We start from the raw sequence: 111,824 nt of genomic DNA on the forward strand, positions 1-111,824 counted from the left end.
CTATACGGTTCCCGGAATACGGTCCGGACACCCCACACACACCCACCCACACCCCACCACACAAGGCGGGGGTGCACGGCCAGGGGCGTGTGTGGCGGGTACACACGGATTGACAATTCCCATAACGTTCCGGCGGTCACAGCGAAGCGGGAAACGCCCGGTCCCATTCCGAACCCGGAAGCTAAGCCCTTCAGCGCCGATGGTACTGCCCCGGAGACGGGGTGGGAGAGTAGGACACCGCCGGACACACACCACACAACCGAGGGCCACCCCCACAACCAGGGGGCGGCCCTCGGTTCATTTGTGCGCCCTTGTGTCTCCTGCGTTCAGCGCCGGTCGATGATCTGGATCAGATGGCCAAGACGCGGGTTCGGACGCTGTTTGTGCATCTGATCACCGTGCGTCCGCGACCTGAGATGAGATCAGGGTGCACAACTGCACGTCTACCCGCGGTGTTGGACATCTGATCGCCTCCACGGGCGCGATCGGACGCCATATCGACGATCAGGTGGCAAACCGCAGGGCGGCATGAGGGGCGAGCGCCGTTCCCAGGCGAGCAGCAGCCCGGGGCGAGCGACGTTCCCAGGCGAGCGACGTTCCCGGGCGAGCAGCAGCCCGGGGGAGCGCCGTGCTCGGGCGAGCAGCGTCCGGACGAGGGCTCACCCGTCGGTGCCGTCCTTGGCGCGGTTCTCAGATGCCAAGCCCTCGGATGCGCCGACGTCGATGCCGTAACGGCGGTCGATGTCCTCGACGGTCACCAGGGCCTGGTCGGCCGCGGCCGCCAGCTCTGGAGCCTGGATGTGTCGCGCGGCGCGGTCGACCTGATCGGGGGACTCGAGCTGGTTGTCCACGACCTTGAGGTCGGCCAGCTTGCGTGCGGTGACCAGGACGCGGCTCTCGAGCGAGCTCACGGTGCTGTTGTAGGCGCTGACCGCTCCGTCGAGCTGGCGGCCGAGCTTGCCCATATGCCCGCCCATGGTCGCGAGCCGGCTGTGCAGCTCTCGTCCGAGTGTGAGCACCTGCTGTGCGTTGGCGGCCAAGGCTTCCTGGCGCCATGTGTAGGCGACAGTCCGCAGCAGTGCGACGAGCGTTCCTGGCGTAGTGAGCACGACGTTGCGTTCGAACGCGAACTCATAGAGGGACGGATCCTGCTCCATCGCCGCGTTGAGGAACACGTCGGACGGCACGAACATGACGACGAACTCGGGAGAAGGCGAGAACTGCTCCCAGTACTCCTTGCGGGCTAGCCCTTCGATGTGGTCGCGCAGATGGCGTGCATGAGCCGCCAGCCGCTTGGCTCGGGCGGCCTCGTCGCGAGCCTCCTGCGCCTCCAGGAAGCCGCTGAAGGCGACCTTCGCGTCGACGACGATGTTCTTGCCCCCGGCCAGCTTCACCAGCATGTCCGGCCTGAGACGCCCGTCCACGGTCATCACGGAGGTCTGTTCGGTGAAGTCCACGTGTTCCAGCATGCCCGCGGCCTCGACGACCCGTCGGAGCTGGAGTTCTCCCCAGCGGCCGCGTACCTGGGGGGCGCGCAGGGCGGACACGAGTTGCTGCGTCTCCAGCCGCAGCTGCTCGGAGGACCGGCCCATGGTCTCCATCTGGGCCCGAAGCTCCGTGTAGGCCTGGGTGCGGGCCTTCTCCAGCGCGTGTACGTGATCGGTCACCTTGTCGAGCTGCTCGTTCAGCGGCTTCACCAATGCTTCTACAGCCGTATGACGCTGGTCGAGCTCGCCGGTGACGTTCTTGAACCGCTCTGCGGCAAGCTGCAGGAACTCGTCGCGATTCTGCCGGAGGGCGGCTGCGGAGAGCCGCTCGAACTCGTGGCCGAAACGGTCCTGTTCGCGGCGGAGTAGGTCGAGCTTGTCCTCCGTGTCCGCGCGGGCATGGCCGAGCTCGACCTCGAGCCGCGCTTGTTCGCCGCGCGCCTGCTGGAGCTGACGAAGGACGTCGTCGTACCGGTCGGTGAGGGCGGCATAGTCCGCGCGCAACGTGTCTCGCTCGGCCAGGACGGCGTCTCGTCGGGCGTTGGCGGTCGCGAGCTCGGCCGCGGCCCGGGCGCGCACCACGAGGGCGCCGAGGACGAGGCCGATCACGGCTGCGGCCAAAGCGGTGAACACGTGTGCGGTCATGAAGACCACTGTGCCGCACACCTCCGACAGAGTCAGGGCGACGACGCGTTTCGTCATCTGCGCCCGGCCCCCGTACGCTTGTCCCTCGTGAGTCTCACCATCGGAATCGTCGGGCTGCCCAACGTCGGCAAGTCCACGCTGTTCAATGCGCTGACCAAGAACGACATCCTGGCGGCGAACTACCCGTTCGCCACCATCGAGCCGAATGTCGGCGTCGTCGGTGTGCCGGATCCGCGCCTCGACACCCTGGCGAAGATCTTCGGCTCTGCCCGTGAGCTCCCAGCCACGGTCGATTTCGTCGACATCGCTGGCATCGTCAAGGGCGCCTCCGAAGGGCAGGGGCTGGGCAATCAGTTCCTCGCCAACATCCGTGAGGCGGACGCGATCTGCCAGGTCATCAGGGTCTTCAACGATCCCGACGTCATCCATGTGGATGGCAGGGTCTCGCCGAAGGACGATATCGAGATCATCGAGACCGAGCTCATCCTCGCCGATCTGCAGACCGTCGAGAAGGCGCTGCCCCGGCTCGTGCGCGAAGTCCGTGGAGCCAAGGAGAAGCAGGCTGCCCTCGACGCCGCCGAGGAGGCGAAAGCGGTCCTGGAAAGCGGGCGCACCGTCTTCGCAGCCGGCTTGGACCGCGAACCGCTGCGCGAGCTTCAGCTGCTGACCGCCAAACCGTTCCTGTACGTGTTCAACATGGACGACGACGAACTGATCGACCAGCAGCTGCGCGCCGAGATGCAGGCGCTCGTCGCCCCTGCGGAGGCCATCTTCCTCGACGCCAAGATCGAGTCCGAGCTCGTGGAGCTGGACGATGCCGAGGCACTCGAGCTGCTGCAGTCCATCGGACAGGAGGAGTCCGGCCTGGACATGCTGGCGCGGGTAGGCTTCCGCACGCTCGGCCTGCAGACCTACCTCACGGCAGGGCCGAAAGAGGCACGGGCCTGGACGATCCGCCAAGGCGCGACGGCACCGGAAGCCGCCGGCGTAATCCACACCGACTTTCAGAAGGGCTTCATCAAGGCCGAAGTGGTCTCATTCGACGACCTCGTGGCGGCGGGTGGCATGGCCGAGGCCAAGGCGAAGGGCCTGGTCCGGATCGAGGGCAAGGACTACGTGATGCAGGACGGCGACGTCGTCGAATTCCGCTTCAACGTATAACGCACGGCTGCGAGTCGCGTGCTCGGAGGCCACCATGCGGGCCCGCTGCTCCATTGCCTTTAACGGACTAGGACTTCTGCGCGCGGAAGACGAGAATCCGGCAGGTGTCCTCGACCGGCGCGCCCTGCCAGTCCCCGAAGCACGTGATGTCGGTGAAACCCGCGTCGCCGAGCGCTTGTGTGAACTCCTCGACAGCGCGAAAGAACAGGACGCTGGTGTAGACCCGGTCTTCGCCGTCCGGGAAGACGTTGTGTGCGTCGAACACCACTCGACCGTCCTCGGCCGAGGTGACTTCGAGCCATTCCCGCAGGCGCCCAGCCTGGATTGCCCGCTCGCCATAGGTGGCCTCGCGCGTCCATTGCTCCCATTCGCGGTAAGCGGGGTTGCGACTCTCGAAGCTCACCGTCCCGCCGGGCCGTAGCGCCCGGGCAAGGGAGTCGAAGACTGCCGGCAATGCGTCCGGGCTGACATGCATGATCGCGTTGCCGGTGCAGATGGCGAGATCGGCTGTTCCGCTCGGTCGGATCGCGGAGGCATCGCCGCGTATCCACGTCACCGCTTCGGCACCTGGCTGCCGACGGGCGAAATCAAGCATGGTCGTGCTCGGGTCGACGCCTGTCACCGTCCGTCCCGGCTTGACCAACGACCTGGTCAGCAAACCGGTGCCGCAACCCAGGTCGATGACTGAATCGGCTCCGATCGCATCCGCCAACGCCCGGTAATAGGAGTGACCGGCGCCGCCGGGATTGTCGATCTCGTACAGCTCGACGAGCTCGGCGTCACGGTACGGGTCATCAACCATGGCCGAACCATAGCCGGTGGATCCGTCCCCGGGCCAAGGGATTTCGCGTCCACATGCACGAGTTGTGTGCGTCGACGGTGGCGTCGGTTAGCGTACGTGTCATGCTCAGTCCCAAGGACGCCCTGAAGCGATACCTTCAGGCGCACCGTGACGCACTGCTGTGGAAGCTGGACGGCCTCGGCGAGCGGGAAGTGCGCTGGCCTCTGACCGACACCGGCACCAACCTGCTCGGCCTGGTGAAGCATGTGGGAAGCATGGAGTTCGGCTACTTCGGCGAGGTATTCGGCCGGCCGGCGGACGAGCCCCTTCCGTGGCTCGAGCCCGAGGCCGAGGACAACGCCGATATGTGGGCCACGGCCGATCAGAGCCGTGAGTGGGTCGTCGGCTTCTACCGGCGCGCGTGGGCGCACTCGGACAGCACCATCGAGGCGCTCGATCTGGATGCCGCCGGCCGAGTGCCATGGTGGGGACCAGAGAATGGCGATGTCACCCTGCACCAGATCATGGTGCACGTGATCGCAGAGACCGCCCGGCATGCCGGGCATGCCGACATTCTCCGCGAGCTCACCGACGGTGGCGCAGGGATGCGAGCGGGCAGTACCAACCTGCCAAACCATGAATCGGACTGGTGGACCCACTACGTCGCTCGACTCCGCCGAACCGCCGACGAGGCCGCCGAGCGTTTCGACGCGGCTGGACCCAGCATGAGCGAGGGCGGAGCCGGCTGAGAACGCCGGCGGATGGCGGCAGAAACGGCCGTGCGCTCCGTCAGAGGTGGCCGCGACGGAGGCATAGGCTAGCCGCATGGCACAACCGACGCGGTGGGTCACCGAAACTAAGGACGGGCATTCTCAGTGGTACATCGACCGCTTCCGCACCATGGCGGCGGCGGGTGAGGACCTGGCCGGCGAGGCGCGGCTGGTCGATGCGATGCTGCCGCGGCAGGCCACGGTGCTCGATGCGGGTTGCGGCACCGGGCGGATCGGCGCGGAGCTGCACACTCGCGGGCACACGGTCATCGGCGTCGACGCCGACCCGGCCCTGATCGAGGCGGCCAGGGCGGACTATCCGGGCCCGCGGTGGGAGACTGTCGACCTCGCCGAGCTCGACCTGGCAGCGCTGGACCTCGACGAGCCGTTCGACGCCGCAGTTGTCGCGGGAAACGTGATGGTGTTCCTGGCGCCCGGCACAGAGACCGAGGTTCTGGCCCGGCTTCGCGCCAGCGTGCGCTCGGAGGGCTTCGTCGTCACCGGCTTCCACACCAACCGGCATCTGTCGCTGGCCCAGTTCGACCGTTGTGTGGCCGAGGCCGGCCTGGTGGTAGAGCAACGATTCGCCACATGGGACCTCAAACCCTGGCATCCGGAATCCGACTGGGCTGTGTCGGTTCTGCGGCGCGGCCCGGAAGGTACCTGACCGGCCACGGGCGGTGTCACCCGGGCTGATCGCTCGGGCTGGAACGCGATCTGCCATCATCTGGGGTCATGCGTGCTCGTGTTCCCGTAGTCATCGTGTCGTTCCTGCTTGCGGCCACCGCTTGTTCCGGCGGCGACACTCCAGGCGACGGTCCCGTCGTCGATCCGTCTGAGACGGCCGCCGCTGAGGACGTCGCCACCGAGGACGGCGTCCCGGCCATGCCCGCGGCCGTCATCGACCGGGTCCTTGCCGACGACGCCAGCGCGCTGGTCGCCGGACCGGGCGACGAGCAATACACGCTCGCCGGCGTCGCATCTGGACACAGCGGTGTCGTCGTCGTTGGTACGCACCAGGACGAGGACGATTCACAACGCCGTGCCCTTCTCCTCCACTCGGTCGACGGGCGCGAGTGGGAAGACCTGAGCGGCTCGCCGGCCCTGACCGGCGCAACGCTCAGCTCAGCCGTGGCCGTGGACGACGGCCTGTTCGTCGTCGGCGACGACGACGCGAGCGGCCCGGCGATGTGGCCGTTGACCGACGGTGATCCGGGCGAGCCGCTACCGGTCGCGTACCCGGACGGTCCTGGTCGCCGGATCGTCGACAGCGCGCTCGCTTTCGGTGGGCACGTCGTCGTCGCAGGAATCCTGCTCGATGTGCCGGACCAGCCGGCGGACGCCGACCCGCCTACCATGTCCGTCGTGCTCAGTGTCTCGGCCGACGCCGGTCTGACCTGGACGCCGCTGTCTGTCCCGGATGAGCTGAGCCTGATCGAGACGGACATCGCCGTGATCGAGTCCATGGCCGCCGGCCACTCGCCGATGGAACTGACGATGACCGAACACGCCGGTGAGGTGGTGCTGGCCACCGGTGTCCCCGGCCCGGGGGGAACGGTCACGACGTTGTGGCGGGTGAACGTGGACGACGAGAGCTGGACGGAGCTGGGGACCACTGAGGAGGTTCTAGACGGGGGTCAGCTGGACCTCCTGCATACCCATGGTGACGCGCTCATGGCTTTCACGCGCGCCGACGGGGATGTGGCTGTATGGTCCAGCACCGACGGCGGTGCCGCCTTCGAGCGCGTCAACACCGGTTCGTCGGTATTCGGCGGCGGCGGGCGGCAGACCGTGTCCGGCGCCGCCAGCACGCAGGACGGCGTCCTGCTGGTCGCCGGGCAGAACACCGGCGGAACCACAGGCCCCCAGACCACGGCCGAGCTGGAACTCTGGATGACCCGCGACCTCGAAACCTGGGAACGGGCGCTGGACGATCCGGCCCTGGCGAGCGGGGGCGCGGTGCTGCCGGTCGGCGTCGTCGCTCGTGATCAGCAGTTCGTCGTCGTCGGTACTCACGAGCGAGCACCCACGGGTGAGGAGAGCGAGGCCTTCAACGAGGCTGTGAACGAGGGACCGGTCAGCAGGCCGAGCCTGGCCCGCGACGCCGCGGTATGGATCGTCGGCGTGGAAGACCGGCCGGTGGCAGACCCCGCAGCCACGGTGAGGGCCCTGGACGTCTCCGGATTCAGCGGCGAGGTGACGATCAGCGGCCTGGCTCCCGGCGGCGACGGCCTCGTCGCCGCTGGTTGGATACGGAACGGCGACGACACTGCGGCGGCAGTGTGGACGTCCGGCGACGGTGAATCGTGGGAACGGATCACTACTCCGGCCATTGACGATTCAGCAGGCCAGTTCATCTACGGACTCGAGCGGATCGGTGACGGGCTGGTGGCTGTGGGGCAGGCGATGATCGGTGACACCCGAACGCTCGGAGTGTGGACGTCGCCGGACGGCTACGACTGGACCCGCAGCGAACTCGATGGTGCGGAGTTCGAATCCGCGGTCGGCTACGGTCTCGCCCAGACAGATGCCGGCCTCCTCGCCGTGGGAATCAGCGATTCCGGTGACGAGGAGCGCTACCTGAGCGTGGGAGTGTGGTTGTCCGCGGATGGCGGCGAGAGCTGGTCGGCGATAGAGACGGCGGACGCTCCGTTCGGCGAGCACAACGCGGAGTTCCTCGCGGACGTCGCCGTCGCGGGAGACGGGCGGATCGTCGCGGCCGGTCACATCGGGGATGCCGAGGCAAGGGATGGCGGCGGCTTCTCGTACACGCCGCAGGCCTACGTGGTGGAGTCGGCCGACGGCCAGACCTGGACGCGGATGGCCGACCCGTTCGACAGCCCGTGGTCCGACCTCTCGGGCGTGACCGCGGTGGGGGACGACGTCATCGTGCTCGGCTCGGCCGGGGCGTCGTCGGGTGGCCTTCCGGGAGAGCCGCCCCTCGCCGGCACCGGTGTGGCTGTGCTGGCCGGAGACGGGTGGGCTTCCGAGGAGCGGACCTTCCGGCACACGCCTCGGATCGAGGACGCCGTGGAGTCGCCCTTCGGTACCGTGGCAGTCGGCAGCTGGTCTCGCCGGGGCGGCGGGGAGGACGTCTTGATCGCCGTGCTGGGTGATGACGGTCCGGAATTCATCACCGAGGGTCTTCTCGCGGATGGCGACCAGGAGGCGGCGGCAGCCGTACTCTTCGAGGACCAGGTGCTGGTGCTGGGTACCGAGACGATCGACGACGAGACGGTCGTGACCGGTTGGAGCGTCACGCGCTGATACCGTCCTCGGCGCTATCAGAACCCCTGGCATGGGTTGTGGTCGCTCTGAACCGGTTCAAAACTCGTTCTCAACGACCCTAACCCATGCCAGGGGTTGAGAATGGTCACGCTGCGTTAGGCGGCGGGCTATGCGGGGGTGCTGGAGCGGCCGTTGACGATGGCGTCGATGGTCCGGGCCAAATCCACGTCAGCGCTCGTGACGCCACCCGCGGAATGCGTCGACAGGGTGAACGTGAGCGTGTTGTAGCGGATATCGATGTCGGGGTGGTGGTTGGCTTCTTCGGCGGCGTCGGCCACCTCGTTCACGATGGCGATAGCCGTCATGAAGTCCGGTGCCTCGACGGTGCGAGTGATCGCGCTCGGATCGCCCGACCATGCTGGAATGCCGGTCAGCATCGCGTCCAGAGCGTCGCCGTCGAACACTGTCATGTGCAAGCTCCCTCATGTGGGCCATCGGCGCGCGCCGGAGCGTCACCGCGGCGCGCAGTGCTTGATTCGAGCCTAGGACTCCCCGCATCCGCCGGCCACCTTTTCGGCGACGACGGCAGCGCGAACCCCGGAACCGCGCTACTGGTCGGACGAGGACCGGCGGAAGATCTTCGAACCCAGCCAGACAAGTGGGTCGTAGGAACGATCCACTACGCGTTCCTTGACGGGGATGATGGCGTTGTCGGTGATCTTGATGCTCTCCGGGCAGACCTCCGTGCAGCATTTGGTGATGTTGCACAGTCCTACACCGGCCTCCTCCTTCGCGGCCTGCCGGTGGTCGCCCGTCTCTAGCGGGTGCATCTCCAGCTCGGCGTAGCGCAGGAAGAGCCGCGGCCCGGAGAACGCCTCCTTGTTGTCCTCGTGGTCGCGGACCACGTGGCACACGGACTGGCAGAGGAAGCACTCGATGCACTTGCGGAACTCCTGTCCGCGCTGCACGTCCTCCTGCTGCATGCGATACGTGCCGTCGGGTTGGCGCGGCTCCGGTGAGAACGCCGGCACCTTCTTCGCCTTCTCGTAGTTGTACGAGACATCGGTGACCAGGTCGCGGATGACGGGAAAGGTCCGCAGCGGGGTCACGGTGACGGTTTCGTCCGGCTGGAAGACGGAAAGCCTGGTCATGCAGGTCAGGCGGGGTTTGCCATTGATCTCCGCGCTGCACGAGCCACACTTTCCGGCTTTGCAGTTCCACCGCACGGCTAGGTCCCCCGCCTGGGTGGCCTGCAGCCGGTGCAACGCGTCGAGGACGACCTCGCCCTCCTCGACCGGAACCACGAAGTCGACCAGCTCACCTCCCGACTGGTCGCCTCGCCAGACCTTCATTTTCAGGTCGTAACCCATACGTTCACTTCTCCTCGAACAGCTGACGGAGGTCGTCGGGCATGGTCGGCAGCGGCTCGCGTCGTACGGCGATCGACTCACCGTCGAGCGTGCAGTGCAAGTTGACAGCTCCCCAGCTGTCGTCGGTGGCGGGGAAGTCGTCGCGGGTGTGCCCGCCCCGGCTCTCGGTCCTCTCGAGCGCGGCACGCGCGATGCACTCCGAGACGCGAAGCATGTTCGCCAGGTCGAGGGAAAGGTGCCAGCCCGGGTTGTACTGGCGATGCCCCTCGACGCTGATCTGCTGCGCACGTTCGCGCAGCTTGCCCAGGTCCTGAAGCGCCTTCTCCATCTCGTCCGCCGTGCGGATGATGCCCACCAGGTTGTGCATGACATCCTGCAGGTCCTGCTGCACGGTGTAGGCGTTCTCGCCACCTTGGCGCTCGAACGGTGCGAGCGCGGCCTCGGCCGCGGCGCGGACGTCGTCGTCGGACACACCAGCCGCCGGCTCCGCCCGGGTCGCGGCCTCAGCGGCGGCCGCTCCTGCTCGCTTGCCGAAGACCAGCAGATCGGACAGCGAGTTACCGCCGAGCCGGTTCGCACCGTGCATGCCGCCGGCCACTTCACCTGCGGCATACAGGCCGGGGATCGCCGACTCACCGGTGTCGGGATCGACGGCTACGCCACCCATTACGTAATGGCAGGTGGGGCCGACCTCCATCGGCTCGGCGGTGATGTCGACATCGGCGAGTTCCTTGAACTGGTGGTACATGGACGGCAGCCGCCGCTGGATGTACTCCACCGACCGCCGGGAGGCGATGTCGAGGAAAACGCCGCCGTGCGGTGAACCACGCCCGGCCTTGACCTCGGAATTGATCGCGCGGGCGACCTCGTCCCGGGGAAGCAGTTCCGGAGGTCTGCGGTGCTTGGCCTTGTCCTCGTACCAGCCGTCCGCCTCTTCCTCGGTGTCGGCGGTCTCGGCCTTGAAGAACTCCGGGATGTAGTCGAACATGAACCGGCGGCCCTCGCTGTTGCGGAGCACGCCACCGTCGCCCCGGACCGACTCGGTCACCAGGATGCCCTTCACCGACGGCGGCCAGACCATTCCTGTGGGATGGAACTGCACGAACTCCATGTTCACCAGTGACGCGCCCGCTTGCAGTGCAAGCGCGTGGCCGTCACCGGTGTACTCCCAGGAGTTGGAGGTGACCTTGTAGGACTTGCCGATGCCGCCGGTGGCGAGAACCACCGTGGGCGCGTCGAAGACGACGAAGCGGCCGCTCTCGCGCCAGTAGGCGAACGCGCCGGTGATCCGGCCATCGGCAGAGGCGCGCTTCTCAGCCGAAGACGTGGCTTGACCCGACTGGAACAGCTTGGTGACGGTGCACTCCATGTACACGTCGATGCCGAGGGCGACAGTGCGTTGCTGCAGCGTGCGGATGAGTTCCAGTCCGGTGCGGTCGCCGACGTGGGCGAGCCTGGCGTATCGGTGGCCCCCGAAGTCACGTTGCGAGATCAGTCCGTCGGCCGTGCGATCGAACAGGGCGCCCCATTCCTCGAGCTCCTGTACCCGGTCCGGGGCCTCCTGGGCGTGCAGCTGAGCCATCCGCCAATGGTTGAGCATCTTGCCGCCGCGCATGGTGTCCCGGAAGTGCACCTGCCACCCGTCCTCGGGCCAGACGTTGGCCATGGCCGCGGCGATGCCGCCCTCGGCCATGACGGTGTGTGCCTTGCCGAGCAGCGACTTGCAGATGACCGCGACACGGGCGCCGGCTTCGTGGGCGGCGATCGCAGCACGCAGTCCCGCTCCGCCCGCGCCCACGATCAGGACGTCGTAGCTGTGGCGCTCGATGCTGCTGGGGTCCGTCATCGGTGAGAAGCTCCTTCTAGAAGAATCGCAGATCGTCGAACCAGCCCGCGGAGACCGCCATGATGTAGAAGTCGGTCAGTGCGAGTGTGCCGAGAGTGATCCACGCGTATTGCATGTGCCGGGTGTTCAGCTTCGAGACGAACGTCCACCACCGATAGCGAATAGGGCTGCGGGAGAAATGCTTGAGACGCCCGCCGGTGACATGCCGGCAGGAGTGACAGGACAGCGTGTAAGCCCACAGCATGATCACGTTCCCGACCAGGATCACATTGCCCAGTCCGACCCCGAATCCGTCCTCACCCCCGAAGGCCAGCACGGCGTCGTAGGTGTTGATCAGGGTGATGACGAACGCCAGGTAGAACGTGTACCTGTGGGCATTCTGGAAGATCAGCGGGAACCGGGTTTCACCGGTGTACGACTTGTGCCCGTCCGGCACCGCGCAGGCCGGCGGCGACAACCAGAAGCTGCGGTAGTAGGCCTTGCGGTAGTAGTAGCAGGTCAGCCGGAACAGCAAGAGGAAAGGAAGGCTGAGCGCAGCGTACGGGATCAGCGGGTGGTCGACGAGGAAGCGGCCGAAGTGGGCGGCCTCCGGAAGGCAGCCGTTCGAGATGCATGGTGAGTAGAACGGCGTCAGGTAGTGGTGCTCCGCGACGTAGTAATTGCTCTGGAGGAACACTCGCACTGTGGCGTAGGCGACCCATGCGGTCAGCCCGATCACCGTGAGCGCGGGCGTCACCCAGTAGCGGTCCTGGCGCAGAGTCTTCGGCCTGATCGCGGCGCGCGAAGGCGCGTGAACTCCCCCGGGCAGGTCCCCGGACGGCTGGGAGCTTCGGGGGGTCGGCGGGTCAGGCTGTGGGGTTTCCGTACCGGTGGTTGTCATCAGGGTGCGTGCCGATCCGGTGCGCCGAGACCTTCGTCTTCCGCGCCGGCCCACATGCTGGGGTCGTACGGCGTGTCCGGAATGGTCTCCAGGGGTCCCGCCGGGGACGGCAGGAGTCCCGGTTGGGGCTCACCTAGTTCATCGAGGTCATCGGACAGGCGCGCGACGTCGCTGGCGAGACGCCGTACGCCGAGGGTGTCGCCGTAGGCAACCCGCAACCGGCCGACGGCGGACTCCAGCGTGGTGATGGCCGCTGCCACCGCGTCTCTGCTTTCGGACGCACGTGTGGTGCCCATTCAGCCTCCTTCGCGAACGTCGACGGTCGCTCGACCCGCAGCTTCGCATGCTGAGAGCACCTAAATCCAGAGGTTGCCGGTGATTGATCCAAAAACTAGTCGCCGGCCGGGCTCTGAGGCACGGCCGGCGGGGGCGGTCGGATGGCGCGGGCGACCGGATAGGCAGGAACCGGCGTGGGGAAGCAAGAGCCTACACGGCCCCGATATCCAGCCGTCTCATAGTTCAGACCAATGGTGCCCGAATGGCGAAACAGGAGATTTTTCCAAGTGCGGGCATGTCCGTTGGTCATCGCTCGAGTCGCGCCCGACGTGCCGCGCGTCCCGTGGTAAGAGCGCTCCACAAGAGGATTTTCTGGGCTGCTCGAGCTCAAACTGTTATATTTCGTGCGATCTGGAGACACTTGGGTTGCAGGTCAGTAACGTATGCCTTCGTGACTTGTGTCATGGCCACCACGGATGATGGGCTGAGTCAACTCTTTTATTGGGACCCGTGTGGGTCCATAACTTCTCGGAGGAGTCCCATCTTGACCACCAAGCGCAGAGGTGCAGCGTTCCTGGCTGTCGCTGCGGCGAGTGCGCTCGTACTCGCCGCATGTGGCGGCGACGATGCCGACGAGACGCCCGCCGACGACGACGGCGGGGCTGCCGAAGAGCAGCCCGACCCCGATACCGGCGAAGGCCCGAGCGACGTCGAGGTCGTTTATGCTGCCGAGCAGGAGTTCACGAACTACGCCAATAACACGTCCGAAGGTAACCTGCTGGCCAACACCCACGTGTTGAACCAGGTCAAGGGCGGCTTCTGGAACTATGGGCCGGATGGCCTGGTGGTACCGGACGAGGAGTTCGGCACCTACGATCTGGTGTCCGATGACCCGCAGACCATCGAGTTCAACATCAACCCCGATGCGGTGTGGTCCGACGGCGAGCCCATCGACTGTGACGATTTCCTCCTCGGTTGGGCGGCGCAGAGCGGCTACTACGAACACCCCACCGAGACCACGGCGGACGGAGAGCCGGCAACGCTGTTCTCCACCGCGGGCACCACGGGCTATGCGGACTGGGTGAAGCCGGACTGCGAGCCCGGCGACAAGACCATCACCGTCGAGTACGAGACCGTCAACGCCAGCTGGGTGCTGTACACCGCGGTTGACATGCCGGCTCACGTGGTCGCTCGCGAGGGTGGCATGGCCAGCGGTGACGAGCTCATCGAAGCGATCCGCAACGATGATATCGACGCGCTGCTGCCCGCTGCTGAGTTTTACAACACCGGCTTCGTCATGAGCCCCGGTGAGCTCCTCCCGGAGGAGATCATTCCGTCGTCCGGCCGCTACAAGCTGACCGACTGGCAAGCCGGTCAGTCGATCACCATGGAGTACAACGAGAACTACTGGGGCACGCCGCCGGCGGCGAGGACCATCATCTTCCGCTTCCTGGATGCCAACCAGCAGGCGCAGGCGCTGCAGAACCAAGAGATCGACATCATGGACCCGCAGCCCAGCACCGACCTGGTGAACCAGCTGGAGGGAATGGCGGGCGTCGAGGTCCACGTCGACGAGTCGTTCACGTACGAGCACGTCGACTTCAACCTACGCGGTGACCACTACTTCAATGACCCGAACCTGCGCCGCTCATTCGGGCTGTGCCTGCCGCGTCAGCTGATGGTGGAAAACCTGATCCACCCGCAGAACCCGGACGCCGAGGTGCTCAACGCCCGGCTGACGTACTCGTTCCAGCCGGACTACGACTTCCAGATCGACGGCAACGGTTGGGAAGACTTCGCGGAGCAGGACATCGACGAGTCCCGTCGCCTGCTGGAGGAGGCCGACATGGTCGGCACCGAGGTCCGCATCGTCTACACCGAGGCGAACCCGCGCCGTGTCGATCAGGTGGCCCTGATCCGGGACGCCTGCAACCAGGCCGGCTGGGACGTCGTGGACGCGGGATCGGCCGACCCGTTCGGCGTCGAGATCCCAGACGGCAACTTCGACGTCGCGATGTACGCCTGGATCGGCTCCGGTTACGTGGCCGGCACCGCCTCCACCTTCATGACGCCTTCGTCCTGCACCCCTGAGGGCACAGGGAACAACAGCCAGTGCTACTCCAGTGAGGTCGTCGACGACCTCTACCGGGAGCTGTTGCAGGAGGTCGACGTCGATGCACAGCGTGAGCTCGTGAAGCAGATCGAGACCCAGCTGTGGGCCGACCTGCCAACCATCCCGCTGTTCACCCACCCGTACCTGCTGGCATGGGCGGAGGACGTGGAGGGCATCACGCCGAACCCGACGCAGCAGGGCGTCACCTCCACCAAGCACGAATGGAACCGGGCTCTGTAGCTTGGATCCAACGGTTTCGCCGCCTGTGAGCTGACCAGCTCGGCAGGCGGTGAGCACCGGACTGGCGCGGGGCCAGGAGCCCATGGTTCCTGGCCCCGACGCCTGACATACTCCTCATACTTTGACCGTTCCCGACGATACGGAGGTGGCGCGTGGCCGTCTTCATGGCACGGAGACTGGTCATCTCCATCTTCACGTTGCTGGCAGCATCGTTCATCGTTTTCTGGGGCACCTCGATCGCGGGTGACCCGATGGCCGATCTGCGGGGTCTGCAAGATGAAGGCCAGGCCCAGCAGCAGATGATGGCCCGGCGTGAGCGGATGAACCTCGACGTGCCGGTGATCCTGCGGTACTTCCTCTGGCTTGGTGATCTGTTCACCGGTGACCTCGGAGTGAACAAGTTCGGCCAGTCGGTCAGCGGCATCCTCGCCCCTGCGGTGTCCGCGACGTTGCAGCTGGTCATCGCGGCCACCGTCCTCGCCATCGTGCTCGGCGTCACCATCGGCATCGTGTCAGCCCTTCGCCAGTACAGTGGCTTCGACTACACGCTGACCTTCGCCGCATTCTTGTTCTTCTCGCTGCCGGTCTTCTGGGTCGCCGTGATGCTCAAGCAGTTCGGCGCAATCAAGTTCAACGACTGGCTACGCGATCCCACCATCCCGCTGCCTGTCATATTGGTGTTCGCGGTGCTGAGCGGTCTGGCCTGGATGGCTATCGCCGGTGGCAGCCGGCAGCGCAGGCTCACCGCACTCGGGGTCGCGTTCGTCGCGACCGCGGGCCTGCTGTGGACGCTGTCCGAGACGGGCTGGTTCTCCGACCCGGGCCTCGGCGTTATCGCCGTTCTCGTTCTCGCATTCGGCAGCGCGGCCGGGGTCACGTTCCTGATCGCCGGCTTCCGGCATCGTCCTCCACTCTTCGCGGCACTGGCCACGGCGGCCGTCGGCTTCGTGTTCTACCTGGCTTCCGAACCCATCCTGGAAGAGCCGAACTGGGGTCTGATCTTCCTGCTTGCCCTCGTCGCGATAGCCGTCGGTCTGGGGATCGGATACCTGCTCGGCGGGCTCCAGCGTCGCCAGGCGATGGCCGTCGGCGCGGTGACCGCCATCCTGGTCGGCGGGATCATCTTCGTCGATTACATGCTGCAGTCCTACGGTGACTACTACGGGCGGGTCCGCGGCCGCCCGATCTCGACCATCGGCGCGAGCACACCGAACTTCCGAGGTGGCTTCTGGGAGTCCGGGCTCGATTCGGCCGGTCACCTCATCTTGCCGACTATGGCACTGCTGCTCATCTCGTTCGCCACTTACACCCGCTATACGCGGGCGAGCATGCTCGAGGTGATGAACCAGGACTACGTCCGGACGGCACGGTCGAAGGGGCTGACCGAACGGACCACAGTCACCAAACACGCGTTCCGCAATGCCTTGATCCCCGTCACCACACTGATGGCCTTCGACTTCGGTGCGGTGATCGGGGGCGCCGTGATCACCGAGCGGGTATTCGGCTGGCAGGGCATGGGCTTCATGTTCATCAAGGGCCTGCAAGACGTCGACCCGCCGCCTGTGATGGCGTTCTTCCTGATAGCCGGCGGTTCGATCGTGGTGTTCAACATGCTGGCCGACATCGCCTACGCCTATCTCGACCCGCGGATCCGGGTGTCGTGATGGCAGAGCTGAGGACCATGGCGCGTGGAGCACGAGCAGAAGAGCGGAGGTGTCCCCTGTGAGTACCGAGACCAGTCAGCCCAACCCGGCTCGCGGCACGCCCAGCGACGCGGCGGAGGGGATGAGCGTCGTCGCACGGACGCAGGGGCAGATCATCCGGCGGCGGTTCTTCCGGCACCGGGCCGCCATCGGCGGAATGATCACTCTCGGAGCGGTCATCATCCTCGCCTACTCCTCGATCGGGTTCGGCCCGTTCCCGGGCTGGTGGGACAAGACGTACTACTCCACGGCTTCGGTCGTCGACGGCGGCCGGCCGACGTTGAGCCTGTTGCCGTCCTTCCTCGGCGGTAAAGGCTTGCGCTGGGGCGAGCACCCGTTCGGCCAGGACAATGTAGGTATCGACTACTTCGCGCTGGTGATGCGCGGCACCCAGCAATCGCTCGTGGTGGCGTTCCTGATCGGGATCGTCTCCACCGCCATCGGCGCCTCGGTCGGGGCGACGGCCGGTTTCTTCCGGGGTCGCACAGAGGCTGTGCTGATGCGGGCCACCGATGTCATCATCGCCATCCCGACGCTGATCTTCGCGGCCATTCTCGCGGCGGCGGCCGGCCGGGCCGGCATCGTCGCGCTGGGCTTGGCCATCGGCGCGGTGACGTGGACGGGCTTGGCGCGTCTGGTCCGCGGGGAGTTTTTGTCTCTGCGGGAAAAGGAATTCGTCGAGGCGGCGAGGGCGGCCGGCACCAAGTCGCGGCGGATCATCTTCAAGCACATCATGCCGAACACCGTGGGCGTGATCATCGTCAGCGCCACCCTGGCCATCGCCGGGGGCATCCTTCTGGAAACCGCGCTGTCCTACCTCGGCCTCGGTGTGCGTGCCCCCGACGTATCGCTCGGCTCCCTGATAAGCCTCTACGAGACCGCTATGCCGACCCGGCCGTGGCTATTCTGGTGGCCGGGCATCTTCATCGTCGCCATCGCCCTCTCGGTGAACTTCATCGGTGACGGTTTGCGCGACGCGTTCGATCCTCGACAGACCCGGGTGCGTGACTGATGACCATCCCCAGTGACCCGTCGATGCCGTCCGAGCCGTCCAAAGAGGCCAAGATGAGCGACCGGCCGGAGGCGCGTGAGCGAGCCCGCCACGTCGAGCACCCGGTCAACGACGCGCCCGGCAGGCCGCAGCTCGCCCACCATCTCGACGAGGTCAAGCCACCGTCGACGGAGGAGATCCTGCGGGTTGAGGGTCTCACGGTGAACTTCCCCACCGACGACGGCGTGGTGCAGGCCGTGCGCGGCGTCTCCTATGCGGTGCGCGAGCGGGAGGTGCTCGGCATTGTCGGCGAGTCCGGATCCGGCAAGTCCGTGTCCTCGATGGCCGTCATGGGACTGCTGCCGAAGAGCGCGCGGATCTCGGGGAAGATCATCTACCGCGGCAACGACGTGCTCAAGATGTCGCCGAAGGAACAGCGCAGCCTCCGTGGCCGCAAGATCGGGATGATCTTCCAGGACCCGATGACCGCATTGAACCCCGTCTACACGATCGGCGACCAGCTCGCAGAAGCGGTCTTATCCCATGAGACCGTACCGCGAAAACATGCGATGAGCCGCGCTGAGGAGATGCTCGCACTGGTGGGCATTCCGCAACCCAAGCAGCGCCTGCGCAGTTACCCGCACGAGTTCTCCGGCGGCATGCGCCAGCGCGCGATGATCGCGATGGCGGTGATCAACAACCCCGACGTCATCATCGCCGACGAGCCGACCACCGCGCTCGACGTCACCGTCCAGGCGCAGATCCTGGAGAAGCTCCTCGAGGTCAAAGACGAGGTGAACTCGGCGATCATCCTGATCACACACGACCTCGGTGTGGTCGCGGGGACAGCTCACCGGGTCTTGGTGATGTATGCCGGCAAGCCGGTCGAGGTGGGGGAGACGGACGAGGTCTTCTACCGGACCCGGATGCCGTATACGGCGGGCCTGCTGGGCTCGATACCGGCATTGGAGACCGCCAGCGGTGAACGGCTCCGCCCGATCAAGGGCACCCCTCCGTCGCTGATCAACCTACCGCCCGGATGCCCGTTCTCGCCTCGTTGCCCGTTGGCCACCGACGTGTGCATCGAGTCGGAGCCACCGCTGGCAGCCACCGACGCGCTGGATCATCTGGCGGCCTGCCACCATTGGGATCAGCTGGCGGAATCCGACGACCCGACGGTGTTCTTCAGGGCAGAGAGCGAGGTGGGCCGATGAACGCGACCGCTGCCACTGAGGCGCAGGGCACAACAGGGCAGGGTGAATCCCAGCATCTGCTCGAGGTTCAGGATCTGGTGATGAACTTCCCGGTCCGCGGCGGCGGATTCCTCCGCCGGGTCGCCGGCTGGGTCCAGGCGGTGAGCGGTGTCTCACTTCATGTCGATTCAGGTGAGACGCTCGGCCTCGTGGGTGAGTCCGGCTGTGGGAAGTCCACCACCGGCCGGGCCATCCTGCAGCTGCACAAGCCGACGTCGGGCTCCGTGCGCTACGACGGTACCGAGCTGACCACCCTGGACGCCAAGGGCATGCGCGAGGTCCGCCGCGACCTGCAGATCGTGTTCCAGGATCCCTACGCCTCACTCAACCCCAAGATGCCGGTCAACGAAATCATCGCTGAACCGCTCAAGGTCCACGGCCGGTACAAGGACGGTGGCCGCGCCCGGGTGGCGGAGATGCTCGAGCTGGTCGGACTCAACCCCGAGCACGGCAACCGTTACCCGCACGAGTTCTCCGGCGGGCAGCGACAGCGGATCGGCATCGCGAGGGCGCTCGTCCTGGCGCCCAAGGTTCTGATCCTCGACGAGCCGGTATCCGCGTTGGACGTGTCCGTCCAGGCGGGAGTGGTGAATCTCCTGGAGGACCTTCAGGAAGAACTCGATCTGGGCTATGTCTTCATCGCTCACGACCTCTCGGTCGTCCGGCACATCTCGGATCGGGTCGCCGTGATGTATCTCGGCAAGGTCGTGGAGATCGGCACCCGGGACGAGGTCTACAGCAAGCCCTCACACCCGTACACGCAGGCTCTGCTGTCGGCCGCGCCGGCGGCGGATCCCAAGCAGGAGCGCCAGCGGGAGCGGGTTCTGCTCACCGGTGACGTGCCCAGTCCGCTCGATCCGCCCAGTGGCTGCCGCTTCCGGACCCGGTGCTGGAAGGCGCAGGACATTTGCGCTGTCGAAGAACCGGCGCTGGTGGACCGGGGCAGCGGCCACCCATCCGCTTGCCATTTCGCCGAGGTGAACACCAAGGTCATCTAAGCCCGGTCTCGTCGCGCCGGCTCGGTGGAACCGGGCCTTGCGCGACGGCCATGGTGATCGATGCTCCTGTGGGTAGTTAAACCTGGTTGACGCACGGTCGAGCGGTGGGTCGTTTGTTTCTGCGCCCCCCTCGTTGAATACGACGCAGTGGGTATCCCGACGAGAGTTGCCGTCGTTGGGAGGCGAAATCATGAGCGAGTCGCAGGAGGCTGGCCGACCGGGTGACGCAGTGAACCTGTCGACCTATCGACCGCGGCTGAATCGTTGGGGCGTCACTCCGTGGGTGTTCTTCCCCGCCCTGGTGATAGTCGGGGGAGCGTCGTTGCTCACGATGCTCTTTCCGGACCAGGCCGGTGCCGCGCTGGACGTGATCCAGGAGAACGTGGTCGGCGGATTCGGATGGTATTACGTTCTGATCGTCGCCGGGTTCGTAGTGTTCGCCATCTGGATGGGCGCCAGCCGCTTCGGTGACATCAAGCTCGGCAAGGACGACGATCAGCCCGAGTTCAGCCTGATGGCCTGGTTCGCGATGCTGTTCGCTGCCGGCATGGGCATCGGACTGGTCTTCTGGGGAGCGGCCGAGCCGCTCATGCACTACGACACACCGCGGCCGGGAGTCACCGATCCGAACGCCATTGGCGACGACGGCCACGGCATGGAGGGCATCGGCGCGGCCGGCGGGCGCCTGGCGCAGACGGCGATGGCGCAGACGTACTTGCACTGGGGGTTCCACGCCTGGGGCATCTACGTCGTGGTGGGCCTGGCACTGGCGTACGCGATCCACCGCAAAGGACGTCCGGTGTCGATCCGGTGGGCCCTGGAGCCGTTGCTGGGTGCCGAGCGGGTCAGGGGCTGGCTGGGCGACCTCATCGACACCGTCGCCGTCATCGGTACGTTGTTCGGGGTGGCGACGTCGCTGGGCCTCGGCGTGGACCAGGTGGCGGCCGGGCTCGAGTCTCTCGGGGTGATCGACGACGCTGACACCGGCACCGCGGTCATGTTGATCGTCGTCATCACCGCGGTTGCCACTGTCTCGGTCGTCACCGGCCTGGGACGGGGGATCAAATGGCTGTCCAACACGAACCTTGTGCTGGCCGCGCTCTTCCTGGTGGCCATGCTCGCGATCGGTCCGTCGTTGTTCCTTCTGCGCGATCTGGTCCAGTCCACGGGTGGATATGTGCAGAATCTCGTTCCGATGACGTTCGAGACCGGCACCTACACCGGCGAGGCCGGCCAGGCGTGGCAAGGCTGGTGGACGACGTTCTACTGGGGCTGGTGGATGTCCTGGGCGCCGTTCGTCGGGATCTTCATCGCCCGGATCTCCCGTGGCCGCACCATCCGCGAGTTCGTCGCCGGCGTGCTGATCGTTCCCACAGCGGTGACCTTCCTGTGGTTCGCCGTTCTGGGCGGTAGCGCGCTTCACCGGCAGCTGTACGGGGAAGGCGGTCTCGTCGACCGTGCCGCCGACGATCCCTTCGAACGCGTGGTGCCGGAGAACGCGCTCTTCGGTCTCCTCGACGGCTTGCCCTGGGGCGGGCTTCTCACCGTGGTGGCCGTCGTCATGGTGATCGTTTTCTTCGTCACCTCGTCGGATTCCGGCTCTCTCGTGGTCGACATGCTGGCCTCGGGCGGGAACCCGGATCCGCCGACCTGGAGCCGCGTGATGTTCGCGGTCCTGGAAGGCGCTATCGCCGCCGGATTGCTGCTCGCCGGTGGCCTGGGGGCGTTGCGAACCGGGGCCATCCTTACCGCCCTGCCGTTCAGCGTCGTGATGATCCTGATCTGCGTGGCGACCTACCGCTCCCTCAAGGCGGAGCGGCGGGTCACTGACGCCGTGGAACGCAGGCGCAGGCGGGATGACCTCCGCCGGAGCGTGAGCCGGGACATCACTGGGGAGTTCGCAGGCAATTTCGAGGAGCGGCTCGGCACTCAGGTGGATGAACGCATCGAACAGGCGCTCGGTGGAAGGGACGGCCGCGGACGAAACGAATAGGCAGGTAACACAGCGGTGACAAGGAGTCAAGTGATCTTCCGCCACGGCGATCGTGGGATGTCACGCTTGACGGTTCGCCGTTCACCCGTAACGGTAGTACGGCACCTGACGCCAAGTACGGAAGGCCGAATCCATGAGTTCACCGCCGGACGTCGAGAATCCGAGTTCACCTGCGAACGGTCCGGCCGGGCGGCCGGAGATGTCCAAATATCAACCGCGGATGGCTGCGGGCGGCGTCACACCGTGGGTCTTCTACCCGTCACTGGTCATCATCGGGCTGGCCGTGGTGATCGCGATCATTTGGCCGGACGATGTCGGTGAAGCCCTGGGAACCATCCAAGAGAACATCGTCGGCGGGTTTGGGTGGTATTACGTCCTGATCGTCGCGGTCTTCGTGGCGTTCTCCATCTGGATGGGGATCAGCCGGTTCGGTGACATCAAGCTCGGCAAGGACGAGGAAGATCCCGAGTTCAGCTTGATGGCCTGGTTCGCGATGCTCTTCGCGGCCGGAATGGGCATCGGTCTGGTCTTCTGGGGAGCCGCCGAGCCGCTGGTGCACTACGACTCGCCGAAGCCCGGCACTGATGGTGGCGGGGCGATCGGCCCTGACGGCCACGGTCTGGAAGGCATCGGATCCGATGGTGCGGACCTGGCCCAGCAGGCCATGGCGCAGACGTTCCTGCACTGGGGCTTTCACGCGTGGGCCATCTATGTGGTGGTCGGCCTGGCGCTGGCGTATGCGATCCACCGCAAGGGCCGTCCGGTGTCGATCCGATGGGCTCTGGAGCCGCTGCTGGGAGTGGAACGTGTCAAAGGCTGGCTCGGCGACCTGATCGACACCGTGGCCGTCATCGGCACGGTGTTCGGTGTGGCCACGTCGCTCGGTTTCGGCGTCAACCAGATCGCTGCAGGTCTGGTCGCCATGGGCGCGATCGACGACGTGAGCAACGGTGTGCTGGTGACGCTGATCGTCGTCATTACCGCGATCGCCACCGTGTCCGTGGTCTCCGGCGTGGGCAAGGGCATCAAGTGGCTCTCAAACGGCAACCTCGCACTCGCCGCGGTCTTCCTGGTCGTGATGCTGATAGTGGGGCCGTCGCTGTTCTTCTTGCGCGATTTCGTGCAGTCGCTCGGTGTCTACCTGCAAGAGGTGCTTCCGGCGACGTTCAACACGAGTGCGTACACGGGCGAGGCCGGCCAGGCCTGGCAGGGCACCTGGACCACCTTCTACTGGGGCTGGTGGATCGCCTGGGCGCCGTTCGTCGGCGTGTTCATCGCCCGCATCTCCAAGGGCCGAACGATCAGGGAGTTCGTGGCGGGCGTGCTGATCGTTCCCACGACGGTGACCTTCCTCTGGTTCGCGGTGATGGGCGGCAGCTCGCTATATCAGCAGCTCTTCGGTGCGGGCGGGCTGGTCAACCGGGACGAGGAGGGCATGTTCGAGCGGGTCGTCTCCGAGAACGTGCTCTTCCAGATGATCGATGGCTTGCCTCTCGGTGGGATCCTGACGGTCGTCGTGGTGGTGCTGGTGGCGGTCTTCTTCATCACGTCGTCGGACTCGGGCTCACTGGTGGTCGACATGCTCGCATCAGGGGGCAACCCGGAACCGCCGATGTGGAGCCGCGTCCTGTTCTGCGCCCTGGAGGGTGCCGTGGCCGCGGCGTTGCTGCTGGCCGGAGGACTGGGTGCGCTGCAGACCGGCGCCATCATCATCGCCCTGCCGTTCAGCGTCATCATGCTGGCGATGTGCCTGGCCACCTATCGCTCGCTGAAGGCCGAGTACCGGGTCCTGCAGGCAGCGGAGCGCCGGGCCCGCCGTGAGGAGTTGCAGCGGCACATCAGCAGGCACGTCACTGGCGATCTCACCGAGAACTTCGACGACCACTTCGGCGAACAGGTCGACGAGCGCATCGATCACGCGTTAGGGGAGATCGGAGTCTCGGGGAACGGCGACGCGCAGGACGGTGGAGCGCGGGGCGGTGGAGCGCAGGACGGTGGAGCGCGGGGCGGTGGAGCGCGGGGCGGTGGAGCGCCGAGGAATCCGGAGTCGAGCTAGCGGCCAAGGGTCGCTGGGCTCAGCGTTCAGTGGTGGTCTGCGCAGGTCATGACGGTCCGCGCAGACCACCATTGCTGCCTGCTCACGGTGGTGGTCGTCGTCGAAGGCCGAGCCGTTGCGGGCTTCGTCTGTGGTGTGCGTCGTGTGAGAAACGGCCGGCAGGCGGCCGATCGACGCGATCGTGCAGGGAGTCGTGTGACAGAGCGGCGGTAAGAGCCGTCGGAATCACCACGGCTCCTCACGCACAGATCGTGAAGATCGCTGTGTTGGTTCCGGCGGTAGCGAAGATGCAGGTGAATGGGGTTGTGAAGATCGCCGTGCCACTTCCGGCCGGTTCGGCGCCACGGTGATTGTTGTCGTGGGAGAAAGGGAACTCGGCACTGCGAGTGGAGGCGCGGCCGCTGCCGCGAGGGCGTGTATGCCTGGCGCCGCCCTACCATGCGGGCCGGTGCCACCGGTGCCGGTACCATAGGTCGTCAGCTCCCTTCATGAATCGAGTACCTTCGCATGCCCTCGCGCAGTCGTGACGATCTCCGGAACGTCGCCATCGTCGCCCACGTCGACCACGGAAAGACCACGCTCGTGGACGCCCTGTTGTGGCAGTCCGGCGTCTTCCGGGCCAACCAGGACGTCGCCGACCGGGTCATGGACTCCGGCGATCTCGAGCGGGAGAAGGGCATCACCATTCTCGCCAAGAACACCGCGGTGCGGTGGGGCGAGACCACAGTCAACATCATCGACACCCCGGGCCATGCCGACTTCGGCGGCGAGGTGGAACGTGGCCTGTCCATGGTTGACGGCGTCGTCCTGCTCGTGGACGCCAGCGAAGGGCCACTCCCGCAGACACGGTTCGTGTTGCGCAAGGCGCTGACGGCCAAGCTGCCGATCGTCCTGGTGGTGAACAAGACGGACCGCCCGGACGCCAGGATCGCCGAGGTGGTCGACGAGACCTACGACCTCTTCCTGGACCTGGCTGAGGACAGCACCGGCAACGCCGAGTCCCTGGACGTGCTGGACTTCCCGGTCGTGTACGCCTGTGCACGCGACGGCAAGGCGTCCCTGGAGCGGCCCGCCGACGGCTCGGCGCCGGACTCCAAGGACCTGTCACCCCTGGTGGAGACGATCCTGAGCACCATTCCACCGCCCACCTACACCGAGGGCGCGTCTTTGCAGGCCCATGTGACGAACCTGGATGCCTCCCCGTTCCTGGGCCGGCTCGCGCTGTGCCGGGTGCGCGAAGGCGAGATCGTCAAGGGTTCCCAGGTGGCATGGTGCCGCAAGGACGGCAGCATCGAGCGAGTCAAGATCACGGAGCTGCTGATCACTCAGGCCCTCGACCGCGTCTCCGCCGACTCCGCCGGCCCGGGCGACATCATCGCCGTGGCGGGCATCCCGGAGATCACCATCGGGGAGACGCTCGCCGACCCGGACGACCCGCATCCGCTGCCCTTGATCACCGTGGACGAACCGGCGCTGTCGATGACCATCGGCGCCAACACGTCGCCGCTCGTCGGGCGCTCCGGCGGGACTAAGGTGACCGCCCGCCTGGTGAAGGACCGGCTCGAAGCGGAGCTCGTCGGCAACGTGTCATTGCGGGTGCTGCCGACCGAACGGCCGGACACCTGGGAGGTCCAGGGCCGTGGTGAGCTCGCGCTGGCCGTGCTGGTGGAGACGATGCGCCGCGAGGGCTACGAGATCACCGTGGGCAAGCCGCAGGTGGTGACCCGCGAGATCGACGGCAAGCTGCACGAGCCCGTCGAGCGCCTGACCATCGACTGCCCGGAGGAATACCTCGGCGCCGTGACGCAGCTCCTGGCCGTGCGCAAGGGCCGGATGGAGCAAATGACCAACCACGGTTCGGGCTGGATCCGGATGGAGTTCGTCGTCCCGGCGCGGGGACTGATCGGCTTCCGGACGGACTTCCTCACCGAGACGCGTGGCACCGGTCTCGCCCACCACGTGTTCGACCGCTACGAGCCGTGGTTCGGCGACCTGCGCACGCGGCCCTCGGGCTCGCTGGTGGCGGATCGTTCCGGACCGGCCACGTCGTACGCGATGTTCAACCTCCAGGAACGCGGCGTCCTGTTCGTCGAACCCGGCACGGAGGTGTACGAGGGCATGATCGTCGGGGAAAACTCACGGCCCGACGACATGGACGTCAACATCACGAAGGAGAAGAAGCTGACGAACGTCCGCTCCTCCACGGCCGACGAGCTCGAACGCCTCATTCCCCCGCGCCGGCTCTCGCTCGAGCAGGCCCTGGAGTTCTGCCGGGACGACGAATGCGTCGAAGTCACCCCGAAGGCCGTGCGTTTGCGAAAGGTCGCCCTCAATGCCACGGAACGCGCCCGGACCGCTTCACGGCGCAAGCACGCCCGGCAGTAGCCGAGGCTGAGAAGTACCGCCGGAAATAGCTCGAATAGCCGAGCGCGCGGGCGCTCGGCATCCCGTAATGTGTGCACTTGTGCGTGTAGCGAGACACAAGGAGGCGCACAATGGGCATGTCCGCCCGCGTGGCATGGTCGGTCGTCGTCGGTGCGGCGCTCGTCCTGAGCGGATGCGGCGCCGACGGCCCGGCCGGTGACGGCGGCGGCGACAGGTCCATTACGGTTCGAGGCTGCGCCCCGGAGAACCCCCTGGTGCCGGGGATGACGATGGAGTCGTGCGGTGGGCAGGTCGTCGACCAGTTGTTCTCCAAACTGATCCGCTACGACCCGGACACCGCGGAACCCGTGTATGAGATCGCCGAATCCATCGACTCCGAGGACAACACGACGTGGACGGTCACGCTGAGAAGCGGCTGGACGTTCCACAACGGTGATCCGGTCACGTCGCAGAGCTTCGTGGACGCGTGGAACTGGGTTGCTTATGCGCCGAACGGGACACTCAATTCGTATTTCTTCCGAATGATAGAAGGATATGCGGATCTGCAGCCCCGGGAAGCGATCACGCCTGATGTGGAGATCACTCCCGGCATGGTCGAGAAAAGCGAAATGTCAGGGCTTCGGGTCATTGACGACCTGACTTTCGAGGTAACACTTTCCCAGCCGGAGTCGTCGTTTCCGTTGCGAGTGGGTTATGCCGCATTCGCACCGATGCCGGACGAATTCTTCGCCGATCCGGAGGCATTCGGCCGGAACCCGATCGGTACGGGGCCGTTCGAGTTCGTCGAATGGTCACAATCGTCGGAGATCCGGCTCCGGGCGTACGACGGCTATCAGGGAGCCGTGACGCCGCAGATCGACGAGGTGACCTTCCGGATCTACCAGGACGACCTGGCAGCCTACAACGACCTCCAGGCGGACAACGTCGACGTGATCCCCCAGCTGCCGGTGTCGGCGCTCGCGGACGACACCTACCAGGACGATCTGGGCGATCGGTACGTCGAGAAGGAGGCGCTCGTCGTCTCGACCATTTCGTTCGCGCCTGAGGCGGTGGACCCGAACGTCGCCGACCCGCGGTTGCGCCAGGCCATCTCGATGGCGATCGACCGGGAGGCGATCACCGAGCAGATCTTTCACGGCACCCGGCAGCCGGCCACCGGATGGGTGGCGCCTGGTGTGGCCGGTTACCAAGCCGACGTCTGTGGCGTGTACTGCACGTACGAGCCCGAGCGGGCACGCGAGCTGTATGACGAGGCCGGCGGCTACGAAGGTACGCTGACGCTCGCCTACAACAGCGACGGTGACAACCGGCCGTGGGTGGACGCCGTATGCAACAGCATCACGGAGGTGCTCGATGTGGAATGTGCCGGCGTGCCCATACCCGACTTCGGGACGTTCCGGTCGCGAGTCAACGCCCGGGAGGTGGCCGGGATGTTCCGCAATCTATGGCAGGCCGACTATCCCAGCATCGAGAACTTTCTGGCTCCGGTCTACGCCACGGGCGCCTCGTCCAACGACAGCGACTACAGCAATCCGGAGTTCGACGAGCTGATCACCGAGGCGGCGTCGTTGAAAGGCGATGCCGCACTGGCCAAGTACAACGAGGCCGAGGCGCTCCTGCCCGCCGACATGCCGAGCATTCCGCTCTGGTACGCCACCACGGTCGCCGGATACTCCACCAAGGTCGACAACGTGAAGATCACGCCGTTTCAGACGATCGACCTGCTCAGCGTGACGATCCGATAGCTGCGACGGGTACGGGACTGGGCGGATGCGCGGTTATGCGCTGAGGCGGCTGGCGCAGATGGTGCCGGTGGTGATCGGGACCACGTTCTTGATCTACGCGATGATGTGGGCGCTGCCGGGCGATCCCTTGGCGGGACGATGCGGCAATCAGCCCTGCCCGCAGAGCTACGTGAACCGGATGACGGAGACGTACAATCTCGCCGACCCGCTGCTGGTGCAGTACGTGAAGTACCTGGGCAGGATCATCACGGGAGACCTCGGGCAGACTTTCGCCGGGGTGCCGGTCGCCGACGAGTTGCTTCACCGATTCCCCGTGACCATACAGCTGGCGCTGATGGCGGTCGTGGTCGAAGTCGTGCTCGGTGTGTCGGCTGGAGTGCTCGCCGCCGTCCGGCCGGGTGGGCTGCTGGACAATCTGGTTCTGGTCAGCACACTCGCGGTGGTGTCGATTCCGGTCTTCGTGCTGGCGCTGCTGGCGCAGACCGTCGCGGGGGTGCGTTTGGGCTGGTTCCCGGTGACGTGGGACGGCAGCGCCGCCTCGCTCATCCTGCCGGCATTCGTGCTGGGTGGTCTCTCGTTGGCCTTCGTGGCCAGGATGATGCGCTCGAGCATGGTCGAGAACCTGCACGCGGACCACGTGCGCACAGCCGTGGCGAAAGGGCTCAGCCCCCGCCGGGTGATCCTGGCCCATGGTGCCCGGAACTCCTTGATCCCCGTGGTGACCCTGGTCGGTGCCGACTTCGGCACGCTTCTCGGCGGGGCGGTCGTCGTCGAGATGATCTTCAATATCGGCGGCGTGGGCGAGCTGATCCTGCACAGCGTCCGCGACGGCGAGATCGGTACGGTCACCGTCGCGGTGACTCTGCTGGTGGTGTTGTTCCTCGTGGTGAACCTCCTGGTCGACTTGGTGTATCCGCTGCTCGATCCGAGGATCAGGCATGCGTAGACCCCGGTCGGCGGTCTGGCTCGCGTTGCGGCGCAACCCGGTCTTCTATGTCGCGGGACTCCTGGTCGCCGTGTTGATCGTGATGGCGGCGGCGCCGGGTCTGTTCACCGACGCCGACCCGTCGCGCTGCCGGCTCGGACTGTCCAGGGAAGGACCCGCGGAGGGTGCCCCGTTCGGCTACAACCTCCAGGGCTGCGACCTGTACGCGCGCACCGTCTACGGCGCCCGGGCGTCGGTGGTGGTGGGTGTGTGTGCGACCGCCGCGGTGGTCCTGCTCGGTGGGATGATCGGCATGACGGCCGGTTACTTCGGTGGCTGGGTGGACGCCGTGCTCTCCCGGGTGACCGACGTGTTCTTCGGCGTTCCCCTGCTGCTCGGCGCGCTCGTGGTCCTCGTGGCCTTCCCGTCCGGCGCCGCGGCATCGCCCTGGGAGACCACCGCGAAGGTGGTGCTCGCCCTGGCGGTCCTCGGCTGGACGACAGCCGCGCGCATCATGCGCGCCGCCGTCATCCAGGTCAAGAACACTGACTACGTCAACGCCGCGCTGTCGCTGGGCAGTGGCCACGGGCGGATCCTGACCCGGCATGTCCTGCCGAACGCCGTGGCGCCGGTGCTGGCGTGGGCCACCATCGCGGTCGGCACGTTCATCGCCGTGGAGGCGACCCTCTCGTTCGTCGGGATCGGGCTCCAGCCGCCGGTCATCTCCTGGGGAACGGAGATCAGCGACGCCCAGGCCTATGTGCGGCAGTCGCCGCACATGCTGGTGTTCCCCAGCGCATTCCTGTCGGTGACGGTCCTGGCGTTCGTCATGCTGGGCGACGCCGTGCGCACCGCCATGGACCCGCGCGAGCGCCGGGCGTGAGTGCAAACGCGAGTGCATGGGGGTACTCGGTGGCGCCCGTGGTCCAGGGCGCCGGAGCGCCTCGACGAACTCCCGGCCGACGGGGACGTGGCGTGCTGGAGACGAAATGGGGGGCATTTGCCGTCTCGCAACACGCCACGCGCCTATGCCCCGTCGGCATGGTCGAGCGACCGAGCTGACCTTCGGCTGATGCTCGACTCTTCGTCACTCTAAGTGACGAAGAGTTGCAATCGCGTTGCGTAGCAGGTCAGATGGTCACGTCGATGGGTACGCCGGCTTCGACAGCCGGTTGACCGCGACCTTCGCCTCAGACCTGCGGGGTGATCCGTACGGCAGCCGGTGCAGGCACGCCTGCCAGACCTCGATGTCGTCCCGTCCCGCCGGCGACCGCGCGAACTGGAGCAACGCATCCGCTGCGGCATGGCGTAAGAGCACCTGGCGCAACCACCCATGCAGGTGGTGACGGTGTGCGACGACCCCGGGAGCATCGGACCGGGGCAGCACCGGGCCGGTGTAGAGCTCGACCGCACGCCGGTGTGCGCCGCGCTGGAGGGAATCGGCGACCTCGGCGGCATCCGTCGTCACGGGCAGGGTCAGCCGGTACGGCCGCGTCGGAGCGAGCAGCCCGGGCCACACCTTGCGAAGCCGGGAGAGCTCGGCGCGGACCGTGACCACGGCGGCGTCTCCTTCGTACATCATGTCGGCAAGCTCTCCTGCGGATACGCCGTCCGGGTGGAGCGAGAGGAGGAGCAGCAGCTCCGAATGACGGAGCCCGAGACCGAGGCGCTGTCCGTCGATGGTGAGCTCCGCGTACTCCTGGCCGAGCGTGCGAAGACGCGCTGTGCCCGGTTGTGCCGGCTGCTCGGCCAGGTGCAGCCGCAGCTGGTTCTCGACGGCCGCGACGACGGACCGGATCAGCATCGCCGACTGCGGCGATACCACGTCGTGCTGTCCGGCGATGGTGACGAAGCCGGATGTGTGCCCGGTCCGCGGATCGCGGATCGGGGAGGCGGTGCAACTCCAGGGGTGAACGTTGCGTACGAAATGCTCGCTGCCGAAGACCTGGACGAGCGTGTTCTCCGCGAGCGCGGTGCCGATGGCGTTAGTGCCGGCGCTCTCCTCCGACCAGGCGGCGCCGTCGACGACGTGGATGGCCTCCGCACGGCGCAGAAGCCCTGGGTTGCCCTCGACCCAGAGAATCCGGCCGTGCGCGTCGCCCACGGCGACGATCACCCCGGCGGCGGACGCATCGTCCACGAGCAGTCGACGGACCGTCGGCATGGCGGCTCGGAGCGGATGGGTGGCGCGCGCCCGGAGCAGCTCGTCGTCGTTCATCACGACAGGCGGGCCGGAAGCGTCCGGATTCACGCGGAAGTCCGACGAGCGGCGCCAGGACTCGAGCACCACTGGCCGGATCGAGGGAGACGCCGATGCCGAGCCCAGGAACGACTCGTGGGCCGTGGCGATGCTGTGCCAGCGCTGCCTGGCGTCCACCCCTGCCGGCAACGCCAAGCTCGCCTCGGACGCCGTGCGCGCCCGGTGAACCGCTGCCCCCATTCGTGACACCCTTCGATCCCCGTCGCCGTCTTACGCACCCAGCGTAGATGGGCGCTGCTGGCCCTGATCGCCTGGATGCCGCACGTGCAGGCGTCGCGGCGCCGGATGCGGATCCGGATACGGACCCGAGGAGGGCGTGGGGGTTGTCGGTGGGCGTGACTATCGTTGCCGATATGGCCATACAGGATTCGCAGCGGCGGCTGCTTCTCGTTCATGCTCACCCCGACGACGAGACGATCGGCACAGGTGCCACGATGGCGCGCTACGCGGCCGAGGGCGCGCACGTCACTTTGGTCACCTGCACGCGTGGCGAGCAAGGCGAGATCCTCGTTCCCGAGCTCGCGCATCTTGCCCCTGAGCAGGAGGACGGCCTGGGGGAGCACCGCGTCAAGGAGCTCGCCGTGGCCATGGCCGAGCTCGGTGTCTCCGACTATCGCTTCCTGGGCGGGCCCGGGCGCTACCGGGACTCCGGGATGGTGTGGGGAGAGGAGGGCCGCCGGGCCGAGACACCCGACAGCGTCCGGCCGGACAGCTTCTGGGCCGCCGACCTGCGCGAGGCTTCGGACCACCTGGTCGAGGTCATCCGAGAGGTCCGGCCGCAGGTGATGATCACCTACGACGAGAACGGCGGGTACGGGCATCCGGATCACATCCAGGCGCATCGAGTCGCCACATATGCCCTGAACCTGGCCGGAGTGCCGAGCTATCGGCAGGAGCTGGGTGTCGCGTGGAAGGTGCCGAAGCTGTATTGGACGGCCATGCCGCGCAGTGTGATCCAGCAGAGCATCGACGCGCTGAAAGACACCCCGGACAATCCGTTCGGCACGGTGCAATCGGCTGACGATTTCGGCTTCGTCGTCGACGACGCCGATGTGACGGCCGTTGTCGACGGCACCGAGTGGGTGGACCGGAAGATGGCCGCGATGCGGGCGCACCGTACCCAGATCGACGTCGAAGGCGGCTTCTTCGCCCTGTCCGACCAGGTGGGCCAGAGCATCTGGTCTACAGAGCACTATCGGCTGGCCCATGGGCTGCCAGGCCCTGTGGACCCGGAGACCGGGATCGAATCAGATCTGTTCTCCGGTCTCTGAGACGAACCGGGCGGTCACTGATGTATTCGGGAGCTGGTGCGTCCGCGGAGCACTCGATCACGCCTGCTTCGGGCACGGCGAGCGCTGCTGCGCGCAGGGCGCGCGCGCGGCCCCGGCGCACGGCTCGCTGGGTGATCGTCGGCCTCCTTGCGATCGCGGCGGTGGCGGTCGCCGTCGCGGGTGCCTTCATGCACCGGTGGGCCAGTCCCGTCGGCCTGATTCTGGCGGTCGGCGCCGGCACGGGTGTCTGCGTGCTGGCTCGTCATGCCGCGCGTTCACGTGTGGGAATCGGTGTGGTGGCCGGTGCGTGGCTGACGGCGGTCCTGCTCCTCGCACAGCCCCGCCCGGCCGGTGACGTCGTCATCGCAGGCGACCCCGCCGGCCTGGTGTTTCTGCTCGGCGGAGCGTCGGCTGTGGCGGTGACGCTGGGCATGGGCGTGCGCGTGCCCAGCAGCGTGAACGTGCGATGACACGTCAAGATCACATAACGGCCCGCCGAAAACGGCGCGATTCGGCGCATGTCGAGTAGTATGCGCGAGGGCTCGAGGTCTCTCGTGAGCCCCGGTTCCTGGATATGTCGCAAGTTAGGTATACCCCTAGGTGACAGACAAACAAACCAGTGCAGGCGGCTCCCCCGAAGATTCCTCTGCTGCCCGATCGGGAGAGGCTGACTCCCCGACCGAGGCTGCCCTGGAAGACACGCGGGCCGAGCCGGCGGCAGCGCATGGCGATGCCTCCTCGCACGGTGGTGGCGACGGCCCGCTGGAAGCCGCCGATGACGAGCCGGCCGATGCCGCCAACACCGCAGAAGGCGCTGCCACCGTGCCGGGTGCCACGGCCGTGCCGGATGCTGGCGCTGGGTCGGATGCTGGCGCTGGGTCGGATGCTGGCGCTGTGCCGCCCGGCGACGACATCTACGGCGCGTCCACGCCCGGTAGGCAGGAAGGCATGCGTGCGTCCTTGGGTGACGAGGTGAGGGGCGCGAAGGCCTCTCCCGGGCGCTCAGGCCCTGCCAGGCCGTACGCTGCCTCAGCGACCACGTCCACGGCGACGGCCTTCGCCGCGCCAACCGGCGGTCCACCTCGAGGCGGGCCCGCGGCGGGTGGCGGCGTCCACGGTGCGGACGACGTCACCGAGGAGTTCGCCGTCCCAGCGTCCCCATCCGACGACGGTGCCGCCCCGCCGCCCCGGCGCCGCGGGCGCACGGCGGCGATGATCATCGGAGCCGTGGTCCTCGTCCTCGTCGCGGCCTACGGCGTCACGTACCTTCTCGCCGGCGACAATCTGGCCCGAAACGCCACAGTCGCCGGTATCGAGGTCGGCGGAATGACCCCGGCGGAGGCGCGGACACTTCTGGAAGACGAGCTGCCCGCCGTCGCGGACGCCCCGATTCGTGTGCGCATCGGCGAATCGGACTCCACCTACGAGATCGTGCCGTCCGACGCCGGGCTGCGGGTGGACATCCCGGCCACCGTGGCGGCCGTGCCCGGTGGCAGTGCCAACCCGGTTTCCCTCGTGCAGGCGCTGCTCGGAGGAGAAGAGGTGACGCCACGCCCGGACGTGGATACTGACGCGTTGCGAGCCTCGATGGAGGCCATCGCCGAGCAGTCGGACTCCGACCCGGTGAACGGTGCGGTCGGGTTCGAGGACGGCGAAGTGGTCACCAGCGAGCCCTCGACCGGTAGCGCGCTGGACGTGGACGGCGCTGTCGAGGTGATCTCGGGCGCGTACTTCGGGCCTGCGGGCTCCGGCGGTGTGCCTGCCGAGGTCACGGTCCCGGTGGAGTCCGTGGAGCCCCGGGTCACCCAGGCCGACGTCGACCAGGCTGTGTCCGAGTTCGCCGAGCCCGCGATGTCGGGACCGGTGACGGTCGTGGCGGGAAGCGACAGCGTCGAGCTCGGTCCCGAGCTGATTGGCCAGGTCCTGTCCATGACCTCCACCGAAGACGGCTCGCTCCAGCCTGAAATCGACGGCGACAAGCTGGTTGACTTGGCCAGCGACGAGCTCGCCGAGATCGGCCAGGAAGGCAAGGACGCCACCATCCGTATCGAGAACGGCTCGCCCGTCGTCGTCCCGGCGCAGAGCGGCAAGGGCGTGGAGACCGACTCGCTCGGCGATCTGGTGCTGCTGGCGCTGACCGAGGAGGGCGACGATCGCCGCGCCGAGGTCGAGCTGGTGGATATCGATCCGGAACTGACCACCGAGGCGGCCGAGGAGCTCGGAGTCAAGGAGGTGGTGGCCGAGTTCACCACCAACTTCCCACCCGCCCAGTACCGTGACGTCAACATCGGGCGGGCGGCCGAGCTGATCAACAACACCTTCTTGCGGCCTGGGGACGAGTTCAGCATGAACCGCACCGTGGGGGAGCGGACCGAGGCCAACGGATTCACCGCGGGAACCATCATCAACCAGGGCCGGCTCGAGGACGCGATGGGCGGTGGCGTGTCCCAGGTGGCGACCACCACCTTCCATGCGGCGTTCCAGGCGGGCCTGGAAGACGTCGAGCACTGGCCGCACTCCATCTATTTCGACCGGTATCCGATCGGACAGGAGGCGACCGTGGCGTGGGGTGCCAAGGACCTTCGGTTCGCCAACGACACCCCGTACGGCGTCGTGATCGAAACCCGCTTCACCCCGAGTGCCGGGCGCAGCCAGGGAACGCTGAACGTGCGGATCTGGAGCACGGAGTATTTCCGGGTGGAGACCTCGGTCTCCGAACGCAGCAATTTCACATCTCCGCGGACCATCTACGACACGAGCTCCGACTGCACGCCGCAAGGCGGCAGCCAGGGCTTCAGCATCACCTCGTACCGCAAGGCGTGGACGCCCGACGGTGAGCTCGTCAAGGACGAGGCCGACCCGTGGACCTACAACCCCAATCACCGGGTCGTGTGCGGCCCGGACCCGGACGACGACTGAGCTGACAGCCGGGGTCCACACCGCTACCCGGGTGCCTGGCGGTAGTGGTAGGAATGGTGGTCGCCGAACCCCAGCTTGCGGTACGCGGCTTGGGCGCCGGTGTTGCGCTCTTCAACCTGGAGATATGCGGCTTCGGCGCCCAGGCCGGCTGCCCAGCCGGTGAGACCGGCCACCACATGGCTGCCCAGGCCCCGGCGGCGGGCCTCCGGCGCCACCTCCACGGCGGTGACACCCACCCAACGGCGTCCGCTGGGTGCCGTCGACACCGCACCGCGGGCTATCGCCACCCGGACGCCGTCCAGGTCCACCGAGGCGAATCCGGCACCGTCGGCGTTGGTCAGCACGTGGACGGCGTGCGCGGGTAGCGGGGCACCGCGATAGTGGTAGTTCGCCAGCCAGTCGTCATCCGGGTGTGGGTCCACCCGTACGGCCGGTAGATCGGACCGGACTCCACGGCGGACGTCACCGACCAACGCCGTGAGCACGAGGACGTCGTCGTCGCGCGACCATCCGCGCGCGTCCAGCGCATCGTCGACAACACCGCCGAGAAGGCTGGGCACCTGGAATGTGGGATGCAGCTCGCGGGCGCGGTACCAGTCCTCGACAGCTTCGATGGCCTCGCCGAGGGGGCGGCCGGGATCGTCGAGGGGCATACAGGAATTGGCCCGCCTGGTGAATCCGCGCGCGGCTCGCAGCAGCCAGCCGCCGAGCTGCGCGGTGTCCAGGGCCTGCCAGCCCTGCGCGGCGGCGGCTTCAAGGTCGCGAATCTCACGTCGGGTGACCGGCCGGGCGGGAATGGCCTTGATGGCGATCACGTCGGCCTCGGGGACCTCCGCCACAGCGCCGTCCGCGCCGGAGCTGCGGCGTACCCGCAGCTCACCGGCTTCCCACGCCTCCAGAACGCCGAGAACGTCGGTCGCGGCGTGTGCCTCGCCGTGGAGGCGGCGCCGTACGACGACACGGCGGCCCAGTAGGCGGTCCCGCTCGGCGGAACTGACATGGTGTCTCATAGGGTGACCTTTGTTGCATCGCTTGGTGGGTGCATCGTGATACTAGGTGGTGCAAGGTGCCGTTGGCGCCACGACCTGTCTGGAGGAGACCGCCGTGACATACGTCATCGCGCAGCCGTGTGTTGATCTCAAGGATCTGGCCTGCGTCGAGGAATGCCCGGTTGACTGCATCTACGAGGGCGATCGGATGCTGTACATCCACCCCGACGAATGTGTCGACTGTGGTGCGTGTGAGCCGGTCTGCCCTGTGGAGGCGATCTTCTACGAGGATGACCTCCCCGAGCAGTGGAAGGATTACTACCAGGCCAATGTCGAGTTCTTCGACGACCTCGGCTCGCCTGGTGGTGCCGCGAAGCTCGGCGCCATCGACAAGGACCACCCCGTCGTCGCCGCGCTGCCGCCGCAGGAGACCGGTGGGCACTAGTGCGGGGCGATAGCCACGCGGAATGACATGGCCACAGCGTCTGAAGGAGGCCGCGTGGGGCGACCGGCTGGGATGAACCTGCCCGCATTTCCGTGGGACTCGCTCGTCCCGTATCGGGAACGGGCTCGGGAACATCCTGACGGGCTGGTCGACCTGTCCGTCGGCACGCCGGTCGATGCCACACCGCGCGTCGTCCGGGAAGCTCTGGCCGGAGCGGCGAATTCGCCCGGCTATCCCACCACGCTGGGGACCGAGGCCCTGCGCGCCTCCGCGGCCGGCTGGCTGCGGAGGCGATTCGGGATCGAGACCGTCGACCCGGTTCATGGCGTGCTGCCGTGTGTCGGCTCCAAAGAGCTCGTGGCATGGCTGCCGACACTGCTGGGGCTGGGGAAGGCCGACGTGGTCGTCCACCCCGAGCTCGCGTACCCCACCTACGGCATCGGCGCACTGATGGCCGGGGCCGAAGCGGTGGCAGCGGACTCCGTCGTCGCACTCGGACCGCGCCGGCCCCGCGTGATATGGGTGAACTCACCCGCCAACCCGGACGGCCGTATCCTTCCGGCCGAGCACCTGGCGAAGATGGTGGCGTGGGCGCGCGAATGCGGAGCCGTCCTCGTGGCCGACGAGTGCTACATCGAGTTCGGCTGGGACGCCAAGCCGGTGTCTGTCCTGGACCCGGCTGTCAACGGCGGTTCCCTCGACGGCGTCCTGGCTGTCCACTCGCTGTCCAAGCGCTCCAATCTGGCCGGGTACCGGGCCGGCTTCGTGGCCGGGGACCCGGATATGCTGGCCACCCTTCTCGAGATCCGTAAGCATGCCGGCATGCTGATGCCCGGTCCGGTGCAGGCGGCGATGGCGGCGGCACTCGACGACGACGCGCACGTCGACGAGCAGCTGGCCCGTTATCGCGCACGCCGCGAGCTGCTCCGGGACGCCCTCGTCGGCGCCGGACTGCGGATCGACCGTTCCGAGGGTTCGCTGTACCTGTGGGCCACCCGGGACGAGCCGTGCTGGGAGACCATCGCGTGGCTTGCGGATCAGGGCATCCTCGCCGCTCCTGGTGAGTATTACGGGCCGCTGGGCGCCTCGCACGTGCGGGTGGCCCTGACCGCCACGGACGAGCGAGTGGCCGCAGCATCGAAACGCCTCCGGCCGGCATCCCACCAAATGATCATGTAAACCATGTTTTCTCGTGCTTCATCAGGCCTGCAGGCCTGGTGAAGCACGAGAAAACATGGTTTACATGATCATTTAGGGCGGGTCAGGAGAGCGCGGTGCGAGCGGTGTCCGCGTCGGGGCCGATCCCGAGCGCTACTTCGCCGGCCTCACACGTGACCACTGCCGATTGAGCCGAGCCCGCGAAGACGAACTCGTTCCCCTCTGCGGTTGGTTCGCTGCCGGGGAAGGCGAGCGTGTAGTAGTCGACGACGGTCTCGCAGAGGCTTGGCCCATCGCTGTGCTCGGCCAGGATGAGCGCTACGGCCGTCTCCTGGTCGCGATCCCACACCGTGATCTCGCCCCCGGCCCAGCCTCTCACCAGCTCTTTCGGCTCCGGCATCGCCTGGCCCTTGTCTCCACCTGGAGCCTCGAGCAGGAACAGGAGGTCGGCGGCGCCGAACGAGTCCGTGTGGATCTCCCGCCATCCGTCCGGGCCACCCGGGATACGGACCTCGGCCGCACCCTCTCCCGCCCGGTATCGCTCGGGAAAGAGGATCTGTGCGGTAGTGGTGGGCAATTCCTCATAGCTACGGTCGACCGCGTCCCAGCCGCCGTCCAGGAAGACGTCACAGGTGAACGTCATGCCCTCGATGTAGGGGAACTCCAGCTCGCGGCGGACGAAATGAGGAAGCTCCGCCAGAGCGGCGCTGGTTTCGGCCGACTCGCTCTGCAGCGCCATGAGCTGGTCGAACGGGACGTGGGTCGAGATGAACATCTGCCCGTATAGCGTCGCATCGCCCTCGATCGCGTTGAGCGCTGCGTACGCGGCGTCCGAACCCTCCGACTCCGCCAGCTCCACCGTGTCGGGGAGGCCGAACGTCGCGTCGGCCAGGGCGTGCACCATTTCGTGCGAGGTGATGTACGCGCCCATGCCGTCCATCTGCTCCGAGCCGATGACCAGCTCCTGCGTCTCCGGGTTGTAGAAGCCTCCGACACCGGCGTCCAGCGCGTCGAGCTGGGCCTGGACGAGATCCAATCCGGGTTCGACGGCGCCGAGCGCGGCCAGCAGGCGGGACTCGACGGCCGCGGCGTCGGCATCGAGCTCGTCCTCGGTCAGCTCGACGGCTCGTCGCTGGACTTCCTGCATCGTCACGAACTCGATGTCGAGGTCGCCGTCGACGGAAAGCCCTCGTTCGTCCGCGACGATGTCTCGCACCACCTGTACCTGCTCTTCGATCGGAGCGTCGGGAATCGACGGTTCTCCGCCGAGGCCGAGCCCACCGGGGGACAGGCACTGCATCAGGATCGGGTCGAAGCCACCAAGCCCGTCGCCGAGCAGGTCTCCAAGGCCGAGCAGATCACCCAGCTCGCCGAGGTCACCGAGGTCTCCCAGATCACCGAGCCCACCCAGGCCGCCGAGCAGGTCTCCGAGACCGCCGAGCGGATCGTCCGCAGCGGATTGGGCCTCGGCCAACTCCTGCCGCGTGGCTTCGAGCTCGTCCTCCAGCTCGTCGACCCGCTGATCCATGAAGAAGTAGACCGTCCCGGCCATGAGCAAAGCCATGACGGCGGTCAGCGCCGTCGCGGCTTTCCAGCCGGCCGCACCGGACCGGTGCTCGGGGGGCGTGGGAGGCTGAGACGGCGACGGACCGGGCGACGGCTGTGCTGGCGGCGGCGGTGGCGGCAGTTGGCTCATGGTCCGTCCAGCCTATCCGTCAGGGGCCCACGCAGCGCACCGTCGTCCACAGGCTTGCATGCGCCCTCCCCACGCACCGCAAGGAAGCGAGCCGGCACCGTAGCCCATCAATATCCAGTGAGTCATGCCCCGCCCCGTCGCGCATTGTTGCGCATCTACGGTGCCCGGCGTCTCGTAGCCGTTCTCCAGGTAGGTGACAGTGCCGGTCTCGCTGGCTCTGATGGCGGCGCTGACGCGCGCAGGGACGACGGCCGTGAGAAGCGTTAGGCGCTTTCCCCTTCGACGACGTCGATGTGCACGTGATCCAGGTGGCGCAGAGTGACGTTCTCGGTGTCTCCGGACGGGTGCACGTACGCCCGCCATCCTTCACTGGAGCGGCGGGCCGTCCAAATCATTTCGTCGTAGATCACCGTGGCGATCCCCAGCCGGTGCGCGTGAGCCACCGCCCAGTGCGCCACCGCCCAGCCGCGCCGGTTCACCTCCGTGTCGTCGTACGGGCGAAGCATGACGTCAATGGCCCGGCCGTCGTAGTGGGCCGATCCGTCGATGTGCCCGGACGTGATGCCACCGGGCGCGTAGCCGCCGGTTTCCAAGTCGCCGAAGACGGTGGTCAGCTCCTCGAGCACGGTTAGGGCGCGGGACGTCAGGCCGTCGTCGCCGGCCTCCTCCACGGACAGCCCGTCGAACGCCTCCGTATTGAACTGGCAGTGGAAGGCGGCGGGGGAGTGGCCGGTCAGGGCCGACGCCAGCGCTCGTGCGTTCTCCTCGTGCTGAGCGTAGGCATCGGGGAAGGCGCTGCGCTGAACCGCCTGGGCGGCCACCGTGATCTCCATCTCGCGATACCCGTCGACCCGCACGAGCGCGTCGTAGAATGCACCCGCGGAGTACAGGGGATCCTGGACCTGCTCGGGGGTTCCCCATCCCTGCGAGGGCCGCTGCTGGAATAGCCCGAGCGAGTCGCGGTCGCCGTAGCTGAGGTTGTACAGCGTCGACTCCTGGTAAGCCGTGGCGAGTGCGATCGTGGCGGCTCGCGCCGGCAGTCCGCGGCGCACCGCGACGCCGGTGATGGTGGCCGCGTGCTCGGCCTGCTGGATGGTCACTTCGGCGTCGTGGCCGGCGACGCCGGCTACGCAGCGCTCGCGAGGACCGCCGATCTCCAGTGGGCCGCTGGCGCGCCAGACGAGAAGCGCGGCGAGACCAAGGCCGACGACGAGCAGCACGATGACGGTCCGTGCCAACCGCGCGGCTCGGCTCATCCGAACGGTCGGGACGGCGCGGTCAGAGATCGCTCAGTTCGCGTGCAACGCGGCATTGAGGGTGCCCCAGTCGCCGGATCTGGCCAGCGCCTCGATGGTGCCGGACACGCTGTTGCGCCGGAAGAGCAGGCCGTCCTGTCCGGACAGCTCGCGCGCCTTCACCACCCGGTTGTCCGGCAGGGTCACCTTGGTGCCCGCGGTGATGTAGCAACCGGCCTCCACGACACAGCCGTCTCCGAGGGAGATGCCGATGCCGGCGTTGGCCCCGAGCAGGCAGCCCTTGCCGATGGTCACCATCTCGGTTCCGCCTCCGGAGAGGGTGCCCATGATCGAGGACCCGCCGCCGATGTCCGAGCCGTCGCCGACGACGACGCCCGCCGAGATCCGGCCTTCCACCATCGACGCACCGAGCGTCCCGGCGTTGAAATTGACGAAGCCCTCGTGCATCACGGTGGTGCCGGGTGCCAGGTAGGCGCCGAGGCGAACCCGGTCCGCGTCGGCGATGCGGACACCGGAAGGCACGACGTAATCGACCATGCGGGGAAACTTGTCGATGCCGTACACCGTGACCAGACCGCGCCGGCGCAGGGCTCGCCGGGTCTGTTCGAAGCCCTCCACGGCGCACGGTCCGTGGTTGGTCCACACGACGTTGGACAAGACTCCGAAAAGGCCGTCGAGGTTCTGTTCCCGCGGGGCGACGAGCCGGTGCGAGAGCAGGTGCAGCCGGAGGTAGGCGTCCGAGGCGTCGGACGGAGGCTGGTCCAGATCGATGACGGTCTGCACCAGGCGCAGCCGTACCCCGCGCGTGGGGTCGTCACCCTCGAGATTGCGGAGGTCGATGAGTGCGTCGGAACCGGCTGGTGGTTTGCCCAGAGATGGCGCCGGGTACCACACATCCAGGACCGTGCCGTCGAGGGTTGTGGTGGTGAGGCCATATCCCCAAGCAGGGCGTGCGTCAGGCATGCGTCCCAGCCTAATCGGCACGCCGTACGCCCCTGTGGCCAGGGGCACATTCTCGCGAGAGCTTTCGCCGGCCCGGTAGTGGAGCCGGCCGTGGCCTGATCTGTCCGGATGAAACACGACGTGCCGGAACGGCACGGAGGGGAGAACTGCATGTTCGCGAAGCTTGGTGCCCTCGGGCGACGGGGAGCGTTGATGACGGCGGGCGTAGCGGCGGTATTGCTCGCGCCGATGGTGGCGTGGCCGGCCGCATCGGCGGGCACAGCGGAGCAGGAGCTTCCGACGGGGCCCGTGGCCGACCAGATGATCGAGCTGCTGAAGCTCCAGCCCGGCGGTGTCCAGGTGTCCGACAATGCGCTCGCGTGGGAGGACGGGGCGACCGTGGTGGTCTGGCCGAGTCCCGGTGAGGAGGCGGCACCGGCGGGGCTGGGTGAGAATGTCCGCGCCGACGTGGTCGAGTCCTTGGACTCCGCCCTGCTGGCCGAGCAATCCGGCTCGGGTCAGGGGTTCTCTGCCATGGGCTCCTATACCTCGTGCCCATCGAGCTACTACTGCTTCTACACCAGCAGCAACTATGACGGCACGCGATACCAGTTCTCCAGCACCTGCACGGGGTCGGCGTCGAGCTGGGGATTCAACAACCAGACCAGTTCATGGGCGAACCGCTCCGGAAGCAAGAAGATCATCTATGCGTATGACTACAACGGCGGTCCGCTGCTCTGGCATGAGCCGCACCCCTCTCAGAACTCGTACGTGGGTTCGAGCGACAACAACCGGATGAGCTATTGGAGATGCTCGCACACCCAGTGAGGCATGGACTTCCTGCGGCTCTGCGGGCAGTGGGCCAGCAGGGTGCCTGCGCCGGCGGTCAGCGGAAGATCGTGTACTCGATGACCGCCGGCGCGCCCACGTCGATCACCTCGACGTCGGCCATGAGCACCTGCTCGTAGGCGAGAGGCCGGCCGTCGTCCGGATCGAGCAGGAGAATCTCGCGGACTGGCCAGCCGGACTCGTCGCCGTCCGCCGCGATGGCCAGCGCTTCCCGGCCGGCGCGGTCCACCGTGGTGCCGAGCGACATCACGTCCGGATCGGCCGCGAGCATCTGCAGCACACCGGCGGAGAGCGCAGAACCGGGCAAGCGCTCCAGCCGGAGGTCGTGGACTGCTCGGAGCAGCTCCGCGGCGTCGTTGCTGGCCGCGGGCCTGGGCAGCGCGAGGGCCGTGCGCAAGGCGGCCGGATCTGCGGGCAGGTCGCCGGGGTACACGTCGGGCCAGGTGCCCGCGGTGAGAGTCTCGTCCCGGAGGACCTCGCCCGTGGGGCCGGGCCGCCCGGCGTCGTTCCAGGCGCGCTCGTACGTGTGGTCGGGGAACAGCGGCCGGCCGCCTACGTCCCGGACGGAGACCGTGCCGTCCTCGTGGCGGGTCAGCTCGCGCAGGGTGGGAATGATCGCCGTCGTCACCGCGGGACCGGGCGGCGATGCGTCGGCGCCGGTGGCGGCCGCGCCTTCTGCTGGGCCCTCGGCCGCGCCGTCGCCGGGTTCGTCCGGCGTGACCACCAGCGACCAGCGTTCGGTGCGGATGGCGACGTCGCCCTCGGGCGTCTCTGGGATGGTGCCGACCCGTTGTGCCAGGTCGAGCAGGGTGTCCGAGGCGGGTTCACCGGTGGCTGTCTCGTGCCCGATCAGGTCGGGAGTCGCCGCTTCGGCCACACCGGCGTTCGGCAGCAGTTCGTGGGTGACGACCAGCGACGCCGCCACGAACGCCACCGCTGTGACAGCGGCCAGGCCGACGCGGCGGAACTGCACACTCGGGCGCTTCCACCGGGCCGGGCGGCGGTTGCGTTGCTCGGCCTCCTGGCTGTCCTGGACGATCGACTCGAGAAGCTGGCGGATCGCGCGCTCCCGCTCCGGCGTCAGCGACGCACGAGGCGGGGGTTCGAGATCACGGGGGAGCAGAGCCGTGGGGCACATGTGATTACGTTGCCTCTCGGGTCGGTTGGGGACGCATCGCCGCCCGCGGCTTCGTTTGCTGGGCGGCTGCCTCCGCGAGATTGCGGAGATGCTCGTGTGCTCTGGTCAGCCGGGAACGGACCGTTCCCACCGGAATGCCGAGGGCGATCGCGGCCTCAGCGGCCGTGCGCTCGCCCCAGACACACAGGGCAAGGACTTCTTGTTCACGCTGGGGCAGCCGCCGGAAAACCCGGAGGATCTCCTGCATCTGCTGCTCGCTCTCGGCGCGCGCAGCAGGGTTCTCCTGGAGCCCGTCGTCGATGACTGCCGGCGGCAGCTTGGCGAGAATGTGCCGATGCCGGCGTACCGCTCGGGTGCTGTTCCGCGCCACCTGCGAGGCGATACCGAGCAGCCAGGGAACGACGGCGTCCTGCTCGGCCGCCGCGGAGGATCGTCGCCGCCACGCCTCCAGGAAAACCACCGTGGTCAGATCCTCGGCGGTCTTCCAGCTCGCGGTGAGCCGGAAACAAAACGAGTAGACGAGGTGGGAATGCCGGGTGAACAGCTCGCCGAAGGCCGCGGGATTACCTCGCCGGGCACGCGACCACAGCTGTCCGTCGCTGGGTCCGTGCTCGGTCGTCCCGCGCTCGGCCACGCTCATCGTTTCTAATGTCTACCATTTTTCCCCGGATTCCAAGCTGACGGCGACGACGCAGCAGGTCATGGACGCTCGCTCAACATTTCCACTGCATCCGGGGCCGCGAGGCCGTAGGCTCGGTCAGCGTGGAGACGCTACTCGACCTGAATCTTCCCGCCACCGAGCTCACCGCTGTGATCTGCGACATCGCTTCGGTCAGCGGTGAGGAGAAGGCGCTCGCCGACGTCGTCGAGGCGTCGCTGTCGGCGTATGAGCACCTCGCCGTCGACCGGGACGGCGACACGGTCGTCGCCCGCACCGGGCGTGCTGCCGGCTCAGGAGACACGGCTCGGCCAGGGGATACGGCTCGGTCAGGGGACACGGCTCGGTCCGGACGGGTCGTCGTCGCCGGACATCTCGACACGGTGCCGATCGCGGCTAACCTCCCCACCAAACGCGACGGCGACTTGCTGTGGGGGCGCGGGACCGTGGACATGAAGGGCGGCGTCGCCGTGATGCTTCGCCTGGCGGCACACATCACCGAGCCCGTCCGCGACGTCACGTACGTGTTCTACGACAACGAGGAAGTCGAAGCCGAACGCAACGGGCTGGGCCGTATCAGCCGGACCCGGCCGGAATGGCTGGAGGCCGACTTCGCGGTCTTGATGGAGCCGACCGCGGCCGCCGTCGAAGGCGGATGCAACGGCACGCTGCGCGCCACGATCGGGTTGAGCGGACAAGCGGCCCACAGTGCACGGTGGTGGATGGGGGACAACGCCATCCACCGCGCCGGAGATGTGCTGCGGAGGCTGTCTGCCTACACCCCGGCGGTGGTGGACGTCGACGGTCTGACCTATCGCGAAGGACTCAACGCGGTGGCGATCGACGGCGGGATCGCGGGAAACGTCATCCCGGATCGCTGCACGGTGACGGTGAACTACCGGTTCGCCCCCGACAAGGACGAAGAACAGGCCTTCGCGCACGTCCGAGATGTCTTCGACGGATACGAGATCGAGCTCGCCGACAGCGCGCCAGGTGCCCGTCCCGGTCTCGGCCGGCCCGCGGCGGCCGCTTTCATCGAGGCGGTGGGAGCCGAGGTGAGGGCGAAAGAGGGCTGGACCGACGTCGCCAGGTTCTCCGCGCTCGGCGTCCCGGCGGTCAACTACGGGCCCGGCGATCCGCAGCTGGCACATGCCGACGACGAGCGGGTGCCCCTGGGCGAGATCGCGCTGTGTGAGGACCGCATGTTTGCGTGGCTGGCACCATGACGGCCGCTGGCCCGGCGAGGCCGGCCTCGAGACTGGTTCGCAGGACGTTAGGGTGTCGCGGGTGAACGATTCCGACCAGACGAACCGGCCGCCGGAGTCGCACCGCGGCGGGCTGACACTTCGCCGCTCACGGCTGCCCACCGACACCCACGACCAGATGCTCCTGGACAGCCGAGGACCGGTCGACTGGGTGCATACGGACCCGTGGCGAGTGTTGCGTATCCAGTCCGAGTTCGTCGAGGGCTTCAGCGCCCTGGCCGAGCTCGGACCGGCCATCAGCGTGTTCGGCTCCGCCCGCACCCCCACCGACGATCCGCAGTACGCGCTCGCCGAAGAGCTGGGCGAACGCCTCGTAGGTGCCGGCTACGCCGTCATAACCGGGGGAGGACCCGGCATCATGGAGGCGGCGAACAAGGGCGCCAGCGCGGCGGGCGGGACGTCGGTGGGCCTCGGCATCGAGCTTCCCTTCGAGCAGGGCCTCAACGACTACGTCGACCTCGGGGTCGATTTCCGTTACTTCTTCGCCCGCAAGACGATGTTCGTCAAATACGCGCAAGGCTTCGTCGTCTTTCCCGGTGGCTTCGGCACGCTCGACGAGCTCTTCGAAGCGCTGACGCTCGTGCAGACCGGCAAGGTCACCACCTTTCCCATCGTGCTGGTCGGCACTGCCTACTGGGGCGGGCTGATGGACTGGCTACGCTCGACGCTGGCCGCGGAGAAGAAGATCTCGCCCGTGGATCTCGAGCTGCTGACCGTGACGGATTCGCTCGACGAGACGATCGACGTCATCATCACCGCGGGATCCGCCCGCCGTGCTCGTGAGCGCGAGGCCGTCGCCACGACAGCCGCCGACGCCGAATAGCGGTCCAGCTCTCTGGGGCCTCGCGCATCGACTATGCGTGCCACCTCGGTCTCCGTGGCCACCTTGGTCACCTGATCGTCGATTTGTCAGCTGATCGCCTCCTGGCCTGGGAACCGGATGACGAAACTGGAGCGAATCGCGCGTGTTCGCCATCTGATCGCGTCTCAAGATGTGAACGCCTGGAGATCAGATGGCCAAACCCTGAGAATCGGCCGGTGTCTGTCATCTGATCTTCTTCGCTCGTCCACACGTCCAGCGCGGATGATCAGACGACAAATCGACGATCAGGTGACGAACTGGGGTGAGCATCGGCCGAGCGGCTGGCGAGTCGCTCAGCCGAGGCCGCGGCTCACGGCGCGCGGCGGCAGGTCGCCCTTGATCGCCCCGACCATGTCCAGTACCTGGCGCGTCGCCGCGACGTCATGTGCCCGAAAAACGCGTGCGCCCTGCCACGCCGCGACGGCCGTAGCGGCGAGCGTGCCGTAGAGCCGCTCGTCCACAGGCAGGTCCAATGTCTCGCCGACGAAGTCCTTACGCGACATGCTGACCAGGACCGGCCAGCCCGTACCGACGAGCTCGTCCAGGCGACGGCTCACCTCGAGCGAGTGGTACGTGTTCTTGCCGAAGTCATGCGTGGGGTCGACGAGGATTCCGTCCGTCCGCACGCCGGCCGCCACGGCCTGGGCGGCGAGGCCGGTGGCGCCGGCTATCACGTCGGCGACGACGTCGTCGTAGGTCACGCCATGTGGATCCGTGCGTGGCGCGTGTCCGCCGGTGTGGCTGCAGACCAGACCTGCGCCCCAGCGGGCGGCCACGGTGGCGAGATCCGGATCGGCGGCGGCCCAGGCGTCGTTGATCAGATGCGCGCCGGCCTCGCAGAGCACGTCGGCGACTCCGGCCCGGTAGGTGTCTACGCTGATGACCACACCGGGGAGCCGGTCATGAATGGCCGCGACGAGGTCGACCGTGCGTTCGATCTCTTCGGCCTCGCTGACCGGGGCGCCGGCACCGGCCTTCACCCCACCGATGTCGATGATGTCGGCCCCCTCGGCGACGACCTGCTCGACCCGGTCCCATGCCTGGGAGAAGCCGAACGTGGCGCCGTTGTCGTAGAACGAGTCCGGGGTCCGGTTGACGATCGCCATGACGGCGAAGTTGCCAGGCCCGAACGTGGCGGACCCCAGGCGCAGGGCGGCGGTGTCGCGTGGCACGATCAGCATTATGTACGTCGTCTTCACGGTCGTCGCCGCCGCGGTGGTGTTCGCCGTGGTCGCGGTCACGCTGGGCCGGGGTGACCTGCTCGACAGGGAGCCGCCCCATTCAGGTGGGCCCGAACTCGGCGAGCAGCCGGTCCGGCCGCGGGATCTTGCCGATCTGCGGTTCTCCGTCGTCGCGCGCGGATACCGGATGGATCAGGTCGACCAGGTCATCGAACGTCTCGGTGACGAGATCACTTGGCGGGACGCGCGCATCGCCGAGCTCGAGGCCGGCACCCGCCCCGCCGGCCCGCTCATCCGGCATCCGAGGCCGGCGCGGGACGACACGTAGATGCCGTCGGCAGGCGGTGAACGACGCTGAACGCGGCATTGAGGATCGTTGTCACCCGGGAGGTCGACCGGTCGGCCGAAGAGGTCTGGGCCGTGCTCACCGACTGGGAACGGCAAGGTGACTGGATGCCGGCCACAACGGTACGGGCGAGCGGCGGCGCCCAGACCGATGACAGCGGCGCCCAGACCGATGACAGCGGCGCCCAGACCGATGACAGCGGCGCCCAGACCGATGACAGCGGCGCACAGACCGATGACAGCGGCGCACAGACCGATGACAGCGGCGCACAGACCGATGACGGGGGTGGGCAGGGCAGTGGCGATCAGGGCAATGGTCAGGGCGTCGGCGGGAGGATCGAGGCGTGGACCGGTATCGGTCGTTTGGGCTTTCTCGACACCATGGTCATCACATCCTGGGATCCGCCTCGCCGCTGCGACGTCATGCACACCGGCCGGATCGTCCGCGGTCCCGGATCCTTCATAGTGACCGCCCTTGACCCCCGCCGGTGCAGGCTGACCTGGGAAGAAGACCTGGAGATGCCGTTCGGCCGGATAGGCCGTGCCACAGCGTGGCTGATCCGGCCCCTGGCCCGCGCCGGACTGGGGATAGCCCTGCGCAGGTTCAGCCGTTACGTGCGGCGCAACCCTCCAGGTGGTCGTTGACCAGTCCCGCCGCCTGCATGGTCGCATACGCCGTCGTGGGGCCGACGAAAGCGAAGCCGGCCTTCTTCAGCGCCCGGGCCAATGCCTTGGATTCCGGCGTGGTCGCGGGTACGTCGGTCAGGCTTCGTGGTGCCGGGCGTCCACCGTCGGGTGCGAATGACCAGATCAGCGCGTCGAGTGCCTCATCGCCGCCGGCTTCCTGAAGCCGGCACACGGCTCGGGCGTTGGCGATGGCCGCGTTGATCTTGGCTCCGTTGCGCACGATCGAGGCGTCGGCCATGAGGCGGCCTACGTCGTCGTCGCCGAAACGCGCCACCACCGCTGGGTCGAAGTTCGCGAAGGCCCTCCGGAAGCTCTCCCGCTTGCGCAGGATGGTCAGCCAGGAAAGCCCGGACTGAAACGCCTCCAGGGTGAGCCGCTCGTAGAGGGCGGCGTCGCCGTGGACGGGCCGGCCCCACTCGGTGTCGTGGTAGACGACGTAGTCGGCTGTGCTCAGCGCCCACGGGCAGCGAGGCGCACCGTCCGAGCCCGCCTGCGGGCCTCCCTCACTCGCCACGGAACACCGGAGTGCGCTTGTCCAGGAACGCCTTGACGGCTTCGCGGTGATCGCGGGTATTGCCGGTGAGTTGCATCATCTGTTCCTCGTGCTCGATCGACTCGTCGAACGATCGTACGGCCGAGATGTCCAGCGCCCGGCGGATGGCCGCGTACGCGGCCGTTGGACCCGCAGCAAGCCGAGCGGCTAGCTCCTGCGCGCGGGGCAGCACGGCCGCGTCGGGCACCACCTCGGTGGCCAGGCCGATGGTCTTCGCCTCGGCCGCGTCGACGGTCCGGGGAAGGAGCAGGAGCTCGCGAGCCTTCGCCCATCCCACCAGGCGCGGCAACGTCCAGGACGCGCCGGTGTCGCAGGAGAGTCCCACGGCGGCGAACGCGAGGTTGAAGCCGGCTCTCTCGCCGACGACACGCAGATCGCACGCGAAGGCGTAGGAGGCCCCGGCACCGGCAGCGATGCCGTTGACGGCGGCGACGACCGGTTTCGGCATGCTAGTCAACGCACGCACCGTGGGGTTGTAATGGTCGCGCACGGTGTCGCCGAGGTCGGCTTTGCCTCTTTGCAGCTTCTCGCCGTGTTCGCCGAGATCTTCGCCCACGCAGAATGCGCGCCCCGTGCCGGCCAGAACCACCGCCCGCACGTGCCGGTCCGCGGCCGCGTCCCGGACGCGATCTCTCAGCGCTTCCTTGGTGCTGGTGTTCAGACTGTTCAGAGCATCGGGCCGGTTCAGGGTCACGGTGGCGACGCCACCGGCGACGTCGTAGCGGACAGGATCGGTCACGGCGTTCCCTCTCCTCGGGTACGGTGTACTGGCAGCGTAGAGCAGATCTGAGCCGCTCTCACAGGGGCCGCGGACGCGCCAGGGCTTCTCCGGCCAGGGCCATCCGGGGACGCGGTGAAGCATGGTTTTTCCACAGACTTGACGGTGCTCTCCCCTGGACGCATCGGCATGCGGGATAATGTGACGGTTCGTGACGTGCACGGGTGTCGCCTCCTGGGCCAGATCAGGTGGTGTCGTGCATGCTTACAGGAAGGAGTGCGCGGATGGCGGCGATGAAGCCGCGGACTGGCGACGGGCCGCTCGAGGTCACGAAGGAGGGGCGCGGCATCGTCATGCGAGTCCCTCTGGAAGGCGGGGGGCGTCTCGTGGTCGAGATCTCGCTTGACGAGGCTCACGCGCTCAGTGATGCGCTGAAAGACGTCACCGGCTAGTACGGGGCCTCGGTTCTGTCGCGGTTCCGTGCCGGATGACATAGAAATCCCAGGGGCCCCGTCCGATGTGAGTGCACATCGGACGGGGCCTTATTGTCAGGCTTGTCAAGAAGCGGGATATGTGGAGTTGTTGTGCTAGCCGAGAATCGTGTGCGGCCCACCACCGTGACTACCGACTCCCGGGATGTCCTGGACGTCGACGCCGGCGTGCTGGCCATTCCGTTGTGGCCTCGGGATGACGCCGAGGCGCAGTCCGACGACGACGCCGCACTCGCGGGCTCGCAGCCCGGTCCATGGATTGGCCCGGGAGGAGACGCGATTATCGACTCCCTCGGGTTGGATCTCGTCGGCTTGGTGGAACGCGAGCACGGCACCGGCAAGGCGGGCGAGATCTTGTCGCTTCAGGTGTTCGCGGAGGGCCGCGGCGCGGGCAGCGTAGACGGCGACGTGGACGTGACCAGGGTGCTGCTGGTCGGTCTGGGCGACGGCTCGCCCGCCGCGCACCGCAAGGCGGGCGCGGCCCTCGCACGAGCCACACGTGGTGCCGAGCGAGTGGCCAGCACAGTGACAGCAACGTCGGGCGACGCCGAGATCGTGGCGTTCGTCGAGGGTGTCGTGCTGGCCACGTTCGCTCTCGACGCGCATCGCAGCAAGCCGCTGAAAGAGACCAAGGCGCCGCTGCGGGCGCTGGTGCTCGCGGGCTCCGATCACGGCTCGGAAGCCGTCGAGCGTGGCATGGCCCGAGCGAGTGCTTCCTGGTATGCACGCGAGCTCGTGCACACGCCGTCCAACGTCAAGGACCCCGCATGGATGGCAGAACAGGCGCGAGACGTGGGCCGCGCCACCGGTATGGACGTGCATGTTCGTGACGAGAAGAAGCTCGAGGCCGAGGGGTTCGGGGGCATCGTCGCCGTCGGCGTGGGTTCCGCTCGGCCACCGCGGCTCGTCGCCATGCGCTACGAACCTCGTGGCTCACGCGCCACTACCCCGCATGTGGTGCTCGTGGGCAAGGGCATCACCTTCGATTCCGGCGGATTGTCTTTGAAGCCGCGCGCCTCGATGACGACGATGAAGACCGACATGTCCGGTGCCGCCACTGTGCTCGGCGTGATGTCGGCCGTGTCTGCGCTGGACGTGCCGGTGCGGGTCACCGGACTCCTGGCGCTGGCGGAGAATATGCCCGGAGCCTCCGCGCAGCGGCCGAGCGACGTCATCACCCAGTACGACGGCACCACCGTGGAAGTGCTCAACACCGATGCCGAAGGCCGCCTGGTACTGGCCGACGCCATCGCCTACGCCGTCGCGGAGCTTCAGCCCGACGCCATCGTCGACATCGCCACGCTCACTGGTGCGGCCACCGTCGGTCTGGGCCGGTCCGCGGCCGCGCTCTACTCCACCGACGACGAGCTGGCCGGAACGCTGGCAGCGGCAGGGGACGCATCCGGTGAACGGATGTGGCGGATGCCGCTGGTGGAGGACTACCGGCATGCGCTGGACTCGGCCGTGGCCGACGTCGCTCACATCGCCACCAGCAAGGTGAACGGCGGCTCTATCGTGGCCGCGCTGTTCCTCGAGCGGTTCACCGGTGGCGTGTCATGGGCACACCTGGACATCGCCGGGACCGGCCGGGCCGACAAGGACACCGCCGAGCTTGTGAAGGGCGGCACCGGATACGGCGTGCGCGCACTGCTCACCTGGCTCGAGACGTACGGCACCGATGGCACCCGGCCGGCAGAGGGAGAATGATGTTCGGACTGACCGTGCGGTGGTCGCTGGAGGACGCGCCGAAGAAGACCGCGAACGAGCTGCGCGACTATGTGCGAGACTCCTCTCTCGCGCGGTTCACCGGCATGTCGGAACTGCGGTTCAAGACCTGGCGGATGCGCCCCGGCGAGTGGTTCGAAGGCACCTATGTGTTCGCCACGGTGGAGGCCCGGGACACCTTCGCCGACGAGTTCGCCGAGAAGGCGGCGGACTCGCCGGTCTCCAAGACCGTCGGCTCGCCTCCACAGCTTCAGGAGACGTTCGAGGTCGTTGCGGTTGCCGAGGGAGGCGCCGGGTTCGCCGCCGGCCTCGGGTCCACCAATGGCTGAGACACCGCCGGCTCCGCGACGACGAGCCTCCACGCGGCACACCGGCCGCCGAGGCCACGGGCTCCACGCGGGGCAGCGTCCTCAGCCGGTGACCGGTTCGAGCCGCACGACTACGGACTTCGATGCCGGTGTGTTGCTCACCTCGGCGGTGTGATCGAGCGGCACCAGCGGGTTGGTCTCCGGATAGTACGCAGCGGCGCATCCGCGCGCGGTGGGATAGGCCACCACCCGGAACGACGGTGCCCGTCGCTCACCGTCGGTCCACTCGCTCACCAGGTCAACCGTCGTGCCATCGGCGAGCCCCAACGCGTCGAGGTCTTCCCGGCAGACGAACACGACCCGGCGCCCGTTGGTGATTCCCCGATACCGGTCGTCCAGGCCGTAGATGGTGGTGTTGAACTGATCGTGCGAGCGGATGGTCTGCAGGAGGAGCCGGCCGGCGGGCACCCGGATGACTTCGAGGTCGTTGACGGTGAACCGGGCCGAGCCGTCGGCGGTGGCGAAGCGGCGTTCGTCGCGAGGCGGATGCGGAAGGACGAATCCGCCAGGTTCGCCGACCCGCTCCTCGAAGCGCTCGAAGCCCGGAATGACCCTGGAGATCCGCTCGCGCACGGTGGCGTAGTCGGCGTTGAACCGCTCCCACGGTGTGGCGTCGTCGTCGCCGAGCACCGCGCGGGCGAGTCCGCAGATGATGGCGACCTCACTGCGCAGCTCACCGGAGGCGGGGCGCAGGGTGCCGCGGGAGGCGTGCACCACGCTCATCGAGTCCTCGACGGTGACGAATTGCTCCCCGCCCGCCTGCACGTCGACTTCGGTGCGGCCCAGACAGGGCAGGATCAGCGACCGGTGTCCCGGTAGCACGTGCGAGCGGTTGAGCTTGGTGGAGACGTGCACGGTCAGGGGAATGGTGCGCAAGGCGGCGGCGGTGCGGTCGCTGTCCGGGGTCGCGGCGGCGAAGTTCCCGCCCATGGCCATGAAGACCCGGATTCTGCCCGCCAGCATGGCCCGGATGGTGTCGACCGTGTCGTGACCGTGCGCGCGGGGTGGCTCGAAGCGGAACTCGGCGCCGAGCCGGTCGAGGAAGGCGTCCGGCACTTTCTCCCAGATGCCCATGGTCCGGTCACCTTGTACGTTGCTGTGCCCGCGGACGGGGCAGGCGCCCGCCCCGGGACGGCCGATGTTCCCGCGAAGCAGCAGGAAGTTCACGATCTCGCGGATGGTGGGCACGGACTTCTTGTGCTGGGTCAGCCCCATCGCCCAGCACACGACGACGCTGCGGGCCGCCACGACCTCACCGACGAACTCGTCGATTTGCCGTGCCGTGAGTCCGGTTGCGGCGCGGACGTCGTCGTCGTTGAGCTCCATCCAGCTCGCCGCGGCGTCGTCGAAGCCGCTGGTGTAACGGTCGATGAAGTCGTGGTCGAGGACGTCGCCAGTGGCGCGATCCGCCTCGACCAGCGCGGCGTTGACGGCTTGGAAGAACGCGTGGTCGCCGCCGACTTTGATCTGCAGGAACAGGTCGGCCAGTGGGGTGCCCTTGCCGACGACGCCTCGGACGGCCTGCGGGTTCTTGAAGGCGCGCAGGCCGGCCTCGGGCAGAGGGTTGATCGCGACGATTCGCGCGCCGCGCCGTTTGGCCTGCTCAAGAGCGGTGAGCATGCGCGGATGATTGGTGCCGGGGTTCTGCCCGACAATCACGATCAGCTCGGCGTGGTCGGTGATGTCGGCCAGACTGACGCTGCCCTTCCCGATACCGATCGTCTCGTTCAGCGCGGCGCCGGACGACTCATGGCACATGTTGGAACAGTCGGGGAGGTTGTTGGTGCCGAGTTTGCGCGCGAAGAGCTGGTAGAGGAACGCGGCCTCGTTGCTGGTCCGGCCCGAGGTGTAGAAGGCGGCCTGATCCGGGCTGTCCATGCCGCGCAGCTCGTCGGCGATCATCGTGAACGCATCGTCCCAGCCGATCGGGCGGTAGTGATCGGAATCGATGTCACGGACGACGGGCGCGGTGAGGCGACCTTGCTGGCCCAGCCAGTGGTCGGTCTTGGTGGCCAGCAGGCTGATGGGGTGCGCGGCGAAGAAGTCAGGGCCGACGCGGCGCACGGTAGTCTCCTCGGCGACCGCCTTGGCTCCGTTCTCACAGAACTCGGCCACATGCGGCTTGCCGGGCTCCGGCCACGCACACCCCGGGCAGTCGAAGCCCCGATGCTGGTTGAGCAACCGTAGGGTCTTCACACCACGCCGTACGCCGGCCTGGTCGAGGACGTCCCGGAGCCCGTGGACGACGCCGGGCACACCCGCCGCCGAGCTCTGCGGTGGTCGGACGCGCAGCTCGGTGTCGTCGAAGTCGTCGCGGGGTGCATCCTTCGTCATAGTCCGACGGTAGGACGGCCGGTGCCGAATGGCTAGTGCGTGTGTGATCCGGTGCGAGTGTCTGGAGGAGACCAATTCTGTGCGGTTCGCCGAAAACGCGCCAAACTGGTCACGGGGCGGCATATAGTCACGCTCACGGTGATCTTCGTGACAAGATGATCACTGTGCGTGACGATTGGTGATGGGCGGAGCATGGTGGACCGAGCCGAAGGGTGGATCCATGGGGCGGATGACCACACGACAGCCGGTTCTTCGATTGCGGGCGGGACGGGCGGCGCGCCGCCCCGACAGCCTGGCGGTCGAGGAACCCCTGATGGTGCGTGTCGGCGGCGAGGCCGTCACGTTGACCATGCGCACGCCCGGCCATGACTTCGACCTGATCGCCGGCTGGCTGGTGAGCGAGGGCTCGGTGGCGGTGCCGGGCGACATCGTCACGATGCGGATGTGCAAGGACGAAGACAACACCGTCGAGGTGAGCCTGGCGCCCGCCGCCGTACCACCCCGGCCCAGGGCGTTCGCCACCTCAAGCGCATGCGGGGTGTGCGGAGCCGACAGCATCGAGGCGGTCCGGACCGCGATGCGCTGGCCTGTGGCCGGCGACGACACCCAGTCCGACGTCGGCATCCTGTCCGGCCTTCCGGACCTCCTGCGTTCGGAACAGAAGCTGTTCGACCGTACGGGCGGCCTGCACGCTGCCGGGTTGTTCACCGCCACCGGGCAGCCGCTGGTGGTCCGGGAGGACGTCGGCCGGCACAACGCGGTGGACAAGGTCGTGGGTTCTGCACTGCGCGCCGGACTGCTCCCGCTCCGCGGCCACGTGCTGCAGGTCAGCGGGCGCGCGTCGTTCGAGCTGGTGCACAAGGCCGCGGCGGCCGGCATCCCGGTGATGGCGGCGGTGTCGGCGCCGTCCAGCCTGGCCGTCGAACTCGCCGAGGACTGCGGCATCACGCTTCTCGGCTTCGTCCGCGGCGGCGGGATGAACGTCTACACCCATCAGGAACGCGTGCGCGTGGGACCGATCCCGCGGCAGCGGGAGCTGACCTAGACGTCAACGGATCGTGAGCGCCGGAGGTTGACACAGGCCAGCCTGAGGTCACCCGGTGGTATTCGCCGCTCTCACCGAGTGGCTCGGGCTACGGTCATTGGACGGATCGGTAGATCTCCGCGGTGCGCTCCGCCACGCCCGGCCAGCCGAACTCCGCGACGGCCCGCGACCGGCCGGCCCGGCCCAGCCGCCGTGCCTCGTCGGGCTCGGACACCAGCCGGGTGATGGCCGCGGCGAGTCCAGACTCGAAAGCCTCGGTGTCGCGGCTGTCGTAGTGGACGAGTGTGCCGGTGGAGCCGTCTGCCACCACCTCCGGAATGCCGCCCACGTCGCTGGCGACGACGGCGGTCTCGCACGCCATCGCCTCGAGGTTGACGATGCCGAGCGGCTCGTAGATGGAGGGGCAGCAGAAGACGGAGGCGTGGCTGAGAACCTGCCGGACGTCCTCTCGGGGCAGCATCTCGCTCACCAGGATCACCCCGGTGCGCTCCGCCCGCAGCCGGGCCACCAGCGCGTCGGTCTCGCGGGCCAGGTCGGGTGTGTCGGGTGCCCCTGCGAGCAGGACCAGCTGAACCTCGGGCGGCAGCATCAGCGCGGCCCGGAGGAGGTGCGGTACGCCTTTCTGCCTGGTGATGCGGCCGACGAAGGTCACGTACGGACGGTCCAGGTCGACCCCGAGCCGTTCCAGCATGTCGGTCTCGGTGACGGCGCGGTAGAACGCCGTGTCGATGCCGTTGTGCACGACGTGCACCCGTGCCGGATCCACCGCAGGGTAGGCGCGGAGAACGTCCTCGCGCATGCCCCGGCTGACGGCGATCACGGCGTCGGCGTTCTCGTAGGCGCTGCGTTCGATCCATGACGAGAGCCGGTAGCCGCCGCCCAGTTGCTCCGCCTTCCACGGCCGCAGTGGCTCCAGAGAATGGGCGGTGACCACATGCGGGATACCGTGGACCAGGTGGGCGAGATGCCCACCCGCGTTGGCGTACCAGGTGTGTGAATGGACGACGGCGCAGTCCTGCACGCCTGCGGCCATCTCCGTGTCGGCGCTGAGCACCTTCAGGGCGGAATTGGCCCCCTCCAGCCGGGGGTCGTCCTCCGAGTAGGTGCGGGCGCCGTCACGGGGCTCGCCGAGGGCATGCACGTCCACCTCGACCCCGGGAAGCTCCCGGAGATGGCGGACGAGGAAGTCCACATGCACACCTGCGCCGCCGTAGACGTACGGCGGGTACTCCCGCGTCAGCACTCCGATCCGCATAGCCCGCAGCGTAGTGCGTCCGCCGCGACCACAGCCCTTGGCATGGGTTGTGGCCGTCAGAACCGGACACATCGGACCATGTGGCGACCACAACCCATGCCAAGGGCTGTTCTCTCCAGGCCGGGATGGCCGTAGGGTGCGGCTATGGCGAAGCCCCCACATGTCCTGGGAATCGTCCTCGCCGGGGGCGAGGGCAAACGACTCATGCCCCTGACGGCGGACCGGGCCAAACCGGCAGTGCCGTTCGGCGGCAGCTATCGGCTGATCGATTTCGTTCTGTCCAACCTGGTCAACGGCGAGATCGACCGGATCTGCGTGCTGACGCAGTACAAGTCGCATTCACTGGACCGACACATCTCCGTCACCTGGCGAATGAGCACCATCCTGGGTCAGTACGTCACGCCTGTGCCCGCGCAGCAACGGCTCGGGCCACGCTGGTACCAGGGGAGTGCGGACGCGATCTTCCAATCGCTGAATCTCATCTACGACGAGCGGCCCGAGCACGTCGTCGTCTTCGGCGCCGACCACGTCTATCGGATGGATCCGCGGCAGATGCTGGAGGCGCACATCGACAGCCGGATGGACGCCACCATCGCCGGCATTCGGGTTCCGCGGGCCGGCGCCAGTGACTTCGGCATCATCCAAACCTCCGACGGGCACAAGGTCGACGCCTTCCTGGAGAAGCCGGCCGACCCGCCCGCGGTGCCGGGAGACCCGGACAGCAGCTACGCGTCGATGGGCAACTACGTCTTCACCGCCGAGGCCCTGATCGACGCCCTGCGCACAGACGCGGAAGACCCCGCGTCGGCGCACGACATGGGCGGAAACATCATCCCGATGATGGTGAACAAGGGAGCCGCCGGCGTTTACGACTTCGCCGACAACGACGTCCCCGGCAGCACCGACCGGGATCGCGGCTACTGGCGCGACGTCGGAACGCTCGACGCGTACCACGAGTCGCACATGGACCTCGTCTCGGTGATTCCGATCTTCAACCTGTACAACCGCGACTGGCCGATCCTCACCAGCCATCCGCAGCTTCCGGGGGCCAAGTTCGTCGAGGGCGGGCACTCCCGCGAGTCGATCGTGGCCCCTGGCTGCATCCTCTCCGGCTGCCTCGTGGACCATTCGGTGCTGGCTCCGGGTGCGTTCATCATGGAGGGGTCCGCGGTCTCCCGCTCTGTTCTTCTCGACAACGTGCGAGTCGGAGCGCGGGCCACCGTGCGCGACGCGATCCTGGACAAGAACGTCGTCGTCAAGGACGGTGCGACGGTGGGAGTCGACAAGGAGTCCGACCGAGCCCGCGGTTTCACGGTCACTGCCGGCGGTATCACCGCGGTCGGCAAGGGCGTCGTCGTCGAGTGAGCCGCTCGGAGTCCCCACAACGACGCTAAATGATCATGTAAACCATGTTTTCTCGTGCTTCACCAGGCCTGCAGGCACGGTGAAGCACGAGAAAACATGGTTTACATGATCATTTGGGAAGAGGGGGGCCCGCTAGCGCTTGAGGGCGACGAGCAGGCCGTCGCCGACGGGCAGCAGCGACGGCATCAGCCGATCGTGATCGCGAACGGCCCGGCCGAGCTCGCGTATGGCGACGGTCTCGGGGTCGCGTTGCGCGGTGTCGGCGACCCGGTTGTGCCAGAGTGCGTTGTCGAAGGCCACCAGCCCGCCTGGCCGGAGCAGCCGGATCGCCTGCTCGAGGTATTCGACGTACTCGGACTTGTCGGCGTCGCAGAAGACGAGGTCGTAGGCGCCGTCGGTGAGCCGGGGGAGCACGTCGAGCGCGGAACCGGGAATGAGCCGGGTCCGGTTCGGGGGGATCCCCGCCTCGGTGAACGCCTCACGCGCCAGCCGCTGATGCTCGGATTCGACGTCGACGCTGGTCAGTACACCATCGGTGCGCATACCGCCCAGGATGTACAGCGCCGACACGCCAACCCCGGTACCGACCTCGACCACCGTCTTCGCCTCGACGGCGGCCGCCAGCAGGCGCAGGATCGCTCCGCCTCCGGCGCCGATGGGAACGGCGCCGACCTCCGCAGCGCGCTGGCGGGCGTGCAGGACCGCGGGGTCCTCTGTGGTGTAAGCCTCCGCGTACGCCCATGTCTCCGGCGTCGGCGGGGCAATGTCGCCGGTAGTGATGACGGCCTCCTGCGAAGATCCAGCACGAACGTATCCAGGGCGAATCTTAGTGGGTCGCGCAAGGATAGGGACGGTCGGCGCGCGGCGTCGCCGGCGGTATGTCAGATTTGCCGTCGCGGTGTCACGCAGAGGCGCGCGGGAACCACCACTCGCCACCACGCGTTGGACTAATAGTCGGCGACATCCGACGGCGCCGGGCAGGACCGCTGGTGCAGCGGCAGGTGTCGCAAGGTCGATTGGTCAGCGAAGGGGGCGATGAGTCACTATGACAGTGGTAGTGACGCCTGACCTGAGCGTGGCCGAGGGAGGTACAGCGGTGGCCGATGCGGATGTCTGGACACCCCCCAGCTGGGAGGAGATCGTCCAGCAGCACTCGGCACGTGTGTACCGGCTGGCCTACCGCCTCACCGGCAACGCGCACGACGCGGAGGATCTGACCCAGGACGTCTTCGTCCGGGTGTTCCGCTCGTTGTCGTCGTACACGCCGGGCACCTTCGAGGGCTGGCTGCACCGGATCACCACCAATCTCTTCCTCGACTCGGTGCGCCGCAAGCAGCGCATCAGATTCGACGCCCTCGCCGACGATGCCGCCGATCGCCTGCACGGGCGCGAGCCCACACCGGAACGCCTGCTGACCGACCGGATGCTGGACGCCGACATCCAGTCCGCTCTGGACGCCATGGCGCCGGACTTCCGGGTTGCCGTGGTGCTCTGCGACATCGAAGGTCTCTCCTACGAGGAGATCGCCGCGACGCTCGGCATCAAGCTGGGCACGGTCCGCAGCAGGATCCACCGTGGGCGAGCGCATCTGAGAGCCGCGCTTGAACACCGTGCGCCCGACGACGCGCGGGCGCTGCACGCTCAAGAGTCAACTCAAGAGTCAACCCGGGACCCGATGAACGGGTCCGGTGAGCCGGACGGCTCCGGGGAGCCGACATGAAACACCTCGACGATCGAGTCAGTGATCTTGTCGACGATCGGCTGGATCACGACGAACGCGACCGCGCGCTCGCACACCTGGCGGGCTGCGAACAATGCCGGGAAGCCGCCGACATGGAGCGCTTCGCCAAAGGGGCGCTGACGTCGTTGCCGGGCATCCCCGTGCCATCGGCGCTGACGAGCAAGCTGCTCGCGCTTGCCGAGCCCGGTGGCCCGCTGCCGGCCGAGGTGCCGGCCGAGGCGGCGACCGTGGCCGCCTGGGGGCCGTCCCGTCCCGCCGCGAGCGTCGGAACCGCGCACGCCTCGCATGCGGCGGCCGGGCACCGCCCCCGAGCCAAGTTCATCGACCGGCACCGCAAGGGCGTGCGCTTCGCTGCCAGCGGAATGGTATCCACCGGCGCTGTGCTGGTCATGCTGGCCTCGCTCGGTGCGCCGTCGAACTCCAGCCGGGAGCAGACGCCGGTCAGCATCGTGCCGCCCATGGAGGAGTTCACCGCGGAGTACGCGCGGTCTACCGGCGGGCTGCCGTTCGCCGAGCCCGCCTCGATCCTCGTGCCGGCGTTGAGCTGGGACGACGGATTGAGCGCCGGTACCGGCCCAAGCTCGGCCGGTACCGGCCTGGGTATTGCCGGGGACGGCTGGTGAACCATCAGCTCACGACGACGTACCACGACCGCCGGCCGCGGCCGGAGCGGGGTTCGTTCTGTACGGTGAACGATCGCCGCTCGCACGGTGCGTTCCGGCACGCCTTGGGTGTGCTGGTGGCCCCGGCTGTGGCGGTGCCCGCGCTGATCGGCGCCCTGGTCCTCTTCGTCCAGCCGGTGCCGTCGGAGGCCGCACCGGACGAGCTGTACGGGTCTGACGAGGCACGTGCCGTCGAGCTGCTGAACCGTTCGGCCACGGCGACGAGCCGGGTGTCCTACCAGGGCACCCAGTACGTCTCGGCATGGTCGGCGCTGACCAAGTCCGGAGCGTCGGCGAGCGCGGTTGTCCAGGTCCGGCACCGGGCCGGCGGGCCGACCGAGATCGGCGTCCAGGACACTCAGACAGCGATCCTCCAGGGCAACTCCGGAACCAGCTGGCTGGCGGAGGACGGAGGCTCCGTCGACCTGCTGGTGCGCTCCTACGATGTGCGTGTCACCGGTGAGGGCCAGGTGGCCAGCAGGATGGCGGACGTGGTCGAAGCCCGCCGCGGGGACGGCTCCATCGCGGCGAGGTGGTGGCTCGATCAGCAGACCGCCCTGCCTCTGCGGCGGGAGGCGTTCATGCCGGACGGCCGGCTGCTGAGCGCCAGCGCGTTCGTGGACATCTCGCTCGTGCCGACGCCTCCGTGCTGCCTGCGAAGCAGTATCGCGCCGGCGACGACGCCCGCAGTGACGGAGGACCATGCCGCGCTGCATTGGGACGACATCGAGAAGCTGCGTGCAGAGGGGTTCCACTGCCTGGAGAGCCTGGGCGAGGACGTGGTGCTGTACGAGGCGCGCGAGCTCGGCGACGCCATTCACCTGAGCTACTCCGACGGCGTGATGACCGTCTCCGTCTTCGAGCAGCCGGGCCGGTTGGACCCGGAGCAGCTGGACGGCTACACACAAAGCCCTGTGGGTGACGGCGTGGTGTACATGAGCCCGGGACCGCCGGCCAGGTTCACCTGGCAGTCGTCGGGACGCGTCATTACGGTCGTGGCCGACGCGCCCCTCGAGCTCATCGACGAGATCGTGAGCGCGATGCCGCCCGACGGCCCCGTGGCCGAGGAGGACGGCGGCTTCCTGGCCCGGATCGCGCGCGGGGCCGGGAAGGTCGGCACCTGGGTGAACCCGTTCGACTAGTCGCCTAGGGCGACGGTGCCGGCGGCGCTTATGATTGCTCCTTGTGAGGGGCGGTTGGTCTTATCCGGACGACGACGCGGCTGCGGCCGGTCCGATTCGCTCGCGTCCCGATCCGTGGTCCGGAGGGCCGTGGTCCACCAGTGCGGTACCGCCGGGCGGACGAGCCGAGCCGGATTTCGCCGGTGCTCATGCCCGCGGCGGTAGCCGGGGCTGGGCCCGGCCGGAGCATCACCAGCCAGCCGCATCCATTCTCACCTCGGGCGTCCTCTCCCCTCAGCAGGATGCATCCGATGTGGATGCGGCGCAGCGGTCCGCCCGCCCACGTCGGCACTGGTGGTGGCTGGCCTCCGCGTTCGCGCTCGTGGCGCTCGTGGCCGGCGCGGTGGGCGGCCTCGCGGGTGCCTGGCTCCTCCAGCCGGGCGATGCCGCCACCAATACCGTCACCGTGATCGGATCGGACCCCGCCGTGGGGGAGCGCACCGAGACGTCGACCGCAGGCATCGCCGGCGCGGTGCTGCCGAGCGTGGTATCCATCTCGGCCGCCGACGGCGCCGGATCGGGATTCGTCATCTCCGACGACGGCTACGTGCTCACAAACAACCATGTCGTCGCCGCGGGGACCGACGTGGAAGGTGGCCCTATCCAGGTCGAGCTGTTCGACGGCCGCCAGCTCGAGGCCGAGGTGATCGGCCGGAGCCCCAGCTACGACCTCGCGGTGCTGCGCGTGGACGCCGACGACCTCGATCCCGTCGTTCTGGGTGAGTCGGCGTCTGTCCAAGTAGGAGACCCGGTGATCGCCATTGGCAGTCCGCTGGGCCTCGACAGCACGGTCACCAGTGGGATCATCTCCGCCCTTGACCGGCCCGTGACCGCGGGCGGGCAGTCGGACCAGTCCTACATCAACGCTCTGCAGACCGACGCGGCGATCAACCCAGGCAACTCCGGAGGCCCTCTGGTCGACTCGGCGGGACGGGTCGTGGGCGTCAACTCGGCCATCGCCACGCTGGGTATCAGCCCCGAGGTAGGCAGCATCGGACTGGGCTTCGCCATCCCGATAGACCAAGCCCGCCGCACGGCGGAGCAGTTGATCAGCAACGGCGAGGCGGTCTATCCGATCATCGGCGTGCTGCTGGACAACGCGCACAGCGGACCCGGCGCCCAGGTGGCCCAGGACAACGACGATCAGCCTGGTGTCACCCCGGGTAGTCCCGCGGACACCGCGGGCATCCGCTCCGGCGACGTCATCACGGCGCTCGACGGTGAGCCGGTGCGCACACCGGGTGCGCTGATCGTCATGTTGCGTGCCCGTGAGCCGGGGGAGTCGGTGACCCTGACGGTGGAGCGGGACGGCAGCACCCGGGAGGTCGAGCTCACCCTCGGTTCGGCCGTGGGTTGACCGTGGACGTACTCTTGAGGGACTTGGATTCGACGCGGGCGAGGTGAGTGGCATCAGCATCGGGGAGATCGCCGTTGTTCTGGTGGTGGCATTGCTCGTGTTCGGCCCGGATCGGCTGCCGACCATGGTGAAGCAGGCCGCTTCGTTCGTGAACGACCTTCGCAAGATGGTGGCCAATGCCCGGCGCGACCTGTCGGACAGCGTCGGCGATCTGGGTATCGATGAGAAAGACCTCAAGACTCTCGCGGATCTGCGCAATCCGAAGTCCTTCATCCGCCAGAAGGTGCTCGACGGCGTCGACCTGGAGGCGTTCGGCCTGGACGAGGTCCGGGACGTGGGCGACGAGCTGGAGCTGACCAACATCGGCAAGAGCCGGCGGGCCACCAACGGCGCCGCGAAGAAGCCCGCGCGGGCCTCGGCGAAGAACGGCGCGGATGGGTCGGCATCGGGTTCGGCCAGCACCGCACAGGCCGGCGCGGCTACGGGCGGCGCTGTCGAGCCGGCCAAGCCGGCGAAGGCCGAGTCCCCGGTGATCAACGCGGTCACGTCCGCCCCGTCGGGCGCCAGGTTCGACCCCGACGCCACGTAGCCCGCGTCCGCCCCGGCGGTAGCCTCAGCCCGCGGGGCTGAGGTTCAGCGACATCCCCGCAAGGCCCCGTTCCCGGTGGGAGAGCCTCCGTGCGGCGTCGCGCAGGGCGGCGGACGCGGGAGCATCCGGCTCCTTGAGCACGAACGGGATGCCGACGTCGCCGCTTTCCCGCAGGCCGATGTCGATGGGTATCTCGCCGAGCAGCGGGATGCTGGCACCGAGACGGCGGCCGAGACCGTCGGCGACCAGCTGGCCGCCGCCGGAGCCGAAGATCTCCAGGCGGTGCTCGTCGCCGCAGTGCGGGCACGGCAGGTAGGACATGTTCTCGATCACGCCCGCCACCTGCTGATGAGTCTGGATGGCGATGGAACCGGCCCGCTCTGCGACCTCTGCCGCGGCCAGCTGCGGGGTGGTAACGACGACGATCTCCGCGTTGGGCATCAGCTGTGCGAGCGAGATGGCGACGTCACCGGTGCCTGGCGGCAGGTCCAGGAGCAGGATGTCGAGGTCGCCCCAGTACACGTCGGTCAGGAACTGCTGCAGCGCACGGTGCAGCATCGGACCGCGCCACGCGACGGGGGTGTCGCGGTCCTGTTTGAACATCTCGGTGGAGATGAGCTTCACCCCATGGGCCGGGATGGGCATGATCATGCTGTCCACGACCGTGGGCCTCGAACCCTCCACACCGAGCATCCGGGGCGCCGAGTGCCCGTAGATGTCGGCGTCGACCAGACCCACGCGAACGCCGTCCGCGGCCATGGCCGCGGCCAGGTTGGCGGTGACCGACGACTTGCCGACGCCGCCCTTGCCGGACGCCACCGCATACACGCGGGTGAGCGATCCGGGCTGGATGAACGGGATCTCCCGCTCCGGCCGGCCGCCGCGCAGCTGCTGGGAGAGCTCCTTGCGCTGCTCGTCGGACATCACATCCAGCACGACGTCGACGCCGCTGACGCCGTCGAGAGCCTGCACCGCGGCGGTGACGTCGCGGGTGATGGTGTCGCGCAGCGGACAGCCGGCGATGGTGAGGTACACCTCGACGCGCACGGTGCCGTCGGCGGCGACGTCGACGGACTTCACCATGCCCAGCTCGGTGATGGGGCGCTTGATCTCGGGGTCTTTGACGCCCGCGAGTGCGGCGGTCACGTGCTCGACCGTGGGCAGCGAAGTCATATCACCGATGCTACGCGGCCGCGGGGTGCCGACGCCCATCGCATTGTGCGAGGTTGGCCACCTTTCGACGATCGCCTGCGCACGTTCGTCACGACGACCACCTACGGAGCCGGCGCACCTGCACCAGGAGGACCCCGAATGCCGCCAGCACCAGCCCGGTGACCTCCGTCGGACTCAGGGACTCGTCGAGAAACACCCAGGCGAGGACCGCGATCTGGATCAGCATCGTGTTGTTGATCACGCTGGACTCGGTCGCACTGAGCGTGCGCAGCGTGAGGTTCCAGAGCGTGAAGGCGAACGCGGTGTTGACCACCGCGAGCCAGCCGACGATCGCCCAGCTGGACGGACTCAGTACAGGCATGCCCTGGGTGGCGAGGCCCGTGGCGAGCAGGACCAGGGAACCGATGCCCATGCTCACGACGGTGACGACCAGAGGGCTGAGAACGCCGGAGCGATTGACAGCCCGCCCCAGCACGGCCGCGCCGGCGTTCGCCAGCAGCCCGAGGACGGCGATCCCGAGCCCGACGACCTGCTGGGCGGGGAGATTGACCGGATACAGGAAGATCGCGGCGCCCACCAGGTACACCGCCATGCCTACCCATTGCGCCCGGCGTGGTTGCTCGGCGAGGAAGGCGATGCCGAGAAGGGCGACGACCACCGGGGAGAAGCTGAGGATCAGGCTCGTGGTGGTGGCAGGCAACCGGTCCAGCGCGAGGAACTGCGCGCCCTGCGTGAGGGTGTACCAGACGAGCCCCAGGGAGGTGAGCCGGAGCCAGTCCGCTCCGGTGAGCCCGCGGATCGCCTTCAGATGCCGGCTGCGGACGACAAGCGGGAGTAGGCACAGGAACGCAAGCACGTAGCGCAGGCCGGCGAAGGTGAGAGCGGGGATCTCCTCCAGGCCGGCCTTGATCAAAACCCAGGACAGAGACCAGAGAAATGTGACGAGCAGCGCCTGAAATACGGCGCGGAGACGACTCGAACTGTGCGGAAAGAAATGTGTCGAACTCACCAGTGCGGCCTTTCGAGGGAATCGGGCACGTCAATGACGTGTCCGCGTCTCCCCTCGAGGCTTTTGTCCTAATAAGGTGCGGGCCGCGTGTGCGAGCAGCCCTACTTGTCGGCGTCGCCCGTTCGAGGATCAACGGACTGCGGGCTCCACGTCACACCGGCGTTCCGCGGCGCTCGGACCAGCCCGGCGTCGGAACATGTCCGGCGCCGCGGAACCCTAGCCGCCCTCCAGCAGACAGGGACGATTCTAACGTCAGCATCGCCGACTCCGCCTCATCGCAGGTCCTGCGAGACTCTGGGCGAATTGCGATGGTGAACATATGGGAGGTGAGAACCGTCGTCGCATCTATTGAGAGTGCATTCAATAACAGATTGGTCGCGCCCGATGCGCAATCGTGTCCGTGTGTTTACCGGCTGTTCGCGGCCGAGTAGCATCCGAGGCTCTACGAGGAGCGAGGCTGGATCGGTCAGGCCCACGGTGGTGTTGATGTTCGCGTGCCGTTTTCGCGCTGCGTTCGAGTTCAGGTCCTCAAGACCGGTGCAAGGAGTTGAAAATCGATGAAGGTTTCGAAGTGGTTGGCAGTCATGTCTGCCGTCGTGCTGATCTCCGCATGCGGCGGCGACGACAGCGGTGACGCCGATGGCGACGACGCGGACGTGACGACGGAGACCGACGGCGACGACGGCGGCCAGGACGGCGAGGGCGGCGCGGCCGTTCCGGACCCCTTGACCCTTGGGCTCGTGCCCTCGCAAGAGGTCGACCAGCTGGTCGAGGACGCGGACGTGCTCGGCGAGCTGATCGGCGCGGAGCTGGGCGTGACCGTCGAGACGCACGTGGCCACCGACTATGCGGCCTTGGTGGTCGCTATGGGGACGGGCCAGGCCGACGTCGGCATGTTCGGTCCGATCGCGCTGGTACAGGCGGTGGACCAGTCCGGTGCCGAGATCATCCTTCAGTCGGTCCGGTTCGGCACGCCCACGTACCACACCCAATGGTTCACCAACAATCCAGACCGTTTCTGCACCACGGACGTCGTCACGGTGGAGGATGACGAAGGTAACCCGTACAGCTACTGCAACGGCACCGACGCAGCCGAGACCGGGCCCGTCGGGGAAGATGCGCTGAACGAGCTCGAGTCCGGCGAGCAGATCCTCTTCGTCGACGCCAGCTCGGCGTCCGGCTACTACTACCCGGCGACCCAGATCCAGACGGTCACCGGCATGGACCCGCTGGTGGACATCGACCCCATCTTCGCCGGAGGTCATCCCAACGCCGTGCTGGGCGTGCAAAGCGGGGAGGCGGAGGTCGGTGTCAGCTTCGACGATGCGCGCACCAACGTCGTCGAGGAGGAGCCGAGCATCGGGGAGGACGTCGTCGTGTTCGCCTGGTCCGAGGAGATCCCCAACGACGGCGTGGCCGTCAGCGGTGAGCTCTCCGACGAGGCCCAGCAGGAGATCGCTGACGCGTTCATGGCCGTGATCGAGACCGAGGAAGGCGCCGTGGCGTTCGACGACGTCTACAGCATCGAGGGCTTGGTTCCGGCCGACCTCGAGGCGCTGGAAGCCGCCCGTCAGGTGGCCGCCAACTTCGGCGGCTAGAACGCGGGGGCCCGGGTTGCCGCGCCGCGCAGAGTAGCGCACGCCCTCCCGGGCCCTCGCTACGCTGTGCGGGGCGAGCTGCGTCGTGGTAGTCGAGGGAAGGCCAGTCATCTCGTGATCCGCTTCTCCAATGTCTCTGTCACCTATCCCGGCGGTGTGCACGCCCTGCGCGACATCGACCTGGAGATCCAGGACGGCTCGTTCGTCGTGGTCGTCGGCCTGTCCGGAGCCGGTAAGTCCACCCTTGTCCGGGCGATCAACGGCCTGGTTCCGCTGACGAGCGGATCGCTCGAGGTCAACGGCCGCCACGTCGAGCAAGCCGGCCGGCGGGAACTGCGTGCGCTGCGCTCCGAGATCGGCATGATCTTCCAGTCGTTCAATCTCGTGAAGCGGACGAGCGTGGTGAACAACGTCCTGATGGGGCGGCTGCATCAGACACCCACGTGGCGGACCCTCCTTGGCTGGTACCGGCCGGCGGACCGGGAGCTCGCCATGCAGGCCCTGGAGCGGGTGGAGATCGTCGAGAAGGCCTACGTGCGTGCCGCCAACCTCTCCGGCGGGCAGCAGCAGCGTGTCTCCATCGCGCGAGCGCTGGCGCAGGAGCCCAAGGTCATGCTTGCCGACGAGCCGGTGGCCTCGCTCGACCCCCCGACGGCCAACGTCGTCATGCGTGACCTGCAGCGGATCAACCGTGAGCTTGGCATCACCACCATCGTCAACCTGCATTTCCTCGATCTGGCCCGCCGTTACGGTGACCGGATCATCGGCATGCGGGAGGGCGAGATGGTATTCGACGGCACCGGCGAGCAGGCGGATGAGAAAGTGTTCGAAGACATCTACGGCCGGTCCCTGACCGCTGATGACGTTCTCGACCTGCCTGCTCAGGTCGGCCTCGCCGACGTCGTGGAACAGCGCACGGACGGCGAGTCCGCACGGCAGGATCCCTCGTGAGCGTCCAGGTGGCGTCCACCGCGGTCGGGCAGGTCGACCGCTCGGCCTGGCCACGGAAACCCCGGCCCCGGTGGTCGCTGTGGTTCGGGCTGGTGGTCGTGGTGGCGATCACTGTGTGGTCGATGATCAGCATCGAGTTCACGCTGGCGCCGTTGTTCACCGACCTCACTCGTGGCGCGGAGATCCTTGAGCGGTTCTTCGATCCGAACTGGGAGTTCGCGTGGCGGATCCGCGACGCGTGGATGGAGACGCTCTACATCGCGGTGATCGCCGCCGTCGTGGGCAACGGCGTGGCTTTGTTCCTCTCGATGCTGGCCAGCAAGATCACAAATCCGAATACCGTCGTCTATCAGGGGTTCAAGACGATCCTGAGCGTCGTTCGCTCGCTCCCCGACATCGCCTACGGCCTGATCTTCGCGGCCGCGGTGGGCAACGGTGCGCTCGCGGGCATCCTCGCGCTGATCATGTTCAACATTGGCATCAACGCGAAGCTGACGTCGGAGACGATCGACGCCGTGGACGTGGGGCCGCTGGAAGCCGCGGACGCGGCGGGCGGCAGCCGGATTCAGCGGGCGTGGTCGGCCGTCGTTCCGCAGATCCTTCCGAACTACACCTCCTACAGCCTGTACGTCTTCGAGCTCAACATCCGAGCATCCGTCGTGATCGGCATCGTGGGTGGTGGCGGAATCGGGCAGGTCATCCGGGTTCAGCTCAACCAGTTCCAGTACGAGAATCTCGGCGCGGTCATCTTCGCGCTGTTCGTCGTCGTCTTCTTGTTGGACCGGGTGTCTGTGTGGATCCGCCGGAGGCTGGTGTGATGGCGCGACCGATCGAGAGCCGCCGCCGGACGACCGTGCCCGGGTCCCGGCCGCAGCCGCCGAGCAAGACGAGGAAGACCATCGGGTTCGTCGCGGGGACGGCTGTCATCGTCGCCTGCCTCCTGCTCGTCGACGCTCGCTGGGAGAACCTGTCCGAACTGCCCGGCAACCTGGGGAACTACGTCTCCCTGATGGCCGACGGCGTGCTGTCCAACCCGCTCGAGGACCCGGAGACGGGATACTGGCAGCGTGCCTTCGAGCTGATGCTCGAGTCGCTGTACATGGCCTGGGTGGGCACCATGATCGGAGCGGTCGTCTCGTTCCCGCTGGGATTTCTCGCGGCGGAGAACATCTCGCCCCGGCCCGTCGTACTGATCGTCCGGCAGATCCTCAACGCCATCCGCGCGATCCCCGAGCTCATCTTCGCCATCGCCGTGATGCTTCCGATCTTCGGCTTCGGGCCCGCCGCCGGAGCTCTCGCCCTCGGCGTCGGATCCGTGGGCACCCTCGGCAAGCTCACGGCCGAGGTCATCGAAGGGATCGATCGCGGCCCGGTGGAGGCTGCCCGGGCCACTGGGGCACGCCAGCTGCAGATCCTGCGGTGGGGGGTGGTCCCGCAGGCGCTGCCTGAGGTCGTGGCGTTCTGGCTCTACCGGTTCGAGATCAACATCCGGGCGAGTGCCATCCTCGGCGTCCTGGCCGCGGGTGGGATCGGGTCCCTGCTGTCGCAGCTGTTCGCCGGCACACGCCAGTGGGACCGGATCGGGATCACGCTGGTGGTGATCATCGTCGTCACGATCGTCGTCGACCTGATCTCTGCCGCGGTCCGCCATCGCATCATCTCCGGAGGTAAGCAGCAGCTGGTGGAGGTCGCCGAGACGAGCAGTATCCCGGCCGCCAGCTGACCGCCCCAAATGATCATGTAAACCATGCCTTCTCGTGCTTTACCAGGGCTGCAGGCATGGTGAAGCACGAGAAGGCATGGTTTACATGATCATTTGGGGGCGGGGCATGGCCAGGTGGTTCGGGTCACGAGGTGACCATCTCCCCAGGCGAACGTACAGTCGGTCGGGCGTAGGATCTACGGTCAAGGCCGCGTATCGTGAGACAGATGTCTCGCATTATGGACGCTTCGCGCCAGATCCTCCGCGTTTCGCGGAAACTGATGTGGCCGAGCGGCCAGCGGACCTGCCGGCGCTGGGCGCCGACGGGCAAGGGAGGATGCGAATGAACACGTTGCGGGTTGCGCTCCTCGGCTGTGGAGTTGTCGGGTCCGAGGTGGCTCGCCAGATGACGGAGCGATCGGACGACTTGTCCGCGCGGATCGGCGCGAGGCTGGAGCTGGCCGGCGTCGCGGTGCGCCGCACGGGCCGTGACCGCGCTGCCTCCGGAATCTCGCCCGAACTGTTCACCACGGATGCCGCGGGTCTGGTCGAGCGGGACGACGTCGACCTGATCGTCGAGGTAATCGGCGGTATCGAGCCTGCCCGCGGGCTGATTCTCTCGGCTCTGGAGCGGGGCAAGTCCGTGGTGACGGCCAACAAGGCGCTCATGGCCGACGACGGGTACGCCCTGCACACCGCGGCGGACAAGCACGGCGTGGACCTGTACTACGAGGCCGCCGTCGCGGGCGCCATTCCGCTGCTGCGCCCCCTCCGGGAATCACTCGCGGGGGACCACATCACCCGGGTTCTCGGCATCGTCAACGGCACCACCAATTACATCCTCGACCAGATGGACTCGTACGGCAGCGGGTTCGCCGAGGCATTGGAGGAGGCTCAGTCCCTCGGGTACGCCGAGGCCGACCCGACCGCCGACATCGAGGGCTTCGACGCCGCGGCGAAGGCCGCGATCCTGGCGAGCATCGCGTTTCATTCGCCGGTGACCATGTCCGACGTTCATCGGCAGGGCATCACCGACGTGACATCCGCGGACGTCGCCAGCGCGAAGGCGATGGGCGCCGTCGTCAAGCTGCTGGCCATCTGTGAGCTCGCGCCCGACGGCGACGCCGTCGGCGTCCGCGTTCACCCGGCGATGATTCCGCGAACGCACCCACTCGCCGGCGTCCGCGGCGCCTACAACGCCGTCTTCGTCGAGGCCGAGGCTGCCGGCCAGGTCATGTTCTACGGTCCGGGCGCCGGCGGCGCGCCTACGGCCAGTGCCATCCTGGGCGACCTGGTGACCGTCGCGCGCAACCGGATCGGCGGGGTGACCGGCCCGGGCGGGTCCTGGTACGCCGACCGCCGGGTGCACCCGATGGGCCAGACGAGCACGCGCTACCACATCAGCCTCGACGTGGACGACCGTCCCGGCGTGCTTGCCGCCGTCGCTACCGTCTTCGCCGAGCACGGTGTCTCGATCGAGACGGTGCGCCAGCGCACGGAGCGTCCCGACGACGCCGAGCTGGTGGTGGTCACCCACAAGGCTTCCGACGAGGCGTTGACGGCTACGGTCGCAGGACTAGGCCGGTTGGACACCGTCCGGGACGTGATGTCCGTGATGCGCGTCGAGGGCGGCTGACCTTCGCCGCACGCACGCTTGCGTCCTGCACACCGTGCGTCCGGACCCTCGCTCTGCAGGACGCAACGGGGAGGATGGATAATGGGCGCCGTGCCCAGTGGAATGGTGGAAGCCCGAACCCGGCTCTGGCGTGGCGTGATCGAGGAGTATCGAGACCGCCTCCCGGTCTCCGGGACCACGCCCGTGGTGACCCTGCGCGAGGGCGGAACGCCGCTCGTGCCTGCGCCGTGGCTGTCGGAGCAGACCGGTTGCGAAGTGCACCTCAAGGTCGAGGGCGTGAACCCGACCGGCTCGTTCAAAGACCGCGGGATGACACTGGCGATCTCCAAGGCGGCCGAGGACGGCGCCGAGGCGGTGGTCTGCGCGTCCACCGGCAACACCAGTGCGTCGATGGCGGCCTACGCGGTGCGCGCCGGTATGCGCCCCGTCGTGCTGGTTCCGGACGGTAAGGTCGCCGGTCCCAAGCTGGCACAAGCCGTCGTTCACGGCGGCGTCATCGCCTCGGTGGACGGGAACTTCGACGACTGCCTGAGGCTCGCTCGCGAACTGTCCGAGGAGTACGCCGTCGCCCTGGTCAACTCCGTGAATCCGTACCGGCTCGCCGGCCAGAAGACGGCCGCCTTCGAGGTAGCCGATGACCTCGGCGACGCTCCGGACGTCCACGTCCTGCCGGTGGGTAACGCGGGAAACATCTCGGCCTATTGGATGGGCTATTCCGAATACGCCGCCGACGCCGTGACCACCCGCCGGCCGGCCATGTGGGGATTCCAGGCGGCCGGCGCCGCCCCACTCGTCCATGGCGTGCCCGTCGACGCGCCGGAGACCGTAGCCAGTGCCATCCGGATCGGAAACCCGGCCTCATGGGAACTCGCCATCTCCGCCCGAGATGATTCGGGCGGACTGATCGACGCCGTCACCGACGAGCAGATTCTCGCCGCGCAACAGGAACTGTCCGGCCGGGAAGGCCTGTTCGTCGAGCCGGCCTCGGCCGCCGGTGTCGCCGGACTGCTCCACTACGCCCGCACCGGGCTGCTGGACCGTGGCCGGCGCATCGTCGTGACGGTCACCGGTCACGGGCTCAAGGACGTCGACACGGCGAGCTCGTACTACGGCGAGATCCGCCCCTACGCGATCGCCGCCGACGCCTCCGCCGCCGCGCAGGCACTCGGCTTGAGCAGGTGAGACGGTCCGTTACCGTCCGGGTGCCGGCCACCAGCGCCAACCTCGGCCCAGGGTTCGACACGCTGGGCCTGGCACTCGGGCTGCACGACGTGATCGATGCGCGTGCCGACCTCAGCCACCCTGTCCCAGGGGGCCGGCTGGAGGTGCGCGTCACCGTCGAAGGCTCGGGTGCCGATGACGTGCCCCTCGACGAGTCGCATCTGGTGGTCAGGTCCATGCGCGCATGTTTCGATCAGCTCGGGGTCAAGCCCGCGGCCATCGAGCTGCACTGCCGCAACGCGCTTCCGCACGGTCGCGGCATGGGGTCGTCGTCGGCGGCGATCGTCGGCGGTGTGCTGGCTGCCCGCGCGCTCTGCGGCTCTGACGTCCAGGACGACGACCTGCTGGACCTGGCCGCCCGGCTGGAAGGGCACCCCGACAACGTGGCCCCATGTCTTCTCGGCGGATTCACCATCGCCTGGAACGACGACGACGGAACGGCCCGCGCGGCCGCGATGGACGTCCATCCGGACATCGTCCCGGTGGTGTGCATTCCGGCGGCCTCCCTGGCCACTGAGGCGGCCCGGGGGCTGCTTCCGGCATCGGTGCCGCACGCCGACGCCGCACGCAACGCCGGGCGGGCCGCATTGCTCGTCGAGGCGGTGACGCGCCGCCCGGCGCTGCTCTTCGACGCCACCGACGACCGCCTCCACCAGCTGTACCGCCGCCCGGCCATGCCGGAGACGATCGCCCTGGTGCAGCAGCTCAGGCAGCAGGGCCTGGCGGCGGTCGTCTCCGGTGCGGGCCCCAGTGTCCTCGTGCTGGCCAGCGGCGACGAGTCCGCACGTGTGAGCGAATTCGCCCCCGGCTGGGATGTGCGGGCATTACCCGTGGATGCGATGGGTGCGGCCGTGGACGTGCGCTGAGGGCACAACACGTCCAACACGCCGCAAACTGGGGCGGGGTGGCGTCTGGGTCAAATGGCTGTTGGCGTGCTACGCTCGGTATCGCACCGACGCACTGCACGGTCGGTAAGCCATGGCGTAGCGGAATCTCTGCAGCGGGCCGTGGATCTGAAAACCTCTTCCAGGGCTTGCACGCGCTAGTTCTAACTTGAGGTTGACCATTCAGTGACAGCGTGCACATTTCATGCGTCCCGGGGATTGCCCTCGGGGTTATCAAGGCGCACCGGCGGTTCTTGCCGGTGCTGGCCCAGGGAAGGACCCTGAGTGACTAACACTGAGATTCCCGGCGTCACAGAGGCGCTGGACTCCACCACCGCAGCACCCTCGGCAGCGGGCGACACCGCGGCCAAGCGCCAGCGTCGCCGCGCCCCCGGTCTGGAGGGCATGGTCCTGGCAGAACTCCAGCAGGTAGCTGGCCAGCTGGGCATCAAGGGTTCTGGCCGGATGCGCAAGGCGCAGCTGATCGACGCCATCAAGGCGACACAGTCCGACGCTCCCGCGGCCAAGCCGGCGGGCCGCCGGGCGGCCCCCGCCGAGTCCGCGAACGGCACACCGAGCGCATCGTCGCCGGTGGCTGGCAACGAGACGGAGCCGGCCCCCACGGACGAGACCGTCGCGGCTGAGCAGTCGCGTCCGGCACGTCGTGCGCCGCGCCGCGCCTCCCGGGCGCAGGCCGCGCCCGCCCGCGACGACGAGTCCGCGGCCCCCGTCGAGGTCAGCACGGTCGTCACGGCACCTGCCGACGCCCAGACCTCCGGCCGGCAGAACGATTCCAAGCGAAACAACCGCGGTGACGGCGGCTCGGGCCGCGGTGACACGACCAACCGTGACAGCGGAGCCGGCCGTGATGGCGGCGCCGGCCGTGACAGCGGAGCCAACCGTGACAGCGGAGCCAACCGTGACAGCGGAGCCAACCGTGACGGTGGCTCGGATCAGGGCGACCGCTCCGTTTCGGACGAGGCGCGCGACCGGTCGGACGATCGCTCCGGCGACCGTCGTCCGGACGACCGTCGTCCTGAGGGACGGCGTGGCGACAACCGTCGTGACCGTGGTAACGACCGGGACCGCACTGGTGACCGGGACCGTGGCAATGACCGGGACCGCACTGGTGACCGGGACCGTACCAGCGAGCGCGACCGGGACGGCGACAACGATCGTCGCCGCAACGACCGGTTCGACGACGACGACGACAGCCGCGGCAGGCGTCGTCGCCGTGACCGCGGACGTGGAGGCAACCGCGATCGGCGCGGTGGCGGCGGAGCAGGACGTGAGCGTCCCGACGAGCCGCAGATCACCGACGACGACGTGCTCATCCCGGTGGCCGGCATCATCGACATTCTCGACAACTACGCGTTCGTGCGGACGTCGGGTTACCTGCCCGGATCCAACGACGTCTACGTGTCGCTCGCCATGGTTCGCCGGCACGGGCTGCGCAAGGGTGACGCCGTCACCGGTGTGGTCCGCCAGCCCCGCGAAGGTGAGAAGCAGCAGAAGTTCAACGCCCTCGTGCGAGTCGACACCGTCAACGGCGCCGACCCGGACACCGCGAAGCAGCGTCCGGAGTTCGCCAAGCTGACGCCGTTGTACCCGCAGGACCGGCTCCGCCTGGAAACCGAAGCCGGGAACATGTCCACCCGGATCATCGACCTGATCGCGCCCATCGGCAAGGGCCAGCGTGGTCTGATCGTCTCGCCGCCGAAGGCCGGTAAGACGCTCATCATGCAGGCGCTCGCCAACGCGGTGACCACCAACAACCCGGAAGCACACCTCATGGTGGTGCTCGTCGACGAGCGGCCGGAGGAGGTCACCGACTTCCAGCGCACCGTCAAGGGCGAGGTGATCGCCTCGACGTTCGACCGGCCGGCCGAAGACCACACCATGGTCGCCGAGCTGGCCATCGAACGAGCCAAGCGGCTCGTCGAGCTCGGGCACGACGTCGTCATCCTGCTGGACGGCATCACCCGGCTGGGACGCGCCTACAACCTGGCGGCCCCCGCCAGCGGCCGTATCCTCTCTGGTGGTGTCGACTCCGCAGCCCTCTACCCGCCGAAGAAGTTCTTCGGCGCGGCCCGGAACATCGAGAACGGCGGCTCTCTCACCATCCTGGCCACGGCACTCATCGAGACCGGGTCGAAGATGGACGAGGTTATCTTCGAGGAGTTCAAGGGAACCGGCAACATGGAGCTCCGGCTCCGCCGCGACCTGGCGGACAAGCGGATCTACCCGGCCATCGACATCGACGCGTCCAGCACGCGCCGCGAAGAGATCCTGGTGTCGAAGGAAGAGCTGGCCATCATGTGGCAGCTGCGCCGGGTGCTCTCCGCGCTCGACTCGCAGCAGGGTATCGAGCTGCTCCTCGACCGGCTGAAGAAGACCAAGAGCAACGCCGAGTTCCTCATGACGGTGAAGACGTCCACGCACACCATCGGCGGGAACGGCTCGAAGGACGACGACTAGATCTTGGCATGCGGTCGGGCTCTCGGACATGCTCCGCGCGCGTCGCGTGCCGTGGCGGTGAAGCATGCCACGGCAAGCTCTTAAAGTGCGCGCGGAACATGTCCGAGAGCCCGACCACGCGCTCACGTGGCGTGGGTTTGGCGATCGGCGACATCGGCTGGAATACTAGAGCGGTTGGTCCCGGTTCACGGTGTGGCGCCCGCCGCGTCGACCCGGGAATCAGAGATTCAGGAGAGTCCCCATGCAGACTGACATTCACCCGACGTACGTCGAGACCACTGTGACGTGTACGTGCGGGAACACGTTCACCACCCGCAGCACCGCCCCGAACGGCGTCATCCACGCCGATGTCTGCTCCAGCTGCCACCCGTTCTACACGGGTAAGCAGAAGATCCTGGACAGCGGAGGCCGGGTCGCGCGGTTCGAGTCCCGCTACGGCAAGAAGTCGGACTCCAAGTAGCTTTACCGGCAGCGGGCGCACGCCATTGGCGTGCGCCCGCGTTGTCGTCTTATCCCGTACCCGCGACTGTGCTCAGGCGATCGCCACCGCGTTCGGGGGCGCGCCGGGCAACACCCAGCGGGGGGACGATCACCCGGAGCACGGGTACCCACGCGGTGACGATCATGCGGAGGCTGACATGTCTGGGAAGGACCCGGCGTTGTTCGAGGGCGTCAAAGCACTCGAATCCGAGTACGACGAGCTTGAGCAGAAGCTGGCCGACCCGTCGGTGCACGCCGATCAGGGCCAGGCGCGCCGCCTAGGCCGTCGCTATGCCGAGCTCACGGCCATCGTCAAGACATACCGGGAGTGGTTGCAGACCGGGGAGGACCGGCGCGCGGCACTCGAGCTGGCCGCAGACGACGCCACATTCGCCGCGGAAGCCGAGGAGCTCGCCACCCGGGAGAACGCCCTTGCCGATGAGCTTCGCATGCTCTTGCTGCCTCGTGACCCCAACGACGGGCGGGATGCGATCCTTGAGGTCAAGGCGGGTGCCGGAGGCGAGGAGTCGGCGCTGTTCGCCGGTGACCTGCTGCGCATGTATCTGCGCTATGCGGAGCGCGTCGGCTGGAAGACCGAGATCCTCGATGCCGAGGAGTCCGATCTCGGCGGCTACAAGGACGTGTCCGTGGCCGTCAAGGCGCGTGGCACCCCGGAGCCAGGCATGGCGCCTTACGCCAGGCTGAAGTTCGAGGGCGGCGTGCACCGTGTGCAGCGGGTTCCGGTGACGGAGAGCCAGGGACGGATCCACACGTCGGCGGCCGGGGTGCTGGTGCTGCCCGAGGCCGACGATGAAGCCGAGGTCGAGATCAGCCCGAACGACATCCGGGTCGACGTCTTCCGATCCTCCGGCCCTGGCGGACAGAGCGTCAACACCACCGACTCGGCCGTGCGGATCACGCATCTGGCCACCGGAATCGTCGTCTCCTGCCAGAACGAGAAGAGCCAGCTGCAGAACAAGGAGCAGGCGATGCGGATGCTGCGCGCGCGCCTGCTGGCCGCGGCGCAGGAGGAGGCCGACAAGGAGGCCGCTGACGCCCGGCGGAGCCAGATTCGCACGGTCGACCGGTCCGAGCGGGTTCGCACCTACAACTTCCCGGAGAACCGGATATCCGACCACCGGATCGGGTTCAAGGCACATAACCTCGACGCTGTCCTGGAGGGTGAGCTCGACCCGGTGGTGCAGGCGCTCGTCGACGCCGACTCCAATGCGCGGCTCTCCGGGGACGGGCAGGGCACGGAGGGAGAGGCATGACCGGCCCCGGCGCCGCACGTCGATACCTAGACGTGCGGCGGATATTGCGTTGGATCGGCCCATGCGCACGTCGTGGCATCGAAGTGCCGCTGTGGAGGGATCATGACGGCCGTCCGTGACCTCATCCGCGACGCGACGCAGCGGCTCACCGACCACGGAGTGCCGTCACCGCGCCACGACGCGGAGGTGCTTGCGGCGCACGTGCTCGGGGTCGAACGATCGCAACTGCTCACCGCGGGCGAGCCGCCGGTGTCCTTCGCGGCCGGCTACGACGCTCTCGTTGCCCGGCGGGCGGCGCGGGAGCCGCTCCAGCACATCACCGGGCGCGCTCATTTCCGGCATCTGACGTTGCAGGTGGGGCCCGGCGTCTTCGTGCCGCGCCCGGAGACCGAGCTGACAGCCGGGGCGGCCATCGCCGAGGCGCAGGCGATCGCCGACGACGGCCGGGTGCCCGTGGTGGTGGACATGTTCTCCGGCTCCGGCGCCATCGCCATCTCGGTGGCCCGGGAGGTGCGCCCCTGCGTGGTACACGCCGTGGAAGCCGAGGACGACGCCATCGAATGGCTCCGCCGCAACGCTGCGGGGCAGTCCGTCGTCGTCCACCGCGACGACGTGGGCGGAATCGTCGAGCGCAGCATGTCGATGCTGATCGGCACCGTGGATGTCGTCGTCGCGAATCCGCCGTACGTTCCGGTCGACGCCGTGATCCGGGAACCCGAGGTGGTGGAGCACGATCCGCCGGCCGCCTTGTGGTCCGGACCGGACGGGCTGGACGCCATGCGCGTGCTGGAGTCCGCGGCGGCACGGTTGCTGCGTACCGGGGGCCTGATCGTGGCCGAACATGCCGACGTGCAGGGCACCGCCGCTCCAGAGGTGTTCGCCCGCACCGGCCGCTGGGCTGACGTCGCAGATCACCAGGATCTCAACGGCCGGCCCCGCTTCGTGACCGCGCGTCGTGCCTCTGAGCCGACCCGGTGATCCGCGGGGGTCGTCTTCCTTTCAGCGACGTCCGCCCCGCATGATCGCCGATCAGACCCGGTGGAGCGGGTCTCAGAGTCACCCGCCGGTGTACCCGGCTGGGTGAACCGGAGCACAGCAAGGTTAAATACACGGCGTGGCATTGCTCTATGACTGCTCGGACGAAACCAAGCGGACCCGTGGCATGGGCGTGGCCGTGCGTGCCATCAAGGCGGGGCGCCTCGTGGTGCTGCCGACCGACACGGTCTATGGCATCGCTGCGGACGCGTTCTCGCCCGATGCCATCGCCAAGCTGCTGGCCGCCAAAGGGCGCGGCCCCGACATGCCGGTGCCGGTCCTCGTCGGTTCGGCTGACGCGTGGACCGGTGTGGCGGTCACCAACGAGGCGGCCGAGGCCCTGGCCGCGGTGTTCTGGCCCGGCGGCCTGAGCCTCCTCTGCCATGAGCAGCCATCACTGAATTGGAATCTGGGGGATACCGGCGGCACCGTCGTCGTTCGCATGCCGGAGGACGACGTCGCCCTCGAACTCCTGGAGAAGACCGGCCCGCTCGGCGTCAGCAGCGCCAACCAGTCCGGACGGCCGCCGGCGCGCTCCGCCAAGCAAGCTCGTGACCAGCTTGGAGACTCTGTCGCGGTGTACCTGGAGAGTGGGTTCACCGCCGCGGACGTGCCCTCTACCATCGTCGACGTCACCGAGGAAGTACCGCGGGTCGTGCGCGCGGGCGCCATCAGTCTCGAGCGGCTGCGTGAAGTGGTGCCGGAGATCATCGGGCCCGAGGACGACGAGGCTGCCGAGGACGCAGCCGCCGTCGACGCGGTCCCGAGCGACGACGTCGTCGCTGGTGAGGCACACGATGTCGAGACAGACGCCGAGGGCGGGCCCGGGAGTGAGCCAGGTAGCGAGCCCGATGGTCAGCTCGCCGACAGTTCGACGACGCCGCTCGAGGACCGTCGAGCCGACGTCGACTCGGAAGCCGCGGAGGAAGCTGCCGCAGGTGACGGGCACGCTAGTGGGCCGGCGTGACATGCCGGCCGGCTAGAAAGCGCTGACCTGCGGTGCGGGAGTATCTCCTCACATTCTTCGTGGCGGCCGCCATCACCTACCTGATGGTGGCGCTGTGTGGCCGGATCGCGCACTGGGTCGGCGCCATCCCGCCGCCGCGGGAACGGGACGTGCACGCGGAGCCGGTGCCGCGGCTGGGCGGCTTGGCGATGCTGGCCGGCCTGCTCGGCGCGATGCTCGTCGCCAGTTATCTGCCGCGGATGCGGACCGTCTTCGAGGAGTCGACAGACGCCCAGGCGCTGATGACCGCCGCCATCGTCATCTGCCTGGTGGGCGCGGCCGACGATATCTGGGATCTGTCCGCGCTGGCGAAGTTCGCCGGGCAGATGATGGCGGCCGGGTTGCTCGTCGTGCAGGGTGTGGAACTGCTGTGGCTGCCGCTGCCCAACGGTGTGTTCACCCTCGACCCCACGCAGCGCACGCTCCTGACCGTGCTCCTCGTGGTCGGCACCGCCAACGCGGTCAACTTCATCGACGGCCTGGACGGATTGGCGGCCGGCGTCGTGGGAATCGGCGCGGCCGCGTTCTTCTCCTACGCGTACCTTCTCGCCGTCGAGCAGGGCGACACCCGGATGACCACGCCGGCGCTGGTGGCGGTGGTTCTCATGGGGATGTGTGCTGGGTTCCTTCCACACAACATCTCACCGGCGCGCATCTTCATGGGCGACTCAGGCGCCATGCTGCTCGGCCTGCTGCTGGCGGCGGGTTCGATCACCTTGACCGGCCGCTCGGCCAGCCACGAGGTGGAGGAGTCGACCTTCCTGCTGGCCCTGCTCCCGCTGATCCTGCCCGCGGCCGTCATCGCCCTGCCGTTCCTGGACATGCTGCTGGCCGTGGTCCGCCGTACGCGGGAGGGGCGCATGTTCAACTCACCGGACAAGAAGCACCTGCACCATCGGCTCCTCGAGGTCGGGCACTCGGCCGGGCGGGCGGCGGCCATCATGTGGGTCTGGGCGGCGCTCGTCGCCGGCGGTGTCGTGGCCATCGCCCTGGTAGGGGACTGGACGGTCTACGCGCTGCTGGGGGTCGCGGTCCTCGTGCTGATCGGTTTCACGACGCGGCGGCCCAGGCGCCTCCTGCGCCGTCGTACTCCCGTCGCCTAAATGATCATGTAAACCATGCCTTCTCGTGCTTCACCATGCCTGCAGCCCTGGTGTCGCACGAGAAGGCATGGTTTACATGATCATTTGGGAGGAGCGCGGTCGTGGCGCGTAGGCTCCTGGACTGTGTCCGAATCGAATCGCATGAAATCCGGCCCGCCGGCGTCAGCTCCTGCGGCGCCCGGCGCCGTCCCCGGTGCCGCGTCGTTCCTGAAGCCGATGCGCCGGGTGCTCACCCTCACCGGGCTCGGCCTCGCCGTCCTCCTTCCCGTGGGCACGGTCGTCGGGTGGGCATTCGGAGGGTCCGAGGTCGGCTTGGCCATCTTGCTCGGGCTGGCGGTGCCCGCCGCCTTCTTCGGGGCCACCGTGCTCACGGGTGTCCTGGCCACGCGGCTCGACAACACCCGCTTCGTGGGCGTGGTGGTCGGCGCATGGCTGGTCAAGATCATCGTGCTGATGGTGATCATGGCGCTCATCGCGGACGCCGAGTTCTACGACCGGATGGCCTTCTTCATCGCCTTCGTGGTCGGTGTCGTGGCCTGGCTGTCTGCGGAGCTGGTGATCGTGGTGCGCAGCAAGGTGCCCTACGTTGACGTGCCAGAACGTGCTGACGTGCCAGAACGCTCCGCTTCTACGGACGCTTCCCCGGAGGCCTCGGACGAGCCGGCGCCGGCCCGGAACGGGGAGTCCAGGGGTGTGTGACACGGCACTGTCTGCGGCTTGGTATGGTCGGGGCGTCTCATGAAGGACCAGGCACACCTGCCCCAAGGCGGGGAATCGATCGTCTGGCACATTATGGGAACCCTGATCGCCGGGCCGGTCCTGTACGGGCTGATCGGCTTCGGGGTGGACAACCTCGCCGACGTGTCGTTCGGGCTGCCGATCGGTATCGTCGTCGGATTTGTCCTGTCGGGCTACATCATCTATACACGGTATGGCCGGGAAGCTGCCCCGGGCCTCGATCCCAACGGAGAAGACCCTGAGCGCGCTCACGACGACGATCATCCTCGCCGCTGAGGACGACGGCTTCCACGCACCTTCGCTGGTCGACTTCTTCCCTCCGGCGATCCTCTTCGAAGGAACCCTCTTCGAGTTCAACCGCGTCAACCTGGTCCAGCTGATCATGACTGTGGCGGTCGCCACGTTCTTCATCGTCGCCTTCCGCAACCCCAAGATCGTTCCGAGGGGCATGCAGAACCTCGGCGAGATCGCGGTGAACTTCGTCCAGGTTCAGATCATCGACACCATCATGGGCGCGGCCGGGCGGAAGTACCTGCCGTATCTCGCCACGTTGTTCTTCTTCATCCTGGCGATGAACATCGCGGGCATCATCCCGTTCCTCAACCTCGCCGGTTCCAGCGTGGTAGCGGTACCCATGCTGCTCGCGGTCGTCGCCTGGGTGACGTTCAACGTGGCAGGGATCCGCAAGCACGGGTTCGGCACCTACATGAAGTCGAACCTGTTCCCGCCTGGCGTGCCGAAGCCGGTGTACGTGCTGCTGACTCCGATCGAGTTCCTGTCCACGTTCATCCTGCGCCCGGTGACGCTGACCATCCGTCTCCTGGCGAACATGATGGCCGGGCACCTGATGCTGGTTCTGTTCTTCTCGGGAGCCACATACCTGCTGCTGGACGCCGATTGGCTGCTGAAGCCGTTCGGGCTCGGGGCGGCGGCCATGGGCTTCTTCATCACCGCATTCGAGATTCTGATCGCCTTCCTGCAGGCGTACATCTTCACTCTCCTCACCGCGCTGTACATCGCCGGCGCGGAGAGCGAAAGCCACTGACGGCAGAACCGACGCCATGGCAGTCCGCCGTGGCGCCAACACAAGAAAGGGAAACACCGTGGAGCTTCTCGCCGAGGTATCCGGCAACGTCAACGCCATCGGCTATGGCCTTGCTGCGATCGGCCCGGGTATCGGCCTGGGCATCCTGATCGGCAAGGCGCTGGAGGGTATGGCTCGCCAGCCCGAGGCCACCGGCATCCTGCGGGTCAACATGTTCATCGGTATCGCTCTCGTCGAGGCCCTGGCGCTGCTGGGCATCGTCGCAGGCTTCCTCTTCACGTGAGTCCTGACATGGTGCGCGCAGCCGAGGGAGATGTGCCTGAGGGCATAGATCTCTTCATCCCGCCGTGGTACGACATCTTCTGGAGCGCGGTGATGTTCGTCGCGCTCTTCTGGATCTTCTGGAAGTTCGTACTTCCTGGGATGAAGAAGGCGCTCGACGCCCGCAGCGAGGGCATCGAGCAGAAGCTCGAGCAGGCGGAGACCGAGCGCAACGAGGCGCACGCGCTGCTCGAGCAGTATCGTGAGCAGCTCGCCGAGGCACGTTCGGACGCCGCGCGGATCCGGGCAGAGGCTCAGGCCGAGCGGCAGTCGATCGTGTCCGAGGCTCGCACCGAGGCGCAGGAGGCGGCCGCAGCGGTCACCGAGCGTGCCGAGGTGCAGATGACGGCGGAGGCCGACCGGGTCCGCGCCGTGTTGTCCCGCGACGTCGGACGGCTTGCCACCGATCTTGCGGAACGCATTGTCGGCGAGGCGCTGGACGAGCAGAAGGTCAGTTCCACCGTCGACCGCTTCATCGCCGACCTCGAGACGGTCGCCCCGGAAGGACAGGAGACACGCTGATGCTGGGCTCCAGCCGGACGTCGTTCGATGCCGCACGCGAAGCACTTGCCGAGCGGGCGGCCGCGGACGCGACCCTCGCCGGCGAACTGCTCTCGGTCTCCAGGGTGCTCGCGGGAACATCAGCGCTGCGTAACGCCTTGTCGGACTCCGGTACGGAGGTCGCGGCCCGCACGGCGCTGGCTCGTTCGGTCTTCGAGGGCAAGATCTCGGCCGCGGCTCTGGAGGTCGTCTCCGACGCGGTCGGACGGCGCTGGAACAGCAGCGTCGACCTGGTCGACGCCGTCGAAGGACTCGGCTTCGAGGCGGCTCTGCTCGATGCCGAACGTGCCGGCCGCCTGGATGCGGTTGAGGACGAGCTGTTCCGGGTGGACCGGCTGGTCGCGGCCGACGAGCCGTTGCGGCAGGCACTGTCCGACCCCGCCGTCGACACACCAGCCAAGGCCGACCTTCTGGACGGTCTGCTCAGTGGCAAGGTCGACGAGACCACGGCCGCCCTGATCCGGCACGTCGTGGAGAACCCGCGCGGACGCAGGCTGACCGAGGCGCTGGAAAGCCTGGTCGAGCAGTCGGCGCGACGGCGCGAGCGTCTCCTGGCCAAGGTCACGGTCGCCGCGGCGCTGAGTGCCGAGCAGGAAAGCCGCTTGACCGCCGCCCTGGCGCGTATCTACCGCCGCGACGTCGATCTGCAGGTTGAGATCGACCCCGAGTTGCTGGGCGGTGTGCGGGTCCGGATCGGCGACGAGGTCATCGACGGCAGCGTGTCGCACCGGCTCGAGCAGGCGCGCCGTAAGTTCTCGGGTGCGTAGATGCGACCCTTAGACAGCACAGTTCACGAGTTTCGAGGACGAAAGAGTAGGGACCAAAGATGGCGGAGCTGACGATCCGGCCGGAAGAGATCCGGGACGCGATCGAGCGACACGTCCAGTCGTACGCGCCGGAGGCCTCTCGTGAAGAGGTCGGCCGGGTTGTGGACGCCGGCGACGGCATCGCTCACGTCGAGGGACTGCACTCGGCGATGGCCAACGAGCTGCTGGAGTTCGAGAACGGCACGCTCGGCCTGGCCCTGAACCTGGACGTACGCGAGATCGGTGTGGTGGTGCTGGGCGACTTCGCCGGCATCGAAGAGGGCCAGACGGTCCGGCGCACCGGCGAGGTGCTGTCGGTGCCCGTCGGTGACGCCTTCCTGGGCCGCACCGTCGATCCCCTCGGCAACCCGCTCGACGGGCTGGGCGAGATCGACGCCGAGACACGCCGCGCGCTGGAGCTCCAGGCCCCGTCGGTGATCAACCGGCAGAGCGTGAAGGAACCGCTGCAGACCGGCATCAAGGCGATCGACTCGATGACGCCGATCGGCCGTGGCCAGCGCCAGCTCATCATCGGTGACCGGCAGACGGGTAAGACCACCATCGCCGTCGACACCATCTTGAACCAGCGCGAGAACTGGCGCAGCGGCGACCCGAAGAAGCAGGTCCGCTGCATCTACGTGGCCACCGGGCAGAAGGGCTCCACCATCGCCGGTGTGCGCCAGGAGCTCGAAGAGGCCGGCGCGCTCGAGTACACCACCATCGTCGCTGCCCCGGCCTCCGACGCCGCAGGCTTCAAGTACCTGTCGCCGTACACCGGTTCGGCCATCGGCCAGCACTGGATGTACCAGGGCTACCACGTGCTGATCATCTTCGACGACCTCACCAAGCAGGCCGAGGCGTACCGCGCGGTGTCGCTGCTGCTGCGCCGCCCGCCGGGCCGTGAGGCGTACCCCGGTGACGTGTTCTATCTGCACTCCCGGCTGCTCGAGCGGTGCGCGAAGCTCTCCGACGAGCTCGGCGGCGGGTCGATGACCGGCCTGCCGATCATCGAGACGAAGGCCAACGACGTCTCGGCGTTCATTCCCACCAACGTCATCTCTATCACCGACGGCCAGTGCTTCCTGGAGTCCGACCTGTTCCACTCGGGCATCCGCCCGGCGGTCAACGTCGGTATCTCCGTCTCGCGAGTCGGCGGTTCCGCGCAGATCAAGGCGATGCGCAAGGTCTCCGGCACGCTGCGTCTGGACCTGGCGCAGTACAACGAGCTGAAGGCCTTCGCGGCTTTTGCCTCCGACCTCGACCCGGCGAGCCGGGCGCAGCTGGACCGTGGTGAGCGGATCACCGAACTGCTCAAGCAGCCGCAGGGCGCGCCGATGTCTGCCGAACGTCAGGTCGTCTCGATCTGGGCGGGAACCAGCGGCCAGCTGGACGAGGTGCCGGTTGAAGACATTCGACGCTTCGAGTCCGAATTCCTCGACTACGTGTCCCGGGAGCACTCGGCGATCCTGGAGTCGATCGCCGGCACCGGACAGCTCTCCGACGACGACGCCGGCCTGCTCGAAGAGGCGGTCACGTCGTTCAAGCAGCAGTTCGTGACGGCGTCCGGCCAGCCGCTTGTCAAGGACGAGCCGGTCGAGGCGATGGAAGAGGGCGAAGAGGACCAGGTGACTCTGCGCCGCCGCCGTCGCTCGGCGGCGGATGTGGATCAAGCTGCCGGCCCGGCCGGTGACACGAGCGCCGCTCCTCCGGGGTGATGGTCACACGCAGTCTTGCGGATCGAGCGAGTGAGGAAGCGAACGTGACGGACAGGCGTACAACGCCCGAGATGCCGACCGGGCCCGAAGGGAGGTGCTGAGCAGTGGGTGCACAGCTGCGCGAGCTGCGACGGCGGATCCGTTCCACCGAGTCGATGAAGAAGATCACCAAGGCGCAGGAGCTTATCGCCGCGTCCCGCATCATCAAGGCTCAGCAGAGCGCGGACGCCGCCAAGCCGTACAGCCAGGCGCTGGTGCGGGCGCTGGAGGCGGCGGCCTCGAGGTCGAATCTTGAGCACCACCTCCTGGAAGCCACCGGCACGCCGACTCGCTCGGCGGTTCTGGTGGTGACCTCGGACCGCGGTTTCGCGGGCGCCTACTCGGCGAACGTCATCCGGCAGGCCGAGGCGCTCACGGGTCTCCTGCGCGAACAGGGGCAGGAGGTGCGGCCGTACGTCGTGGGCAAGAAGGGCGCCAACTGGTTCCGCTTCCGGGGCCGCGAGATGTTCGGCGAGTACGTAGACATCACCGGCAAGCCGTCTTACGCCGACGCCCGCCGGATCGCCGACGACCTTCTCGAGGCGATCAACACGCCCACCGAGGACGGCGGAGTCGACGAGATCCACGTGGTGTCCACGCACTTCAAGAACATGGTCAGCCAGGAGGTACGGGCCCGGCGGCTGTTCCCCATCGTGGTCGAGGACGTGCCGGATCCGCTGCACCGGATCGAGGCGGGCGCGCCCGGCGGAATGAGCGAGGCGGCCGAGGCCGAGACGCCGGCCGCCACCACGCCCCAGGCCGAGGACGAGACGTTCCCGCTCTACGATTTCGAGCCCTCGGCGGAGGAGGTGCTCGATGCGTTGCTGCCGCAGTATGCGGGTAACCTCGTCTACACCACCCTGCTCGACGCCTCGGCGTCGGAGTGGGCCGCACGCCGGCGCGCCATGAAGGCGGCAACGGACAACGCGGGAGAACTACAGCAGAATCTGACCAGGCAGGCCAATGCGGCACGCCAGGCCGAGGTCACCCAGGAGATCAGCGAGATCGTCGGCGGCGCGGACGCGCTGGCCGCCGCAGGGAGTGAGTAAGAGATATGACTGCCACTGTTGAGGACACCACGGTCGGCACCGGCCGTGTGGTGCGGGTGATCGGTCCGACGGTCGACGTCGAGTTCGGCGAAGGCCACATGCCGGAGATGTACAACGCGCTCACCGTCGACGTCGAGCTGGCCCCCGAGGCGGGCGGCAACCGGACGCTGACGCTCGAGGTGGAGCAGCACATCGGAGACGGCCTGGTGCGGACGATCTCGATGCAGCCCACCGACGGCCTGGTGCGCGGCACCACGGTCACCGACACGGGTTCAGGCATCAGCGTACCGGTCGGCGACGGCGTGAAGGGTCACGTGTTCAACGCGCTCGGTGAGGCGCTGGACGTCGACTCGTCGGAGATCAAGGCCGACGACCGGTGGGTCATCCACCGTAAGCCGCCGAGCTTCGACCAGCTCGAGGGAAGCACTCAGATGCTGGAGACCGGCATCAAGGTTCTCGACCTGCTCACCCCATACATCCAGGGCGGGAAGATCGGCCTGTTCGGTGGTGCCGGTGTGGGCAAGACGGTGCTCATCCAGGAGATGATCACCCGAGTAGCCCGCAACTTCGGCGGCACTTCGGTGTTCGCCGGTGTCGGCGAGCGCACCCGTGAGGGCAACGACCTCTGGGTCGAGATGGCCGAGGCCAACGTGCTCAAGGACACCGCGCTCGTGTTCGGCCAGATGGACGAGCCGCCGGGCACCAGGATGCGGGTGGCGCTGTCCGCGCTGACCATGGCGGAGTACTTCCGCGACGTGCAGAAGCAGGACGTGCTGCTGTTCATCGACAACATCTTCCGATTCACTCAGGCCGGCTCGGAGGTCTCCACCCTGCTGGGCCGGATGCCCTCCGCCGTGGGCTACCAGCCGACCCTGGCGGACGAGATGGGCGAGTTGCAGGAGCGCATCACCTCGACGCGTGGGCACTCCATCACCTCGATGCAGGCCATCTACGTGCCCGCAGACGACATCACGGACCCCGCGCCACACACGGCGTTCGCCCATCTCGACGCGCGCACCGTCTTGTCCCGGCCGATTTCCCAGTTGGGTATCTACCCGGCCGTGGACCCGCTGGACTCGTCCAGCCGGATCCTGGACCCGGCGATCATCGGCGAAGAGCACTACCGGATCGCCAGCCGGGTGAAGGAGATCCTGCAGAAGTACAAGGATCTGCAGGACATCATCGCCATCATGGGTATCGACGAGCTGTCCGAAGAGGACAAGATCACCGTGAACCGGGCTCGTCGGCTGCAGCGTTTCCTGTCGCAGAACATGTTCGTGGCCGAGGCCTTCACCGGGCAACCGGGTGTGTTCGTGCCTCTCAAGGAGACGCTGGAGTCGTTCGACGCCATCTGCAAGGGTGAGTACGACCACCTGCCCGAGCAGGCGTTCAGCTTCGTCGGCAACATCGAGGACGCCGAGAAGCGGGCCAAGACGCTCGCGTCGTAGATCAGCTAGGCGTTGTGCGACATGGTTCAGCGGTGCGCGGCTCGGGTAAACGGAAGGAATGAGCGTGGCAGGAGAGCTCAACGTCGAGGTGGTCGCGGCTGATCACCAGGTGTGGTCGGGTACGGCCAACATCGTGGTGGCCAAGACCACCGAGGGTGAGATCGGCATCATGGCCGGGCACGAGCCGGTGCTCGGCCTGCTGGTCACCGGGCCCGTCACGGTGCGCACCGACGACGGCGGTGCGGTGGTCGCGGCGGTGGATCGCGGCTTCCTCTCGGTGTCGGAGAACCACGTGGCCGTTCTGGCGGAGTCGGCCCAACTTGCCGAAGACATCGATCCGGCTAGTGTGGAGAAGGAACTCGAAGCCGCCGGCGATGATCAGGCGGCGGCTCGGTGGGCGCAAGCCCGGCTCCAGGTGGCCGGAGCCAGATAGCTCGGCCGGCCGGGCACATCGGGGGTGATTGGTGGCGCTGTTCACGTGGGTAGCGGTGGTGCTGATCGCGCTTGCAGTGCTGGTTGCCGTCGCCCTGGTCGTTCTCTACCTGCGCCGAAGCGTCCTGCAACGCGAGGGCGGGTTCGACATGTGCATGCGGGTCGGCAGTCACGAAGGCTGGGCTGGTGGTTGGGTTTTCGGCATCGGCCGGTACCGGGGCGAACGGCTGGAGTGGTTTCGCACGTTCAGCTTCGCTCCACGCCCGAAGCGCACCTTTCAGCGATTGGAGCTCGGTGTGAGCAGTCGCCGGCTTCCGGACGCCGAAGAAGATTTTGAGCTGCCTGCCGGTCATGTCGTGCTCGGATGTGTGGTCGGCCCCACTACCGTAGAGGTGTCCATGACCGAGCCCGCATCGACTGCCTTCCTCGCCTGGCTCGAAGCCGCGCCACCTGGGGGGCACCTGGTCCGCTAGGGCGGTCCACCAGTGCCACGAGAAGTCGGTGAATCAGGAGACACCAACAGTGGAAAGACTTCGAGTGATAGGCGGCGCCTCGCTGCGCGGGTCAGTTCACGTCAGCGGGGCGAAGAACAGCGCGCTCAAGCTGATGGCGGCGACATTGCTGGCCGAGGGTGCGAGCACATTGCACGACGTGCCGGCGATCACTGACGTGGATTACATGGGCGAACTTCTCACCCGGCTGGGTGCGCACGTGAGCCGGGCCGACGGCACCATCACCGTCGACGTCCCGGAAAAGCTGGCGCACGAGGCCCCGTACGAGCTCGTGCGGCGGCTGCGGGCATCGATCTGCGTTCTGGGACCGCTGCTGGCCCGGTGCGGCGCTGCAGACGTAGCACTGCCCGGTGGTGACGCGATCGGCTCCCGCGGGCTGGACATGCACATTGCCGGCCTGCAGCGCCTGGGTGCCGAGGTGAACGTCGAGCATGGTTTCGTGGTCGCCCGGGCGCCCCACGGGCTCAAAGGGGCGATGATCGGGCTGGATTTCCCGAGCGTCGGCGCCACTGAGAACATTCTGATGGCAGCGGTGCTTGCCGAGGGTGAGACGGTGATCGACAACGTCGCCCGCGAACCGGAGATCGCCGACATCTGTCACATGCTGCGTGACATGGGTGCTCAGATCGAGGGCATCGGTACGTCGACGCTGTATGTCCATGGCGTCGAGAGCCTCCGGCCTACTGAGCACGTCACGGTTCCGGACCGGATCGTCACCGGGACGTGGGCGGTCGCGGCGGCCATGACCCGCGGAGACATCACGGTGACCAACGGCCGTGCCGAGCACTTGGAGCTTGTTCTGGACAAGCTGTCCACGGCCGGGGCCGTCGTCGAGCCCGGGCCGGACGGACTCCGGGTGGCGATGTCCGGGCGGCCGCGTGCCATCGACGTCGTGACCTTGCCCTATCCGGGATTTCCCACGGACCTTCAGCCGATGGTGGTGGCGCTCAACGCAGTCGCCCAGGGCACGGCTATGATCACCGAGAACGTGTACGAAGCCCGCTTCATGTTCGTGAACGAGCTGGCCAGACTGGGGGCCGAAGTGAGAATCGACGGCCATCACGCGGTAGTGCGTGGTAGGGAGAAGCTCTCCGGCGCTCCCGTGGTGGCAACCGACATCCGGGCCGGCGCCGGTCTGGTGCTGGCCGGCCTCGTGGCCGAGGGTGAGACCTTGGTGTCAGCTGTGCATCACATCGACCGTGGCTATCCGGACTTCGTCGGCCAGCTGAGCCGGCTGGGCGCGGACGTCACGCGTGAACCGGACCCGGATCGGTTCGACAACTGATGGCGAGGTAACGCCGGATGAGCGCTCGGCCGGCCACGTGACGCGCACCGACGTGGCGGGAGATGATCCGTCGCCGGCCGACATCCCGTCGCGGTGGAAAGGCCCCCTGGCGCCGGTCGCCAAGGTGGCGCCGGACTGGCTGACGCCCGGCCGGCTGGGCTTCGGCGCGTATGTCGTCGTGCTGGCTTGGTTCTGCGTAACCGAGGGCGTGCCGATCGATCGGATCGGCCAGACCGTATGGATCATCGCCGGCATCCTCGCCGCCGGGCTGGGCCGAACGTGGCGGCAGCACGTCCGGGTCTTCGTCGACTGGCTGCCCTTGCTGGCCGCGCTGGTCCTCTACGACCACACCCGTGGAATCGCCGACACGCTGGGTATGACGGTGCGCGTCGGCGAGCTGGTCGATGCCGAGCGCACGTTGTTCGGCGGCAATGTGCCCACGGTGTGGCTGCAGGACCGGTTGTACGACGCGACGCAGGTGCAGTGGTGGGAAGTGGGCGTCGCGATCGTCTACTTCACCCATTTCGTGCTGCCCTGGGCCATCGCCGCGATCTTCTATTTCGTCTCCCGGCCGATGTGGGTTCGTTACATCAGGCGGGTGCTCCTGCTCACCTACGCCGGGCTGCTCACGTACATCCTGATTCCCGCCGCCCCGCCGTGGTTCGCTGCCCGGGAAGGCATGATCGACGGCGAGGTAGCTCGCATCTCCACTCGGGGATGGTGGGAGCTGGGCCTGTCGTTCGCCGAGGTGTGGCTCAAGGACGCCCAGGCCGAGAGCAACCCGGTCGCGGCCCTGCCCTCGTTGCATGCCGCGTTCTCCCTGCTTGTCGTGGTGGCGTTGTGGCCGCTGGCAGCGCGGTTGCGCGGGAACAAACTGGCCAGCGCCACCGGCGTGCTGGTGCGTGCGATCCTTATCCTCTTCCCGCTCGCGATGGCGTTCACGCTGGCGTATGGCGGCGAGCATTATGTGGTCGACATCGTGGCCGGGTGGATGTACGTGGTACTCGTCTGCGCGGTGGCTCGCTGGTGGGAGCAGCGGGTCTCGCCGCACATCGCCGCCGCGGAGCGGGATAGTGCAGGGACTACTGTCCGTCGGAGCTGACAAGGAGGTACACCATGACGAGGAACGTGGCGGTTGTCGGGGCGGGACTCATGGGCGCGGGAATCGCGCAGGTGGCGGCGCAGGCTGGGTTCGACGTCGTTCTTCGTGACGTCTCGGACGCCGCACTCGCGCGCGGTGTCGCCTCGATCGAACAGAGCACCGCCAAGTTCGCCGCCAAGGGCAGACTGTCCGAGGAAGACCGGCAGGCGACCCTGGACCGGATCACCGCCACCACCGACCTCGACGCCGTGGCCGGCGCGGGGATCGTCGTCGAGGCCGTCTTCGAGAAGCTCGAGATCAAGCGGGAGCTCTTCGGCCAGCTCGACCGGCTGTGTGGCGACGACACCGTCCTCGCCACCAACACGAGCGCCATCCCAATCACCAAGATCGCCTCGGCCACCGACCGCCCCGAGATGGTGGTGGGCACGCATTTCTTCTCACCGGTGCCGATGATGGCCCTGTGTGAACTGGTGCGCGGCCTGCACACCTCCGACGACGCCCTCCGTCGGGCCCGGGAGTTCGCCGAGCAGGCCGGCAAGACCTGCATCGTGGTGAACAACGACGTCGCCGGGTTCGTGACCACCCGCTTGATCAGCGTGCTGGTGATGGAAGCCGTACGGCTGCACGAATCCGGAGTGGCCTCGGCTGAGGACATCGACACGGCGTGCAAGCTCGGTTTCGGCCACGCCATGGGTCCGCTGGCCACCACCGACCTCACCGGAATCGACATCCTCCACCATGCCGCCAGCAACATCTATGCCGAGACGGCGGACGCGAAGTTCTTCCCCCCGGAACTGCTCAGTCGGATGGTCGAGGCAGGTGACCACGGCCGCAAGACGGGACGCGGCTTCTACGAGTACGGGTGAGGCGTGGGGGACCGCGGGTAGGCTCCTCGGGCCCTCGCGCCCGTGAGGAAAAAGCGTCTCACAGGGGCTCGTCAAGTGCGCGCAGGGCCCTGGCCGCGCCCTCCAGCGTCACTCCAGGCCGTGTCAGGTAGCCGCGCCGGTCTTGCCGGCTCCCCGCGGTGTGGGAGCATGCTGTGGTGCCCGATTCGCTGGATGACCTCCTCGCGCTCCTGGACCTCGAGACCATCGAGGACAACCTGTTCCGCGGCCGGCAGCCTCGCACTCGCCTCCAGCGCGTCTTCGGCGGTCAGGTGGCCGGTCAGGCGCTGATGGCCGCGTTGCGTACGGTGCCCGCGGAGCGAACTGCCCATTCTCTGCACGCGTACTTTCTCCGGCCGGGCGACACCACCGTGCCGATCGTCTACGACGTCGAGCTGGTGCGGGACGGGCGCTCGTTCACCACGCGCCGGGTGGTGGCTCGTCAGCATGGAAGGCCGATCTTCTATCTGACAGCATCGTTCCACACGGCGGAAGAAGGCCTGGAACATCAGGACGTCATGCCGCCATCGCCGCCGCCCGATGAGTGCCCGCGGCTCGGGGATCTGATGGCACAGGTGTCCGGGGAACCGACAACGGCGTGGGACCAGGAGTGGGCCTCCCTCGACGTCCGCTACGTCGGTGACTCCCGCCCCGGAGGCGGAGTGACGTCGCCGGATCATCCGGCACTGGCGCGATTGTGGTTCCGGGCGTCCGGGCATCTGCCCGACGACCCCTCGCTGCATTCATGTGTCCTGACCTACGCCAGCGACCTCACGTTGCTCGGCGCTGCCCTGGTCCCGCACGGCACGTATGTGGGGGCCCCTGACACCCAGCTGGCGTCGCTCGATCACACCATGTGGTTCCATCGGCCGTTCCGTGCCGATGAATGGCTCCTTTACGATCAGGTGGCTCCTTCGGCGTACGGTGCGCGCGGCCTGGCTCTGGGGCGGGTCTTCACCGAGGACGGGCGGCTGGTGGCGACGATCGCCCAGGAGGGCCTGATCCGGAAGCTGGACGTCACGGCGTAGGCCGCCGCCCCGACCGGCGTAGTCGCCCGGGTGAGCGGCGACCTCTCAGTCGAGCCAGTCGGTGAGACGATCCTGCTCCCACTGCTGCTTCGCGGCGAAGCTCGCGGTGTCAGGCGGGGTGAGCCGGACGTCCGGGCGCGGCTTGGCGTAGAAGTCTCCGGTCACGGTGGCGACCTGTTGCCCGGGGAGTTCCAGGAAGCAGAAGCCGTATCCGTCGAACGTCAGCCGAACTCCGCCGTACAAGTCGGCTGCCAGGTTCGTGGCGGCGATCCGGCCCGCTGCCTCGGCGAAGACACCCGCCTTGGGAAGCTGTGCCGTGGCTGTGCGGATGAGGGTGCAGTCGCCCACGGCGTAGACACGAGCCGCGCTGGTGGCGAACGTGCGCTTGTTGGGCTCGATCCAGCCGTCCGCGCCGGCCAGGCGGCTCGCGGCGATCACCGGAGGTGGCGCGGCCGCGGGAACGGCCAGCAGAAGATCGCACTCGACGGTGCGGCCTCGGTCGAAGCGCACGACGCCGGCGGCGTGGTCGATGGATTCGACATGGTGCTCGGTGAGCACGGTGATTCCGCGTTCGACGAGCTGGTCGGCCAGGTATCGGCTGGCGTCCGGCCCGGCGACGGGCAGGGTGAGGGGAGCCGGCGTGGACACTGTCACGTCGATCCTGTCCCGCCGGCCTTCCTTGCGCAGCCGTTCCTCCAGCAACAGCGTCGCCTCGAAGGGCGCGGGCGGGCACAGGTAGGGCGCGCCCATGATGCTGATGAGCACCCGCCCTTCGGTCATCTCCTCGAGAGCGGCGTGTATGCCGGGTAGAGCGGCCGCGTGGTAGAGGTTGAACGCGCCGTCGCCGAGCAACGCGGAGTTCGCCGGGCGGTAGGTGGCACCGAGCGCCACGATCATGCCGTCACCGGTCAGTGTTCCGGCCGTCGTCTCCACGGTATGGCCGGCGGGGTCTATGCCGGTGATCTCCGCCTGGACGAAGTTGATCCCCCGATTCGCCAGCCGTTCCAGGGGTCTGGTGCCGTCCAGGAGAGGACGCAGGCCGGCCAGATCCCATAGTTTGGCGAATCCGACGAAGAACTTGTCGCTCATCGCGACCACCGTGACCTCATCGCCGCGGGGTAGCCGCCGCCGCAGCTCATGGGCCGCGGCCAAACCGCCGAATCCTCCGCCCAGTACCAGAACGTGTGCCACCGATCACCTCCGCCGTGAGGGGCTCCCGTGCCGCGACGTTACCAGCAGATGACCTTGCTCGGGGCTGTTCCGGGAACCGAGTGTGCGCGGATCGCAGCCTGGGCGGATGTGGCACTGTGGCGACATGCCACTCGCTCGTGACCACCCGGACCGAATTCGGTGGAATGCCCGATTCAAGGTGCGCAGGCCAGTGTTCGATCCCCACCCGCTCGCCGTGTTCGCCCTGGAGACCGGCTTCTTGCCGGGACCGGTGCTTGAGCTGGCATGCGGACCATCGGGAAGCGCCCTCGCGCTCGCCGCCGCCGGCCGGGACGTCGTCGCCGTCGACATCTCCGACGTGGCGCTCGCGCAACTGGCCGCCGAGGCCGAGCGGAGGGATCTGGCCGAGCGCATCGACTGTGTCCTGGCTGATCTTACTCACTACGACGCCGGGCCCGAGCGGTTCGCCCTGGTGCTGGCCACGCGTTTCTGGGACGAGGCCGCGTTCCGATCCGGTTGCCGGGCGCTGCTCCCCGGCGGCCTCGTCGGGTGGGAGGCACTCACCGGCCGCGTGGGCGACGACGCCCGCCACGAGCGGGCGTGGTACGTGGAGCACGGCGGCCTGAGTGCCCGGCTGCCGGAGGGTTTCGAGGTTTTGCGTGAGGAGGCGCACGGCTCGGCCCGCCACCACGCCACCAGGATCCTCGCTCGGCGGGGTGCTGCTCCCGGCGCCTCGGAGTAGTTCCGAGCCACACGGACGGTCGGCCCGCTAGGCGAAGCGCTGCGCAGAATGTCCCATCCGGCTTGCCAGAGTTGCGCAGTTTCCCCGACGCGAGGCGATGCCGGGTGCTCGTACGCTCTCGACACGGTCGCGTGAAAGGAGCAAAGCGATGTCCGGTGAGGATCTCGTCAACGAGTTGGTGGAGGCGTTCAATCGGCACGACCGGGCCGGTCTCGCGACCGGATACGCGTCGGATGTCATGGTCTCCGACCCGATCTACCCGGAGCCGCTCGAAGGCTGGGATGCGGTCGAGAAGGACTTCGATGACATCATGCGCGCTTTGCCTGACATCCACCAAACGGTCAGAACGGTGATGGAGCACGGAGACATCCTCGCGTGTGAGATCTCCGTCACGGGCACTCACAACGGACCGCTGGCCACGCCGGACGGCGAGATTCCGGCCACCGGACGGAAGGTCGAGTTCGGCGGTGCCTGGTTCGCTCGGTTGGATGGCGATGGCAAGATCGTCGATGAGCGGCGTTACTACGACGTCGCCGGTCTCCTGGCGCAACTCGGCCTGACGGCATGAGCCAGCCAGGTTCGTCGTTGCTCAGTCACGACCTCGACGGTGGCAGGAATCGGTCCAGCTCCGCGAGGAACTGCCGCCAGGCCGGATCACGTGCGGGCAGGAGATGGTTGGGGCTGTCCAGGGGCACCAGGCGGCTTCCCGGGATCATCCCGGCGAGCCGCCTGGACTGCTCGAACGTGTAGTCAGGCTCGTGCCGCGCGCACAGGATCAGCGTCGGTGCGGTGACCTTCGGCGCGAGATCCGAGACGTCGATGTCGGCGAACTCGTTGAGGAAGCGCCAGGCGTTCTCCGGGGACGCGGACCGGCGCTGCAGCTCGTCGAAAGCCTGCCACTCGTCCTGCGTTCCCTCGGGGAGGAACTCGGCGGCGAAAAGCTGCCGGTACCTCGGATCCGGCCGGCCCCATCCGAGCCGGACGAGGTCGATGCGCGTCTCCACCAGTTCACGGTCCTCCGGAGTCGAGAGCCGCTTCCGGCGGCCCTCCGCGTACGTGCCGAGCAATACCAGGTGGCTGACCCGCTCGGGATGGCGGACGGCGTAAGCGATGGCCACGGGGCCGCCTTGGGATATGCCCAGCAGGGGGAATCGCTCGAGCCCGACAGCATCGACGACAGTCTCCAGATCGTCGACCCAGGCATCGAAGGAGAATCTGGGCACGTCCCAGTCGGAGAGCCCGCAGCCTCGCTCGTCGTAACGGACCAGAGTGAAGCGAGCTGACAACTCGTACAGCCAGTGCCGCCACACCGGGCTATGCCAGTCGTAGTCGAGGTGGCTCAGCCAGTTCGCCGCTTTGACCAGCGGCGGGCCGCTGCCCATCGTGGCGTAGGCGAGCTGGACACCATCGGTGGCCTTGCAGAAACGGATCTCTTGCTCCGGCGGTTGAGCTGGCACGTCGGCCCGAGGTGGGGGCGAGCTCTCGATCACACGGCCCACGAACTGGTAGCCGCGGCCGTGCACAGTGCGGATGACCCGCTGTGCGTGGCCGTCGTCGCCGACGGCGCGTCGTGCGGCCTTCACTCGGCTGGTGAGTGCCGACTCGCTGACGAACCGGCTGCCCCACACGGCGTCGAGCAGATCCTCCTTGGGCACCACTCGGTCCCGTTCGCGGATCAGCAGCGCTAGCACGTCGAAGACCTGCGGCTCGACCGGTTGAACCGTTCCGGCCCGGCGGAGTTCGTAGCGGCCGAGATCGAGTTCGCAATTGTCCCAGGCGTAGATCACAGTCCCCCCCTGAACTCCGACTCAGGCGCCGGCACCGCGTGTCCGTCGTCTGTGCGGCTTCTGTCGTCGCAGGTTACGCCCTTCTCCGCGTCTTCTCCATGTTTCCTCCACGTTTGTCGCTTCCCACAGGAGCACAGTCGCAGGCACGACGTGGGCGGGCTACGGGAAGGTGCCGGGAAGGTCCCGGAGGCACTGTGGCCGCGTCATACCACCAATCGGGGGAGAACCGAGATGAACACGACGACGACGCTGGGACCGGCGCCTTTGCGGGCCGACGTGCTCGCGGGCGTCCGGGCGATGGGTCCGTGGCTGGCCGGTGTCACACCGTTCGGCCTGGTGATCGGCGTCAGCGCCGCCCAGGCGGACATTCCGGCCTTCGCCGGCTGGCTGACCGGGCCCCTGATCGTCGCCGGCAGCGCCCAGGTGGCGACGATCGAGTTGCTCGACGCTGGTGCGGCGCCGGCCGTGGTGGTGCTCAGCGCGCTGATCATCAATCTGCGCCTGGTGCTCTACTCGGCGGCCATGGCTCCGCATTGGCGGCACCGTCCCCGATGGTGGCGGCTGATGGCGGCCTATCTGCTCATCGACCCGTCGTTCGCCGTTGGCGTGGCTCGCTACGAGCAGCCGGGTGAGCGGTCGCGCGCCGACGCTCACTACATCGGTGGCGCGGTGGTCCTGTACGCGGCGTGGTTCGCCGCCATCGGTGCTGGTGTCGTTCTCGGTGCGCAACTGCCGGCGGGTTTGCGGCTGGAGTTCGTGATCCCTCTGTTCCTGGTGGGTGAGGTTGTGCCGAAACTCGCGGCGCGCGCCACCCGGCGCGCGGCCCTGTCCGCGAGCGGTGTGGCCGTGCTGGCCATGGCGGTCCCGCTGCACCTGGGACTGGTCATCGCGATCATCGCCGGGCTCGCGGCCGGCCTGCTCACGAAGGAGGCTGGGTGATGAGTGTCTGGCTGGTCATCGCCCTCGTGGGCCTGGGCAGTTACCTGTTCCGCGTCAGCATGGTCCTGCTCGTCGACCAGTTCGGCCTTCCTGAATGGATGGGCCGGGCGTCGACGTTCGTCGCGCCCGCGGCGTTCGCCGCGCTAGCCGCCAGCGCCATCGCGGCTTACGCAGCCGGCCTGGACCTGCTCCAGGCCGTTCCACCCCTCGGTGCGGTGGCCGCGGCAATGGTCGCGGTCCGGTTGACCGGGAAGCCCTACATGGCCGTCATCGCCGGCATGCCCGCGCTCTGGATCCTGACCGCACTGGCTGGTGTCTGATGCCGCTCGCGAAACCGCGAAGCCCGCCGGGAAGGTTCCGGGAAGGCCATCGCCATACGTTCACCGCAACTGCAGGCCTGTTCGGAAGTGGGTTATGCACAAGAGTTCCGCTTCGACGTCTCAGGTGAGAGCCCGCAGAAGGCACGGGCCCCACCATGGTCGTCGCCTCGTGCATAACCCACCTCGCACACAACCCACAAACCACAAATCACAACCCGAAGGAGACAAGCACATGAGCACCACCACAGAACGGGCGCCCCTCAACGGCGTCGACACGCCCACCCTGTTCGCCACCCTCGACGCGGTCAAGGGTCAGCCGGACATCGCGAAGTTCCAGTTCCGGGCAAAGAACCGGTGGGTGAAGGGAACCCACAACCAGTCGTCGATCCACGGGTTCTACGGCGCCGGCCAGGAGATGGAGCACCAGCACGAGACCGTCATCGACGCGGACCACCCGGCCGTGCTGGTCGGTGCGGACAACGGCCCGACTCCGGTGGAGTACGTGCTGGCCGCGCTGGCTGCCTGCTTGACCTCGGGCCTGGCCAACATCGCCGCGGCCCGAGGCATCGAACTGACCGAGGTCGAATCGACGGTCGAGGGGGACATCAACCTGCTCGGCCTGCTCGGGCTGTCCGACGAGACACGCAACGGCTACGAGCAGATCCGGGTCAGCTTCAAAATCGCCGGCGACGCGCCGCCGGAGAAGCTGCAGCAGCTCGTCGAACGATCCCGGGACCGTTCCGCCGTCTTCGACGTGCTCACCAACTCCGTGCCGGTCGCCATCGACGTGACCGTGGCCTGACACGTCAGGCGACGTGCGGACTTCAGTACGCGCCGCGGCCGCCCGGCCGGTTCGCTAGCCGGGCGGAGCGCAGCTCCAGAGACGAGGATGAGATGGAGATCATCGACACCGCGGTGATCGGTGCCGGCCAGACGGGCCTGGCGGTCAGCCGCTACCTCACCGAGGCGGGACGTGATCACGTCGTGCTCGACCGCGGCCGGGTGGCCGAGAGCTGGCGCAGCGCCCGCTGGGACTCGCTGCGCCTGCTCACCCCGAACTGGATGACCAGGCTGCCCGGCTGGAACTACACCGGACCGGACGCCGACGGCTTCATGACCGCCGCCGAGCTCGCCGGATACCTTGAGGACTATGCCGCGTCATTCGGCGCGCCCGTACGTGTCCACACGCCCGTCACCGACGTGTCGCCGATGGCCCACGGCTACCGGGTCACCACGTTCAGGGGATCATGGTTCGCGCGCAACGTGGTCATCGCCACCGGCCCAGGCCGACACCTGCCTGCCGTCCACCGGCAGCTGACGCCCGGGTTGCGGCAGATCCACACCAGCTCGTATCGCAACCCCGGCACGCTCCCTCCAGGCGGGGTCCTGGTGGTGGGTGCGTCGGCGTCGGGAACCCAGATAGCGGCGGAATTGCGGCGCTCCGGCCGTGCCGTGGTGCTCGCGGCCGGCTCTCACACCCGGCTCCCGCGCCGTTACCGAGGCATGGACATCATGTGGTGGCTGGAGCAGAGCGGCATGCTCAGCCGCACCATCGACGACGTGCCGGACGCACGAGAAGCCCGGTCCCAGCCGTCGTTGCAGTTGCGCGGCGGTCCACCGGAGGACCAGGCCGACCTCACCGCCCTGAGCCGGCTCGGTGTCGAGATCACCGGCCGGCTGATCGGCGCCGACGGGTACGGCGTGCGTTTCGCCGACGACTTGCACACGACGGTCTCCGAAGCTGACGAGCGGATGCGGAGGACCCTCGCCAAGATCGACGCGTTCATCGAGAGCTCGGGGCTCGAGTCCGAGGTGCTGCCGGCAGAGGCTGTGCGGACCGCCACCGTTCCGCCCGCTCGGAACGAAATCGACCTGAGCTCGGCCGGAATCACGAGCGTGGTGTGGGCCACCGGGTTCCGCTTCCGCTACCCGTGGCTCCGGGTTCCGGTCTTCGACCGCGATGGCCATGTCATGCACCGTCAAGGCATCACCGCCGCCACCGGGCTGTACGTCATCGGCGAGCGCTTCCTGCACCGCAGGGACTCGAGCTTCATCGACGGAGCTCGCCACGACGCCCGGACCATCACCGAGCACATCCGGACGTCTCACCGATCCCAGCAGGCGAAGACGCGACGACGCCGAGAGGTGCGAGTGCCGTGAACGTTCCCAGATATGACGTGGTGATCGTCGGCGGTCGTTGCGCCGGCGCGGCGACCGCGACGCTGCTGTCCCGCATGGGGCTCCGCGTGCTGGTCCTCGACCGGTCCAGGTACGGCGGCGACACCGTCTCTACCCATGCCTTGATGCGCGGCGGAGTCATGCAATTGAGCCGGCTCGGCCTTCTGGACGCCGTGGTGGCGGCCGGGACGCCGCCGGTGCACAGGGCCGTCTTCCACTACCCGGAGGACACCACCAGGATCACGCTGAAGCCGTCGGCCGGCGTCGATGCCCTCTACGCACCGCGTCGCACGGTGCTCGATCCGATTCTCGTCGACGCCGCCCGGCAGGCGGGCGCGGACGTGCGGTTCGGGGTGAGCGTCGCCGGTCTCCTGCACGACGACGACGGCCGGGTGACGGGCGTCGTCGCCGGCGACGAGCGGGGCCGGCCGCTCACGGTGCGGGCGGGACTGGTCGTGGGCGCGGACGGCGTGCGCTCGGGCGTGGCCAGAGCCGTCGGCTCGTCGGCGATCTGGACCGCCGACGGGAGTGGCAGCGCCGTTCTGTACGGGTACTGGGACGCGCTGCCCGCCGAGGGTTACGAGTGGTACTACGGTCCGGGCGGCGCGGCCGGGCTCATTCCCACCAACAGCGGCCAGACGTGCGTGTTCGTCGGCACCACACCGGAGCGTATGAAGGCGGCCCGCGCGGGCGGCACCTGGCCGGGCTTCTGGTCCGTACTGGACTCGCTGTCCCCGTCGTTGCGGGAGCGGCTGGCGGCCAGCCGGCCGCCACGGCGGCTGCACGGATTCGCCGGCACACCGGGCTTCCTCCGCCAGTCGTGGGGTCCCGGATGGGTGCTGATCGGCGATGCCGGGAGTTTCGAGGACCCGCTGAGCACGCACGGTCTCACGGACGCGCTACGCGACGCCGTGCTGGTGTCGGAGGCGATCGGGGAGATGCGCTCAGGCAGACTGACCGAGGCCGACGCTCTGGCCCGCTATCAGGCGACCCGCGACGCTCTCGCCTTGCCGTTGCTGCGCGTGGTCGCCACGATCGCGTCGTTCCGGTGGACCCTGGACGATCTGAGGCGTCTACTGCGTGAATCCAGCTCGGCGATGAGCGAGCAGTTGGAAGCGCTGCACGGGGACGGTCCGCGGGAACTCACCCATAGGTGAGGCCCACCCACATGTGCCTCCGCCGCCGTGTGCGATAGATCCCGGGCTGTACACCGGAAGGCAAACGGGCGCATGATAGACGACGACGTGCCTGATGGGCACTGCTGCGAATCGGGGGGCACCGGTGGCGGCACAGGCAGAGATCACCCTGTTGGGCGGCTTTGGCATACAGCTCGACGGCATACCGGTTCCGGCGTCGGCGTGGCCGCGGCGCCAGGCGGCGACCCTGGTGAAAGTTCTCGCTTTGGCGCCCGGCCGCCGGTTGCACCGGGAGCGGCTGATCGATGTGCTCTGGCCCGACCTGACCGTCGCCGAGGCCGCGCCACGGCTGCACAAACTGGCTCACTATGCCCGGCGGGCTCTGGGCGATGACCGCGACGCACTCGTCCTGCGAGCGGATGTGGTCGCGTTGCTGCCCGGTGCGGCCGTCATCGTCGATGTGGACGAGTTCGACCGGGCGGCGCGATCGGCCCTGGAGGACTCGAATCCGGCCGCCGCGGCGCTCGCCGTGGCCCGCTACGGCGGGACGCTGTTGCCGGACGATCCCTACGAGGCTTGGGCCACCGACCACCGGGAGCGGTTGCGCGTGCAGTACCTGGCGCTGCTCCGGGTCGCGGGCGACTGGGACCGGCTGGTCGACGCCGACCCGGCCGACGAAGGCGCACACCTGGCCCTGATGCGCCAGCACATCGAGGCCGGCGACAATCGAGCTGCGCTGCGACAGTTCGAGCGGATGGACGCGGCGTTGCGTCACGAGCTGGGGGTCGGCCCGGGGACCGAGGCGCTGGCGCTGCGGGACGAGATCGTCGCGGCCCTGCCCCAGCAGTCGGCTACCGCGGACGTGCGTCTGGTGGGGCGCGACCAGGAACGCGACACCGTCACCGAGGTGCTGTCGGCAGCCGCCCACGGACAGGGCCGGACGCTGCTCATCTCCGGTCCACCTGGTGTGGGCAAATCCGCCATGCTGGAGTGGGCCGCACGCAGGGCGGGGCGTACCGGCTGGCGTACCGGACACGGCGTCGCCGCCGCGATCGAGGGGGCGTGGCCGTACGCACCGGTGGTCGACGCCCTCGCCGATCTGTGCCGACGGCATCCCACGTTGCTGGACGGTCTCGCCGACGCCTACCGCGGGGAGATCGAACGCGCGCTGACCGGTCATGAGCTGACGTGGACGGGTGAGGGAACACACCAGCGGCTGTTCGTCGCCACGGCCGAGCTGATCCGGCTCGCGGCGTCCGGCACCGGCCTACTGCTCACCGTCGACGACGTTCACGAGGCCGACGAGGCGAGCCTGCGGCTGCTGCACTATCTGGCTCGGACGGTGACCAGCGAACGCGCCGTGATCGTGCTCGGCAGCCGCGAGGGTGGCCGGAAGGTCGAGCAGATCCGGTCCAGTCTCGTCCGCCGCGGCTTCGCCGTGCATATACCGCTCCTGCCGCTGGACCGCGGCGCGACCGAAACGCTGGTACACCGGCACATCGCGGACGCGGCACCAGAGCTGGTCGAGCGGATCTGGGTGGTGTCCGGCGGCCTGCCGTTCGCCGTCGCAGAGATAGTGCGATCGGGCGCGCCCGCGGACCCGGCCTCCTTGGGAGCGATCGGACTGACCGGGCTGACACCGGCTACGCGAGAGGCATTGCAGCGGGTCGCGGTCGTAGGTGCCAGCTTCGACACCGACCAGTTCGTCGCCCTCACCGCACTGCCGGAGGCCCATGCCTTCGCGGCGCTGGACGCGGCGCTCGGTGCGCTCGTGGTAGTGCACACCGGTGCCGGTTACCGTTTCCGCCACGCCTTGATCCGGGATGCGCTGCTGGCCGGTGTCGCGCCGGCGCGGCAGCGGACTCTTCACCGCGAGGCGGCTGAGCGGCTCGACTCGATCGGGGCCGCACCCGCACAGGTGGCGCATCACCTGATCGCTGCGGGCGAGCCCGCGGCGGCGGTGCCGCACGTGCTCAAGGCCGTGGAACGGGAAGCGGCCGTGGGGGCGTATCGAGATGCCCTCGGCCTCGTGGACGCGGTACGCGAGCATGCCACCGCGGCAGAGCGTTCCCGCCTGCTGTCCCTGCGGGCGAACCTGCTCTCCGCGCTCGGAGACCGCTCGACCATCGGTGCCTACCGGGAAGCTCTCGCGGTCGCCGATGACGCGGAGCGTCCGTTGCTGCGCGCGCGGATGGGGCAGGCGGCGCTGATGGAAGGTGACCTCGACACCGCCGCCGGCGTCCTCGCCGGGCTCGAGCCGACCGGCGGTCCCGCGGATGTGTCGATCTTGCTGGCGCAAGGCAATCTCGCCTACTTCAAAGGCGACATCGATGCGGCCTGGCAGGCTTCGGACCAGATCTGTGGCATGGTCCAGCCGTACGAGGAGACCTGGCAGCGGCTGGACCTCCTGACCCTGCAGGCGTTGATCGCCCATCATCGCGGCGAGCTGTTCTCCCGGCTGCGCATGGAGCTGCGCCGTGCACAGGACACGCCGGCGCTGGCCGCCTCCCTGTTCGATCCGTACCTCTGCGTCGCCGAGTTCCTGCTCTACGGGACGACGCCGTACACGGAGGTGAAGGCTATGGCCCGGTCCTTGCGAGCGACGGCCCGGCGGATGGGCGTGCTGCGGGCCGAGGCCTTCGCGACGACGCTCCTGGGTGAGGCGGCACTGCTCGCTGGAGAACGAGACGAGGCGGAGCGCGAGCTCCAAGACGCCGTCGACCTGCATCGTGAGATCGGTGCGCCGGGCGGAGAGGCGAGTTCTCTGCAACGGCTGGCCGAACTCCGCCTTCAGCGTGGCGAACGAGTCGAGGCCGAGGGGCTCCTGCAGCAAGCGCTGCCGCGCGCACGCTGGTCGATCATGGCGCTTCACTTGGTGCAGCGGATCTTCGGCACGATGATCCAGGCGGCTCCCGATCCACAGGCGGCCCGGGCCGTCGTCGATCAAGCCCGCGATGTGATGGGCACGGAGGACGCATGTGCATTCTGCATCATCATGTTCGCTGTTCCCGCAGCAATCGCCTGCGCCGACGTCGGGGACATCGCGGAGGCGGAGGAGTATTTGAGAACGGCCGAGCGGTCGTCCAACCTGTGGGAGGGCACGGCTTGGCAAGGGGCCATCAGCGAGGCACGTGCCCACCTGGCGGCCGCGAGGGGAGAAATCGAACGGAGCGCGAGACTTCTCGACGAGGCCGCCGTGCTGTTCGAGAGGGCCAGTCAGCCCGCTGACGCGGGTCGCTGCCGCGCGGAGGCCCGACTCCACGCGGGGCTTTAGCGTCGCCGTCCGGCGTCGCGGCACGGAGCCGGGGGGCGGGTATCGAGAAGGTGTCCCGCGGGGCGCGCGTATGTTTTTGTGACCGACCGCATATTTCGATAGTCGAATCTCTATTGGCTATTCCACCCATAGCCGACCGATCGTGTGATTGACCATGAGAACGGACTCCGGGATCGAGGGCATCGATCATTGGCGTGGGTGATGCGCATCAGATATTGAAGTTTCCGCGGAAGTCCCTTGCCAGGAGTCCGGTTCCGCAATAGCATCTTTTTCGGAGGGAATGGCCGGCTCAGGGGGGCAGTACACGTGAGTGTACTGGTATGACGCCGGTTAAGGCGTATGAAGACTGCCGCATCCGAGCGTGCGCCACCGACGAATGTCAGGCCGCGCCACAGAGTGCTCGGAGTTATGGTGGGCCCAATCGCTTGATATCGGGTTGGTAGGCACCATATTTCGTTCCGATAGGTGAATAATGATCGCCAAGCATTCATTGTTGGTGACGGCGATCAATGCGTTGTATCACACGGCACGTGGATGCCGCGGAATTGTGTTCGGGGGGGGGCGCACCCGTGGGGCGCGTGAAGATGCCGTGACAGTGCGTGGCCGGGTATGGCGCGGCCGAAAGCCGGTTCTCCAGAGCTGGACTCGTCCACCGGGTCTGGGCGAAGCGGACAACGTGGGGGTGGTGACGGGGGCCGCCCCCACGTTCATGCCAGGCCCTGTCGGCCGGAGCAGCCAGGGCAGAGGGCCAGCGGGCTGTTCCGCGAGGACCGGGCGCCGGGCAAGCGCCGTTCCTCCCCGGCCGCGAGGGTGTGGGACGGGTGCAGCGGCTTGGCGCCGGAGTGACCCGCCTCGCGTTGGGGACCCGGGCCGTGCTTCCTTGGCGCGGCTGGGCGGGCGCTACCAGCATTGCCTGACCAGCTGGGAGACGCGGTGCCTGAACCAGCGCAACCCGGGGGTACGGCGTCTTACGGTGGCTGGTTCGATGCTGGGGTGGCCGGTCGGTGGGCTTGGTCATCCACAGTAGGAACGCGAGCTGACTTGGCTGAGGTCTCTCGCCTCACGCGCCTTGCCGGACCCGAGTGACCTAGGAAACCCGGCCGTTGAGCACCGTGACGAATCCATATATGACCTCTCCCGGGCACGGTCAAGGCACGGATGGTCTTCACGCCGTTGCTCACCTGGTTCGGCCGCCCGCTCTCACCGGAGAGGGGGCGGCCGTTCTGGGTTCGGGCCGACATCTCAAACACCGTCGCGCGGCGGCCGATTGAGGGGGTTCAGTAAGGAAGCCGACGCGGACACGACCAAGAACATGTGTTGAACCCGGAGGCGGGCGTGCGCCCGCCGCGACAGGGTAGGTGACGTGGCGTCACAACCAACGAGCGACGGGAAGCACATGGATCATCCATATCCGGTCCAGTTTCGAGTGGACTACCCTGACCGTGAACTCAGCCGGCTCTCCACTGCGCTGAGGATCTTCGCGGCTATACCGATCATGATCGTCCTGGGCACTGTCTCCAGCGGGACCTGGCAGTGGGCACATGAGACAGGCACGGTGGTCGCGTCCAGTGCCGGTGGCCTGCTCTTCGCGGCGCCCCTGATCATGATCGTATTCCGGCAGAAATACCCGCGCTGGTGGTTCGAATGGAACCGTGAACTGCTCCGGTTCAGCAACCGCGTGGTGGCCTATCTGGCACTGATGGACGACAGGTATCCCTCGACCGAGGACCACCAGTCCGTCCACCTCGACTTCGACCATCCGGACCCGGACACCGATCTCAACCGGTGGCTACCTCTGATCAAGTGGTTCCTCGCGATCCCGCACTACGTGGTGCTGTTCTTCCTCGACGTCGCGGCCCTGGTGGCCGTGGTCGTCGCCTGGTTCGCCATCCTGATTACCGGCCGCTATCCGCGTGGTCTCTTCGACTTCGTCGAGGGCGTCATCCGGTGGCACAACAGGGTCGTGGCCTACGCCTTCATACTGGTAACAGATCGGTACCCACTCTTCAGCCTGCGTTCCTGATCCAGTGGATCGGCACGGTCGAGGCGATGAACGGCGGTGGCCATGGAACACGACGGGTTCGCCCTCGTAGCCGTCATCCTGGCCATCGCCGCGGGCGTCGCGCTCCTGGCCACCAGGCTTCGCCAGCCGCTGATCGTCGCCTTCATCGGTGTGGGCATTCTGGTCGGCCCGGCCGGCACCGGCTGGGTGGTGGCCGACGGCACGGTCGAGCTGCTCGCCCGGATCGGAATAGCCATCCTGCTGTTTCTGGTGGGGTTGCGGCTGGACCTCAACCTGATCCGCTCCACCGGTGTGATCGCGCTCGCCACGGGCCTCGGACAGGTGCTGTTCACCTCGGTGGTCGGGTACCTGATAGCGATTGCCCTGGGCATGGACACGGTCACCGCGCTCTATGTGGCGGTGGCGCTCACGTTCTCGTCGACGATCATCATCGTCAAGCTCCTGTCGGACAAACGGGAGCTGGAACAGCTGCACGGCCGGATCGCCGTGGGCTTCCTGATCGTCCAGGACATCGTGGTCGTGCTGGTGATGATCGCGTTGACCGCGTTCGGCCAGGAGACCGGCGAGAACCTGGCATGGGGGATCGGCCAGGTGATACTCAAGGGCCTGCTGCTGCTCGCTGCGGTGGCTGTGCTGATGCGCTACGTGCTCCCGTGGCTTCTGCACCACATCGCGGGATCCCAGGAACTCCTCGTCCTGTTCGGGGTTGCCTACGCGGTCTCGTGGGCGGCCTTGAGCGAATGGCTGGGTTTCAGCTCGGAGATCGGCGCCTTCCTGGCGGGGGTCTCGCTGGCCACTACTCCCTACAAGGACGCGCTGGGCGCCAGGCTGGTGAGCCTGCGCGACTTCATGCTGCTGTTCTTCTTTCTCGACCTGGGATCGAAGCTGGAGTTCGTCGACGCCGGTCAGCAGATGACCGAGGCAGTGATCTTCTCTCTCTTCGTGCTCATCGGGAACCCGCTGATCGTCATCGTCATCATGTCCGCCATGCGCTATCCCGTGCGGGTCGGCTTTCTCGCCGGCCTGACCGTGGCGCAGATCTCCGAGTTCTCTCTCATCCTCGCCGCACTCGGGCTCAGCCTCGGGCACATCACCAACGCCACCGTCAGCCTGATCACGGTGGTCGGACTGATCACGATTGGCGGATCGACGTACCTGATCCTCTACTCACATCAGATCTATGACCGGATCAAGCGCCAGCTGGCTGTGTTCGACCGCACAGCCGGCCGCAAGGCCGGATTGGCCGAGAACAGCGAAGACGTGGATGTCATCCTGTACGGCCTCGGACGATTCGGTGGACACGTCGCCGAACGGCTGGGCGCGGCCGGACTGCGGGTACTCGCCGTCGACTTCGATCCGCACCGGGTGGCGAACAACGACCGTCCGGGTGTCTCGGCCGTCTTCGGCACCGCGGAGGATGTGCACCTGATGGACGCGTTGCCGCTGTCCCGGGCGAGGTGCGTGATCTGCACCGTGCCGTTGCTGGAGATCGGCCGGGCCATGTTGCACGGCCTCCGGGACCATGACTACGGCGGCAAGGTGGCGCTGACGGCCCATACTCCCGGCGATGCGGCTCGGCTTCGAGCCGACGGTGCCGACATCGTCCTCGAGCCGTTCTCGTTCGCGGCGACCGCGACCGTAGCGGCCCTCGATGAGTTGATCGCCGCCCTCGGGGACGAGCGCGGCGGCGAACCCGGCTGATTCTGCTTCGCGGGTCAGAAGAGCGGCGGCCAGCCGGCCCGCGGTACGCAGTGACGTCTCGTCACCCTTCGCATCCTCTCAGGTCCATCGGGGCCGGCCAGGGTGACCTTCGTCCCTATGGCCGAGCTGATACTCGCGGTCTACTTGGAGAAGGTGGTGCAAGACCCGGCCGGACATGAGTCCCGTGGCTGCCGAGTTAACGCTGTGGTGGACGCGGGAACCGTCGTGTTCCGCACCGGCGAGGGCACGAAGCTCGCCGCGGTGACGATCGCGAGGCAGGTGGCAGTCGACGCAGATGGGTACGACGCCGGCCGACGTGAGGCGTGGAGCGTCGTCGTCGCCGGTAACGCAGTTCGGCTGGACAACTTCGACGAGATCAACCAAGCGGACGAGCTGCCGCTGCCCGCGTGGACGACTCATCCGAAGCAGTGGTTCGTGCGTGTGCCGCCATCACGTGTCTCCGGCCGCCGATTCACCATCGCCGGTGCGGCGCCGGATGAATAGGGTGCGCTGCCGGACCCGGGACTCTCGGCCTTCTGTCCCGGGCCACTCGCCCCTATGGTGACCAGCGACGACAGGGCATCCTGAAAGTGGAGACCCGCAGCAATCGTCCGCGGGCCGCAGCTCCAGCCGGGCCATGCTGCACTGGGTCATGCTGCCCGGGGTCATGCCCGGCTGGGTCGTGCTGGCATGGGTCATGCGAGCTGGATCGGGTGGGTCGTGGCGGTTGTGCCATTCACTCTGGATGTGCTCGGGGTGGGGGTTGGTGATCATGGCGGGGTCGGGTGTTGCGTCTGGGGGTCCGTTCGGGGTCGACCCATGGGGGTGGCAGGAAGTCTGGATGCCCGTCCGCGCCTGTATGGACGTCCCAGCCGCGGTGGTGGATGGTGCGGTGGTGGTGACCGCAGAGCAGGGTGAGGTTGTCCAGGTTGGTGGGTCCGCCGTCGGCCCAGTGGGTGATGTGGTGGGCGTGGCACCATGCGGGTGGGCGGGTGCAGCCGGGAAAGGCGCAGCCGCGGTCTCGGGCGATGAGGGCGGTCCAGATGCCCGGGGTGACCGTGCGTTCGGTTCTTCCCACTCGCAGCGGCACGCCGTCGGTGTCGAGCACGATGGGGATCACGGCGGCGTCACAAGACAGCCGCCGGGCCGCTTCGGTGGAGATGGGTCCGCTCCAGGCGAGCTCGGCCGGTGCGACCCCGAACCGGTGTGCCCAGGTGTCCTGCAGCCACCGGCGCCGCCGGCCACGGTTACCGCCGCGGGCCGTCCTTGCTGCGCTACGGCCGTGGGGTGCGGTGCGTGGGTGGGTGTCCGCCCGCGCGTGGTCACGATCGCCGCAGGTAGCCTCCCCGTGGGCCCCGGCGTTTTGGTGCTCGTCGTTGGTGTCGTCAGCGGTGTTGTCGCTGTTCGCGTGCTGGGTGAGGGTGTCGAGGTCGGCGAGCAGGAGCAGCTGTGTGGAATGCCCGTGCCGGTGAGGCAGATCCTTGGTGTCGAGGTGGCGGCGGGCGAGTTCGGTCAGGGCGTCAGCCATCCGCTGTTCTGGGTGACGTGGGTCCGGCTGCCCGTCGGCAGCGGGGCAGGGCGCGGCCAGCGGGTCCAGCGCGGTGCGCACGATCGCCGCATCTTCTGCGCCCAACAAGCCGGAGACCCGCACCGTGCCGTCGCCGAGGTCGGCGAACCGTAGCCGCCGCTTGCGCTGCGCGCGCTCCTCCCGGTCTTCCAAGCTCTCGCAGGACAGGACATGCAGCAGGTGATCGGCCAGCTTCTGCAACGTGGCTGGGTCATGCTCACGAGCGAACGCGGCCAGATCTTCCTCGGCCCGCGCGGCGTCATCGTCTCCGAGGTCGGGCGGTAGCTGACGCATCGTCTTCGAGATCACCTGGGCGTGGTC

99 protein-coding genes and 1 rRNA gene are annotated in these 111,824 nt (G+C 67.8%); 75 read left to right on the plus strand and 25 right to left on the minus strand.

Going from position 1 to position 111,824, the window contains the following annotated elements:
* Window positions 1–128: 128 nt before the first annotated feature.
* Window positions 129–246 (plus strand): 5S ribosomal RNA (rrf, locus tag G1H11_RS22385).
* 413 nt (window positions 247–659) lie between these two features.
* On the opposite strand, the gene G1H11_RS22390 is transcribed toward rrf, so the two are convergent.
* Window positions 660–2,132 (minus strand): DNA recombination protein RmuC, encoded by a 1,473-nt coding sequence (locus G1H11_RS22390; protein WP_163820845.1) that lies wholly within the window; start codon window positions 2,130–2,132, stop codon window positions 660–662.
* Between the two features lie 87 nt (window positions 2,133–2,219).
* On the opposite strand from G1H11_RS22390, the gene ychF reads away from it, so the two are divergent.
* The gene (gene ychF / locus G1H11_RS22395) at window positions 2,220–3,293 is read left to right on the plus strand and encodes a redox-regulated ATPase YchF (RefSeq protein ID WP_163820846.1); all 1,074 of its coding nucleotides are present in this window, start codon (window positions 2,220–2,222) and stop codon (window positions 3,291–3,293) included.
* 67 nt (window positions 3,294–3,360) lie between these two features.
* Here the strand turns inward: ychF and G1H11_RS22400 are convergent, their stop codons facing one another.
* Window positions 3,361–4,095: a class I SAM-dependent methyltransferase gene (locus G1H11_RS22400; RefSeq protein WP_163820847.1), complete on the minus strand. Its 735-nt coding sequence runs from the start codon at window positions 4,093–4,095 to the stop codon at window positions 3,361–3,363.
* A gap of 101 nt (window positions 4,096–4,196) precedes the next feature.
* Here G1H11_RS22400 and G1H11_RS22405 point away from each other — a divergent pair, with 101 nt between their 5' ends.
* From G1H11_RS22405 to G1H11_RS22415, 3 genes are all read left to right on the plus strand, one after another.
* Window positions 4,197–4,823 (plus strand): DinB family protein, encoded by a 627-nt coding sequence (locus G1H11_RS22405; protein ID WP_163820848.1) that lies wholly within the window; start codon window positions 4,197–4,199, stop codon window positions 4,821–4,823.
* Between the two features lie 76 nt (window positions 4,824–4,899).
* Window positions 4,900–5,511 (plus strand): class I SAM-dependent methyltransferase, encoded by a 612-nt coding sequence (locus G1H11_RS22410; RefSeq protein WP_163820849.1) that lies wholly within the window; start codon window positions 4,900–4,902, stop codon window positions 5,509–5,511.
* 68 nt (window positions 5,512–5,579) lie between these two features.
* Window positions 5,580–8,111, plus strand: a complete 2,532-nt coding sequence (locus G1H11_RS22415; RefSeq protein WP_163820850.1) for a beta propeller repeat protein — start codon at window positions 5,580–5,582, stop codon at window positions 8,109–8,111.
* Window positions 8,112–8,239: 128 nt separating this feature from the next.
* On the opposite strand, the gene G1H11_RS22420 is transcribed toward G1H11_RS22415, so the two are convergent.
* The 5 genes from G1H11_RS22420 to G1H11_RS22440 form a co-directional block, all read right to left on the minus strand.
* Window positions 8,240–8,542 (minus strand): 4a-hydroxytetrahydrobiopterin dehydratase, encoded by a 303-nt coding sequence (locus G1H11_RS22420; RefSeq protein WP_163820851.1) that lies wholly within the window; start codon window positions 8,540–8,542, stop codon window positions 8,240–8,242.
* A gap of 138 nt (window positions 8,543–8,680) precedes the next feature.
* Entirely contained in the window at window positions 8,681–9,442 is a 762-nt protein-coding gene (locus tag G1H11_RS22425; RefSeq protein WP_163820852.1) for a succinate dehydrogenase/fumarate reductase iron-sulfur subunit, read from the minus strand.
* A gap of 4 nt (window positions 9,443–9,446) precedes the next feature.
* Window positions 9,447–11,288 carry a fumarate reductase/succinate dehydrogenase flavoprotein subunit gene (locus G1H11_RS22430; protein ID WP_163820853.1) on the minus strand — a complete coding sequence of 614 codons (1,842 nt, stop codon included), beginning with the start codon at window positions 11,286–11,288 and terminating at the stop codon, window positions 9,447–9,449.
* 16 nt (window positions 11,289–11,304) lie between these two features.
* Window positions 11,305–12,168: a hypothetical protein gene (locus G1H11_RS22435; protein WP_343074906.1), complete on the minus strand. Its 864-nt coding sequence runs from the start codon at window positions 12,166–12,168 to the stop codon at window positions 11,305–11,307.
* Window positions 12,168–12,464, minus strand: a complete 297-nt coding sequence (locus G1H11_RS22440) for a hypothetical protein (protein ID WP_216844036.1) — start codon at window positions 12,462–12,464, stop codon at window positions 12,168–12,170. The genes G1H11_RS22435 and G1H11_RS22440 overlap by 1 nt, the downstream gene beginning before the upstream one ends.
* 524 nt (window positions 12,465–12,988) lie before the next feature.
* Here G1H11_RS22440 and G1H11_RS22445 point away from each other — a divergent pair.
* From G1H11_RS22445 to G1H11_RS22495, 11 genes are all read left to right on the plus strand, one after another.
* On the plus strand, window positions 12,989–14,797 hold the full coding sequence (locus G1H11_RS22445; protein ID WP_163820854.1) for an ABC transporter substrate-binding protein: 1,809 nt from the start codon (window positions 12,989–12,991) through the stop codon (window positions 14,795–14,797).
* 152 nt (window positions 14,798–14,949) lie between these two features.
* The gene (locus tag G1H11_RS27270) at window positions 14,950–16,461 is read left to right on the plus strand and encodes an ABC transporter permease subunit (protein WP_163820855.1); all 1,512 of its coding nucleotides are present in this window, start codon (window positions 14,950–14,952) and stop codon (window positions 16,459–16,461) included.
* Between the two features lie 58 nt (window positions 16,462–16,519).
* Window positions 16,520–17,512, plus strand: coding sequence for an ABC transporter permease (locus tag G1H11_RS27275; protein WP_216844037.1), 993 nt, complete (start codon window positions 16,520–16,522; stop codon window positions 17,510–17,512).
* The gene (locus G1H11_RS22460) at window positions 17,512–18,705 is read left to right on the plus strand and encodes an ABC transporter ATP-binding protein (RefSeq protein ID WP_246211727.1); all 1,194 of its coding nucleotides are present in this window, start codon (window positions 17,512–17,514) and stop codon (window positions 18,703–18,705) included. The genes G1H11_RS27275 and G1H11_RS22460 overlap by 1 nt, the downstream gene beginning before the upstream one ends.
* The gene (locus G1H11_RS22465; protein ID WP_163820856.1) at window positions 18,702–19,742 is read left to right on the plus strand and encodes an ABC transporter ATP-binding protein; all 1,041 of its coding nucleotides are present in this window, start codon (window positions 18,702–18,704) and stop codon (window positions 19,740–19,742) included. The genes G1H11_RS22460 and G1H11_RS22465 overlap by 4 nt, the downstream gene beginning before the upstream one ends.
* 190 nt (window positions 19,743–19,932) lie before the next feature.
* On the plus strand, window positions 19,933–21,735 hold the full coding sequence (locus G1H11_RS22470) for a BCCT family transporter (RefSeq protein ID WP_163820857.1): 1,803 nt from the start codon (window positions 19,933–19,935) through the stop codon (window positions 21,733–21,735).
* A gap of 133 nt (window positions 21,736–21,868) precedes the next feature.
* A complete protein-coding gene (locus tag G1H11_RS22475; protein WP_216844038.1) occupies window positions 21,869–23,791 on the plus strand; it encodes a BCCT family transporter in 1,923 nt (640 codons plus the stop codon).
* A 507-nt stretch (window positions 23,792–24,298) separates the two neighbouring features.
* Complete coding sequence (typA, locus tag G1H11_RS22480) at window positions 24,299–26,176, plus strand: translational GTPase TypA (RefSeq protein WP_163820858.1); 1,878 nt, start codon at window positions 24,299–24,301, stop codon at window positions 26,174–26,176.
* A gap of 110 nt (window positions 26,177–26,286) precedes the next feature.
* Window positions 26,287–27,921, plus strand: a complete 1,635-nt coding sequence (locus tag G1H11_RS22485; RefSeq protein ID WP_163820859.1) for a peptide ABC transporter substrate-binding protein — start codon at window positions 26,287–26,289, stop codon at window positions 27,919–27,921.
* Window positions 27,922–27,946: 25 nt separating this feature from the next.
* On the plus strand, window positions 27,947–28,867 hold the full coding sequence (locus G1H11_RS22490) for an ABC transporter permease (protein ID WP_163820860.1): 921 nt from the start codon (window positions 27,947–27,949) through the stop codon (window positions 28,865–28,867).
* A complete protein-coding gene (locus tag G1H11_RS22495; protein WP_163820861.1) occupies window positions 28,860–29,729 on the plus strand; it encodes an ABC transporter permease in 870 nt (289 codons plus the stop codon). The genes G1H11_RS22490 and G1H11_RS22495 overlap by 8 nt, the downstream gene beginning before the upstream one ends.
* Before the next feature lie 255 nt (window positions 29,730–29,984).
* Here the strand turns inward: G1H11_RS22495 and G1H11_RS22500 are convergent, their stop codons facing one another.
* Complete coding sequence (locus G1H11_RS22500; RefSeq protein ID WP_163820862.1) at window positions 29,985–31,286, minus strand: sigma-54-dependent transcriptional regulator family protein; 1,302 nt, start codon at window positions 31,284–31,286, stop codon at window positions 29,985–29,987.
* Window positions 31,287–31,459: 173 nt separating this feature from the next.
* Here G1H11_RS22500 and mshB point away from each other — a divergent pair, with 173 nt between their 5' ends.
* From mshB to G1H11_RS22515, 3 genes are all read left to right on the plus strand, one after another.
* Window positions 31,460–32,377, plus strand: a complete 918-nt coding sequence (gene mshB / locus G1H11_RS22505) for an N-acetyl-1-D-myo-inositol-2-amino-2-deoxy-alpha-D-glucopyranoside deacetylase (RefSeq protein WP_163820863.1) — start codon at window positions 31,460–31,462, stop codon at window positions 32,375–32,377.
* Window positions 32,378–32,397: 20 nt separating this feature from the next.
* Entirely contained in the window at window positions 32,398–32,847 is a 450-nt protein-coding gene (locus G1H11_RS22510; RefSeq protein ID WP_163820864.1) for a DUF6113 family protein, read from the plus strand.
* Window positions 32,848–32,977: 130 nt separating this feature from the next.
* Entirely contained in the window at window positions 32,978–35,296 is a 2,319-nt protein-coding gene (locus G1H11_RS22515; protein ID WP_163820865.1) for a VanW family protein, read from the plus strand.
* A gap of 23 nt (window positions 35,297–35,319) precedes the next feature.
* Here the strand turns inward: G1H11_RS22515 and G1H11_RS22520 are convergent, their stop codons facing one another.
* Window positions 35,320–36,306 carry a GNAT family N-acetyltransferase gene (locus tag G1H11_RS22520; protein ID WP_163820866.1) on the minus strand — a complete coding sequence of 329 codons (987 nt, stop codon included), beginning with the start codon at window positions 36,304–36,306 and terminating at the stop codon, window positions 35,320–35,322.
* A gap of 94 nt (window positions 36,307–36,400) precedes the next feature.
* Here G1H11_RS22520 and fdxA point away from each other — a divergent pair, with 94 nt between their 5' ends.
* Both fdxA and dapC read left to right on the plus strand, forming a co-directional pair.
* Window positions 36,401–36,730: a ferredoxin gene (gene fdxA / locus G1H11_RS22525; protein WP_163820867.1), complete on the plus strand. Its 330-nt coding sequence runs from the start codon at window positions 36,401–36,403 to the stop codon at window positions 36,728–36,730.
* A 72-nt stretch (window positions 36,731–36,802) separates the two neighbouring features.
* Window positions 36,803–37,909 (plus strand): succinyldiaminopimelate transaminase, encoded by a 1,107-nt coding sequence (gene dapC / locus G1H11_RS22530; protein ID WP_216844053.1) that lies wholly within the window; start codon window positions 36,803–36,805, stop codon window positions 37,907–37,909.
* Window positions 37,910–37,991: 82 nt separating this feature from the next.
* On the opposite strand, the gene G1H11_RS22535 is transcribed toward dapC, so the two are convergent.
* From G1H11_RS22535 to dapD, 3 genes are all read right to left on the minus strand, one after another.
* Window positions 37,992–39,584: a hypothetical protein gene (locus tag G1H11_RS22535; protein WP_163820869.1), complete on the minus strand. Its 1,593-nt coding sequence runs from the start codon at window positions 39,582–39,584 to the stop codon at window positions 37,992–37,994.
* A gap of 263 nt (window positions 39,585–39,847) precedes the next feature.
* The gene (locus G1H11_RS22540) at window positions 39,848–40,840 is read right to left on the minus strand and encodes a VldE C-terminal domain-containing protein (protein WP_163820870.1); all 993 of its coding nucleotides are present in this window, start codon (window positions 40,838–40,840) and stop codon (window positions 39,848–39,850) included.
* A gap of 33 nt (window positions 40,841–40,873) precedes the next feature.
* Window positions 40,874–41,803: a 2,3,4,5-tetrahydropyridine-2,6-dicarboxylate N-succinyltransferase gene (dapD, locus tag G1H11_RS22545; RefSeq protein WP_163820871.1), complete on the minus strand. Its 930-nt coding sequence runs from the start codon at window positions 41,801–41,803 to the stop codon at window positions 40,874–40,876.
* A 150-nt stretch (window positions 41,804–41,953) separates the two neighbouring features.
* On the opposite strand from dapD, the gene G1H11_RS22550 reads away from it, so the two are divergent.
* Window positions 41,954–42,610: a peptidase inhibitor family I36 protein gene (locus G1H11_RS22550; RefSeq protein ID WP_163820872.1), complete on the plus strand. Its 657-nt coding sequence runs from the start codon at window positions 41,954–41,956 to the stop codon at window positions 42,608–42,610.
* A gap of 58 nt (window positions 42,611–42,668) precedes the next feature.
* On the opposite strand, the gene G1H11_RS22555 is transcribed toward G1H11_RS22550, so the two are convergent.
* Complete coding sequence (locus G1H11_RS22555) at window positions 42,669–43,769, minus strand: hypothetical protein (RefSeq protein WP_163820873.1); 1,101 nt, start codon at window positions 43,767–43,769, stop codon at window positions 42,669–42,671.
* Window positions 43,770–43,773: 4 nt separating this feature from the next.
* Complete coding sequence (locus G1H11_RS22560; RefSeq protein WP_163820874.1) at window positions 43,774–44,409, minus strand: RNA polymerase sigma factor; 636 nt, start codon at window positions 44,407–44,409, stop codon at window positions 43,774–43,776.
* A 122-nt stretch (window positions 44,410–44,531) separates the two neighbouring features.
* Between G1H11_RS22560 and dapE the strand changes: the two genes are divergently transcribed.
* Window positions 44,532–45,653 carry a succinyl-diaminopimelate desuccinylase gene (dapE, locus tag G1H11_RS22565; protein WP_163820875.1) on the plus strand — a complete coding sequence of 374 codons (1,122 nt, stop codon included), beginning with the start codon at window positions 44,532–44,534 and terminating at the stop codon, window positions 45,651–45,653.
* 61 nt (window positions 45,654–45,714) lie between these two features.
* A complete protein-coding gene (locus G1H11_RS22570; RefSeq protein WP_343074907.1) occupies window positions 45,715–46,515 on the plus strand; it encodes an LOG family protein in 801 nt (266 codons plus the stop codon).
* 332 nt (window positions 46,516–46,847) lie between these two features.
* Here G1H11_RS22570 and folP read toward each other — a convergent pair whose 3' ends face one another.
* Window positions 46,848–47,735 (minus strand): dihydropteroate synthase, encoded by an 888-nt coding sequence (gene folP, locus G1H11_RS22575; protein ID WP_163820934.1) that lies wholly within the window; start codon window positions 47,733–47,735, stop codon window positions 46,848–46,850.
* 1 nt (window position 47,736) lies between these two features.
* On the opposite strand from folP, the gene G1H11_RS22580 reads away from it, so the two are divergent.
* Entirely contained in the window at window positions 47,737–48,063 is a 327-nt protein-coding gene (locus tag G1H11_RS22580; protein ID WP_163820877.1) for a DivIVA domain-containing protein, read from the plus strand.
* A gap of 38 nt (window positions 48,064–48,101) precedes the next feature.
* Complete coding sequence (locus G1H11_RS22585) at window positions 48,102–48,725, plus strand: SRPBCC family protein (protein WP_163820878.1); 624 nt, start codon at window positions 48,102–48,104, stop codon at window positions 48,723–48,725.
* Here the strand turns inward: G1H11_RS22585 and G1H11_RS22590 are convergent.
* Both G1H11_RS22590 and G1H11_RS22595 read right to left on the minus strand, forming a co-directional pair.
* A complete protein-coding gene (locus G1H11_RS22590) occupies window positions 48,685–49,281 on the minus strand; it encodes a DNA-3-methyladenine glycosylase I (RefSeq protein ID WP_163820879.1) in 597 nt (198 codons plus the stop codon). The genes G1H11_RS22585 and G1H11_RS22590 overlap by 41 nt on opposite strands.
* Window positions 49,271–50,059 carry an enoyl-CoA hydratase-related protein gene (locus G1H11_RS22595; protein ID WP_163820880.1) on the minus strand — a complete coding sequence of 263 codons (789 nt, stop codon included), beginning with the start codon at window positions 50,057–50,059 and terminating at the stop codon, window positions 49,271–49,273. Before G1H11_RS22595 ends, G1H11_RS22590 begins: the two co-directional genes overlap by 11 nt.
* Window positions 50,060–50,322: 263 nt before the next feature.
* On the opposite strand from G1H11_RS22595, the gene G1H11_RS22600 reads away from it, so the two are divergent.
* From G1H11_RS22600 to G1H11_RS22610, 3 genes are all read left to right on the plus strand, one after another.
* The gene (locus G1H11_RS22600) at window positions 50,323–50,490 is read left to right on the plus strand and encodes a DUF3117 domain-containing protein (protein WP_162452433.1); all 168 of its coding nucleotides are present in this window, start codon (window positions 50,323–50,325) and stop codon (window positions 50,488–50,490) included.
* Between the two features lie 132 nt (window positions 50,491–50,622).
* A complete protein-coding gene (locus G1H11_RS22605) occupies window positions 50,623–52,236 on the plus strand; it encodes a leucyl aminopeptidase (RefSeq protein ID WP_216844040.1) in 1,614 nt (537 codons plus the stop codon).
* On the plus strand, window positions 52,236–52,583 hold the full coding sequence (locus G1H11_RS22610; RefSeq protein ID WP_163820882.1) for a hypothetical protein: 348 nt from the start codon (window positions 52,236–52,238) through the stop codon (window positions 52,581–52,583). The genes G1H11_RS22605 and G1H11_RS22610 overlap by 1 nt, the downstream gene beginning before the upstream one ends.
* A gap of 81 nt (window positions 52,584–52,664) precedes the next feature.
* Here the strand turns inward: G1H11_RS22610 and G1H11_RS22615 are convergent, their stop codons facing one another.
* The gene (locus G1H11_RS22615; protein ID WP_163820883.1) at window positions 52,665–54,956 is read right to left on the minus strand and encodes an FdhF/YdeP family oxidoreductase; all 2,292 of its coding nucleotides are present in this window, start codon (window positions 54,954–54,956) and stop codon (window positions 52,665–52,667) included.
* Window positions 54,957–55,176: 220 nt separating this feature from the next.
* Between G1H11_RS22615 and fdhD the strand changes: the two genes are divergently transcribed.
* On the plus strand, window positions 55,177–56,001 hold the full coding sequence (fdhD, locus tag G1H11_RS22620; RefSeq protein ID WP_174257886.1) for a formate dehydrogenase accessory sulfurtransferase FdhD: 825 nt from the start codon (window positions 55,177–55,179) through the stop codon (window positions 55,999–56,001).
* A 94-nt stretch (window positions 56,002–56,095) separates the two neighbouring features.
* Here the strand turns inward: fdhD and glgA are convergent, their stop codons facing one another.
* Window positions 56,096–57,256 carry a glycogen synthase gene (glgA, locus tag G1H11_RS22625; protein ID WP_163820885.1) on the minus strand — a complete coding sequence of 387 codons (1,161 nt, stop codon included), beginning with the start codon at window positions 57,254–57,256 and terminating at the stop codon, window positions 56,096–56,098.
* A 144-nt stretch (window positions 57,257–57,400) separates the two neighbouring features.
* Between glgA and glgC the strand changes: the two genes are divergently transcribed.
* Entirely contained in the window at window positions 57,401–58,621 is a 1,221-nt protein-coding gene (gene glgC / locus G1H11_RS22630) for a glucose-1-phosphate adenylyltransferase (RefSeq protein ID WP_163820886.1), read from the plus strand.
* A 132-nt stretch (window positions 58,622–58,753) separates the two neighbouring features.
* Here the strand turns inward: glgC and G1H11_RS22635 are convergent, their stop codons facing one another.
* Window positions 58,754–59,560, minus strand: a complete 807-nt coding sequence (locus G1H11_RS22635; RefSeq protein WP_425501273.1) for an O-methyltransferase — start codon at window positions 59,558–59,560, stop codon at window positions 58,754–58,756.
* 106 nt (window positions 59,561–59,666) lie between these two features.
* Between G1H11_RS22635 and sigE the strand changes: the two genes are divergently transcribed.
* The 5 genes from sigE to G1H11_RS22660 are packed head-to-tail and all read left to right on the plus strand — an operon-like array spanning window position 59,667 to window position 64,151.
* Window positions 59,667–60,341 (plus strand): RNA polymerase sigma factor SigE, encoded by a 675-nt coding sequence (gene sigE, locus G1H11_RS22640; RefSeq protein ID WP_163820887.1) that lies wholly within the window; start codon window positions 59,667–59,669, stop codon window positions 60,339–60,341.
* Window positions 60,338–60,985: an anti-sigma factor family protein gene (locus tag G1H11_RS22645; protein ID WP_163820888.1), complete on the plus strand. Its 648-nt coding sequence runs from the start codon at window positions 60,338–60,340 to the stop codon at window positions 60,983–60,985. Before sigE ends, G1H11_RS22645 begins: the two co-directional genes overlap by 4 nt.
* Window positions 60,982–62,166, plus strand: coding sequence for a sigma-E factor regulatory protein RseB domain-containing protein (locus G1H11_RS22650; protein ID WP_163820889.1), 1,185 nt, complete (start codon window positions 60,982–60,984; stop codon window positions 62,164–62,166). The genes G1H11_RS22645 and G1H11_RS22650 overlap by 4 nt, the downstream gene beginning before the upstream one ends.
* A gap of 43 nt (window positions 62,167–62,209) precedes the next feature.
* Window positions 62,210–63,562 (plus strand): S1C family serine protease, encoded by a 1,353-nt coding sequence (locus G1H11_RS22655; RefSeq protein ID WP_216844041.1) that lies wholly within the window; start codon window positions 62,210–62,212, stop codon window positions 63,560–63,562.
* Window positions 63,563–63,605: 43 nt separating this feature from the next.
* On the plus strand, window positions 63,606–64,151 hold the full coding sequence (locus tag G1H11_RS22660; RefSeq protein WP_163820891.1) for a twin-arginine translocase TatA/TatE family subunit: 546 nt from the start codon (window positions 63,606–63,608) through the stop codon (window positions 64,149–64,151).
* Between the two features lie 24 nt (window positions 64,152–64,175).
* Here G1H11_RS22660 and G1H11_RS22665 read toward each other — a convergent pair whose 3' ends face one another.
* Both G1H11_RS22665 and G1H11_RS22670 read right to left on the minus strand, forming a co-directional pair.
* Window positions 64,176–65,324, minus strand: a complete 1,149-nt coding sequence (locus tag G1H11_RS22665; protein ID WP_163820892.1) for an Mrp/NBP35 family ATP-binding protein — start codon at window positions 65,322–65,324, stop codon at window positions 64,176–64,178.
* Window positions 65,325–65,412: 88 nt separating this feature from the next.
* Entirely contained in the window at window positions 65,413–66,333 is a 921-nt protein-coding gene (locus G1H11_RS22670) for an EamA family transporter (RefSeq protein ID WP_163820893.1), read from the minus strand.
* Between the two features lie 557 nt (window positions 66,334–66,890).
* On the opposite strand from G1H11_RS22670, the gene phnD reads away from it, so the two are divergent.
* From phnD to G1H11_RS22810, 28 genes are all read left to right on the plus strand, one after another.
* Window positions 66,891–67,931: a phosphate/phosphite/phosphonate ABC transporter substrate-binding protein gene (gene phnD / locus G1H11_RS22675; protein ID WP_163820894.1), complete on the plus strand. Its 1,041-nt coding sequence runs from the start codon at window positions 66,891–66,893 to the stop codon at window positions 67,929–67,931.
* A 114-nt stretch (window positions 67,932–68,045) separates the two neighbouring features.
* On the plus strand, window positions 68,046–68,882 hold the full coding sequence (gene phnC / locus G1H11_RS22680) for a phosphonate ABC transporter ATP-binding protein (RefSeq protein WP_163820895.1): 837 nt from the start codon (window positions 68,046–68,048) through the stop codon (window positions 68,880–68,882).
* The gene (gene phnE, locus G1H11_RS22685) at window positions 68,879–69,700 is read left to right on the plus strand and encodes a phosphonate ABC transporter, permease protein PhnE (RefSeq protein ID WP_163820896.1); all 822 of its coding nucleotides are present in this window, start codon (window positions 68,879–68,881) and stop codon (window positions 69,698–69,700) included. The genes phnC and phnE (G1H11_RS22685) overlap by 4 nt, the downstream gene beginning before the upstream one ends.
* Window positions 69,700–70,605 carry a phosphonate ABC transporter, permease protein PhnE gene (gene phnE, locus G1H11_RS22690; protein WP_163820897.1) on the plus strand — a complete coding sequence of 302 codons (906 nt, stop codon included), beginning with the start codon at window positions 69,700–69,702 and terminating at the stop codon, window positions 70,603–70,605. The genes phnE (G1H11_RS22685) and phnE (G1H11_RS22690) overlap by 1 nt, the downstream gene beginning before the upstream one ends.
* Window positions 70,606–70,921: 316 nt before the next feature.
* The gene (locus G1H11_RS22695; RefSeq protein WP_163820937.1) at window positions 70,922–72,220 is read left to right on the plus strand and encodes a homoserine dehydrogenase; all 1,299 of its coding nucleotides are present in this window, start codon (window positions 70,922–70,924) and stop codon (window positions 72,218–72,220) included.
* Between the two features lie 81 nt (window positions 72,221–72,301).
* The gene (gene thrC / locus G1H11_RS22700; RefSeq protein ID WP_163820898.1) at window positions 72,302–73,402 is read left to right on the plus strand and encodes a threonine synthase; all 1,101 of its coding nucleotides are present in this window, start codon (window positions 72,302–72,304) and stop codon (window positions 73,400–73,402) included.
* Window positions 73,399–74,307: a homoserine kinase gene (gene thrB, locus G1H11_RS22705; RefSeq protein WP_163820899.1), complete on the plus strand. Its 909-nt coding sequence runs from the start codon at window positions 73,399–73,401 to the stop codon at window positions 74,305–74,307. The genes thrC and thrB overlap by 4 nt, the downstream gene beginning before the upstream one ends.
* A 423-nt stretch (window positions 74,308–74,730) precedes the next feature.
* Window positions 74,731–76,803 carry a transcription termination factor Rho gene (gene rho / locus G1H11_RS22710; RefSeq protein ID WP_246211742.1) on the plus strand — a complete coding sequence of 691 codons (2,073 nt, stop codon included), beginning with the start codon at window positions 74,731–74,733 and terminating at the stop codon, window positions 76,801–76,803.
* A gap of 241 nt (window positions 76,804–77,044) precedes the next feature.
* Window positions 77,045–77,263 carry a 50S ribosomal protein L31 gene (gene rpmE, locus G1H11_RS22715; protein ID WP_163820900.1) on the plus strand — a complete coding sequence of 73 codons (219 nt, stop codon included), beginning with the start codon at window positions 77,045–77,047 and terminating at the stop codon, window positions 77,261–77,263.
* Window positions 77,264–77,462: 199 nt separating this feature from the next.
* The gene (prfA, locus tag G1H11_RS22720) at window positions 77,463–78,557 is read left to right on the plus strand and encodes a peptide chain release factor 1 (RefSeq protein WP_163820939.1); all 1,095 of its coding nucleotides are present in this window, start codon (window positions 77,463–77,465) and stop codon (window positions 78,555–78,557) included.
* A 102-nt stretch (window positions 78,558–78,659) separates the two neighbouring features.
* Entirely contained in the window at window positions 78,660–79,535 is an 876-nt protein-coding gene (gene prmC / locus G1H11_RS22725; RefSeq protein WP_163820901.1) for a peptide chain release factor N(5)-glutamine methyltransferase, read from the plus strand.
* A 136-nt stretch (window positions 79,536–79,671) separates the two neighbouring features.
* Window positions 79,672–80,559, plus strand: coding sequence for an L-threonylcarbamoyladenylate synthase (locus tag G1H11_RS22730; RefSeq protein ID WP_163820902.1), 888 nt, complete (start codon window positions 79,672–79,674; stop codon window positions 80,557–80,559).
* 32 nt (window positions 80,560–80,591) lie between these two features.
* Window positions 80,592–81,701 (plus strand): MraY family glycosyltransferase, encoded by a 1,110-nt coding sequence (locus G1H11_RS22735; protein ID WP_163820903.1) that lies wholly within the window; start codon window positions 80,592–80,594, stop codon window positions 81,699–81,701.
* Between the two features lie 123 nt (window positions 81,702–81,824).
* The gene (locus G1H11_RS22740; RefSeq protein ID WP_163820904.1) at window positions 81,825–82,400 is read left to right on the plus strand and encodes a Cg1360 family ATP-synthase-associated protein; all 576 of its coding nucleotides are present in this window, start codon (window positions 81,825–81,827) and stop codon (window positions 82,398–82,400) included.
* A gap of 39 nt (window positions 82,401–82,439) precedes the next feature.
* Window positions 82,440–82,715 carry a hypothetical protein gene (locus tag G1H11_RS22745; protein ID WP_163820905.1) on the plus strand — a complete coding sequence of 92 codons (276 nt, stop codon included), beginning with the start codon at window positions 82,440–82,442 and terminating at the stop codon, window positions 82,713–82,715.
* Window positions 82,633–83,484 (plus strand): F0F1 ATP synthase subunit A, encoded by an 852-nt coding sequence (atpB, locus tag G1H11_RS22750; RefSeq protein ID WP_163820906.1) that lies wholly within the window; start codon window positions 82,633–82,635, stop codon window positions 83,482–83,484. Before G1H11_RS22745 ends, atpB begins: the two co-directional genes overlap by 83 nt.
* Before the next feature lie 16 nt (window positions 83,485–83,500).
* Complete coding sequence (atpE, locus tag G1H11_RS22755) at window positions 83,501–83,767, plus strand: F0F1 ATP synthase subunit C (protein ID WP_163820907.1); 267 nt, start codon at window positions 83,501–83,503, stop codon at window positions 83,765–83,767.
* Window positions 83,764–84,327, plus strand: coding sequence for a F0F1 ATP synthase subunit B (locus tag G1H11_RS22760; RefSeq protein ID WP_216844046.1), 564 nt, complete (start codon window positions 83,764–83,766; stop codon window positions 84,325–84,327). The genes atpE and G1H11_RS22760 overlap by 4 nt, the downstream gene beginning before the upstream one ends.
* Window positions 84,327–85,133, plus strand: a complete 807-nt coding sequence (locus G1H11_RS22765; RefSeq protein WP_163820908.1) for a F0F1 ATP synthase subunit delta — start codon at window positions 84,327–84,329, stop codon at window positions 85,131–85,133. Before G1H11_RS22760 ends, G1H11_RS22765 begins: the two co-directional genes overlap by 1 nt.
* Before the next feature lie 59 nt (window positions 85,134–85,192).
* Complete coding sequence (atpA, locus tag G1H11_RS22770) at window positions 85,193–86,887, plus strand: F0F1 ATP synthase subunit alpha (protein ID WP_163820909.1); 1,695 nt, start codon at window positions 85,193–85,195, stop codon at window positions 86,885–86,887.
* A gap of 104 nt (window positions 86,888–86,991) precedes the next feature.
* Window positions 86,992–87,975: a F0F1 ATP synthase subunit gamma gene (locus tag G1H11_RS22775; protein WP_163820910.1), complete on the plus strand. Its 984-nt coding sequence runs from the start codon at window positions 86,992–86,994 to the stop codon at window positions 87,973–87,975.
* 5 nt (window positions 87,976–87,980) lie between these two features.
* Window positions 87,981–89,423 (plus strand): F0F1 ATP synthase subunit beta, encoded by a 1,443-nt coding sequence (gene atpD, locus G1H11_RS22780; RefSeq protein WP_163820911.1) that lies wholly within the window; start codon window positions 87,981–87,983, stop codon window positions 89,421–89,423.
* A gap of 64 nt (window positions 89,424–89,487) precedes the next feature.
* Window positions 89,488–89,856, plus strand: coding sequence for a F0F1 ATP synthase subunit epsilon (locus G1H11_RS22785; protein ID WP_163820912.1), 369 nt, complete (start codon window positions 89,488–89,490; stop codon window positions 89,854–89,856).
* A gap of 31 nt (window positions 89,857–89,887) precedes the next feature.
* Window positions 89,888–90,328 carry a DUF2550 domain-containing protein gene (locus G1H11_RS22790; protein WP_216844047.1) on the plus strand — a complete coding sequence of 147 codons (441 nt, stop codon included), beginning with the start codon at window positions 89,888–89,890 and terminating at the stop codon, window positions 90,326–90,328.
* A gap of 49 nt (window positions 90,329–90,377) precedes the next feature.
* Entirely contained in the window at window positions 90,378–91,652 is a 1,275-nt protein-coding gene (gene murA / locus G1H11_RS22795) for a UDP-N-acetylglucosamine 1-carboxyvinyltransferase (protein WP_163820913.1), read from the plus strand.
* A gap of 37 nt (window positions 91,653–91,689) precedes the next feature.
* The gene (locus tag G1H11_RS22800) at window positions 91,690–92,754 is read left to right on the plus strand and encodes a phosphatase PAP2 family protein (protein WP_216844048.1); all 1,065 of its coding nucleotides are present in this window, start codon (window positions 91,690–91,692) and stop codon (window positions 92,752–92,754) included.
* 14 nt (window positions 92,755–92,768) lie between these two features.
* Window positions 92,769–93,620 carry a 3-hydroxyacyl-CoA dehydrogenase family protein gene (locus tag G1H11_RS22805; RefSeq protein WP_163820914.1) on the plus strand — a complete coding sequence of 284 codons (852 nt, stop codon included), beginning with the start codon at window positions 92,769–92,771 and terminating at the stop codon, window positions 93,618–93,620.
* A 176-nt stretch (window positions 93,621–93,796) separates the two neighbouring features.
* The gene (locus tag G1H11_RS22810; RefSeq protein ID WP_163820915.1) at window positions 93,797–94,666 is read left to right on the plus strand and encodes an acyl-CoA thioesterase domain-containing protein; all 870 of its coding nucleotides are present in this window, start codon (window positions 93,797–93,799) and stop codon (window positions 94,664–94,666) included.
* Window positions 94,667–94,711: 45 nt separating this feature from the next.
* Here the strand turns inward: G1H11_RS22810 and G1H11_RS22815 are convergent, their stop codons facing one another.
* Window positions 94,712–95,857, minus strand: a complete 1,146-nt coding sequence (locus tag G1H11_RS22815) for an FAD-dependent oxidoreductase (protein ID WP_163820916.1) — start codon at window positions 95,855–95,857, stop codon at window positions 94,712–94,714.
* Window positions 95,858–95,981: 124 nt separating this feature from the next.
* Between G1H11_RS22815 and G1H11_RS22820 the strand changes: the two genes are divergently transcribed.
* Both G1H11_RS22820 and G1H11_RS22825 read left to right on the plus strand, forming a co-directional pair.
* The gene (locus G1H11_RS22820; protein WP_163820917.1) at window positions 95,982–96,578 is read left to right on the plus strand and encodes a class I SAM-dependent methyltransferase; all 597 of its coding nucleotides are present in this window, start codon (window positions 95,982–95,984) and stop codon (window positions 96,576–96,578) included.
* Window positions 96,579–96,726: 148 nt separating this feature from the next.
* Window positions 96,727–97,146, plus strand: a complete 420-nt coding sequence (locus G1H11_RS22825) for an ester cyclase (protein WP_163820918.1) — start codon at window positions 96,727–96,729, stop codon at window positions 97,144–97,146.
* A gap of 25 nt (window positions 97,147–97,171) precedes the next feature.
* Here the strand turns inward: G1H11_RS22825 and G1H11_RS22830 are convergent, their stop codons facing one another.
* A complete protein-coding gene (locus tag G1H11_RS22830) occupies window positions 97,172–98,365 on the minus strand; it encodes an alpha/beta fold hydrolase (protein ID WP_163820919.1) in 1,194 nt (397 codons plus the stop codon).
* Between the two features lie 231 nt (window positions 98,366–98,596).
* On the opposite strand from G1H11_RS22830, the gene G1H11_RS22835 reads away from it, so the two are divergent.
* The 9 genes from G1H11_RS22835 (at window position 98,597) to G1H11_RS22880 (ending at window position 110,440) form a co-directional block, all read left to right on the plus strand.
* Entirely contained in the window at window positions 98,597–99,304 is a 708-nt protein-coding gene (locus G1H11_RS22835; protein WP_163820920.1) for an AzlC family ABC transporter permease, read from the plus strand.
* A complete protein-coding gene (locus tag G1H11_RS22840; RefSeq protein WP_163820921.1) occupies window positions 99,304–99,624 on the plus strand; it encodes an AzlD domain-containing protein in 321 nt (106 codons plus the stop codon). Before G1H11_RS22835 ends, G1H11_RS22840 begins: the two co-directional genes overlap by 1 nt.
* 232 nt (window positions 99,625–99,856) lie before the next feature.
* Window positions 99,857–100,426, plus strand: coding sequence for an OsmC family protein (locus G1H11_RS22845; protein WP_163820922.1), 570 nt, complete (start codon window positions 99,857–99,859; stop codon window positions 100,424–100,426).
* Window positions 100,427–100,518: 92 nt separating this feature from the next.
* Window positions 100,519–101,784, plus strand: a complete 1,266-nt coding sequence (locus G1H11_RS22850) for an NAD(P)-binding domain-containing protein (RefSeq protein ID WP_163820923.1) — start codon at window positions 100,519–100,521, stop codon at window positions 101,782–101,784.
* Window positions 101,781–102,959, plus strand: coding sequence for an FAD-dependent monooxygenase (locus tag G1H11_RS22855; RefSeq protein ID WP_163820924.1), 1,179 nt, complete (start codon window positions 101,781–101,783; stop codon window positions 102,957–102,959). The genes G1H11_RS22850 and G1H11_RS22855 overlap by 4 nt, the downstream gene beginning before the upstream one ends.
* Window positions 102,960–103,083: 124 nt before the next feature.
* Window positions 103,084–106,212 carry an ATP-binding protein gene (locus G1H11_RS22860; protein ID WP_216844050.1) on the plus strand — a complete coding sequence of 1,043 codons (3,129 nt, stop codon included), beginning with the start codon at window positions 103,084–103,086 and terminating at the stop codon, window positions 106,210–106,212.
* Between the two features lie 1,396 nt (window positions 106,213–107,608).
* Window positions 107,609–108,235 (plus strand): DUF4389 domain-containing protein, encoded by a 627-nt coding sequence (locus tag G1H11_RS22870; RefSeq protein WP_163820926.1) that lies wholly within the window; start codon window positions 107,609–107,611, stop codon window positions 108,233–108,235.
* 42 nt (window positions 108,236–108,277) lie between these two features.
* The gene (locus G1H11_RS22875) at window positions 108,278–109,936 is read left to right on the plus strand and encodes a cation:proton antiporter (protein WP_163820927.1); all 1,659 of its coding nucleotides are present in this window, start codon (window positions 108,278–108,280) and stop codon (window positions 109,934–109,936) included.
* 117 nt (window positions 109,937–110,053) lie between these two features.
* Complete coding sequence (locus G1H11_RS22880) at window positions 110,054–110,440, plus strand: pyridoxamine 5'-phosphate oxidase family protein (RefSeq protein WP_163820928.1); 387 nt, start codon at window positions 110,054–110,056, stop codon at window positions 110,438–110,440.
* Window positions 110,441–110,672: 232 nt separating this feature from the next.
* On the opposite strand, the gene G1H11_RS22885 is transcribed toward G1H11_RS22880, so the two are convergent.
* Window positions 110,673–111,824, minus strand: a 1,152-nt coding sequence (locus tag G1H11_RS22885) for an HNH endonuclease signature motif containing protein (protein ID WP_216844052.1), incomplete at its 5' end; no start/stop codon positions are given.

The organism is Phytoactinopolyspora alkaliphila, assembly GCF_010550695.1.
GTDB classification, from domain to species: domain Bacteria; phylum Actinomycetota; class Actinomycetes; order Jiangellales; family Jiangellaceae; genus Phytoactinopolyspora; species Phytoactinopolyspora alkaliphila.

Coding starts and splice junctions, on each gene's coding strand:
- G1H11_RS22390 (WP_163820845.1), bottom strand. CDS start 2,132: ATGACCGCACACGTGTTCACCGCTTTGGCCGCAGCCGTGATCGGCCTC.
- G1H11_RS22400 (WP_163820847.1), bottom strand. CDS start 4,095: ATGGTTGATGACCCGTACCGTGACGCCGAGCTCGTCGAGCTGTACGAG.
- G1H11_RS22405 (WP_163820848.1), top strand. CDS start 4,197: ATGCTCAGTCCCAAGGACGCCCTGAAGCGATACCTTCAGGCGCACCGT.
- G1H11_RS22410 (WP_163820849.1), top strand. CDS start 4,900: ATGGCACAACCGACGCGGTGGGTCACCGAAACTAAGGACGGGCATTCT.
- G1H11_RS22415 (WP_163820850.1), top strand. CDS start 5,580: ATGCGTGCTCGTGTTCCCGTAGTCATCGTGTCGTTCCTGCTTGCGGCC.
- G1H11_RS22420 (WP_163820851.1), bottom strand. CDS start 8,542: ATGACAGTGTTCGACGGCGACGCTCTGGACGCGATGCTGACCGGCATT.
- G1H11_RS22425 (WP_163820852.1), bottom strand. CDS start 9,442: ATGGGTTACGACCTGAAAATGAAGGTCTGGCGAGGCGACCAGTCGGGA.
- G1H11_RS22430 (WP_163820853.1), bottom strand. CDS start 11,288: ATGACGGACCCCAGCAGCATCGAGCGCCACAGCTACGACGTCCTGATC.
- G1H11_RS22435 (WP_343074906.1), bottom strand. CDS start 12,168: ATGACAACCACCGGTACGGAAACCCCACAGCCTGACCCGCCGACCCCC.
- G1H11_RS22440 (WP_216844036.1), bottom strand. CDS start 12,464: ATGGGCACCACACGTGCGTCCGAAAGCAGAGACGCGGTGGCAGCGGCC.
- G1H11_RS22460 (WP_246211727.1), top strand. CDS start 17,512: ATGACCATCCCCAGTGACCCGTCGATGCCGTCCGAGCCGTCCAAAGAG.
- G1H11_RS22465 (WP_163820856.1), top strand. CDS start 18,702: ATGAACGCGACCGCTGCCACTGAGGCGCAGGGCACAACAGGGCAGGGT.
- G1H11_RS22470 (WP_163820857.1), top strand. CDS start 19,933: ATGAGCGAGTCGCAGGAGGCTGGCCGACCGGGTGACGCAGTGAACCTG.
- G1H11_RS22475 (WP_216844038.1), top strand. CDS start 21,869: ATGAGTTCACCGCCGGACGTCGAGAATCCGAGTTCACCTGCGAACGGT.
- typA (WP_163820858.1), top strand. CDS start 24,299: ATGCCCTCGCGCAGTCGTGACGATCTCCGGAACGTCGCCATCGTCGCC.
- G1H11_RS22485 (WP_163820859.1), top strand. CDS start 26,287: ATGGGCATGTCCGCCCGCGTGGCATGGTCGGTCGTCGTCGGTGCGGCG.
- G1H11_RS22490 (WP_163820860.1), top strand. CDS start 27,947: ATGCGCGGTTATGCGCTGAGGCGGCTGGCGCAGATGGTGCCGGTGGTG.
- G1H11_RS22495 (WP_163820861.1), top strand. CDS start 28,860: ATGCGTAGACCCCGGTCGGCGGTCTGGCTCGCGTTGCGGCGCAACCCG.
- G1H11_RS22500 (WP_163820862.1), bottom strand. CDS start 31,286: ATGGGGGCAGCGGTTCACCGGGCGCGCACGGCGTCCGAGGCGAGCTTG.
- mshB (WP_163820863.1), top strand. CDS start 31,460: ATGGCCATACAGGATTCGCAGCGGCGGCTGCTTCTCGTTCATGCTCAC.
- G1H11_RS22510 (WP_163820864.1), top strand. CDS start 32,398: ATGTATTCGGGAGCTGGTGCGTCCGCGGAGCACTCGATCACGCCTGCT.
- G1H11_RS22520 (WP_163820866.1), bottom strand. CDS start 36,306: ATGAGACACCATGTCAGTTCCGCCGAGCGGGACCGCCTACTGGGCCGC.
- dapC (WP_216844053.1), top strand. CDS start 36,803: ATGAACCTGCCCGCATTTCCGTGGGACTCGCTCGTCCCGTATCGGGAA.
- G1H11_RS22535 (WP_163820869.1), bottom strand. CDS start 39,584: ATGAGCCAACTGCCGCCACCGCCGCCGCCAGCACAGCCGTCGCCCGGT.
- G1H11_RS22540 (WP_163820870.1), bottom strand. CDS start 40,840: ATGAGCCGAGCCGCGCGGTTGGCACGGACCGTCATCGTGCTGCTCGTC.
- dapD (WP_163820871.1), bottom strand. CDS start 41,803: ATGCCTGACGCACGCCCTGCTTGGGGATATGGCCTCACCACCACAACC.
- G1H11_RS22550 (WP_163820872.1), top strand. CDS start 41,954: ATGTTCGCGAAGCTTGGTGCCCTCGGGCGACGGGGAGCGTTGATGACG.
- G1H11_RS22555 (WP_163820873.1), bottom strand. CDS start 43,769: ATGTGCCCCACGGCTCTGCTCCCCCGTGATCTCGAACCCCCGCCTCGT.
- G1H11_RS22560 (WP_163820874.1), bottom strand. CDS start 44,409: ATGAGCGTGGCCGAGCGCGGGACGACCGAGCACGGACCCAGCGACGGA.
- folP (WP_163820934.1), bottom strand. CDS start 47,735: ATGCTGATCGTGCCACGCGACACCGCCGCCCTGCGCCTGGGGTCCGCC.
- G1H11_RS22580 (WP_163820877.1), top strand. CDS start 47,737: ATGTACGTCGTCTTCACGGTCGTCGCCGCCGCGGTGGTGTTCGCCGTG.
- G1H11_RS22600 (WP_162452433.1), top strand. CDS start 50,323: ATGGCGGCGATGAAGCCGCGGACTGGCGACGGGCCGCTCGAGGTCACG.
- G1H11_RS22610 (WP_163820882.1), top strand. CDS start 52,236: ATGTTCGGACTGACCGTGCGGTGGTCGCTGGAGGACGCGCCGAAGAAG.
- G1H11_RS22615 (WP_163820883.1), bottom strand. CDS start 54,956: ATGACGAAGGATGCACCCCGCGACGACTTCGACGACACCGAGCTGCGC.
- fdhD (WP_174257886.1), top strand. CDS start 55,177: ATGGGGCGGATGACCACACGACAGCCGGTTCTTCGATTGCGGGCGGGA.
- glgA (WP_163820885.1), bottom strand. CDS start 57,256: ATGCGGATCGGAGTGCTGACGCGGGAGTACCCGCCGTACGTCTACGGC.
- glgC (WP_163820886.1), top strand. CDS start 57,401: ATGGCGAAGCCCCCACATGTCCTGGGAATCGTCCTCGCCGGGGGCGAG.
- sigE (WP_163820887.1), top strand. CDS start 59,667: ATGACAGTGGTAGTGACGCCTGACCTGAGCGTGGCCGAGGGAGGTACA.
- G1H11_RS22645 (WP_163820888.1), top strand. CDS start 60,338: ATGAAACACCTCGACGATCGAGTCAGTGATCTTGTCGACGATCGGCTG.
- G1H11_RS22665 (WP_163820892.1), bottom strand. CDS start 65,324: ATGACTTCGCTGCCCACGGTCGAGCACGTGACCGCCGCACTCGCGGGC.
- phnD (WP_163820894.1), top strand. CDS start 66,891: ATGAAGGTTTCGAAGTGGTTGGCAGTCATGTCTGCCGTCGTGCTGATC.
- phnE (WP_163820897.1), top strand. CDS start 69,700: ATGGCGCGACCGATCGAGAGCCGCCGCCGGACGACCGTGCCCGGGTCC.
- G1H11_RS22695 (WP_163820937.1), top strand. CDS start 70,922: ATGCGAATGAACACGTTGCGGGTTGCGCTCCTCGGCTGTGGAGTTGTC.
- thrC (WP_163820898.1), top strand. CDS start 72,302: ATGGGCGCCGTGCCCAGTGGAATGGTGGAAGCCCGAACCCGGCTCTGG.
- rho (WP_246211742.1), top strand. CDS start 74,731: ATGGTCCTGGCAGAACTCCAGCAGGTAGCTGGCCAGCTGGGCATCAAG.
- rpmE (WP_163820900.1), top strand. CDS start 77,045: ATGCAGACTGACATTCACCCGACGTACGTCGAGACCACTGTGACGTGT.
- prmC (WP_163820901.1), top strand. CDS start 78,660: ATGACGGCCGTCCGTGACCTCATCCGCGACGCGACGCAGCGGCTCACC.
- G1H11_RS22745 (WP_163820905.1), top strand. CDS start 82,440: ATGAAGGACCAGGCACACCTGCCCCAAGGCGGGGAATCGATCGTCTGG.
- atpB (WP_163820906.1), top strand. CDS start 82,633: ATGGCCGGGAAGCTGCCCCGGGCCTCGATCCCAACGGAGAAGACCCTG.
- atpE (WP_163820907.1), top strand. CDS start 83,501: ATGGCAGTCCGCCGTGGCGCCAACACAAGAAAGGGAAACACCGTGGAG.
- G1H11_RS22765 (WP_163820908.1), top strand. CDS start 84,327: ATGCTGGGCTCCAGCCGGACGTCGTTCGATGCCGCACGCGAAGCACTT.
- atpA (WP_163820909.1), top strand. CDS start 85,193: ATGGCGGAGCTGACGATCCGGCCGGAAGAGATCCGGGACGCGATCGAG.
- atpD (WP_163820911.1), top strand. CDS start 87,981: ATGACTGCCACTGTTGAGGACACCACGGTCGGCACCGGCCGTGTGGTG.
- G1H11_RS22805 (WP_163820914.1), top strand. CDS start 92,769: ATGACGAGGAACGTGGCGGTTGTCGGGGCGGGACTCATGGGCGCGGGA.
- G1H11_RS22820 (WP_163820917.1), top strand. CDS start 95,982: ATGCCACTCGCTCGTGACCACCCGGACCGAATTCGGTGGAATGCCCGA.
- G1H11_RS22825 (WP_163820918.1), top strand. CDS start 96,727: ATGTCCGGTGAGGATCTCGTCAACGAGTTGGTGGAGGCGTTCAATCGG.
- G1H11_RS22835 (WP_163820920.1), top strand. CDS start 98,597: ATGAACACGACGACGACGCTGGGACCGGCGCCTTTGCGGGCCGACGTG.
- G1H11_RS22840 (WP_163820921.1), top strand. CDS start 99,304: ATGAGTGTCTGGCTGGTCATCGCCCTCGTGGGCCTGGGCAGTTACCTG.
- G1H11_RS22845 (WP_163820922.1), top strand. CDS start 99,857: ATGAGCACCACCACAGAACGGGCGCCCCTCAACGGCGTCGACACGCCC.
- G1H11_RS22850 (WP_163820923.1), top strand. CDS start 100,519: ATGGAGATCATCGACACCGCGGTGATCGGTGCCGGCCAGACGGGCCTG.
- G1H11_RS22870 (WP_163820926.1), top strand. CDS start 107,609: ATGGATCATCCATATCCGGTCCAGTTTCGAGTGGACTACCCTGACCGT.
- G1H11_RS22875 (WP_163820927.1), top strand. CDS start 108,278: ATGGAACACGACGGGTTCGCCCTCGTAGCCGTCATCCTGGCCATCGCC.
- G1H11_RS22880 (WP_163820928.1), top strand. CDS start 110,054: ATGGCCGAGCTGATACTCGCGGTCTACTTGGAGAAGGTGGTGCAAGAC.